Source organism: Halapricum desulfuricans (genome assembly GCF_017094525.1).
In the GTDB taxonomy this organism is placed as follows: domain Archaea; phylum Halobacteriota; class Halobacteria; order Halobacteriales; family Haloarculaceae; genus Halapricum; species Halapricum desulfuricans.
On record NZ_CP064788.1, the window covers coordinates 55850 to 170021 of the forward strand.

106 protein-coding genes, 2 tRNA genes, 3 rRNA genes, 1 other RNA gene and 2 pseudogenes (1 of these 114 only partly in view) are annotated in these 114172 nt (G+C 63.4%); 64 read left to right on the top strand and 50 right to left on the bottom strand.

Annotation, left to right across the window (positions count from 1 at the left end; all coding sequences use genetic code 11):
- Together HSR122_RS00275 and HSR122_RS00280 are read right to left on the bottom strand one after the other, a co-directional pair.
- Positions 1-490: the beginning of a heavy metal translocating P-type ATPase gene (locus tag HSR122_RS00275; RefSeq protein ID WP_229110666.1), read on the bottom strand. It extends 1883 nt beyond the left edge of the window; the window shows 490 of its 2373 coding nt (coding positions 1-490); the start codon lies at positions 488-490; its stop codon lies beyond the left edge, outside the window.
- Positions 491-523: 33 nt separating this feature from the next.
- The gene (locus tag HSR122_RS00280) at positions 524-1285 is read right to left on the bottom strand and encodes a helix-turn-helix domain-containing protein (RefSeq protein ID WP_229112228.1); all 762 of its coding nucleotides are present in this window, start codon (positions 1283-1285) and stop codon (positions 524-526) included.
- Positions 1286-1389: 104 nt separating this feature from the next.
- Between HSR122_RS00280 and HSR122_RS00285 the strand changes: the two genes are divergently transcribed.
- Positions 1390-2133, top strand: a complete 744-nt coding sequence (locus HSR122_RS00285; RefSeq protein WP_229112229.1) for a DNA polymerase sliding clamp — start codon at positions 1390-1392, stop codon at positions 2131-2133.
- Between the two features lie 655 nt (positions 2134-2788).
- Here the strand turns inward: HSR122_RS00285 and HSR122_RS00290 are convergent.
- Positions 2789-2986 (bottom strand): hypothetical protein, encoded by a 198-nt coding sequence (locus tag HSR122_RS00290; RefSeq protein WP_229110667.1) that lies wholly within the window; start codon positions 2984-2986, stop codon positions 2789-2791.
- Between the two features lie 82 nt (positions 2987-3068).
- Here HSR122_RS00290 and HSR122_RS00295 point away from each other — a divergent pair, with 82 nt between their 5' ends.
- Genes HSR122_RS00295 through HSR122_RS00310 form a run of 4 tightly spaced genes read left to right on the top strand, consistent with a single transcriptional unit; the run spans position 3069 to position 5502 of the window.
- Complete coding sequence (locus HSR122_RS00295) at positions 3069-3470, top strand: hypothetical protein (RefSeq protein WP_229110668.1); 402 nt, start codon at positions 3069-3071, stop codon at positions 3468-3470.
- Between the two features lie 10 nt (positions 3471-3480).
- A complete protein-coding gene (locus HSR122_RS00300) occupies positions 3481-3723 on the top strand; it encodes a sulfurtransferase TusA family protein (protein ID WP_229110669.1) in 243 nt (80 codons plus the stop codon).
- A 36-nt stretch (positions 3724-3759) separates the two neighbouring features.
- On the top strand, positions 3760-4902 hold the full coding sequence (locus HSR122_RS00305; RefSeq protein WP_229110670.1) for an NAD(P)/FAD-dependent oxidoreductase: 1143 nt from the start codon (positions 3760-3762) through the stop codon (positions 4900-4902).
- Complete coding sequence (locus HSR122_RS00310; protein ID WP_229110671.1) at positions 4903-5502, top strand: DUF1641 domain-containing protein; 600 nt, start codon at positions 4903-4905, stop codon at positions 5500-5502.
- A 142-nt stretch (positions 5503-5644) separates the two neighbouring features.
- Here the strand turns inward: HSR122_RS00310 and HSR122_RS00315 are convergent, their stop codons facing one another.
- The 3 genes from HSR122_RS00315 to HSR122_RS00325 all read right to left on the bottom strand — a co-directional run bounded on the left by HSR122_RS00315 (position 5645) and on the right by HSR122_RS00325 (position 8899).
- Positions 5645-6646 (bottom strand): cytochrome d ubiquinol oxidase subunit II, encoded by a 1002-nt coding sequence (locus HSR122_RS00315; protein WP_229110672.1) that lies wholly within the window; start codon positions 6644-6646, stop codon positions 5645-5647.
- Positions 6639-8117: a cytochrome ubiquinol oxidase subunit I gene (locus tag HSR122_RS00320; protein WP_229110673.1), complete on the bottom strand. Its 1479-nt coding sequence runs from the start codon at positions 8115-8117 to the stop codon at positions 6639-6641. Before HSR122_RS00320 ends, HSR122_RS00315 begins: the two co-directional genes overlap by 8 nt.
- A 287-nt stretch (positions 8118-8404) precedes the next feature.
- Positions 8405-8899: a DUF367 family protein gene (locus HSR122_RS00325; RefSeq protein ID WP_229110674.1), complete on the bottom strand. Its 495-nt coding sequence runs from the start codon at positions 8897-8899 to the stop codon at positions 8405-8407.
- Between the two features lie 125 nt (positions 8900-9024).
- Between HSR122_RS00325 and HSR122_RS00330 the strand changes: the two genes are divergently transcribed.
- Positions 9025-10050, top strand: coding sequence for an NAD(P)/FAD-dependent oxidoreductase (locus HSR122_RS00330; protein ID WP_229110675.1), 1026 nt, complete (start codon positions 9025-9027; stop codon positions 10048-10050).
- 134 nt (positions 10051-10184) lie between these two features.
- Here HSR122_RS00330 and HSR122_RS00335 read toward each other — a convergent pair whose 3' ends face one another.
- From HSR122_RS00335 to gap, 5 genes are all read right to left on the bottom strand, one after another.
- Entirely contained in the window at positions 10185-11114 is a 930-nt protein-coding gene (locus HSR122_RS00335) for an ABC transporter permease (protein WP_229110676.1), read from the bottom strand.
- The gene (locus HSR122_RS00340; RefSeq protein ID WP_229110677.1) at positions 11111-12022 is read right to left on the bottom strand and encodes an ABC transporter ATP-binding protein; all 912 of its coding nucleotides are present in this window, start codon (positions 12020-12022) and stop codon (positions 11111-11113) included. The genes HSR122_RS00335 and HSR122_RS00340 overlap by 4 nt, the downstream gene beginning before the upstream one ends.
- The gene (locus HSR122_RS00345; RefSeq protein ID WP_229110678.1) at positions 12019-15306 is read right to left on the bottom strand and encodes an outer membrane protein assembly factor BamB family protein; all 3288 of its coding nucleotides are present in this window, start codon (positions 15304-15306) and stop codon (positions 12019-12021) included. The genes HSR122_RS00340 and HSR122_RS00345 overlap by 4 nt, the downstream gene beginning before the upstream one ends.
- A gap of 151 nt (positions 15307-15457) precedes the next feature.
- The gene (locus tag HSR122_RS00350) at positions 15458-16672 is read right to left on the bottom strand and encodes a phosphoglycerate kinase (RefSeq protein ID WP_229110679.1); all 1215 of its coding nucleotides are present in this window, start codon (positions 16670-16672) and stop codon (positions 15458-15460) included.
- Between the two features lie 56 nt (positions 16673-16728).
- Positions 16729-17739 carry a type I glyceraldehyde-3-phosphate dehydrogenase gene (gap, locus tag HSR122_RS00355; protein WP_229110680.1) on the bottom strand — a complete coding sequence of 337 codons (1011 nt, stop codon included), beginning with the start codon at positions 17737-17739 and terminating at the stop codon, positions 16729-16731.
- Positions 17740-18005: 266 nt separating this feature from the next.
- Between gap and HSR122_RS00360 the strand changes: the two genes are divergently transcribed.
- From HSR122_RS00360 to ileS, 3 genes are all read left to right on the top strand, one after another.
- Complete coding sequence (locus HSR122_RS00360) at positions 18006-18404, top strand: Hsp20/alpha crystallin family protein (RefSeq protein ID WP_229110681.1); 399 nt, start codon at positions 18006-18008, stop codon at positions 18402-18404.
- Entirely contained in the window at positions 18404-18739 is a 336-nt protein-coding gene (locus HSR122_RS00365) for a cupin domain-containing protein (protein ID WP_229110682.1), read from the top strand. The genes HSR122_RS00360 and HSR122_RS00365 overlap by 1 nt, the downstream gene beginning before the upstream one ends.
- Before the next feature lie 75 nt (positions 18740-18814).
- Complete coding sequence (gene ileS / locus HSR122_RS00370; RefSeq protein ID WP_229110683.1) at positions 18815-22150, top strand: isoleucine--tRNA ligase; 3336 nt, start codon at positions 18815-18817, stop codon at positions 22148-22150.
- Between the two features lie 191 nt (positions 22151-22341).
- Here ileS and HSR122_RS00375 read toward each other — a convergent pair whose 3' ends face one another.
- Positions 22342-23064, bottom strand: a complete 723-nt coding sequence (locus HSR122_RS00375) for a queuosine precursor transporter (protein ID WP_229110684.1) — start codon at positions 23062-23064, stop codon at positions 22342-22344.
- A complete protein-coding gene (locus HSR122_RS00380) occupies positions 23027-23206 on the bottom strand; it encodes a ribbon-helix-helix domain-containing protein (protein ID WP_229110685.1) in 180 nt (59 codons plus the stop codon). The genes HSR122_RS00375 and HSR122_RS00380 overlap by 38 nt, the downstream gene beginning before the upstream one ends.
- Before the next feature lie 128 nt (positions 23207-23334).
- On the opposite strand from HSR122_RS00380, the gene HSR122_RS00385 reads away from it, so the two are divergent.
- Entirely contained in the window at positions 23335-23796 is a 462-nt protein-coding gene (locus tag HSR122_RS00385) for a disulfide bond formation protein B (RefSeq protein WP_229110686.1), read from the top strand.
- Between the two features lie 179 nt (positions 23797-23975).
- Here HSR122_RS00385 and HSR122_RS00390 read toward each other — a convergent pair whose 3' ends face one another.
- Positions 23976-26174: a twin-arginine translocase subunit TatC gene (locus HSR122_RS00390; RefSeq protein WP_229110687.1), complete on the bottom strand. Its 2199-nt coding sequence runs from the start codon at positions 26172-26174 to the stop codon at positions 23976-23978.
- A gap of 131 nt (positions 26175-26305) precedes the next feature.
- On the opposite strand from HSR122_RS00390, the gene tatC reads away from it, so the two are divergent.
- Positions 26306-27658 carry a twin-arginine translocase subunit TatC gene (gene tatC / locus HSR122_RS14945; protein ID WP_324254644.1) on the top strand — a complete coding sequence of 451 codons (1353 nt, stop codon included), beginning with the start codon at positions 26306-26308 and terminating at the stop codon, positions 27656-27658.
- Positions 27659-27680: 22 nt separating this feature from the next.
- Here tatC and HSR122_RS00400 read toward each other — a convergent pair whose 3' ends face one another.
- Positions 27681-27893 (bottom strand): hypothetical protein, encoded by a 213-nt coding sequence (locus tag HSR122_RS00400; protein WP_229110688.1) that lies wholly within the window; start codon positions 27891-27893, stop codon positions 27681-27683.
- Between the two features lie 93 nt (positions 27894-27986).
- Here HSR122_RS00400 and HSR122_RS00405 point away from each other — a divergent pair, with 93 nt between their 5' ends.
- The 14 genes from HSR122_RS00405 (at position 27987) to HSR122_RS00465 (ending at position 42288) form a co-directional block, all read left to right on the top strand.
- Positions 27987-28214, top strand: coding sequence for a DUF7860 family protein (locus HSR122_RS00405; protein WP_229110689.1), 228 nt, complete (start codon positions 27987-27989; stop codon positions 28212-28214).
- An 81-nt stretch (positions 28215-28295) separates the two neighbouring features.
- Positions 28296-28721, top strand: coding sequence for an HIT family protein (locus HSR122_RS00410; RefSeq protein WP_229110690.1), 426 nt, complete (start codon positions 28296-28298; stop codon positions 28719-28721).
- A gap of 152 nt (positions 28722-28873) precedes the next feature.
- The gene (locus HSR122_RS00415) at positions 28874-29728 is read left to right on the top strand and encodes a transcription initiation factor IIB (RefSeq protein ID WP_229110691.1); all 855 of its coding nucleotides are present in this window, start codon (positions 28874-28876) and stop codon (positions 29726-29728) included.
- 124 nt (positions 29729-29852) lie between these two features.
- Positions 29853-29945 (top strand): hypothetical protein, encoded by a 93-nt coding sequence (locus tag HSR122_RS15090; protein WP_449404330.1) that lies wholly within the window; start codon positions 29853-29855, stop codon positions 29943-29945.
- On the top strand, positions 29945-30721 hold the full coding sequence (locus HSR122_RS00420) for a DUF7089 family protein (RefSeq protein WP_229110692.1): 777 nt from the start codon (positions 29945-29947) through the stop codon (positions 30719-30721). The genes HSR122_RS15090 and HSR122_RS00420 overlap by 1 nt, the downstream gene beginning before the upstream one ends.
- Positions 30722-30764: 43 nt before the next feature.
- Positions 30765-31895 (top strand): HAD-IC family P-type ATPase, encoded by a 1131-nt coding sequence (locus HSR122_RS00425; protein WP_324254659.1) that lies wholly within the window; start codon positions 30765-30767, stop codon positions 31893-31895.
- Positions 31896-31964: 69 nt separating this feature from the next.
- Positions 31965-34337, top strand: coding sequence for a DEAD/DEAH box helicase (locus HSR122_RS00430; RefSeq protein WP_229110693.1), 2373 nt, complete (start codon positions 31965-31967; stop codon positions 34335-34337).
- A gap of 1248 nt (positions 34338-35585) precedes the next feature.
- On the top strand, positions 35586-37736 hold the full coding sequence (locus tag HSR122_RS00435; protein WP_229110694.1) for a vWA domain-containing protein: 2151 nt from the start codon (positions 35586-35588) through the stop codon (positions 37734-37736).
- Positions 37737-37978: 242 nt separating this feature from the next.
- Entirely contained in the window at positions 37979-38770 is a 792-nt protein-coding gene (locus HSR122_RS00440; protein WP_229110695.1) for a hypothetical protein, read from the top strand.
- 3 nt (positions 38771-38773) lie between these two features.
- Positions 38774-39256 (top strand): hypothetical protein, encoded by a 483-nt coding sequence (locus tag HSR122_RS00445; RefSeq protein ID WP_229110696.1) that lies wholly within the window; start codon positions 38774-38776, stop codon positions 39254-39256.
- 155 nt (positions 39257-39411) lie between these two features.
- Positions 39412-39921, top strand: coding sequence for a hypothetical protein (locus tag HSR122_RS00450; RefSeq protein ID WP_229110697.1), 510 nt, complete (start codon positions 39412-39414; stop codon positions 39919-39921).
- An 83-nt stretch (positions 39922-40004) separates the two neighbouring features.
- Positions 40005-40877 carry a hypothetical protein gene (locus HSR122_RS00455; RefSeq protein WP_229110698.1) on the top strand — a complete coding sequence of 291 codons (873 nt, stop codon included), beginning with the start codon at positions 40005-40007 and terminating at the stop codon, positions 40875-40877.
- 15 nt (positions 40878-40892) lie between these two features.
- A complete protein-coding gene (locus HSR122_RS00460) occupies positions 40893-41633 on the top strand; it encodes a hypothetical protein (protein ID WP_229110699.1) in 741 nt (246 codons plus the stop codon).
- A 415-nt stretch (positions 41634-42048) separates the two neighbouring features.
- Positions 42049-42288: a hypothetical protein gene (locus tag HSR122_RS00465; RefSeq protein WP_229110700.1), complete on the top strand. Its 240-nt coding sequence runs from the start codon at positions 42049-42051 to the stop codon at positions 42286-42288.
- Between the two features lie 31 nt (positions 42289-42319).
- Here the strand turns inward: HSR122_RS00465 and HSR122_RS00470 are convergent, their stop codons facing one another.
- The gene (locus HSR122_RS00470) at positions 42320-42964 is read right to left on the bottom strand and encodes an HAD family hydrolase (protein WP_229110701.1); all 645 of its coding nucleotides are present in this window, start codon (positions 42962-42964) and stop codon (positions 42320-42322) included.
- Between the two features lie 80 nt (positions 42965-43044).
- Here HSR122_RS00470 and HSR122_RS00475 point away from each other — a divergent pair, with 80 nt between their 5' ends.
- Entirely contained in the window at positions 43045-43791 is a 747-nt protein-coding gene (locus HSR122_RS00475; protein WP_229110702.1) for a topoisomerase DNA-binding C4 zinc finger domain-containing protein, read from the top strand.
- 72 nt (positions 43792-43863) lie between these two features.
- Positions 43864-44859: a tRNA-intron lyase gene (endA, locus tag HSR122_RS00480; protein ID WP_229110703.1), complete on the top strand. Its 996-nt coding sequence runs from the start codon at positions 43864-43866 to the stop codon at positions 44857-44859.
- Here the strand turns inward: endA and HSR122_RS00485 are convergent.
- From HSR122_RS00485 to HSR122_RS00495, 3 genes are all read right to left on the bottom strand, one after another.
- Positions 44778-45635, bottom strand: coding sequence for an alpha/beta fold hydrolase (locus HSR122_RS00485; RefSeq protein WP_229110704.1), 858 nt, complete (start codon positions 45633-45635; stop codon positions 44778-44780). The genes endA and HSR122_RS00485 overlap by 82 nt on opposite strands.
- Before the next feature lie 72 nt (positions 45636-45707).
- Positions 45708-46766, bottom strand: coding sequence for a quinone-dependent dihydroorotate dehydrogenase (locus tag HSR122_RS00490; protein WP_229110705.1), 1059 nt, complete (start codon positions 46764-46766; stop codon positions 45708-45710).
- 3 nt (positions 46767-46769) lie between these two features.
- The gene (locus HSR122_RS00495; RefSeq protein WP_229110706.1) at positions 46770-46967 is read right to left on the bottom strand and encodes a hypothetical protein; all 198 of its coding nucleotides are present in this window, start codon (positions 46965-46967) and stop codon (positions 46770-46772) included.
- Positions 46968-47223: 256 nt separating this feature from the next.
- On the opposite strand from HSR122_RS00495, the gene HSR122_RS00500 reads away from it, so the two are divergent.
- The 5 genes from HSR122_RS00500 (at position 47224) to rrf (ending at position 53391) form a co-directional block, all read left to right on the top strand.
- Positions 47224-47535 carry a non-histone chromosomal MC1 family protein gene (locus HSR122_RS00500; protein WP_229110707.1) on the top strand — a complete coding sequence of 104 codons (312 nt, stop codon included), beginning with the start codon at positions 47224-47226 and terminating at the stop codon, positions 47533-47535.
- A 702-nt stretch (positions 47536-48237) separates the two neighbouring features.
- Positions 48238-49709 (top strand): 16S ribosomal RNA (locus HSR122_RS00505).
- A gap of 94 nt (positions 49710-49803) precedes the next feature.
- Positions 49804-49875 (top strand) — tRNA-Ala (locus tag HSR122_RS00510).
- A 302-nt stretch (positions 49876-50177) separates the two neighbouring features.
- Positions 50178-53099 (top strand): 23S ribosomal RNA (locus HSR122_RS00515).
- 170 nt (positions 53100-53269) lie between these two features.
- Positions 53270-53391 (top strand): 5S ribosomal RNA (gene rrf, locus HSR122_RS00520).
- Together the 16S, 23S and 5S rRNA genes with 1 tRNA gene alongside form the textbook arrangement of a ribosomal RNA operon.
- A 149-nt stretch (positions 53392-53540) precedes the next feature.
- Here the strand turns inward: rrf and HSR122_RS00525 are convergent.
- Positions 53541-54536, bottom strand: a complete 996-nt coding sequence (locus HSR122_RS00525; RefSeq protein ID WP_229110708.1) for an AI-2E family transporter — start codon at positions 54534-54536, stop codon at positions 53541-53543.
- A gap of 154 nt (positions 54537-54690) precedes the next feature.
- Here HSR122_RS00525 and HSR122_RS00530 point away from each other — a divergent pair, with 154 nt between their 5' ends.
- A complete protein-coding gene (locus HSR122_RS00530; protein ID WP_229110709.1) occupies positions 54691-55323 on the top strand; it encodes a flavin reductase family protein in 633 nt (210 codons plus the stop codon).
- 134 nt (positions 55324-55457) lie between these two features.
- Here the strand turns inward: HSR122_RS00530 and HSR122_RS00535 are convergent, their stop codons facing one another.
- Positions 55458-57032 (bottom strand): uracil-xanthine permease family protein, encoded by a 1575-nt coding sequence (locus HSR122_RS00535; protein WP_229110710.1) that lies wholly within the window; start codon positions 57030-57032, stop codon positions 55458-55460.
- A gap of 277 nt (positions 57033-57309) precedes the next feature.
- Here HSR122_RS00535 and HSR122_RS00540 point away from each other — a divergent pair, with 277 nt between their 5' ends.
- The 9 genes from HSR122_RS00540 to HSR122_RS00580 all read left to right on the top strand — a co-directional run bounded on the left by HSR122_RS00540 (position 57310) and on the right by HSR122_RS00580 (position 65676).
- A complete protein-coding gene (locus HSR122_RS00540) occupies positions 57310-58011 on the top strand; it encodes an Sjogren's syndrome/scleroderma autoantigen 1 family protein (RefSeq protein WP_229110711.1) in 702 nt (233 codons plus the stop codon).
- Positions 58012-58254: 243 nt separating this feature from the next.
- Positions 58255-58887 (top strand): helix-turn-helix domain-containing protein, encoded by a 633-nt coding sequence (locus tag HSR122_RS00545; RefSeq protein WP_229110712.1) that lies wholly within the window; start codon positions 58255-58257, stop codon positions 58885-58887.
- A 323-nt stretch (positions 58888-59210) separates the two neighbouring features.
- On the top strand, positions 59211-59576 hold the full coding sequence (locus HSR122_RS00550) for a helix-turn-helix domain-containing protein (RefSeq protein WP_229110713.1): 366 nt from the start codon (positions 59211-59213) through the stop codon (positions 59574-59576).
- Between the two features lie 274 nt (positions 59577-59850).
- On the top strand, positions 59851-61284 hold the full coding sequence (locus HSR122_RS00555; protein ID WP_229110714.1) for a hypothetical protein: 1434 nt from the start codon (positions 59851-59853) through the stop codon (positions 61282-61284).
- A gap of 13 nt (positions 61285-61297) precedes the next feature.
- A complete protein-coding gene (locus HSR122_RS00560; RefSeq protein WP_229110715.1) occupies positions 61298-62074 on the top strand; it encodes an ABC transporter permease in 777 nt (258 codons plus the stop codon).
- 84 nt (positions 62075-62158) lie between these two features.
- Positions 62159-63355 (top strand): ABC transporter substrate-binding protein, encoded by a 1197-nt coding sequence (locus HSR122_RS00565; RefSeq protein ID WP_229110716.1) that lies wholly within the window; start codon positions 62159-62161, stop codon positions 63353-63355.
- A 53-nt stretch (positions 63356-63408) separates the two neighbouring features.
- Positions 63409-64257: an ABC transporter ATP-binding protein gene (locus HSR122_RS00570; protein ID WP_229110717.1), complete on the top strand. Its 849-nt coding sequence runs from the start codon at positions 63409-63411 to the stop codon at positions 64255-64257.
- The gene (locus tag HSR122_RS00575) at positions 64254-65033 is read left to right on the top strand and encodes an ABC transporter permease (RefSeq protein WP_229110718.1); all 780 of its coding nucleotides are present in this window, start codon (positions 64254-64256) and stop codon (positions 65031-65033) included. The genes HSR122_RS00570 and HSR122_RS00575 overlap by 4 nt, the downstream gene beginning before the upstream one ends.
- Before the next feature lie 31 nt (positions 65034-65064).
- Complete coding sequence (locus HSR122_RS00580; RefSeq protein ID WP_229110719.1) at positions 65065-65676, top strand: CoxG family protein; 612 nt, start codon at positions 65065-65067, stop codon at positions 65674-65676.
- A gap of 40 nt (positions 65677-65716) precedes the next feature.
- On the opposite strand, the gene HSR122_RS00585 is transcribed toward HSR122_RS00580, so the two are convergent.
- From HSR122_RS00585 to HSR122_RS00600, 4 genes are all read right to left on the bottom strand, one after another.
- A complete protein-coding gene (locus tag HSR122_RS00585; protein WP_229110720.1) occupies positions 65717-66763 on the bottom strand; it encodes a hypothetical protein in 1047 nt (348 codons plus the stop codon).
- 183 nt (positions 66764-66946) lie between these two features.
- The gene (locus HSR122_RS00590; RefSeq protein ID WP_229110721.1) at positions 66947-68176 is read right to left on the bottom strand and encodes a 4Fe-4S ferredoxin N-terminal domain-containing protein; all 1230 of its coding nucleotides are present in this window, start codon (positions 68174-68176) and stop codon (positions 66947-66949) included.
- Positions 68177-68181: 5 nt separating this feature from the next.
- Positions 68182-69204, bottom strand: a complete 1023-nt coding sequence (nrfD, locus tag HSR122_RS00595; RefSeq protein ID WP_229110722.1) for an NrfD/PsrC family molybdoenzyme membrane anchor subunit — start codon at positions 69202-69204, stop codon at positions 68182-68184.
- 182 nt (positions 69205-69386) lie between these two features.
- A complete protein-coding gene (locus HSR122_RS00600; RefSeq protein WP_229110723.1) occupies positions 69387-70325 on the bottom strand; it encodes a 2Fe-2S iron-sulfur cluster-binding protein in 939 nt (312 codons plus the stop codon).
- Positions 70326-70722: 397 nt separating this feature from the next.
- Here HSR122_RS00600 and HSR122_RS00605 point away from each other — a divergent pair.
- A tRNA-Leu gene (locus tag HSR122_RS00605) sits at positions 70723-70807 on the top strand.
- A 48-nt stretch (positions 70808-70855) separates the two neighbouring features.
- A complete protein-coding gene (locus tag HSR122_RS00610) occupies positions 70856-72007 on the top strand; it encodes a tyrosine-type recombinase/integrase (RefSeq protein ID WP_229110724.1) in 1152 nt (383 codons plus the stop codon).
- A gap of 43 nt (positions 72008-72050) precedes the next feature.
- Here the strand turns inward: HSR122_RS00610 and HSR122_RS00615 are convergent, their stop codons facing one another.
- From HSR122_RS00615 to HSR122_RS00630, 4 genes are all read right to left on the bottom strand, one after another.
- Positions 72051-72629 carry a hypothetical protein gene (locus HSR122_RS00615; protein WP_229110725.1) on the bottom strand — a complete coding sequence of 193 codons (579 nt, stop codon included), beginning with the start codon at positions 72627-72629 and terminating at the stop codon, positions 72051-72053.
- A complete protein-coding gene (locus HSR122_RS00620; protein WP_229110726.1) occupies positions 72626-73210 on the bottom strand; it encodes a hypothetical protein in 585 nt (194 codons plus the stop codon). Before HSR122_RS00620 ends, HSR122_RS00615 begins: the two co-directional genes overlap by 4 nt.
- Positions 73211-73548: 338 nt before the next feature.
- On the bottom strand, positions 73549-73992 hold the full coding sequence (locus tag HSR122_RS00625; protein WP_229110727.1) for a DUF6884 domain-containing protein: 444 nt from the start codon (positions 73990-73992) through the stop codon (positions 73549-73551).
- Positions 73993-74067: 75 nt separating this feature from the next.
- Positions 74068-74490, bottom strand: a complete 423-nt coding sequence (locus HSR122_RS00630; RefSeq protein ID WP_229110728.1) for a hypothetical protein — start codon at positions 74488-74490, stop codon at positions 74068-74070.
- 225 nt (positions 74491-74715) lie between these two features.
- On the opposite strand from HSR122_RS00630, the pseudogene HSR122_RS00635 reads away from it, so the two are divergent.
- Positions 74716-75255, top strand: a pseudogene (locus tag HSR122_RS00635) (transposase); the annotation flags it as partial.
- Positions 75256-75262: 7 nt separating this feature from the next.
- On the opposite strand, the gene HSR122_RS14840 reads toward HSR122_RS00635, so the two are convergent.
- A complete protein-coding gene (locus HSR122_RS14840) occupies positions 75263-75793 on the bottom strand; it encodes an IS630 family transposase (RefSeq protein WP_267491204.1) in 531 nt (176 codons plus the stop codon).
- Positions 75762-76286: an IS630 family transposase gene (locus tag HSR122_RS14845; protein ID WP_267491203.1), complete on the bottom strand. Its 525-nt coding sequence runs from the start codon at positions 76284-76286 to the stop codon at positions 75762-75764. Before HSR122_RS14845 ends, HSR122_RS14840 begins: the two co-directional genes overlap by 32 nt.
- A gap of 83 nt (positions 76287-76369) precedes the next feature.
- Between HSR122_RS14845 and HSR122_RS00645 the strand changes: the two are divergent.
- Together HSR122_RS00645 and HSR122_RS00650 are read left to right on the top strand one after the other, a co-directional pair.
- Positions 76370-77053: pseudogene (locus tag HSR122_RS00645) on the top strand (transposase); the annotation flags it as partial.
- A 399-nt stretch (positions 77054-77452) separates the two neighbouring features.
- Positions 77453-77695, top strand: coding sequence for a hypothetical protein (locus tag HSR122_RS00650; protein WP_229110729.1), 243 nt, complete (start codon positions 77453-77455; stop codon positions 77693-77695).
- Between the two features lie 209 nt (positions 77696-77904).
- On the opposite strand, the gene HSR122_RS00655 is transcribed toward HSR122_RS00650, so the two are convergent.
- Positions 77905-79356 carry an outer membrane protein assembly factor BamB family protein gene (locus HSR122_RS00655; protein WP_229110730.1) on the bottom strand — a complete coding sequence of 484 codons (1452 nt, stop codon included), beginning with the start codon at positions 79354-79356 and terminating at the stop codon, positions 77905-77907.
- 385 nt (positions 79357-79741) lie between these two features.
- Here HSR122_RS00655 and HSR122_RS00660 point away from each other — a divergent pair, with 385 nt between their 5' ends.
- Positions 79742-80086 carry a hypothetical protein gene (locus HSR122_RS00660; RefSeq protein WP_229110731.1) on the top strand — a complete coding sequence of 115 codons (345 nt, stop codon included), beginning with the start codon at positions 79742-79744 and terminating at the stop codon, positions 80084-80086.
- A 153-nt stretch (positions 80087-80239) separates the two neighbouring features.
- Here HSR122_RS00660 and HSR122_RS00665 read toward each other — a convergent pair whose 3' ends face one another.
- From HSR122_RS00665 to HSR122_RS00685, 5 genes are all read right to left on the bottom strand, one after another.
- Entirely contained in the window at positions 80240-81232 is a 993-nt protein-coding gene (locus tag HSR122_RS00665) for an HNH endonuclease (protein ID WP_229112163.1), read from the bottom strand.
- A 385-nt stretch (positions 81233-81617) separates the two neighbouring features.
- Entirely contained in the window at positions 81618-82508 is an 891-nt protein-coding gene (locus HSR122_RS00670; RefSeq protein WP_229110732.1) for a ribonuclease H-like domain-containing protein, read from the bottom strand.
- Positions 82505-83530, bottom strand: coding sequence for a hypothetical protein (locus HSR122_RS00675; protein WP_229112164.1), 1026 nt, complete (start codon positions 83528-83530; stop codon positions 82505-82507). Before HSR122_RS00675 ends, HSR122_RS00670 begins: the two co-directional genes overlap by 4 nt.
- Before the next feature lie 40 nt (positions 83531-83570).
- On the bottom strand, positions 83571-84605 hold the full coding sequence (locus HSR122_RS00680; protein ID WP_229110733.1) for a hypothetical protein: 1035 nt from the start codon (positions 84603-84605) through the stop codon (positions 83571-83573).
- A gap of 809 nt (positions 84606-85414) precedes the next feature.
- Positions 85415-86404 (bottom strand): hypothetical protein, encoded by a 990-nt coding sequence (locus tag HSR122_RS00685; RefSeq protein WP_229110734.1) that lies wholly within the window; start codon positions 86402-86404, stop codon positions 85415-85417.
- Positions 86405-86686: 282 nt separating this feature from the next.
- Here HSR122_RS00685 and HSR122_RS00690 point away from each other — a divergent pair, with 282 nt between their 5' ends.
- A complete protein-coding gene (locus HSR122_RS00690) occupies positions 86687-87910 on the top strand; it encodes an IS701 family transposase (protein WP_229110470.1) in 1224 nt (407 codons plus the stop codon).
- A gap of 32 nt (positions 87911-87942) precedes the next feature.
- Here HSR122_RS00690 and HSR122_RS00695 read toward each other — a convergent pair whose 3' ends face one another.
- From HSR122_RS00695 to HSR122_RS00705, 3 genes are all read right to left on the bottom strand, one after another.
- Positions 87943-89094, bottom strand: a complete 1152-nt coding sequence (locus HSR122_RS00695; RefSeq protein ID WP_394355534.1) for a radical SAM protein — start codon at positions 89092-89094, stop codon at positions 87943-87945.
- Between the two features lie 246 nt (positions 89095-89340).
- Entirely contained in the window at positions 89341-90309 is a 969-nt protein-coding gene (locus HSR122_RS00700) for an aldo/keto reductase (protein ID WP_229110735.1), read from the bottom strand.
- 66 nt (positions 90310-90375) lie between these two features.
- A complete protein-coding gene (locus tag HSR122_RS00705) occupies positions 90376-90696 on the bottom strand; it encodes a hypothetical protein (protein ID WP_229110736.1) in 321 nt (106 codons plus the stop codon).
- Positions 90697-90806: 110 nt separating this feature from the next.
- On the opposite strand from HSR122_RS00705, the gene HSR122_RS00710 reads away from it, so the two are divergent.
- The 8 genes from HSR122_RS00710 (at position 90807) to priL (ending at position 96809) form a co-directional block, all read left to right on the top strand.
- Complete coding sequence (locus tag HSR122_RS00710; protein ID WP_229110737.1) at positions 90807-91640, top strand: 2,3,4,5-tetrahydropyridine-2,6-dicarboxylate N-succinyltransferase; 834 nt, start codon at positions 90807-90809, stop codon at positions 91638-91640.
- 58 nt (positions 91641-91698) lie between these two features.
- Positions 91699-92541, top strand: coding sequence for a polyprenyl synthetase family protein (locus HSR122_RS00715; RefSeq protein WP_229110738.1), 843 nt, complete (start codon positions 91699-91701; stop codon positions 92539-92541).
- A 127-nt stretch (positions 92542-92668) separates the two neighbouring features.
- Positions 92669-93313 (top strand): hypothetical protein, encoded by a 645-nt coding sequence (locus tag HSR122_RS00720; protein ID WP_229110739.1) that lies wholly within the window; start codon positions 92669-92671, stop codon positions 93311-93313.
- Between the two features lie 78 nt (positions 93314-93391).
- A complete protein-coding gene (locus HSR122_RS00725; protein WP_229110740.1) occupies positions 93392-93961 on the top strand; it encodes an AAA family ATPase in 570 nt (189 codons plus the stop codon).
- Entirely contained in the window at positions 93958-94380 is a 423-nt protein-coding gene (locus tag HSR122_RS00730; RefSeq protein ID WP_229110741.1) for an RNA-binding domain-containing protein, read from the top strand. Before HSR122_RS00725 ends, HSR122_RS00730 begins: the two co-directional genes overlap by 4 nt.
- Positions 94377-94994, top strand: a complete 618-nt coding sequence (locus tag HSR122_RS00735) for an HAD family hydrolase (protein WP_229110742.1) — start codon at positions 94377-94379, stop codon at positions 94992-94994. Before HSR122_RS00730 ends, HSR122_RS00735 begins: the two co-directional genes overlap by 4 nt.
- Positions 94995-95070: 76 nt before the next feature.
- Positions 95071-95673 carry a DUF7139 domain-containing protein gene (locus tag HSR122_RS00740; protein WP_229110743.1) on the top strand — a complete coding sequence of 201 codons (603 nt, stop codon included), beginning with the start codon at positions 95071-95073 and terminating at the stop codon, positions 95671-95673.
- Positions 95674-95729: 56 nt separating this feature from the next.
- Positions 95730-96809, top strand: coding sequence for a DNA primase regulatory subunit PriL (priL, locus tag HSR122_RS00745; protein ID WP_229110744.1), 1080 nt, complete (start codon positions 95730-95732; stop codon positions 96807-96809).
- Here the strand turns inward: priL and HSR122_RS00750 are convergent.
- Positions 96797-97309 carry a DUF7472 family protein gene (locus HSR122_RS00750; RefSeq protein WP_229110745.1) on the bottom strand — a complete coding sequence of 171 codons (513 nt, stop codon included), beginning with the start codon at positions 97307-97309 and terminating at the stop codon, positions 96797-96799. The genes priL and HSR122_RS00750 overlap by 13 nt on opposite strands.
- A gap of 157 nt (positions 97310-97466) precedes the next feature.
- Here HSR122_RS00750 and HSR122_RS00755 point away from each other — a divergent pair, with 157 nt between their 5' ends.
- Complete coding sequence (locus HSR122_RS00755) at positions 97467-98102, top strand: SWIM zinc finger family protein (RefSeq protein WP_229110746.1); 636 nt, start codon at positions 97467-97469, stop codon at positions 98100-98102.
- A 23-nt stretch (positions 98103-98125) separates the two neighbouring features.
- On the opposite strand, the gene HSR122_RS00760 is transcribed toward HSR122_RS00755, so the two are convergent.
- Entirely contained in the window at positions 98126-98458 is a 333-nt protein-coding gene (locus HSR122_RS00760) for a DUF5798 family protein (RefSeq protein ID WP_229110747.1), read from the bottom strand.
- An 82-nt stretch (positions 98459-98540) separates the two neighbouring features.
- Between HSR122_RS00760 and HSR122_RS00765 the strand changes: the two genes are divergently transcribed.
- Together HSR122_RS00765 and ffs are read left to right on the top strand one after the other, a co-directional pair.
- Positions 98541-98963 (top strand): DUF7548 family protein, encoded by a 423-nt coding sequence (locus HSR122_RS00765; protein ID WP_229110748.1) that lies wholly within the window; start codon positions 98541-98543, stop codon positions 98961-98963.
- 19 nt (positions 98964-98982) lie between these two features.
- Positions 98983-99295: signal recognition particle sRNA (ffs, locus tag HSR122_RS00770), an RNA gene on the top strand.
- A 263-nt stretch (positions 99296-99558) separates the two neighbouring features.
- On the opposite strand, the gene HSR122_RS00775 is transcribed toward ffs, so the two are convergent.
- The 4 genes from HSR122_RS00775 to brz all read right to left on the bottom strand — a co-directional run bounded on the left by HSR122_RS00775 (position 99559) and on the right by brz (position 102719).
- Entirely contained in the window at positions 99559-101403 is a 1845-nt protein-coding gene (locus HSR122_RS00775) for a UvrD-helicase domain-containing protein (protein WP_229110749.1), read from the bottom strand.
- Positions 101404-101448: 45 nt separating this feature from the next.
- Entirely contained in the window at positions 101449-101607 is a 159-nt protein-coding gene (locus tag HSR122_RS15095) for a DUF7563 family protein (RefSeq protein ID WP_449404328.1), read from the bottom strand.
- Positions 101608-101905: 298 nt separating this feature from the next.
- Entirely contained in the window at positions 101906-102487 is a 582-nt protein-coding gene (locus tag HSR122_RS00780; RefSeq protein WP_229110750.1) for an LURP-one-related/scramblase family protein, read from the bottom strand.
- A gap of 49 nt (positions 102488-102536) precedes the next feature.
- Entirely contained in the window at positions 102537-102719 is a 183-nt protein-coding gene (gene brz / locus HSR122_RS00785; protein ID WP_229110751.1) for a transcriptional regulator Brz, read from the bottom strand.
- Positions 102720-102820: 101 nt separating this feature from the next.
- On the opposite strand from brz, the gene HSR122_RS00790 reads away from it, so the two are divergent.
- From HSR122_RS00790 to HSR122_RS00800, 3 genes are read left to right on the top strand one after another with little or no spacing between them, the layout of a single operon-like run.
- Positions 102821-103903, top strand: coding sequence for a Brp/Blh family beta-carotene 15,15'-dioxygenase (locus HSR122_RS00790; protein ID WP_229110752.1), 1083 nt, complete (start codon positions 102821-102823; stop codon positions 103901-103903).
- 2 nt (positions 103904-103905) lie between these two features.
- Complete coding sequence (locus HSR122_RS00795; protein WP_229110753.1) at positions 103906-105495, top strand: phytoene desaturase family protein; 1590 nt, start codon at positions 103906-103908, stop codon at positions 105493-105495.
- Between the two features lie 26 nt (positions 105496-105521).
- The gene (locus HSR122_RS00800) at positions 105522-107495 is read left to right on the top strand and encodes a bacterio-opsin activator domain-containing protein (protein ID WP_229110754.1); all 1974 of its coding nucleotides are present in this window, start codon (positions 105522-105524) and stop codon (positions 107493-107495) included.
- A gap of 22 nt (positions 107496-107517) precedes the next feature.
- Here the strand turns inward: HSR122_RS00800 and HSR122_RS00805 are convergent, their stop codons facing one another.
- Positions 107518-107955 (bottom strand): SRPBCC family protein, encoded by a 438-nt coding sequence (locus HSR122_RS00805; RefSeq protein WP_229110755.1) that lies wholly within the window; start codon positions 107953-107955, stop codon positions 107518-107520.
- A 112-nt stretch (positions 107956-108067) separates the two neighbouring features.
- Between HSR122_RS00805 and uvrA the strand changes: the two genes are divergently transcribed.
- Positions 108068-111088, top strand: a complete 3021-nt coding sequence (uvrA, locus tag HSR122_RS00810) for an excinuclease ABC subunit UvrA (protein ID WP_229110756.1) — start codon at positions 108068-108070, stop codon at positions 111086-111088.
- On the opposite strand, the gene HSR122_RS00815 is transcribed toward uvrA, so the two are convergent.
- From HSR122_RS00815 to HSR122_RS00825, 3 genes are all read right to left on the bottom strand, one after another.
- The gene (locus tag HSR122_RS00815) at positions 111085-111654 is read right to left on the bottom strand and encodes a hypothetical protein (RefSeq protein ID WP_229110757.1); all 570 of its coding nucleotides are present in this window, start codon (positions 111652-111654) and stop codon (positions 111085-111087) included. The genes uvrA and HSR122_RS00815 overlap by 4 nt on opposite strands.
- The gene (locus HSR122_RS00820) at positions 111651-112022 is read right to left on the bottom strand and encodes a hypothetical protein (RefSeq protein ID WP_229110758.1); all 372 of its coding nucleotides are present in this window, start codon (positions 112020-112022) and stop codon (positions 111651-111653) included. Before HSR122_RS00820 ends, HSR122_RS00815 begins: the two co-directional genes overlap by 4 nt.
- Positions 112023-112094: 72 nt before the next feature.
- On the bottom strand, positions 112095-114077 hold the full coding sequence (locus HSR122_RS00825) for a DUF460 domain-containing protein (protein ID WP_394355535.1): 1983 nt from the start codon (positions 114075-114077) through the stop codon (positions 112095-112097).
- Positions 114078-114172: the final 95 nt, after the last annotated feature.

Genomic DNA, 114172 nt, shown 5'->3' on the forward strand with positions numbered 1-114172 from the left:
CCGGCACGCCGGCGGCGACGATCGCTCCGAGAAAGAGCGTGTCGGCCAGCGTCAGCGGCTGTTCCAGGACGGTCGCCACGACGGGGTTCCAGGCGAAGACGAACTCGAAGGCGAGTCCGAGGGTGAGCAAGACCGCACCGATCCAGGTCTTGATCGCCCGCGAACTCGTCCAGACCTCCGAAGGGGGCGCGACGTCGACCCCGCCACTCGCTTCGCTGTCGTCAGCGTCACCGCCGTCGACGACCTCGTAGCCGGCGTTCTCGATCGCCGCGACCACGTCGGCCTCGCCGGTGCGTCCGGGGTCGTAGACGACCTCGACGCGGCCGGTCGTCGGCTGGAGCGTGGCGTCGACGACGCCGTCGACGCGTGTGAGGCTCTTGTCGACTTTCTTCGCACACGACGGACAGTCCATCTCGGGCACGGCGAGCTCGGCGGTCAGCTCTCGCCGCCCGTCCGAAGCGCGTTCCGGCGATCCCTCGTCGTCGGTCATCACTCCGGTCTAGGGGTCTCGGATCGATAAGGGTTAGTTGGAATATTCCAATCTCCCGTCGGGTCGTGAGCCGGGGAACTGCGATCCGCCCACGTACCGTTTCGCGAGGTACTGTTCGGCTCGCCGGAGACGATAGGTGAGCGTCGATCGGGGCACGTCGAGGTGGTCGGCGAGTTCACCGACGTCGACCGCCCGTGGGGACTCGTAGTACCCATGTTCGACGGCCGCCCGGAGTGCGGCTTCCTGTTCGGGTGCGAGCCCGCTCGTGCCGCTCGGCTCACCGGCCGCATCTGGAGCCTCCGCGGTCCGCAGCATCTCCAGCTGTGCACAGTCGCCGACAGCCGCGTCGAGGTCCTCGAAGAAGGCGGTCACGTCGCCCGATCCGGAGTGGATGATCCGCCACGTGTAGTGGCGGGCCTCGTGGCGGGTCTCGAACAGCAGCCCGTCGCCGAGGTGCGTGCGAGCGATGTGTGGGACGGAAATGCAGGTCGGGGACCGCTCCCACCGGGAGTAGAGCACGAGCGCGCTGTCGGTGTGTTCGAGCACTTCGGTCGTCTGGGTCGCTTCGCAGTCTTCGGTCGCCAGGCAGTCGGCGTAGTACTCAGTGTCGAGGAACGCCGCCGAGATCGCATCGAGCGCCTCGCTCGATCCCGTCGCGTGGTCGACTCGCCAGAGACGGTCGTCAGTGGCGTGTAGCGACAGCGACCGGATCCGGGCATCCGAGTGCTCGGCGAGGGCGTCGGCAACCCTGTTGCACCCCGGCTCGTACGCGAGGGCGAAGGCGAGTTCGCGCATGTGGCGTTTACGGCGTGACATCGGATAGGGGCCACGGCCGACGGGTCGCGGACGCGCGTACAATGAGGGACTTTTTAATGAATGGGGGCGTAGCGGAGGCCAAGATGTTCAACGCGATCGTCAGCGCCGACACGCTGCAGGATACGCTGGACTCCGTCAGCGTGCTGGTCGAGGAGTGCAAGATCCACCTCGAAGAGGGCGGGCTCGAGATCCGGGCGGTCGATCCCGCCAACGTCGGGATGGTCGATCTCTCACTGAGCGCCGCGGCGTTCGAATCCTACGAGACCGACGGCGGACTCATCGGCGTCAACCTCTCGCGGCTCGAGGACATCGCGGGGATGGCCGACTCCGACCAGTTGATTCACCTCGAACTCGACGAAGAGACTCGCAAGCTCCACATCGCCATCGACGGACTGGAATACACGCTCGCGCTGATCAACCCCGACTCGATCCGCCAGGAGCCCGACTTGCCGGATCTCGACCTTCCCGCTGAGATCGTGCTCGAAGGACGAGACATCGACCGCGCAGTCAAGGCCTCCGATATGGTCTCCGATCACATCGAACTCGGCGTCGACGACACTGACGAACTGTTCTACGTCGACGCGGAGGGCGACACCGACGACGTGCATCTCGAACTCACCGCCGAGGACCTGATCGATCTCACGGCCGGGCCGGCCAGTTCGCTGTTCTCGCTGGACTATCTCAAGGACATGAACAAGGCGATTCCCTCCGATGCCGAGGTCACGGTCGATCTGGGCGAGGAGTTCCCCGTGAAGCTGCACTTCGAGATCGCCGAAGGGCAGGGCCAGGTCACCTATATGCTCGCCCCGCGAGTCCAGAGCGACTAGGTCCGCACGAAACAGCCGTCAGTACTGTCGCGCCAAAGCTCCAGCGTCTACAAGACTCTCTCCCGACTTCACGAGAGAGGTCTCGTTCGGAAGGTCGATTCCTACTGGGCGGTCGCTGAAGATGTCGCGGCCTCGGAGATCGCGAACGTGGTGAGCCTCCAGCAGATCGAAGCTGAGTACGGCGAGGACGCCTACGGTACCGATGACGAGTGGGCTGACGACGCGCCGAATCTGGGAGCGAACGCGTAGGATGGCCTACGCACAGGGCAGTCTCATCCTCGCGCCAGCGACGTTCAAAAGCGGGGTACGGCCGTATCTCGTCGTTTCCAATCGGACTCGACCGTTTTTCTGAGACCGGTATACGGTTGCGGTCATCACGTCGACCGAACGGGAAGCGGCAGTCGAACTGACGGCGGATTCCCTCATCGAGGGAGAACTGATACTGCCGGCTGTAAGTTCGTAAAGATATTCGCCACCCCGGGGTGGCGAATTCCTTCAGTTTGTTACAGCCGGCAGTATTACAACCGACCGTATCAACCATGACTGCGGTCGCAGACAGGATTCACGAACTGACCCGGGTTGTGTGATAAAAGGCATTTATCTATTTAGTATAAAAATCTAATAATTATTTAGGGAGTTCAATAGAGAAGCAGTGTCATTCGTATGTCCCGCACGTGACGAGGTCAGTGTACTGCTTGGTGGTCGCGACCACGTCGCTCAGAGTCCCGTCCGTCAGGTCGACAGTCCGCCACTCGCCGTCACCGGCGTCGTTTTCGTCGATCCTGACGACCGGATAGTCCTGGACGGCCGCCGGCGAGTTCGCGAAATCGAGCAGAACCAGGACTAGAGACAATGATCGTTATGATTTCCACGTCGTTGGAAATACAGCGCAATACTATTATATCCAGACCACTACAGACAAGTGTGACCCAAGGATGACCGGATACGCGATCGTGCTCGCCTCGGCAGAGCTCGAGCGAGTGCAGGCGGTAAGTATGATCGGTTCGATCGCCGCGGCATCGGACACGCCGGTGCAGGTGTTCGCGACGATGAACGGCCTGACGGCCTTCGAGAAGGAGACCGTCGAGAGCGGCGACTTCGAGGTCGCCGGACCGGCGGGCTACGCGATGCTCGAATCGGACGGCGACGAGGTCCCGCTGTTCACCGAACAGCTCGAACGGGCGAAGAACCTCGGCCCGCTCGAAGTCTACGCCTGCGAGATGGTGATGGACCTGATGGACAACGACCTCGACGACTACGTCGACGTCTTCGACGACGTGCTCGGCGTCTCCGGCTTCCTGCGGGAGGCATCGGACAAACAGGTGCTGTTCGTATAAGGTGATTATCATGAGCGAATCCATTTCCCCCGACGAAACGGTCGACTCGCGCGGTGCAGCCTGTCCCGGCCCGCTGATGGACCTGATCGGCAAGATTCAGGACGCCGAGCCAGGGACGGTAATCGAACTCCAGACCAGCGACAGCGGTTCGAAGGGCGACGTGCCCGAGTGGGTCGACGAGGCTGGCCACGAACTGCTCGACACCGTCGAGCGCGACGACTACTGGAGCATCTACGTCGAGAAGACGGACTGATAGTGTAATGATTGGACAAGACAACGGTGATCGCCCGTGACAGAACGCATCGTCATCGTCGGTGGCGGAACCGGCGGAACGGTACTGGCGAACAGACTCTCCGAGCGACTCGAACCGGAACTGGACAGCGGCGAGGTCGAGGTCGTGCTCATCAACGACGGCGAGAAGCAGTATTACAAGCCGGCGTACCTGTACGTGCCCTTCGACAAGAAAGACGTCTCGGACGCGACGAAGCCGATTACGGACCTGCTACCCCGTGACGTGCAGTTCCGGGTCGACCGCGTCGAGAGCGTCGACACCGACCGCAAGCAGGTGACGCTCGCCTCCGGCGGCGGGCTCGCCTACGACCAGCTCGTGCTGGCGACCGGCGCGAACCTCGCGCCCGACAACGTCCCCGGCCTCGCCGAGGGCGGCCACCACTTCTACGGTCCGGACGGTGCCGAGGCCCTCAAAGAGGAACTCGCGGAGTTCCGCGAGGGGCATCTCGTGTTGAGCGTGATCGGCGTGCCGCACATGTGCCCGGCCGCGCCCGTCGAGTTCACGCTGATGGCCGACGACTGGCTGCGCAAGCGCGGCCTGCGCGAGGACGTCGAGATCACCTACACGTACCCGATCCAGCGCCCCCACGGCCTGCAGTCGATCGCCGACTGGGTGACGCCCATCTTCGAGGAACGGGACGTCAACGTGAAGACGTTCTTCAACGTCGAGTCGGTCGACCCCGACGCCCAGCGACTGGAGACGATGGAAGGCAAAGAACTCGACTACGACCTGCTGGTCGGCATCCCGCCACACGAGGGAAGCGACCTCATCAAGGAGGCCGGTCTCGGCGACAGCGGCTGGGTCGACGTCGACCAGCACACGATGGAGGCCGAACACGCCGAGGACGTCTACGCGATCGGCGACGCCGCGGACGTGCCGACCTCGAAAGCGGGCAGTGTCGCCCACTACGAGGCCGGGACGGTCGCTGACCGGATCGCAACCCGGATCCGTGGCGGCGTGCCGACCGCGACCTTCGACGGGAAGACGGTCTGCTTCATCGAGACCGGGATGGACGAGGCGACGTTCGTCTCCTTCGAGTACGGCTCCGAGCCGACCATGCGTGAGCCCTCGAAGCCGATCCACTGGGCGAAACTCGGCTACAACGAGTCCTACTGGCTGACCGCCAGGGGGTTGATCTAGATGAGCGAAAGCCAAGCCGCGGAGGCGGACGACTTCGAGACACTGGTCGAAGAGGACCCCGAGGCCGTCGCGAGCCTGCTCGAACGGCTCGACGCCGACGCGACGACGCCGGACATCGAATCGTTGCTCGAAGGTGACGACCTCTCGATTCGAGGGGACGAGTCGCTGGAGCCGTCCGCAGACGCCGCCGAACTCGGGTCGCTCGTCGAGGCCGCCGACGCCAACGCCGACGAACTGGCCGCAGGGCTGGAATCGCTCGCGCAGATCCAGCGGACCGGCACGCTTGATGACCTGCTAGAACTCGCCCAGATCGCCTCGCTGCTGATGGGGGCGATGGACGACGAGATGGTGATGAGCCTCTCGAATCTGGGGTCGGAACTCGGCGGCGTAGCCGATACCGCAAGCGAGGAGGACGTCGCTCGCGGGCTGGAGTCGGTGTTGCACGCCGTCGGCGACGCCACGAGCGAACAGCCCGAGCCGGTCGGCGCGATCGGCTTCGCGAAAGCGCTGCGTGACCCCGAAGTCAAGGCCGGTCTCGGCGTCGCACTGGCGCTGGTCAGAGGACTCGGCCGAAACGTCGATCCGCCCGCCGAAGACTGATCGGCGCACGCGAAGCGTTCATCCGGTCACACGAGCTGCCTTTTTCGAATTCTCCGGCGGAGTGTTCTCTCGTCCGTGAGCGGTGTTTCCGTCGCCCGCAAGCCGACGGATGACAGCGATCGTTTCCAGTCGCGTGTACGTATCAGGCTCCGTACCCCTCACCTTCGAGGGGGCCGCTAAACACGCCGTAGAGGAACTTGAAGTACCACAGGACCACGAACAGGACCGGGACGCCGAGGACAGTCGTGAGGTTCAGCGCGAGCGGCGAGACGACCGCTTCCTGGACAGTCAGGCCAGTCGGCGGGTAGATCGTCGGGTACAACAGCAGGGCAACGAGGAGGCTCAACAGGACCGGCAGCGCTAACGCGGTGGCCAGCCAGGCGCGATACTCGCCGCGGCCGGCCAGCACGATCCCGCCGAGCCCGGCCCCGGCCGAGAGGACGACGATCGCCGCGCCGGGGATCGAAAGGACCGTCCCGGCGTGGCCGCCTGCGTCAGTGACGACGACGACCGCCAGCAGGGCGACGACGCCTCCCAGATACGCCAGCGTCGCGATGATGCCGTAATCGCGCATCTCGCCGGCCAGTGAAGGTCCGGTCTTGGCCGCCAGAAACGCCGCGCCGGTGACGACCGAGACGGCGACCAGACCGATCCCGGTCAGAAGCGTCGGTAGCGACAGCGTCGCCGCGTCGAACACCCACCGACCGGCGATCATCCCGAACAACAGCGGCGCGAAGAGGCTGCCGCCGATGAACGAGTAGTCACAGTAGCGCTGCCAGCGCTCGTCGTCGCGTTGCTCGCGGAGTTCGGGTCCGAGACCCCGGAACAGCAGCGCCAGCACGAACCCGAGCGCGAGCAGGTAGTGCTCGGACAGCAGTCGGGAGTAGACGTCGGGAAACGCCGCGAGCGTCATCGTCCCGAAGGCGATCACCCACACCTCGTTGGCGTCCCAGACCGGACCGAACGCCGACAACAGCGTCTCCCGATCGTGGTCGTTGTCCTGAGTCGCGTACAGCATCCCGATCCCGAAGTCGAAGCCGTCGAGAACGATGTACATCGTCAGCGCGAACATGACCAGGCCGAACCAGATCTCCGGCAGCGGCTCGACGAGATACGAGTCGACGGGCAACAGCAGTTCAGTCATCGTCGCTCACTCCCGGGATCGGGCCGTACCAGCGATCCCCGGCGGATTCTTTCACGCCCAGTTCCCGGAGTTCGTCCTGGATGAGCCACCGCAGGATGTACAGAGCGACCAGAACCAGCGCCCCGTAGATGACGAGGAACCCGACCAGCGTGAGCGTCGCCTCCCCGCCCGACAGCGTCGAGGAGACGGCCTCGCTGGTCGTGAGTTCGTCCTGAATGACCCACGGCTGGCGGCCGATCTCGGTGACGTACCACCCGGTGAGCAGAGCGGCGTACCCGAGCGGTGACGCCACGATCATCGCCTTCAGGTAGCGGGTACTATCCGACAGCCGATCCCGGTACATCAGATAGCCGCCCCACAGCGCCAGCCCGATGAACAGGAAGCCGAGTCCGACCATGATCCGGAACGACCAGAACACGAGCGCGACCGGCGGGTTCTCCTCGTACTCGTTCAACCCGAGCACTTCGGCGTCGAAATCACCCCCGCTCGCGAGGAACGAGCCGACCCTCGGCAGGCTGATCGTGAAGAGGTTCTCCGCCCGCGGATCGGTCAGCGCGTCGGGACTTTTCGGGACTGCAAACAAATGGAGATCAGCTGTACCGGTCTCGTAGTGGGCCTCCATGGCCGCGAACTTCTGTGGCTGGGTGTCCTCGACGTGGCGGCCGTAGGCGTCACCGTGGATCGCCTGCAGCGGTGCCGAGACCAGCAGGATCAACACGGCGAACTTCAGCGCGGTGTTCCAGGCCTCGGAGTCGCGTTTCTTCCAGACGATGTACGCGGAGACGCCGGCGACCAGCAGCGCGACCGCGATCACCGATGCGTTGATCATGTGGACGTACATCCAGGTCATCCGCGGGTTGAAGAACGCCGCGATGGGATCGGTCAGTTTCGCGACCTCCATCTGTTGACCCATCACCATTTCCGGCACCATCTCGTAGCCCCGGGGCGTCTGCATCCAGGAGTTGACGACCAGAATCCAGAAGCCCGATAGCCAGGCCCCGAACCCGACCAGCACCGACGAGAGGACGTACGTCCGGTCGCTGACTCGCTCCCGGCCGAACAGCAACACTCCGAGGAAGACGGCCTCGAGGAAGAAGGCCATCTTCGCCTCGAAGGCCAGCGGGCCGCCGATCATCTCGCCGGCGACCGAGGAGAACTGCGGGAAGTTCGTCCCGAACTGGAAGCTCATCGGGATCCCGGTGACCGTCCCCATGACGAACCCGGCGGCGAACACCTTGATCCAGAACGACCGAAGCCGTTCGAACCGTTCGTCGTCGGTCCGGACGCTCTTCCAGGTGAAGTAGACAATAAACGGTGCGAGGCCGATCGACAGAGCCGCAAAGAGGATGTGGACGCTGATCGTCCACCCGAACTGCGCCCGGCTCGCGATCTCGGGCGACAGCTGTAACGGCCCGTCGAGAATCGGCAGGACGATCCCTCCGCCGGCGAGTGATTGGGCAAGTACAGACATCCGTTTTCCTGCGACTCAGACCCTCGAAAGGATAAACCGGCGTTCCTCTCCCAAATATTGAGAACCACCGAAGGAATTTTATGTGTCCGTTAAATTCTCTTTCAAGAATCGGTAATTCCTGCCGGATAAATTACGACGCCTCGAGTTCGCGGTCGAAGGAATCCGCTCCAAGCCGGTTCATGATCTCGGTGTAGTCTATGTGGTTGGTCCGGCTCTGGTACTCCTGAGCCAGTTCGAACAGTTTGTTGTCGTCGAACGCACGGCCCGTTTCGACTCGTTTTTTTCGGTCACTCCTCGACGAGGTAGTCGTCCTGCACGTCGAGTACGTCCGTTGAGTCTTCACACTCGCTGTATCGGCGAAGCGGTTCCTCGTTGAGTTCGAGGAAGGTATGGCCCCAGGAGAACTTCGAGAGGGTCCGTTCGGCGTGCTCGCGCTCGCCGAGGATGACGAGCGCGCCGGCGAAGGCCTCGACGGTGTTGAGCCGGAACGGCGTCCCGTAGTTGATGGGGTTGGCGGCGACGAGAAACGGGAGCGCCCGGTGAACGCCGTCGAGATCGAACGCCTCCCGCTGGGCGGTCTCCCAGGAGCAGTCGAGCGCGACCAGTCGGTCGTGGTCGGCGTCGGCGGGCGAGAGCGCCTGCTCGGCGAAGGGGTTGAGGACGATCCCCGGCGGCGTCGCCCGCGTCGAGCGGTGCAACTCCGCGAGGTCGAAGCGGGCGAGCTTGCGGGCGCTACACTTGTCGGGGTCGTCGTCGCCCTCGTAACGGACGTGTAATTCCACGCCCGAGCGTACGACGGGGGCGTTCATAGTGGTTCGGAGATCGTTCCGGCGGCCGCTCTGGTGAATCGGCGCTCTCGTATCCGTCCCTACGTGGGGTTTTTGTTCGTGCTGGCCAAAGTGAGAGCATGACAGACGAAGAGATCTGCATCGTCGGCGGGGGCATCGCCGGGGCTGGAGCGGCCTATGCACTGGACGACGCGGACGTGACTGTCTACGAGATGGATACTGTCGGCGGCCGGATGGCAAGCCGCCGTCGGGAGGGCTGTATCTTCGACTTCGGTGCGAACTACCTCGAGCTGGGCGACAGCGATCTGGAAGCCGTGATCGAGGACGCCGCCGGCGACGTAGCCGTCGAGATCGAGTCGCCGGTCGAGCAGTTCACCGCCGGCGGCGAGATCCGGTCGGGGGAAGTGCCACAGAACACGCGCTGGACGACCCCCGACGGGCTCGACGGCATCGTGCGGGCGCTGTTCGAGAACAGCGGGGCCGATCTGCAGGTCGGCGTCGGCGTGACCCGCCTCGAACGGCGCGCGGACGACTGGCTTGTCACCACAGACGAGGGCGAGCGCGCGTTCGACGCGGTCGTGCTGGCCGTTCCCGGCGCGTCGGCGTCGGTGCTGTTCGAGACTGCCGTGTGGGACAACCCGGTCAGGGACGACCTCGTCCGGGCCGTCGAGGACATCCCCTACCGGACGATGGACACCGTCGCGCTGGGCTATCCATTCGAGATCGAGACGGACTTCTTCGGCCTCGTCAGCGAGGAGGACGTCTACGATGTCGCCTGGGTGTCCAACGAGGGCCACAAGCCCGGCCACGTTCCCGAGGGACGGGGCGTCCTCATCGTTCAGTTCGGCCCCAGCTGGGCCGTCACACACCCCCAGACGTCGCCCGCGGCCGCCTCGGAGGCGGCGACCAACCGCGTCGTCGAACTGCTCGATGACGATCGCCTCGGGGAACCGGCCTGGTGGGAGTACCAGCGGTGGGGCGACGCCATCCCGACCCACGGCCCCGACGAGTCGCTTCGCGAGGCGACGCTGGAGGACGACCTGGCGCTCGCCGGCGACTGGGTTGAGGGCATCGGTCGGACGCGGGCCGCGCTCCGCAGCGGACTCCGCGCGGGCCGCACACTGCGCCAGTCCGAGGCCGACTAGCGAGTCGGATAAGCGACGACGAACGATACATCGCGGTCGCGATCGGCATCGCAGGCGGTCTGTTCGTCAAAGCCTACTACGAGCAACACCTGCGTGAGAACGTCACGGAGGAGTGAACGGACAGCCGGTCGTGCTCAGGGCACGTCCATCCGCTTGAAGCGATAGACGGCCCCAGCGAGCGCGGCGATGGCGACGAGTCCGACGACGATCACTGAGACGATTGGGGGCACATAGCCTGCAAGCGGTGTCGACCCGCCTATCCCGCCGAGAAGCGGATCAGTCCAGACGCCACCGACATCGTAAACACCCGAGACAGTCGAGATCGCCTCCCGTGTAGCGGGGGTAAACTCGACCCCCAGTGTACCGTGGACGGTAGCGTAGACGTTTCCGAGATGGTAGTTGACGTCCGGCACGTACAGGAACAGATCCGTATAGAGATCTCCGACCGGCAGAAAGCGGACGAACATAAACGCGAAGAACAACACCGGGATCAGCGCCGTCCCGAGAGCAGTCTGCAGGCGCGTCCCGGTGACGACCGCCAGCAGTGTCCCGACCGCCGCGGCCACTGTCGTAACGACCAGCGCATACACCAGCGTCCCCGGCAATAACGTGAGGACGCTCCCGCCAAGCGCCAGCGTACTCGTCCCCGTCGTCGAGTAGAGGGCGACCCCACCGACCAGCAGTCCCGACAGCGTCGCCAGTACGCCCACGATGACGATCCCGATGAACGCCCCGACAAGCGGCTCCCAGCGGCTCACAGGCTTGCTCAACAACACCCGGAAAGTCCCCGATTCGAGGTGACTTGCGACGTTCGTCGCCGCGAGTACCGCCACCAGCACCAGCGGGAAAGTGACCAGCCAGACGAACGACAGCTGTGCGTACAGCTCCAGCAGGACCTGCTCCTGGGTGAAAAGCGGCGCGCTCCCGAGATTCTCGTGGCCCGTGTTCCCCAGGGCTGTCGCGAGCAGGACCGTCACCCCGAAATACGGAAGTAGAAACGCCGCGAGGATCTTTGGCCGGGTGCTGTCTCTGACGGCCCCGGAGACGAACAGTCGGAGGCTCATTGTTCCCCCTCCTCTAAGATGTCCGCGAAGGCTTCTTGCAGGGTCCCGGCCTCGGACATCGACCGCAGCGAGATATCGTGTTCGACCAACAGCCCCTGCAACCGATTGCGGAGTTCGTCGGCGTCGTCGGTCATCACGAGCAGGCGACCGTCCTCAATCTCGACGTTGCGGGCCACCTCGACATCGGCCAGCAGTTCGGCGACGCGCTCGTCGTCGTCGGTTTCGACCGCCAGTGCCTGCCCGCCGTAGGCCTGCTGGACGGCGTCGATCGTATCGGTAATCACGATTTCGCCGTCCCGAAGGATCGTCACTTTCCCGACGTACTGTTCGAGTTCCGCGAGCACGTGGCTGCTGACGAACACCGTCATCCCCTGCTCTGGGAGTTCTCGCAGTGCGTCCATAATCTTCTGTCGGCCCGAGGGATCTAGTCCCGTCGTCGGCTCGTCCAGAATGAGCAACTCGGGTTCGTGGATCATCGCCTGGGCCAGGCTGAGTCGCCGTTGCATCCCGCCACTGTAGGAGCCGACCCGCCGGCCGGCCGCCTCCTCCAAATCGAGCCACGCCAGGAGTTCGTCGGCCCGTTCGCGTACGTCCGACTTACTCATCCCTGCGGCCCGCCCCATATACTCGAGATAGCCGCGGCCGGTCATCGACTCCCGCAGCGCCAGTTCCTGCGGGGAGTATCCCAGCAGTTCCTTGGCGGCCTTCGAGCCGGCGGGTTTCCCACCGATGGTCGCCGCACCCTCTGAGGGGCTCAACAGTCCCACGAGCAGTTGCATCGCGGTCGTCTTGCCGGCGCCGTTGGGTCCGACGAACCCGTGAACGCTTCCCTCTTCGACAGTCAGATCGATGCCGTCGACTGCGACCGTCTCGCCGAAGCGCTTTGTCAGATTTGTCGTTTCGATCATCGCTGCACCCTCCGTCGAACGGCGTTGACGATCGGCATGCCGAACAGCCCCAGCACCGAGGCGCCCGCCGCCGCGTACAGCAGGGTATCGGCCATGGAACTGCCCGTTACCGACGGTGTCGTGCTGTCGTAGACGGTGAACCCGTCCGGACTGGTCGCCGCCACGCTGACGGTGTGCTCGCCGGGCGGCAACCGTACTGTCGTCGACCGGTCGGTCGTGATCGCGACCGGTTGCTCCCCGACAGTGACCCGCGTGACTCGGTCGCTCCCGTCGTCGAACTCCCAGGACAGCGTCACGTCCGGGCCGCCGCTCGCGTCAAGCGTGACTCCCGCCGTCGCGTCGACCGTTCGGAGTCCGGCGTCACTGGCAAGTATCCCGACCTCCGAGTCCAATTCGACGAACGATCCGTCGGCGGCGTCCCCGCTGATCAGGACCTCGCCTTCGCGCGGATCGACGACGTACAGTCGAGCGTCTCCCTCACCAGTGGGGTCCGCGATCACACCGATATTCGGCTCCTCGCCGTCGGCTGCGGGCAGTCGCTGGACGCGAGTGGCCGGTGCGAGCGGCTCGTCGTCGGGATCGACCGTCTCAAACGGTTCGAGGACGATCCGCTTCAGACGATCACCGCCCGAAAGCCCGTACAGGTCAACTTTCGCCCCACCTTCGGGGGCCGTCGTCGCGAGTGCGACTGCCTCGGTCCCGTCGACTTCGCCGGCGAGGTCGGCCGGCCGGTACGCCTCGCCGAAGCCGCCGCGTCGTGACAGATCCTCCTGGTGACGCCACGTCTCTTCGACGCCGTCGGTGACAGAGACAGTGAAGCGATCGCCGTCGCTCGTGCACGTCACCAACCCGTTCCCTCCATCCGGTGACGGTATCTCTCTGACTGTCGGTGTCACTCTCCCTTCGCTTTCGAACCGTCCAATCACCGCTCCATCCCCCGGCGAGACGACGACCCACGTCTGCGTGTCTTCCTTCTGGACCAGACACAACACCTCTCTGTAGCCGTCCCCATCCAGGTCTGCTATCGTCCGGATCGATCCGGAAACGATTCGCTCCCCGTCGGACTCGAACATCGTCGTCTTCTCGAATGTGATGTACTTGTCGCCGTTTTCGGTCTCGCTTCCGGTTTCGATGACCGCAAACGACACCCGGTTGTCGGCCGAAATCGCGAGCATATCCTCGTACTCGCCGGACCCACCGACACTCACGTACCTGACTCGCTGGCTGTTCTCGATCGGTGGCCACAGGTCACTCTCGTCGGGACGATATCTCCAGAAGTCGGTCACTGCTTCGTCTCTGAGATTGACGAATGCAACGCCACTGTGCCCGCCGATGAAGACGACGTTGTCCTCTTCGTCCAGCGTATTGATCGAAACTGGCTCGATCAGGTCAGGTAGCGTCCTGCTACTTTCGACTTCGAGTGGGATCCGTGCTCGCTCGCTGCCGTCGGTTCCGGTGAGGGCGACGAGTTCAGCCGTCGGTCGACCGCCGAGTTCGTCTAGCTCCGCGAGTAAACTCTGGATCTCGCTTTGCTTGCTCTGAATCTTGTCGCTGTTGTCGACGTCGTTGTTTCGCTGCTCGCGTTCGAGGTTTCTGATGTCTCGTTCGAGATTTTCTATCTCGCGCTCGATCTGGGTGATCTGTTCGTCGTTGCCCTGGCCTGGCCGCTGTTCGATTCCCAGCAAGTCGACCCCGTCGTCGCCGTCGATCACCTGCAGGTTCTGTAGACCGCCCTCCCGATGGAACTGCTCGGCTCCGAGCGTTCGCGACCAGACGATCGAGCTGTTCGCCCCGGACCGGACGACGAGCGATCGCGACTCGACGCCGCGCTGCCGGTCGAGTTGATTTCGCGAGTAGATCAGATAGTCCTCGACCCCATCGCCGGTGAAGTCCGCCTCCAGCACTGTCCCGTCCTGTATCGCGGTGAAACTCCAGACGACTTCCGTCCCCTCCTCAATGACCTGTAGGTCCCCGGATTCCGAGGCGACCACGAGATTCCCGCCGTAATCGGCGAGATAGCCCTGCCCGTCCGCCGAAGCGCGAACCGATCCCGGCGGTGCGGCCGGGATCGTGAGTTCCGCCCCTACCTGTCCGTTCGCGAGACCGAGTTTTGTCACTGTTTGCGTGTCTCCGTCGGGTGCCGACGGCACGAGCAGACGCTCCGAATCGAATTCGCTCACGAACCAGACGTTACTCGCCCCGGCGAGGTTGATTGACTCGTTCGTCCATTCGGTCTCCCCTTCCGCGGTGACAAGCGCTACCTGTCCGGGGTTCTGGTCGGGGGCATACTGCCCTCGTTCGTGGATACTGATCGCGATCCTGTCGCCGTCGATCGGTGTCACTTCGAGATTGCAGAAGTTCCCGTCTGCCGCCCGATCCGAACCGCCGGCCATCGTCGGCCGATTGCCGATCCGCCGGTAATACGATTCTAACTCATCGCTGTCGGGCTCGTGAACCTGTGTGTCCCACTTGACTGATCCGTCGTCGGCACGCACGCCTTTCACGTACCCGTCCTCGGTCGTGACGACGAGGTCGGCGGGTCCGCCTTCGATGGGACGGAGGTCCCACGCCGACCGCGGGATCGATCGCCCGCCACTCTCGAAGGGTTCGGCGAGTCCCGTGACGTACTGCCTGTCGCCGCTCTCGCCGTCGATAGCCAGCAGCTTCCCGTCTTGGGTGGTCGCATAGACCGTTCCGTCCAGCGCTCGTACTCGCCAGGTGTAGTAATCCCGATCGACTGTCCAGACCTCTTCGCCGCTCTCGATGTCGAAGCCCACCACGCCGTATCCCGTCGCGACAGCGACGTTGCCGCCGGCTTCGACCGCGTCGAAAACGGGTACCTGCCGGTCGATCTCCCCGAACTCCTGGCTGAAGATTGTCCGGGTCCGAGCCGCTCGCCACTCGACCTCGCCGCTTGCGAGGTCGATCGCGAGCACGTTCGGGAAGAACTGATCCTCGACCAGCAGCACGGCCCGATCGTCTCCCAGGGGACTGATCCGTCGGACCGGACGAGTCGAAACGAACGCTGTCACCTCCTGGTTCTCGAAGACATAACAGCCGCGGTCCGTTCCGACCAGTAGTCGATCGCCCGCAGACACAGGGGCCGTCGTTACCGATCCTTCGAGTGTGGCCGGCGTCTCGCCCCCGTCGAGTTGGGACAGCGCGTCTACGGTGGCGTCCTTGCCAGCCCCTGGCGTCGACCCCAGCGCCGGGACTGTCCCAACTGACGCGGCGACGCCACCGCCGGCCAGCGCCGAGAGGACGGTCCGCCGGTCATACGGCACCGTCAACCAACCCCTTGCGTAGCCGTCCTGTCGTGCCCACCGGTGCTGTCGGCGTTAGGAATATCACATATAAAAATGAAGCAAAAGTTGATATATAACCGCGGGAGCGTTCTCAGGAGACAGGAACGATCGAGAAAGCCGGTGAGAGATCTTACGCGTACTTCTTCAGCACGTCGACGACGACCAGTTCCTGACCGGTCAGGGCGTTGAGGTAGGCGCCGCCGGCGATGGAGACGTGGTCGTAGTTCTCCTCGTCGAGGCCGTACAGCGACAGGGTCCGGGCGGTGTCACCGCCGCCGACGACAGAGAAGCAGTCGGTCTCGCCGATGGCCTCGATGAGCTCGACCGTGCCGTCGGCGAAGCGCTCGTCCTCGAAGACGCCGACCGCGCCCTTCACGAAGACGGCCTCGGACTCGCGGATGATCGGCTCGTAGGCCTCGATCGTCTCGTGGCCGATGTCGAGATAGCCGGTCTCCTTCTCGTCGATGTCCTCCAGCGCGATCTCGGCGCGCTCGCCCTCAGCGTCCTCGTAGGCGAAATCGACGGGCAGTTCGAAGTCGTCGCGGCGGTTCTCGACGAGGTCCTCGAGGGTATCTTTGGTTTCGTCCCACTGGTCGTCCAGCAGGTCCATGTCGCCGATGTCCATGCCGACGGGATAGCCTTCCGCACGGAGGAACAGTTCGCCCGGCAGGCCGCCGACGAGGAAGGTGTCGACCTTCTCTTCGAGGTTGTTGACGACACTGATGACGTCCTCGGACTTGTTGCCACCGCAGAGCATCGTTACCTGGCCGTCGAACTCCTTCTCGGCGACGCTCGTGTTGTACTGGTACTCCTTGTCCATCACGAGGCCGGCGTAGGTCGGCAACTCGACAGCGAACCCGACCGTCGAAGCGTGAGCGCGGTGGGCCGCCGAGTAGGCGTCGTTGACAAAGGCGTCGAAAAGCGGTGCGAGCGTCTGGACGAAGTCGCTCTCGGCGTGCTCTTCGGCGTCTTTCTCGGGCAGTTCGTCGTCGGCCATCCGGGTGTTCTCAAGCAGGAGAATCTCACCTGCTTCGAGGCCCTCGATGGCCTCGACTGCGTCGTCGCCGTAGATGTCGTCGACGAACTGGATGGGCTTGCCGACGTGCTCTTCGAGGATCTCGGCGTGCTGGTCAAGCGAGACGAAGTCGTCGCGACCGGGCCGGCCCTGATGGGCCATCAGCACGACTTTGTGGTCGTCGTCTGCGAGTGCAGCGACGGTCTCGGAGTAGCGATCGAATCGGTTGTTGTCCTGTACGACGCCGTCCTCGACGGGGGAGTTGAGGTCGACCCTGACGAGGACGCGCTGGCCGGGCTCGAGATCGTCGAGCGTGTTGTATTCGGGCATGGTGTTGTGGCTGGTTCGGTGGCGTGTGTCTGAAAAAACGGTGCAGTTGGGAGTGCTTACGCGATGTACTCGGCGAGACGCATCATCTGGGCCGTGTAGCCCATCTCGTTGTCGTACCAGGCGAAGACCTTCGCGAGGTCGCCGCCCTCGACCGTGCTGGTCTGCTCGAGGTCGACCGCGGAGCCGTACTCCCAGCCGAGGATGTCACGCGAGACGATCTCGTCGTCGATGGCGCCCATCGAGCCTTCGAGTTCGCCGTTGGCGTACTCCTCCATCGCGGCGTTGATCTCCTCGGCGCTGGGGTTGCCCTCCAGGTCGGCGACGATCTCGGTGATCGACCCGCTGGGGGTCGGGACGCGGATCGCCATGGCCTCGAACTTGCCTTTCAACTCGGGCAGGATGTCGGTCGTCGCCGTCGACGCGCCGGTCGTCGTCGGGACGATGTTCTCGGCGGCCGCGCGACCGCGGCGGGTCTTGCTCTTGGGGCCGTCCACGATGTTCTGCGAGCCCGTGTAGGCGTGGATGGTCGTCATCTCGGCGGCGTTGACGCCGAACTCCTCGACCAGGACGTACATCGGCGGCGAGACGCTGTTGGTCGTACAGGACGCGCCGGAGACGATGTCCTCGCCGTCGTACTCGTCGTGGTTGACGCCGTAGACGAACTGCGGGACCGGCTTGTCGCCTTTCGGCGGCGCGGAGATCAGCGCCTTGTCGGCACCGGCGTCGAGGTGCGCCGAGGCCTCGTCTTTCGTCCGGAAGATCCCCGTCGACTCGACGGCGACGTCGACGTCCAGGTCGTCCCACGGCAGTTCCTCGGGGCTCTGGATGTTATACAGCGAGATGTCTTCACCGTCGACGCTCATCGTGTCCCCGTCGCGCTCGAGGTCGTAGGGGAGGTTACCCAGCGTGGTGTCGTACTTCGCCAGGTATTCCATCTGCTCGAAGTCCATCACGTCGTTGATCCCGACGATCTCGACGTCGTCGTTGTTCAGCGCTGCACGGAACGTGCACCGTCCGATCCGGCCGAAGCCGTTGATCCCGATCCTGACTGTGTCGCTTGCACTCATGATTACTACTCCGTGTGAAATTGCTACGGTAGCGAGTAAATGTTTTTCGGTTGTTGCCACGAACGTGTAACCAAATTACATAAACAATAAGGTACAATTCGACACGCGTCGAACGAGTCGCCGAATTCGTTCCCGGACAATCACGGATCACTGTATCGATTCCGCCAGAGGTGACCCTCCGTCAATCGGTTCGGCCCAGTCGCGCTCACTCGGCATTTCGGGCCCCGAGGCGAAGGCTTTTGGGCCGGACGGCCCTACTGACGGGCATGCGACGAGACGACCGCGACGACCCCTTCGACGATTTCTTCCGAGAACTCGAACGGATGATGAACGAGATGACCGGCGGTGACTTCGACATGCACGTCGAACGCCACGGCGACGGCGGACAGAGTCACGGCCGCGACATCCATCTGGACATCTACGAGGCGGACGACGAGATCCGGGTCGTCGCCGACGTTCCCGGCGTCGAGAAGGACGCCATCGACCTGAAGTGCGACGGCGAGGAGCTGACGATCGACGCAGCCGGCCCCGAGCGCGAGTACTTCGAGCGCGTCCAGCTCCCGGTCAGCGTCGACGAGCATTCGGCCAGCGCGACCTACAACAACGGGATCCTGGAAGTGACCTTCGAGCGGCGAGACGACTCCGCCGACATCGACCTCTCCTGATGGCCGATCGCGAGAAGCTCCTCGATCTCGCCGGCTCGTCGTTCGAGATCGAGGACCTGCTCAACTATCAGTCCGGTGCCGTCGTGAGCCAGACGCTCGTCGACGAGGAGGCCGTCACGGTCACCGTCTTCGCCTTCGACGAGGGCGAGCGCCTCAGCGAGCACACGGCCCCGCACGACGCTCTCTTGCAGGTCGTCGACGGGACAGCTCTCGTCACCGTCTCCGGGACCGAACACGAGGTCGCGGCCGGCGAGTCGATCGTCCTCCCGGCGAACGAGCCCCACGCCGTCGAGGCCGCCTCGCAGTTCAAGATGTTTCTGACGATGCTCCGGTAGCGCTCGCCGACGGCGTTGTCGAAGCGTTGGCACACAACCGATTGTCCTTTAATCCCGGCGGCGATTCCTTCCAGTATGGACCGGTTCGCCGACGTCGACGACCAGTACGACCCACACGCCGTCGAGGAGCGTGTCTTCGAGTACTGGGAGGCAGTCGACGCCTACGAGAAGACCGTGGAGCATCGTGCCGACGGGGAGGACTTCTTCTTCGTCGATGGACCGCCGTACACGTCGGGGGCAGCCCACATGGGAACGACCTGGAACAAGACCCTGAAGGACATTTATATCCGCCACCTGCGAATGCAGGGCTACGACGTGACCGATCGTCCGGGCTACGATATGCACGGGCTGCCCATCGAGACGAAAGTCGAGGAGCAACTCGATTTCGAGAACAAGAAAGACATCGAGGCGTTCGGCGAGGACGCCTTCATCGAGGAGTGCAAGGCTTTCGCCGACGAGCAACTCGAGGGCCTGCAGGAAGACTTCCGGGACTTCGGCGTCTGGATGGACTGGGACGACCCCTACAAGACGGTCGACCCCGAGTACATGGAGGCGGCATGGTGGGGGTTCGAGCAGGCCCACCGGCGTGGCCTCGTCGAGCAGGGCAAACGCTCGATCAACCAGTGCCCGCGGTGTGAGACCGCCATCGCCAACAACGAGGTCGAGTACGATCAGGTCGAGAAGCCCTCGATCTACGTCAAGTTCCCCCTCACAGAGCGCGAGGGCGCCCCCTCGGAACGCGCGAGTAGCGCGGAACGGAGTTCCGCGGACCGTTCGAGCGGGCAAAGCCCGCGAGAAGACGGCGACGCCGCGAGCGACGAATACCTCGTCATCTGGACGACGACGCCCTGGACCATCGTCGCCAACACCTTCGTCGCCGTCGACGGCGATCTGGAATACGTCGGTGTCGACGCCACGAAAGACGGCGAGACCGAACGCCTGTACGTCGCCGAGGCGGTCGTCGAGGACGTGCTCAGAGAGGGCCGCTACGACGACTACGAGGTCGTCGAGCGCCTCGACGGCGAAGAACTGGTCGGCTGGGAGTACGACCACCCCCTCGCGAAAGAGGTCCCCGACCACGCCCAGGCCGATGGCTCCGGACAGGTCTACACCGCCGAGTACGTCGAGGCCGACCGCACCGGACTCGTCCACTCCGCACCCGGCCACGGTGAGGAGGACTTCGAGCGCGGACAGGAGCTCGATCTCGAGATCTTCTGTCCGGTCGACCCCGACGGAGAGTATACCGCCGAGGCCGGCACATACGCGGGCACGTTCGTCCGGGACGCAAACGACGAGATTATCGCGGATCTGGACGCGAAGGGTCTGCTGCTCGCTCACGATTCGACGTCTGTCCGCGAGGGCCACTGCTGGCGGTGTGACACCGACATCGTCCGGATCGTCACCGACCAGTGGTTCATCACGATCACCGACATCAAAGACGAACTGCTGGAGCTTATCGAGGACAGCGAGTGGCACCCCGAGTGGGCCCGTGACAACCGCTTTCGGGACTTCGTCGAGGAGGCCCCAGACTGGAACGTCTCCCGCCAGCGCTACTGGGGGATCCCGATCCCGATCTGGACTCATGAAGACTGGGACGGCTCGATGGACGACGCCATCGTCGTCGGCGACCGCGAGGAACTCGCCGAGCGGGTCGACCAGGACGTCGATCCCGAGGACGTCGACCTCCACAAGGACACCGTCGACGAGCTGACGATCACCGAGAACGGGACCACCTACACCCGCGTCGAGGACGTCTTCGACGTCTGGCTGGACTCCTCTGTTGCGACGTGGGGGACGCTGGACTACCCCGAGCAGACCGGGGACTTCGAACAGCTGTGGCCCGCCGACCTCATTATCGAAGCCCACGACCAGACCCGCGGGTGGTTCTGGTCGCAGCTCGGCATGGGCGGCGCGTCGATGGGTGAGATCCCCTACGAGGAGGTGCTGATGCACGGTTACGCCAACATGCCCGACGGCCGCGGCATGTCCAAATCGAAGGGGATCTTCGTCGATCCCCACGAGGTCATCGACGAGTACGGCCGGGATCCGATGCGGCTGTTCCTGCTGTCTGTCACCGCGCAGGGCGAGGACATGAACTTCTCCTGGGAGGAGACCCAGGAGATGCAGCGCCGGCTGAACATTCTCTGGAACGTCTTTCGGTTCCCGCTACCGTACATGCGCGCGGACGGATTCGATCCGGGCGTTGCGTCGGAGACGCAACGAGGCGAAGCCGCCGAAGCGACCACTGTCGAGTCCGTCGCGGACGATCTCGAGCTCATCGACGAGTGGCTCCTCTCCAAGCTCCAGACTGTGAAGGCCGAGATGGACGAGGCCTTCGAGGACTTCGAGCACGACAAGGGCCTGAACGCGCTGCTGGATTTCGTCGTCGAGGACGTCTCCCGGTTCTACATTCAGGAAGTCCGGGAGCGCATGTGGGAGGAGGAGAACAGCCCGAGCAAACTGGCCGCCTACGCGACGCTGTATCGCGTGCTGGAGGAGGTCGTCGCTCTGCTCGCGCCCTACGCGCCGTTCATCAGCGAGGAGATCTACCAGAATCTCACCGGCGACGCGGGCCATCCGACGGTCCACATGTGTGACTACCCCGAACCCGATCCCGACTGGCAGAACGTCGGCCTCGAAGACGACATCGCGGTCGTCCGCGCGGTCGAAGAGGCCGGCTCGAACGCTCGTCAGCAGGCGGAACGGAAACTGCGCTGGCCGATCAAGCGCGTCGTCGTCGACGTCGACGCGGACGATTCCGGCGAACTGGTCGAGACAGTCCGGCGCCGCGCTGCGCTGATCGCCGATCGACTCAACGCCCGGCGCGTCGAGGTCGTCGGCTCCGGATCGGACTGGGGGGAACTCTCATACAGCGCCGAGGCAGACATGAGCGAGCTCGGGCCCGCGTTCGGCGGCGACGCCCAGGAGGTCATGCAGGCCTGCAACGACGCCCGGATCGCCGAACCCACCATCGAGGCACTGGAGGCGGCAGTCGCCGACGAACTCGACCGGGAGATCGACCTCGAACCGGAGATGGTCGAGTTCGTCCGCCAGTTGCCCGACGGGGTCGCCGGCACCGCCTTCGAGGCCCTGTCCGGCGAGGGGGTCGTCTACGTCGACACGACGCTCACCGAGGACATCGAGAGCGAGGGCTACGCCCGCGAGGTCATCCGCCGCGTACAGGAGATGCGCAAGGACCTCGAACTCGACCTTGAGGAGCGCATCCGCGTCGACCTGGACGTGAGTGACGACCGTATCGCTGACCTCGTCGCCGAGCACGAGGACCTGATCAAAGAGGAGGTCCGTGCCGACGAACTCGGACGCGTCGAGGACGGCCACCGCAAGACCTGGGAGGTCGAAGGCATCGAGATGGAGATCGCGGTCGTGCCGGTCGCCGAGTCGGAAGCGTAAGTAGCGACCAGCATACGGCGTGAGCGAAGCGAGCGCCGTTTCACTCGACCGAGCGCAGTGAGGTCGAGGTCGTTTTTCTGACGAGCGGGTCGCGGGCACGCCCGCGACCGAATGACGTTGCGGCTTCGTCGCAACGCTGTTCCCGCAGGCTCGCTTCGCGAGCTGAGGAAACCCGAAGGAGGAAAAAGTGGTTAGAACGCCAGTGCCGTCGAGTTCTGCTCGCGCGAGCGGACGAGCCCGACGACGAGATAGACGAAGGGCGTGTCAAGCGCGGCGATGGCCAGTTTGAGGAGGTACTGCCCGACGATCAGCGAGAGGGCCGCTTCGAGCGGGACGCCCAGAAACAGGAAGAAGGCGATCCCGACGAAGAGCACCGTGTCGATGAGCTGGCTCGTCGCGGTCGAGCCGAGGTTGCGCAGCCAGAGGTGTTCGCCGTCGGTGGCGTCTCGAATCCGATGGAAGACGATCACGTCCCAGTTCTGACTGACAATGTAGGCGGCGAGGCTCCCGACGACGATGCCCGTCGAGGCCCCCAGGACATCCGCGAACTGGGCCTGCGAGACGCTCGACGCTTCAGTCGCGATCGGCGCGCCGATGGTGCTCCAGACCAGCGCCAGCAACACGAAGTTCATCGCGAACGCGACGTTGACCATCACCTGTGCTGCACGGCGGCCGTACAGCTCGGCGTAGCAGTCAGAGGCGAAGAAGGTCAGCGCGTAGGCCAGTGCCGCCCCCGGCAACAGTAGCGTCTCACCGGCGATCGGAATCGACACCGGCAACTCGAACGCCAGCACCTTCGCGGCGGTCACCTGCGCCGTCACGAGCGCCGTGACGAACAGCGCGAGCAGTGCGACCTGCGGAACTGCGAGCTGGGAACTATTCCTCAACATCGTCCAGACGGTCGTGGCGGGCATCTATTTCGTCGAGCAGGTCGAGCGTCTTCCGAACCGACGCGCGGATCGCCTCGCTCCGGTTGACGAACTTCCCGTCCTCGCCGACGTGTCTGTCCAGATCCTCCAGCAGCTCCTGTGGCACTTCGACGCTTATCTTTGGCATGCCCGAGTATTCTCCGAGGAATATTATATTCCTGTTGGATCGTCCGAACGGCGATGGATCGGAAGTAGCGTTTAAGAACGCCGGTATAGGAAATTTTATCCTGTTATCTCGGAGAGTGACACGTACGGATGGTCTGGCGAATCGACGCGCTCGATGCACCGCTCGAGGGAGTGCCCGTCGAGGACGGCCAGACGCTCATCGTCTGGTGCTGTGCGCTGATCGCCGCTGTCGCGACGGCGGGGAGTCTCTTCGTCAGCACGGTGCTGGCGATCGAACCGTGTCCGCTCTGCTGGTACCAGCGGATCGTGACGTTCCCGCTCGTCGCCGTCTTCGGCGTCGCCGCACTCGAACGCCGGGTGACGGTCTATCGGACGGCGCTCCCGCTCTCGATCGGTGGCGTCCTGATCGGGGCGTACCACTCGTGGCTTCAGTTCACCGCTTCTTCGACGGGGACGTGCGCCCTCGGCGGCGGGTGCTCGACGGTCCAGTACCGGCTCGAACCGATCGGGGCGACGTTGCCACAGCTCGGCCTGCTCTCGATGAGTCTGATCACCGCTCTTCTGGTGGTGCTCTGGGCTCGCTCCGAGTGATCGATCCCCGCGGCCACCTGTCGGGATGAGCGTAGCAATCCATAGCGGTCGCCCGGGAACGATGATCCGCTCTCCGATCGGCGACGCCAATCCCTCTCATAGTGACCGTTGTAAGTCTGTTCCGGATCGACCGCACGAAGCCGCGCGGTCGCACCGGTAAATCGTTACAACGGTCACTATCAGGCCGGCTCCTCGACGCTGGTGTTGCCACCGCCGCGACGGCCGCCCAGCGTGGTGAGCCACAGCACGGCCAGCCCGAAGTAGAACGCCAGCGCGATCGGAATCGCCACGAGCAACATCGTGAACATCCCGCTGGGGGTGACGAGCATGGCGAAGGTGAAGATTCCGATCGTCACCTCTCGCCAGCGACTCCACATCGCCTCGAAGGAGACGAGCCCGCCGAAGTGAAACAGGAACATCGACACCGGGACCTCCGCCAGCAGGCCGATCCCGATCGTCGTGTAGACGATCATCCAGGCGTAGTACTTGATCCGGTAGGCGATGATCATGTTCGCACCCAGCGCGTCCTGGGCCAGCCAGGAGATGATCGCCGGCGCGACCAGCGTATATCCGATGGCGCTGCCGATCCCGATCCCGACGAACAGCGACCCGCCCCAGACGAGCAACACGCGCTTGTCACCCGTGACCAGCCCCCGCTCCCGGAGTGCCGGCCAGGCGTAATACAGGATCAGCGGCAGCGTCACGAGCGCGGCGACTAGCGTACTGAACTTGATCTCGAAGATCAGGTGCTCGACGGGGTGTAACGCGACCGGCTGGACCTGTTCGGCGCTCATCCCGGCTGGCAGCCGCGCGAGGAAGTCGGCGTTGATGTCCTTGATCCCGCGCTGGTAGAGATAGAAGAACAGCCCGCCGAGCACGACCATGAACAGCCCGACGATCCGGAACGCCTTCGAGGTCAGCGAGTCCAGGATGAACGCGATGTCGTAGTAGTACCCACCGATGTCGTCTTCGGTCGTCTCCTCCTCGGTGAACGCGTCGACCATGCCCGCCGTCGTCTCGGTGACGACGTCCGAGTCCGCTTGCTCGTCGGGCGTCCCGCTTTCGCCGGCGTCGGCCGGCGCGTCTTCGCCGGCCGGTTCGGTCTCCGACTGGCCCGATCGCTCCTGAGCCTCGTCGAATTTCTCCAGCAGCGCCTCCGCACGTTCGGGCTCGTCGTCTTCCAGCGCCCCGGAGGCGATACCCATCAGTTCGTCCTCGCTCATCTCCTCGAACGGCTCCAGCGGGGCCGCCCGGACGCCTGCAGCGTCGAGTTCGCTGACGTCCAGTTCGGCGGGATCACCGACGCTCGCGGCCGTTGCCGGATCGAGCGTCGTCAGCTCGCGGGCGATCGTCCGATAGAAGACGACTAGTGCGACTACGGTCCCGATCGCCGTCCCCGCAAGAACCCCGACCGCCTGCCGGGAGAGGCCGGTCGATTCCGGCAGCGGCGTCAGCGTCGGCCACAGCGACGACGCACCGAACACGTCGTTCAGCGTCGCCAGTCCGCCGGTCGAGAAGAAGACGTACACCAGCAGAAACGCCAGCAGCGCCGTGCCCGCGATCCGGTTCCAGTTCCGTCTGGCTATCGCGGCGAACTCGAACTGTTCGCTGCTGCGCTTGACCGTCACGATGATCCGGGTGAACTTCAGACTGCCCGCATACAGCGCCACCAGCGGCGTCGCCCACATTAACTGGGTCAACGGGTCGGGCGGGGTGAACAGCGCCCCGCCGGCGTACAGCCCGACGATCGCGTGCTTCCAGTAATCACGGAACGTCTCGTAGGGGACGATCTCGGCGTACGCCAGCGTACTCATCACCAGCGGCAACTGGGCGGCGATCCCGAACGACAGCGACAACAGCACGATGAACTCCATCCACTTGGTGATCGAATAGGTCGGTTCGAACCCGGAGTTGGTCGCCGTGCTGATGAGGAAATCGAACATCAGCGGGAAGAAAAACAGGTAGGCGTACGCGATGCCGAGCGCGAACAGCGTCAGGACGCCCCCGACCAGCAGCGCGAACTTCCACCTGGCCAGCGGCACCTTCGGGAGCCAGCCGCGCCGCCGGAGTTCGTCCCGCGAGAGATACAGCAGCACGGGCACAGAGACGATCGCACCGACGATCAGTCCGATCTTGAACTGCAGGAGAATGACTTCGAACGGAGTGATCGTGACGACCTCGGCCTGTTCGGTGATCAGATCCCGCTTGAGCGCGTCCCAGATGTAGTTCTGCAACGCCAGAATCGTCCCGACGAGCGTGATGACGAAGACGACGAAGACGACCTGCAAGTGCCGCTGCACTGTCTTGAGTGCCGCTCCGAGCGCTTCCCGACCGCCAGCGATCGTCCGACGGGTGTCTTCGTCGATTGCGCCGGCCATAGCTCTTCGGGAACGTTTGCCGACTCGTTGTTATCAATTTATTCATCGACGACGAGTACCGCCGGACTCGTCCCCGGTTCGCTGTGCAGAAAAGAAGGCTTACAATAGCCGGGGACAAACCGCCGCCCACTATGGGCGAGGGCGAAACGAGCGGTGCGGACGTCCCCGGTGAGGAGCCGACGCCGCCGTCCGAGCCCTACGACTCCGACCCGCGAGCGTACGAGCCCGAACCCGATCAGCCGGGCAGTCTCGAGGGAGCACCCGACGACGAGGAACTCCCGCTGACCGCGCACATCGAGGAGATGTTCAGTCGGCTGCTTCGCGTGCTCGTCGTGATGGCCGTCGTCAGCGGTATCGTCTTTCCGTTCTCGGAGTGGCTCATCAACTTCCTGTGGTACTCGTATATCGGTCCGGCGTCGGCCGACGTGTGTACGCAGGCCGCCGACGTGGCCCAGAGCAGTGCCTGTCCCCGGGTGTACCACCCGCTCGGGCTCATCCTTGCGCGGCTGAAGGTCGCGACGCTCGCGGGCTTTGTCGCCGCACTGCCGGTGCTCGTCTACGAGAGCTACCTGTTCATGCGCCCGGGTCTGTACCCTCACGAGCGCCGGTACTACCTGGCTTCGGTGCCGACGAGCCTGCTTCTGGCGTTCGTCGGGCTCCTGTTCGCCCATATCATCGTCCTCCCGGCGATCTTCACGTACTTCCTGTTCTACTCGGAGGGGGCCGCCGAGATCGCGTTCAGCCTCGGTCAGACGTTCGAACTGATGGTGTTGATGCTCGGCTTTTTCGCCTTCGTCTTCCAGATCCCGCTTTTCATCATGCTCGCGATCATGATGGGCGTCACTTCCCGGCGCTGGCTGGCCGACAAGCGGCTGTACTTCTGGGCCGGCTTCGCGACGGTGGCGTTCATCTTCAACCCCGACCCGACCGGGATGGCACCGTTCATCGTCACGGCCACGATGATCGTGCTGTTCGAGGGCACGCTCGCACTGCTGTACTGGACCGGCGACGGCTCGCTCGCGCCGACGCTTGAGAATGCTACGGCCGCCCGGCCGTACGTCTGGGGGACGACCGCGCTCGTCGGCTACCTGCTCAGTTCGTTCCCGATGCCTGGCAGCTACTTCGGCGCGATCCCGGCTTCGGTTTTCGATGCGCTCGACAGCATCGGGGTACTCGGCTACCTCCCGGTGCTCGTCGCACTCGCGATCGTCGGCCTCTTCGAGGGGACGCTGTTCGCGCTCAAGCGGCGGGCGACTCGGCGCAGCTTCCGCGCGTACCTGCGACTCCGCAGCGTCCGGATTCCCGTCCTGCTCGGCGCGATCGCGCTCGGTTACTTCGCCAATCCCGACCCGCCGCTGGTCAGCGAGGCCGAATCGATCGCGCTTCCCACGGTCGAGGTCGCAGCGATCGTCGTCTCGGTGATCGGGCTGTACGAACTCGGACTGGCGATCTGGCGCTGGCGACGACCTGATCGCCGGTCGTGACAAAATAACTAGACTGGTCTCGTCAGACTGTCAGTACGCTCTTCTCTCGGGCCAGCTTGAATCCGGCGTACAGCGCCACGAGTCCGATCGCGGCCATCCACAGCCCGACCGCCGTCTCGCCGCCCGAGATCGTCTCCATGCTCGCCGTCTCGGCGAGGACGCCCACGACGGTCAGTCCGCCGGCGAGAACCGTGTACAACAGCTCCGGTACCGTCTCGGTGATACTTTCGATCATATTCAGTCCTCCCCCAGTGGTCATTATCACTCTTTCCATCTCGTCGCCCGCGGAGTAGAAACACTTTTGAGGGTTTCTCGTCGCCGAACGAGTATGGGACGATACGGAGACCTCGACTACTCGAAACTGACCCGGCGCGGATTCGCCCTCGGCGTCGGCCTGCTCGTCGTCGGCCTGCTCGGGGAAGCCCTCGGGCCCGCCGTCGTCGGATCGATGCCCGCATGGGGACACACGCTGTTTCTCGACCTCGAAATCCTGGGTATCGTTGTCGGACTGTTCGCGCCGCTGACGTTCGGTATTGCGCTGCCGCTGACCGAGTGACTGACGCTCGGCCGTTCGTCCGCTCGGGGCGGCAGTCACCCACGCCGAACCATTATTTTGCTCGCCCTCACAGACATGCACATGAGCGAGGACTGCATCTTCTGTGGTATCGTCGACGGCGAGATCCCCGGCCGAACCGTTTACGAGGACGACGCGGCGCTGGCGTTTCTCGACGCCAACCCCCTGACGATGGGACACACGCTGGTCGTCCCGAAAACTCACTACGAGCGCCTCGAGGACATCCCCGCCGGGGAGGCGACTGACTTCTACGCGGCGTTGCACGAGGTCGTCCCCGCGGTTGAGGACGCCGTGGACGCGCCTGCCGCCACCGTCGCGTTCAACAACGGCGAGGCCGCCGGCCAGGAGGTGCCGCACGTCCACGCCCACGTGATCCCGCGCTCGGAGGGCGACGGGGCCGGGCCGATCCACGTGCTCTTCGAGTCCCGACTCGACCCCACGGACCCGGAACTCGACGACGTCGCCGACGCGATCGCCGACCGGCTCTGACTGAGAGTGACCGTTGTACCGATTTGCCGGTACAGCCGCACGACGGCGTGCGTCCGATCCGGGACAGACGTATAGCGGTCACTTTGAGAGTGTGTCCCCTGTCGACACACCGCTACCGAGACTTAAGTAGATCCTTCGACCGAATCAGACTGATGCACGCGAGCGGTGAGCAGCTGTGCCCGGAGTGTCGGGGGACACTCCGGACGGGGGAACAGGAGACGGTCTGTACCGACTGCGGGCTCGTCGTCGAGACCGACCGGATCGACCGCGGGCCGGAGTGGCGGTCGTTCGACGAGGACGAGCGCGACCGCACGGGCGCGCCATTGACGCCCGCCCGTCACGACATGGGCCTCTCGACCGAGATCGGTCGCGACCGCAACGCACCGGCGAAAAAGCGACGCCGATTTGCGCGGCTTCGCACCCAGCACCACCGGGCGAACGCGCCCTCAAAAGTCGCGCGAAACCGCCGGGAGGCGTTCATCGAGATCCGGCGGATGGTCGGCCGGTTATCGCTGCCCGACCCGATCCGCGACCGGGCGTGTGTCCTCTTCGCCAGCGCCCAGGAGGACGATCTCCTCCGCGGGCGCTCGATCGAGGGGATCGCAACGGCGGCGCTGTACGCGATCTGTCGGATCGCGGGCGTCTCACGAACGCTCGCGGAGGTCGCGGCGGTCTCGCGGGTCGATCGCGGCCGGCTCAAGAACTGCTACGGCGTGCTCAACCGCGCGTTCGACCTCGAGACCGGGCCGATCGATCCCGCGGAGTACCTGCCGCGGTTCGCGAGCGAACTCGGTCTCGAAACCAATGTCGAACGGCGGGCGCGCGAACTGGCCGCCCGGGCCGCCGACGAGGGGATCACGAGCGGACGCAACCCGGCCGGGGTGGCCGCGGCTTGCCTGTACACGGCCGCCCGCGAGTCGGACGTCTCGCTCACTCAGCGCGAGGCCGCCGACGTGGCCGACGTCGCGGCGGCGACGCTCAGAGACACCTACCACCAGTTGCGGTGACGCGGCCCACGAGACACCCGCTCCTTCGGGGGCGTACTTTCGCGCCCGCCACCGCGGGGGTGTGTCACAGTGGACGCTCGGCGTCTGCGGTGCGTTTAACTCGCCTGCCCTAGAACGACGGGGCATGAGCACAGCGACGAAAATCGTTCTCGGAACCGTCGGGCTGTCGGCACTGCTGGCCGTCGCCCTGATCGTCAACACCGCCCTGGCAGCCTGATGTTCGCCGAACGATCGCTTCCCGACGCCGTCGATCGTATCCGCGCCACTCACGCACCCGACGCGCTCGTGCTGGACGTCGAGCGGGACTTCGAGACGCTCCCGCCGGCGAGCGCCGAACAGCTCGGGCTGTTCGTCGATTCGCTGGACCCGGTGAGCTATCCCCGCTCGTGGCTGCCGGCCGACGCTCCGGAACTGCTCGTCGAATACGCCAGCGACACGTTCACCGTCGGCGCACCGGGCGACGGCGGTGTCGCCTGGACGCGCCAGACCGACCCGCCCGTGGTGCTGGTCAAGCCGCGGCTGTCGGGCTCGCCGGAGGCGTTCGTTCAGTTCCTGCTCGCCGAAGCGCTGGTGCAGGTCGGACTCGACGTGCCCGAGCAGTTCCTCGGCTTCTTCGAGGACGGCTACCGCGAGTTCGCGTCGGCCGTCGCCGGACGGCTCGACCCCGCCGACACCTACCAGCTCGCGGCCGCGCTCTACGAGGGGTATCTCGGCTTGCACACCCGACCCGTCTTCGCCGACTGGGCCGACGGACACGCACGGCTCCACGACGCCTGGGTCGACGCCGGCGAGCGTCTCCAGCCGCGGCTGTCCTCGCTGACTTCGGATGTCGCAAGCGGCCGGACTAACTTCGGTGACGCCGCCGAACTGGCCTGCAGCGCGATCAAACACGACCTCGAGCTGCCGACGCCGTTCGGGGCGCTGAACACCAGTGCCTACCGCGAGCACGGGGCCGACTACGCGCTGAAGTGGGCCGAAAAGACGCTGGAGTGACGGGAACCTGACGGATACCGAGGAGCCGAGCGGACTGACGTTCCTGGGGTTCGCGGGCCTGATCGATCCGCCGCGAGCGGGCGTCTCGGAGGCGATCGAGGCGTGCTCTCGTGCCGGCATCGACGTCAAGATGGTCACCGGGGATCACGCCGCGACTGCGAGAGCCATCTCCGAACAGGTCGGGATCGACTCCGACCGCGTGCTCACGGGCGAGGTGGTGGCTTCGCTCTCCGACGACGAACTGACTGCACGCCTCCGGGAGACGGCCGTCTTCGCTCGCATCACCCCGGCGCAGAAACTCCGGATCGTCTCGTTACTCCAGGCCGACGGCGAGATCGTGGCCGTCACCGGAGACGGGGTGAACGACGCACCGGCGCTGAAGGCTGCTCACATCGGTGCTGCGATGGGGATATCCGGCACTGACGTCGCGAAGGAGGCCAGCGAGATGGTCCTCACGGACGATAATTTCGCCACGGTGTACGCCGCCGTCGAAGAGGGCCGGACCGTCTTCTCGAACATCCGCAAGGCGACGATGTTCCTCCTCGCGACCGGCGTCGCGCTCGTGCTGGCGATTCTCGCTGCATTCTCCCTCGCCGTCGCGGGCGTGCTTCCGCGCGGCGAGACCGGGCTCTTCCCGCTGCTGCTCTTGCCTGCACAGGCGCTGTGGCTGAACGTCGTCAACAACGGCATTCAGGACGTCGCGCTCGCGTTCGAGCCGGGCGAGCGCGAACAGTTCGAACGGCCACCCCATCGGCACGACGAGGGGTTGCTCTCGCAGCAGCTCCTCGAGCGAACCGTCATCGTCGGGGTCTGGCTCGCGGCCCTCGCACTCGCCGTCTTCTGGTACGAGTTCACGAACGGGGCGGCGCTCGGATACGCCCAGACGGCCGCCCTGTCGACGATGGTCGTGTCGATGGCGCTGTTTCTCGGGACGTGTCGCTCCGAGTCGCGCTCCGTGCTCGAGAAGAGCCCGGTCTCGAATCCGCTCCTCTTCGCCGGGACGCTCACGGCACTGGCCGTGCATCTGCTCGCGATCCACGCCGCCCCGACGCAACTACTGCTCGGTGTCGAGCCGATCGCGGTCGACACGTGGATCCGCATCCTCGTTCTGTCACCGACAGTGGTACTTGTCGCCGAAACGCACAAGCGCTGGCGCACGTCCTCCCGGCCGTGACAGCGACGGGTCACGTCCGGACCCGGAGTTCTCCGTAAGCACTATGCCCGCAGCCACCTCGGTTCCGGTGTGGCCTCTCACGCAGACAGCGAGACCGAACTCCCCGTCTCCGAGGTGCTCCCGGAGTTCGCCGACGCCTTTCCCTTCGAGCGGTTCAACCGGATGCAGACCGAGACGCTGCCGGCGCTGCTGGAGCGTTCGGACAACGTCGTCGTGAGCGCGCCGACCGCCAGCGGCAAGACCGCCATCGCCGAGGTCGCGATCAGCGAGACGATCCGGGCCGGCGGGACCGCGCTCTTTATCGCTCCGCTTCGCGCGCTCACCAACGAGAAAGAGCGCGAGTGGGAGCGCTTCGAGGAACTGGGCTATTCGGTGTACGTCGTCACCGGCGAGCGCGACCTCAATCCGCGCCGGGCCGAGCGCGCGGACGTGCTCGTGATGACTCCCGAGAAGGCCGACTCCGCCACGCGCAAGCACGACACGCCGCGGTACTCCTTTATTACCGACATCGATACTTGCGTCATCGACGAGGTACACCTGCTCGACTCCGAGCGCCGTGGGTCGGTGCTCGAGGTGACGATCTCGCGGTTCCGGCGGCTCTGTGACCCCCGGATCGTCGCGCTGTCGGCGACGATGCCCAACGTCGAGGACGTGGCCGACTGGCTCGACGCCCCGCCGGAGACGACCTTCGAGTTCGGTGAGTCCTACCGGCCGGTCCCGCTCAACGCCGACGTCAAGACCTACACGCACGGCGACAACGCCTTCGCCGACAAGTACCGCCGGCTCTATCGCGCGATGGACCTCGTCGAACCCCATCTCGAGGACGACGGGCAGGCGCTGGTCTTCGTCTCCTCGCGGCAGGACACCGTCCAGGCCGCCAAGAAGGCCCGCGACGAACTGGTCGAACGCGATGTCCCGATGGGCGCGCGCGGCGACTACGACTTCCACAACGACGCCGCCGAGCTGAGTAACGACACGCTCCGCCAGTCGGTGCTGGACGGCGTCGCCTTCCACCACGCCGGCCTCTCACGGGACGACAAGAACCGCGTCGAGCGGTGGTTCCGCGAGGGGAAGATCCAGTTGCTGTTCTCGACGTCGACGCTCGCCTGGGGCGTGAACCTGCCCGCCCGCTGTGTCGTGATCCGGGATACGAAGTACCACGATCCACTCGAAGGCGAGGTCGACATGAGTCCCCTCGACGTCCTCCAGATGCTCGGGCGAGCGGGCCGGCCCGGCTACGACGACACCGGCTACGCCTGGGTGATCGCCGACCGGGGCGAGGCCGACAAGTACCGGCGGCTGCTGCGGGACGGCAAGGACATCGAGTCTCGGCTGGCCGAGGACCTCGAGTCCCACCTCAACGCCGAGATCGCGATGGGGACGATCGACGACCTGGAGGACGTGCTCTCGTGGCTGGAGACGACCTTCTATCACGTCCGGGCCGGGAGCGCCCCCGAGCAGTACGCCAGCGCCGGGGACTTCCGCGAGCACGCCTCGCGGACGCTGCGCGGGCTGGTCGATCGCGGCTTCATCGAGATGGACGCGGACCTCTCTGTCGACGCGACGGCGCTGGGGCGGCTCGCCTCGAAGTTCTACCTGCGGCTCGACACCGCCCGGTCGTTCGCGGACCTGGCCGAAGCGGCCGACGAACTGACCGACGACGCCGTCCTCAGAGCCGTCGCCCAGGCCGGCGCCTTCGACAGCGTCTCGGCCCGACAGGACGAGGAAGACGCCGTCGAGGCGGTACTGGGCGGTCGCGGCGAGTCGCTCGATCCCGGCCCGCGAAAGGTGTATGCGATCCTTCGGTCGGGGATGAACGGCACCGTCCCCTCGGAGCTGAAAAGCGACGCCTGGGTGATCCGCCAGAACGCGCTTCGCCTGCTGGCCGCGCTGCGGGCGTTTCTCGATCGGTTCGCGGGCGCTCGCGAGGCGAACCTGGCCCGCCGGGTCGAGGCCCGCGTCGAGCACGGCCTCAGCGAAGGTGCGGTCGGGCTGACGGCGATCGACGGCGTCGGGTCCGGTCGGGCGAAAACGCTTGCGACCGCGGGCTTCGCGACGCCGACCGACGTGGTTGACGCCGACCGCGACGAACTGGTCGCCGCCGGCCTGAGCGACGGCGTCGCCGAACGGATCCAGGAACACGCCGGGGACCTCCCCCGGGTCGTCGTCGAGTGGGGATCGTTCCCCGAGACGATCGCCCGCGGCGACAACAGCATGCAGGAAGTCACCGTCCGCAACGTCGCCGGCGGTGCCCGCGCCGGCGTCCGGGTCACGGTCAACGGCGTCGAGATGACTGCCACCGACTGCTATCTCGGCGAGACGACGCTCCCCGTCGGTGTCTTCGGTGGCGACGCGGACGAACTCACGTTTCGGGTAGAGGTCGCTTATCCTGAACTCCCGCTGGAGCCGGTCGTCGAAACCCGGTCCGTCAGCGTTTCGTAGGCTGTTATTCCACTGATTTATGACCAGATTGGATAACAAGTATTAAATACTAGTCCTGAAAATCCGCGCATATGGGTGGGGATCGAAGCAATTCGATCGCTGTCGTACTGGCAGCGATACTTGTCGTCTCCGCGATAACGACGCCAGTTCTGGCAAGCGGTATTGGTAACAGCTCACGCGATCTCTCCAAACAGGATCCTGCTAGTGTCACTGTGCTGGATGACGTGTCGAGCAGCCAGTCGAACGCAGGCCACGGACCGCCCGGCCACAACCGGGCTCGAGACCCGTCGAACGTTTCCGTTCCAGATATCCCGACTAACAACTCGATTCAGTCGCTGATACTTGCTCGGGATCGTGCATTAGCGCTCGCAGACGAGCACGACAAGTCTGCATCCGAGTTCGAACGGGTCGCAGACCTGACAAACGAATCAATCGAGGAGTATCGACAGTTCGATCGAATCGATTCACGCGCCGCTTTCGTGACCGGGATTCGGGCTCAGCGTGCGCTATCGAAGCTAGCCAAGCACAGCGACGAGGACGCGATCGAGAACGTCAGCAAACCGCTTTTCGAAGCGTACAACCGGAGCAGTCGCATCGCCGTCCTCGACGCTTCCCATGCCGTTGCTGTCTACGAATCGGAGTTCCGAAATCCGGGTCAGCGTCAACGAGTCGAGAGACTCGATAAAACGGCGTGTACAGACACTCACGCAGCTGCGGAACGCCTGGAAACACGCCGATAGAACGCTCGATGCAATCGAAGCCAATACACAGCCGACGCTTACCCTTTCTCACAGGCGCGCTTTCGAGCACAACGGGACGGTCGTCGTTCCGCTCCGCGTGACCGTCCGTGACGTTCGGCCTTTCGAGTACGACAACGCGACTGTTAACGTGTCGCAGGAATCTGTCGATCCGGGGTCCGTGTCGCTTCGGTCACCCGAATCACCGGCAACTGCCGCAACCGGATCCACACTGTTGCGGTTCGAAAACCTGACACAGAATGCCACTGTCACCGCTTTGGCTCCTTCGGCACACGACGATGAACGTAGCGTCACTGTCACGCGAACGCTGAATCTCAGTAATATCGAGGTACTCCGGACATCGCCTGCGCCGGACGAGCACCGAAACGTCTCGATCACTGACGACAGTTCAGGCGTTACGGTCGAAGCCAGCGGAGAGGGGCTCAGCCGTGGATCGCTGCGGATCGAAGACGAGACACCGGCGTCGAACTCGTCGTATCGTGCAGGTCCGATGGTCCGTATCGAAAGCGAACGGCCAATCGAGAACGCAACTGTCCACGTCCCGATTACTGGCGACGTTTCCCCTGAAAGTAACCTCTCGGTATACACCTGGGACCCGACGAGTGTGGAGCCGTGGACCGCTGTCGAGACGGATATCGACCCTGATGCGGGCATTGCCACGGCCGAGGTCGATCACTTCTCGTACTTCTCGGTGTTCCGGGTCGAGGCATGGAACGACACCACAAGTGATACGATCTCGCTGGAAGACGAGCACGTTGAGGGGAACCTCACTGGAAACGTCAGCACTGGCGATCCGCTGAAGGCGGAGTTCGCGTTCGTCATCGATACCAGTGGGAGCATGGGCGGTGAGCGGATCCGGTACGCGAGAGACGCCGCCAGGCGTTTCGTCGGTGCACTCTTCGAGGACGAACGTGCTGGACTCGCGACCTTCGACGATCACGGTCGATTGGTCGCCGGTCTCACGACCGGTCACGCCGCGCTTAATCGCACTCTCTCCTCGCTCGGAACTGGCGGTTCGACGAACACCGGCGGCGGTTTGCAGGCTGGGATCGACGAGCTCACGACCAATGGATGGGACAACCGGTCGAAGGAGATGCTCCTCCTGGCTGACGGAGGAACGAACACCGGGCCGAACCCGGTGAGCGTCGCCGAAACTGCCGCTGAGCACAATATCACCGTCAACACTGTCGGCGTTGGCTCCGGCATCGACGAGAACGAGTTACGGTCGATCGCCGGCGCGACGGGCGGGGACTTTTATCACGTCCAGTCCGCTGAAGACCTCCCCGAAACGTTCGAACGAGTCGCGGAGAACCGCAGCATCTCTCTCAAGGACTCGGATGGAGACAGCATTCCCGACGCCGTCGAGCAGATGGATCTGCGGATGCCGACCGGTGGTCCAGGCGTCGTCGGCGAACCGTTACATCTCGATCCGTTCGCGAAGGATACGTCGGGTAACGGGATCTGGGACAACGACACCGTCGACGTGGAGTACCGGGTCGTCGGGGACGACAACGAGACGAAACTCCACGCACAGGTCACGGACGCGAAATCGCACCCGGCCCGACTCGACACGACCGGAAACGGCCTACCAGACCGCGAGCAGATCGAGGGGTGGGAGATCCAGTATACACCGGATCGCGAGCACACCCGGACGCTTATGGAAGATCTGGCGGACGCAGAGGACTTCTCCGAACTCGACGATCCGGAGGCGTACTTCGAGATCGAGACCGGCGCGGCGAATCCGCTGGTCGAAGATACCGATGGCGACGGCCTTACCGACCTCGAAGAGCGCCAACTCGGGACCAACCCGAGTGTGGGAGATACGACGGGTGACGGCATTTCTGACAGTCGCGCAGTCAGTGGTGACGCCGATCCGACGCTGTACGACATCACGCCGCCGGAACTCGACGTCTACTACGTGGCCTGGGAGAAGCAACCGTGGAGTTTCGACACTGACTACGAGGTCCAGTTCGCTGCTGAGGATCCGGCCGGACTCGGGAGCGCGACGGTGTTGCGTGGCGGCGACACGGAGACGAACCACCACCTGACGGGGCGGCACGATTCCGTCACGAGCGAGTTCACGACCGGGGCCTTCGATACGGTCACGGACTTCTACTCCGGGACCTCGATCACGGTCGAGGCGTCCGACCGGAACGACAATACGGCCAAAGCGCTCGCGATTCAGCGCCACGATGTCTTCGGTCAGGTCGCCACGAAACTCTCGGCAGAGGGAATCGTGGGTTACGAACAGACCAAATCGCTGGGGACGCTGTCGGGGCTCTCGACTGGTGGTGTCGAGACCGCTGAGATGTTGCAGGCGATGGTGACCGATCCGGTCGGCTATCTCAAGACGACCGCGCAGGTCGTCTCGCAGCTCGATGAGATGGACGAACTCATCCGGCAGTTGCCGGCCTCGGTCGAGACCCAACAGAAGCGTAACAACCCTCACGAGGAGGGGACGCAGGCCTATCGGGCCTACCGTCAGGGCTGGTACGAAGGCTATCTCGGATATCTGGTGCTAGAGACGGCCCTGCCCAGTGGCCAACTCGGGAAGGCCGCCAAGAGCTCGAGCAAATTCCAGCGTGCGGTCCAGACCCTGGACAAGGCCGGGCGACTCATACTGCCGGCTGTAAGTTCGTAAAGATATTCGCCACCCGGGGTGGCGAATTCCTTCAGTGTGTTACAGCCGGCAGTATCAGCAAGGCCGCCAAGTATGCGGCCAAGACTGCCGACACGGCGAAAGCGCCGGTCAGATACACGGGCTATCAACTCTCGCGGGGGTTAGCCGCGACGAAGACGATTGGCCAGCAGACGGGTCGGCACCTGCTCGAGGGTGCGAGGACGACCGCGAAGCAAGTTCGATGGGCACGCCACACCAGGCGGATGGACGCAGCGACGGCTCGACTGGCTGCTGACGGCGGGGCTGATTTCCGACGGGGCGTGTACCGGGCGGCCGACAGTGAGGCGATCGACTCCTTCGACCAGATCGACGACGCGGTTCGGAAGATCGACGAGTTGGACGGGCCTGCGAACCGCCGGGCGAAGTTGTTGGTTTACGAGACCGACGGGCCCGGTGTCAAGTTGGTCGACGACATGGACAGGGCCGACCTTCGAACGCTATTCCAGAGTGTCGAATCGCGAGACACGCTGGCGAGACTCTCTCGACAATTCGACGCCGGGACCGTCGAGAGTCGGCACCTCGATGAAATCACCGATCTGCTGGACAGTGGCGACATGGACGGAGCTGATCTGGGTCGGTTCTCCCAGATACTCGATCAGCGCGACAGCGATCCAATGATCGATTCAGAGGTTGGCGCCGATGATCTACTGACGGCCGTTCGAAAGAACTCAGATCTCAGTGATACCAGATTCACTCTAAAAGATCAAAAGAGTAGGGTCCGGTGGCTAGAAGACGGGAATTCTCAAGCTGGCTGGAAACATATCTTGCAACGTCACGAAAATCAGTTCTACGATCTGCCAGGGATTTCGACTCGAGACGACATACAACACTTGGTTTACCGAACTATAAAGGAGGGAAAAGCCTATCCTGACCCTGATGAGGGAACCGTCTACATCATGAATGTTGGTAGCGACTCGAAAGTGATGGTTTTAGTGGGTGGCAACGGATACGTTGTGACGGCTAGACCAGGAACGCCAAGTTGGTTCGAAAAATAGACCATGGGTCGAGAATGCACACTTGAGGTAGAGATCCTTGGAATCGACTCCGAGGCCGAATATCAGGGTCGAGTGTACGACCAGACCGTTAGTCTCCGTCCGACAACTGAGAACCTAAGCGTTGAATATATCAGAGTATTAGATTCGGGTTCACCACTGCAAGTGACCGAAGATATGATCGGACAAATTTGTAATGTCAAACTTTTGATCAACCCTGAAAGGGAGATCTCTATAGAGCAGATCTCCGATCCGGATATCATGGAACTTGCGGACCCACTATCAAAATGGAGTTACCGGTTTATGGGGACGGTCCCGGAATTCGACACAGATCGAGAGATTCTACAGTTGGACATCGGAGACGGATGTGTGATTATCGATCTAAACGATTCGATACGGGAATTGATCAAGGGGAGAAATGGTCTCCCGAATGGGAAGTTCGCGGTTTCGGCAGCTAGAACTGACTTAATTGATATCGAGATAGCGTAGTTCGATCCCGCGTAGCAAATTGTTGATTTTCTTCAGACGGGATATGATATCAAACGAGTGAAGGTAATTGTCCAGAAGGATGGGACAATCAAGACCGCGTTCCCGAAGTCTGGGGGTGCCGTGGAAAAATGGCTATTTGCAATTGGTGAATGGACATGACCGAAACGACAATTGAATTTAACTTCGATGAGGAGGCTCACGAGTCATTCGAAACGGGATCTAATGATCCTGCTGTCGGCGCCCGAGTTCAGATTGGGGATACGTACGTAGTTGGGGGTCCTGGCTCATATACGCGAGAGTTTATCGAGGCCTTTGTAATTGGACTTATAGAAGCTGGATTGGCTATCCTCAACGAGGAAGGGTATGTACTCGATTATTATATAGATGCGATGTATCTCGTCTTCGAGCCGATCGACGAGGAGCGGGTAAACCTTGCATTCTGCTACAGCGAGCGAGCAGTGGAAGATCCGGACTATCGAGGAAAACGATCCCCGAAACTCCACGAACCCGAAGCAGTTGCCCCCACGCGACAACTCGCTGAGGAGATCTCTTCAGCAGCCGAGACGTACCTGGATGTCGTCCAGCAGTACGACCCGGAGGCCGGTACGGACCACGTCGAACCGTTGTTGACAACATTGAAGGAGAAACTGAACGATCAGTTCTGAAAACCAATAAATGAGGATATTTCGGCGATAATTTTACGCTAGAAAAAGGTATTGCCAGCCGACGGCGTGCCTTCAGGGACCTCGTGCGGCAGACAGATACCGCCGCGGTGGAAGTCCTGGCGAAAAGCGACGGGCCAGCCCGCCGGGTAGCTGCCGACGGCGGGGTTGACAACGGCTTCCGGATCGGAATTGCCCGGGCGGCCGACAGTGAGGCGATCGACTCCTTCGACCAGATCGACGACGCGGTTCGGAAGATCGACGAGTTGGACGGGCCTGCGAACCGCCGGGCGAAGCTGTTGGTTTACGACACGGACGGTGCTGGGGTCAAACTGGTCGACGAACTGGACGATTCGACGCTACGAACAGTCCTCGATATGGATATCGACCGCGCCCGCGAACTGCGGAGCGCCTTCGCTCGACAATATGACCAAGGTAATGCTGACCTGACGCAGATCGAGAACTTCGCAAAGCATACCGACAATCTGGAGGGTATCGACGGGCTGAACAACGGCCCAGTCGATGACTTTATGCAAGCAGGTGGCTCCGGGAACGTTCGCGGTGCGCTTGACGAGGTACGACGGGCCGACGACATCGGTGCAGAAAATATCGAGCGGATGAGTCTCGAAGTCTATGATGGAAAAGAGAGAGTTGGGGAGTTAGACATTCAGGTTGAATCCGGGAAAATTGTCGAATCGAAAGGATCGTTCGGATATACGGAAGAAGGAATCAGTAATGAACTCCGGAAGAAACTCAGAACGATGAGGGTGCACGAGGACGTCCATATTGACGGAAATACGCTAGAAATCCGTGCCAATCAAGTCGGAGACAAGAACCTCATAAGAACACAAATCAACCAATGGGAAGAGACAGTAGCAACAAACGCAAAATGGAATCAAGCAAACGTCGATATCAGGATCGTTGTTGAAGATGGATCTAGAACAGTTATTGGCGGATGAATCTTGGGTGATACAATGGAAGACTACGATAGAATAGAAATCGTCTATATCTTCGATGAAGAGCCTTCCCTATCTTCATACGAATCTCTTTTCGAAGAGTTCCCGACATACCCTGGGCCAGAGTATAGTACAGACGAATTCAGCATGAGCTATCGGGATGAAAACCAGGGTGTTAACGAAGTATATGATTTCGGTAAATATGATGATGTAATCCAAGTCATCTCAACATATCCAAATTGGTCGATTAGTGTCCCATTGGCTCACGACGAGTTGACTGTAGTCTCTAATCAGGGAGGGGTTGGACTCCTCTCTGAATCTCCTCACTTCTTAGAATTCACAACATGGATTTATGGGTTAGAAGACACTGAAGACGAAGAACATCGTAATAGAGTCGAACAGCGTCGTCAAGAATTCGTCGAAGTACTTGCTCAAGCCGCAGACATTCTCGAACCGACGTGGGGCTTCGGCCGCCGCGGTGGCCTCGCTATCGGCGAGGATGAGACAATCGAAGACCTTGCGACGAGGACCAAGCCACCGCTGTACGAGTACAATGTCTTCCGAGAGGAGACAGTCGAAGCAATCGGCCGGGAGCGCGTTCTTTCAGCACCGGCATATTACGTCGAAGAACTGGATTGGGGTGGCGTTTTCATGGCCGTGACGGAACCACCGAGGCAGTGCGGCCACGAAGACCAGCCCTGCGATGAAGTCGCCGAACATTTGGGACTGCCACTGGCGAACACTGAGCGGTATCACTAACCGTTGTTGCTCTTTTAACGACGATCGGGACTGCTGACAACGTCGAAGACGATCGGCCAGCAGACGGGTCGGCACCTACTCGAGGGTGCGAGGACGACCGCGAAGCAAGTCCGATGGGCACGCCACACCAGGCGAATGGACGCAGCGACGGCTCGACTGGCTGCTGACGGCGGGGCTGATTTCCGACGGGGCGTGTACCGGGCGGCCGACAGGAACTATCGGCAGTCGCAACGATACGCCCTTAGATCAAAGTATAAAACGTCTAGGCTGGTCTCATCTCCTCTTCCGACAGTGTTAGACAGTTCCATACCACTGAGGCCGCCTGAAACGGCCGATTTTACTCGCGTAAAATGGCGCTAACGATCGGACCCCTATATGTGGGGATAGTGCGTATGCCAGGATGGGTGTCCCCGCGATGTCAAACGCATCGACTACCGAAAGTCGCCTCGAGTCGCCCGGATTCGGGCTGGCCGTCGTCCGAGCAACGATCGTCCCGACGGTCCGGTTCGTCGGCTTCTGGACAGCCGTCGTCCTGCCGTTCGTGTATCTGCCCCTCCTGTTCACCGGCCTCGACGGCGCGACGATGGACGCGTTCCTCGTTCTCCTCGTCGTGCACGTCCTCTCGCTGCTTCTCGGCCGCGAATACGGTCGGTGACACCGCGGACTCGGCCGATCGAAGCCACCCGCTACTCGAACTGCTCGAACAGCGCTGTGCGCAACCGTTCGGGACCGGACACGACGGCGTCGACGACCTCCGGGTCGATCCCGTCGTGGACACCGGCGTATCCGAGACACCGGATCCCGGCTGCGTTCGCCGCGTTCGCGCCCGTCGTCGAGTCCTCGACGGCGACGGCCACGTCGGGTTCCGCATCGAGCTCCTGTAGCGCTCGCCGGTAGACGTCCGGTTCGGGCTTGCCGCTTGGGACGTTCTCGGCGCTGACGACCGCGTCGAAGCGCCCGGTCAGGCCGAATCGCTCGAGCACGACATCGATCCACGCCGGCGGTGACGAGGTCACCAGACCGACGGCGATCCCGCGTGCCTGCAGATCAGACAGCAGATCGTCGAACCCGTCCATGAGACTCGCGCGCTCGCCGTAGATCTCTCTTGCGAGTTCGTCGAACAGCTCGACGTGTCGATCGCGGTCGACGGCGACCTCGTAGTTCTCCGCGAGGTAGTCGTAGATCTCCCGGTAGTTCATTCCCATGACTTCCTCGGGGTCGACGTCCTGTCCCGGCACAACCTCGGGGAAGAGTCGCTCGGACTCGAGTTCGGGCCAGTATCGCTCGGAGTCGATCACGACGCCGTCCATGTCGAACAGCACTGCGGGCATAGCCGTCCGTGGGTGACAGCCGGGGAAAGCGGTGGCGATTCCCCGAGCGTTTAAATCCGAAGTCGGCACCACTCGGCGGTATGCACGATTCGATCGCGGTCAGAGCCGGGGAGTGTACGAGTACGTTCGACGGCAACCGGGTTCGCGCCCACGAACAGCGCGGCCGGATGATCGTTCTGGTCAAGCCCGACAACACAGTACTGGTCCACGACGCCGACGGGTACCAGCCGGTCGCGTGGCTCACCCGCGCGGAATCCGTCGCCGTCGAGGGCGACCGGATCGAGGCTCGCGACGGCAACCAGCGCCTCCGGGTCGAGGTCCACGAGGAGTTCGCCCGCGGTCGCCATCCCACGAGCGCCGCCGGACGACCGGTCGGGGACTGTCCCGAGTGTTCTGGAACGCTCGTGCGGACGTCCGACGGCGTCTCCTGTACCGGCTGCTCGGTCCAGTTCGGACTGCCCGGGGACGCGACCGTCCTCGACGAGCGCTGTGAGTGTGGGCTCCCCCTGATGCGCGTCGAGCGCGGCCACGTCTTCGAGGTCTGTATCGACCGGGAGTGCGAGTCGCTGGACGCGACAGTCAAGCGCGCGTTCGACCGCGAGTGGACCTGCCCGAACTGCGGTGGCGACCTCCGCATCCTGCGGCGGGGCGGGCTGCTCGCCGGCTGTGAGAACTATCCCGACTGCGACACCGGCTTCGCGTTCCCGTCCGGAACGGTCGTCGGCGAGTGCGCCTGCGGGCTCCCGCTGTTCGAAACTGACGGCGGGCGGCGCTGTCTGGACGCGACCTGTTCGGCTGCCGAACTCGAACCGGCGGGCGGGTCGTAGATCACTTCGACCGACGCCTTTCGTCGGTCGATAGACCGTAGCCTCTTTGCGCGCGAGCGGGCAGGAGTACGTATGGAACTCACGCTCGACGGATCGACCGTTCGCGGCGGTCGGCAGGCACGCGAGCGGTTTCACGACGCTCGCGGGTACGGGCGCGTCGTCGACGGCGATCTGGAACTGGCTCCCGTCGAAGCCGCGCACCTCCTCTATCGCGGCGACGTCGAGACGGTCCGGGACGCCGGTTCGGGTGACCGGCTGGACTTCCGAGCGCTGCTATCCTCGGACGTCGTCTCGGAGATCGACGTGCTCGTCTACAAGGACCTGCGCGATCGCGGCTTCTACCTCTCACCGACCGACGAGCCGAACGCCGACTTCCTCGTCTATCCCCGGGGCAAGGGCCCGTGGGACGACGAGATCGCCCACCGTATTCGGGCGATTAGCGAGCGGACTGCGCTGTCGGCCCGCACGCTCGGGGAGACGGTCCTCGCCGTCGTCGACGAGGAGTCCTCGATCGCGTATCTCGAAACCGGCCGTCCCGACGTTCGAGGAACGACCGACGCTGACCTCCCGCGCGGGGTCCCGGCCGAACTGCTCGACGACCGCGTGTTCGTCTGGGAGCCGCCGGCGGTCCTGTACGAGCGCGGCTTCTACGGACAGCCGCTGGACGACGGCGGGCCACTGCAACTGTCGCTGCTCGAAGCCGCCGCGCTCGCTCGCCGTGGCGTGCTGGCGCTTCCGGCAGACGAGATCGTCGAGCGCGGCCGGACAGTCGAGGGAGAGCGCTTCGACCGACGGCTGGCGGTCTACCGTGCGCTTCGCGACCGGAACGTAGTGCCCAAGACCGGCTACAAGTTCGGTGCCGACTTCCGGACCTATGCCGACATCGAGCACGTCGAGGAACTCGGCCACTCCGAGCTGCTCGTTCGCGTCCTCCCGGCCGATCACGCCTTCGCTCCGCGGGACCTCGCGCTCGACGTCCGGCTGGCTCACGGCGTCCGCAAGCGAATGGTGTTCGCGCTCGCCGGCGAGACGATCGAGTGGCTGTCGGTCTCCCGGCTTACGCCGTGATCCGGACCCGGCGCCGATTCGCTCCCCTTCTCGAACCACGGCACCGTCACGTTCGCCAGTCGTCTGTGGGCGAGCTCGTAGGACGTCCCCGATGGCCGGTCGCCACGCTGGCCGGTGTAACTCCCGAACTGCGTGTGATTCACGCCCGACAGTTCGACGACCGTGGCGTCGGCCGGCAGATTCGCCCTGTTCCGTTCGTAGGCGCTTCGGTCGAGGACCGTATCCGCGTCGCCCGTGACGCTCAGCACCCGCAGGTCGGTTCCGGCGATCGATCGGTCACAGTAGGACCCCAGCAGGACGACGCCGGCGACGCGCTCGCGGTTCGCGCCCGCGTATCGGCAGGCCATCGCCCCGCCCAGCGAATGACCGCCGACGTACCACTGCTCGACGCCGTGTGACCCGATCACGTCCGAGGCGGCGTTCTGATCGACGACCGCGAGATTCAGCGGCACCTTTACGATGACGACCGTGACCTCGGCGTCCGTGACTAGCGGTGACAGCGAGGCCAGATACGCGTCCGGGTGGACGCGCGCGCCGGGATAGAACACGAGCCCTGTGGTCGATCCGCCGCCCGCGGGCTGCATGACGTAGCCGCCATCGACTCGCTGAAGATCGATCCGATCGTCGTTCTGGACGGACTGGACGCTCGCGTCACTGCCGTGAAACGGCGTCCCGAAATACAGCAGCAACCCCGCGACGACCAGCAGGGCGATCACGACCACCCAGACGGCCAGTCGCTCCCGATTGTGAACCAGCCACGTGCGAACCCGTCCCATCACTCGAGTGTGGGTTCGACAACGTCCTAACAGTACCGCTTCCGGAGTGTCACCGCGTGTTTCCCGTCGCCGTTACTCCTCCAGGTCGACGCCGACGGCGTCCTCGACGCTGTCGAAGCCGTCGCGCTCCAGCAGCGTCGCCAGCCCACGGTTGATATCCCGGGCGACGGTCGGCCCACGGAAAACAAAGGCCGTGTATAGCTGGACCATGCTCGCACCCGCGCGGATCTTCCGGTAGGCGTCCGCGGCGGTGAACACGCCGCCGACCCCGATCACCGGCACGTCCGTCCGCCGGGCGACGAATCGGACCGTCTCCGTCGCGGTCTCCTCAATCGGCTTGCCCGAGAGTCCTCCCTCTTCGGCGCGACTCGGGCCCTCGAGCGTCTCCGGTCGCTCCGTGGAAGTGTTCGTCGCAATTACGCCCTCCAGATCGTACGCCTCGACGAGTTCGATCGTCTCCTCCAGTGCGGGCTCGGGCAGGTCCGGCGAGAGCTTCACCAGCAGAGGGTTCGCTCCCGCGTCCCGGAGTTCACCCAGGATCCCTTCCAGGGTTTCCCGGTTCTGGAGGTCCCGGAACCCCTCCGAGTTGGGACAGGAGACGTTCACGACGAAGAAGTCCCCGCCTTCGGCGACCCGTTCGTAGGTGTCCCGGTAATCGGATGGCGCGTCTTCGGGGGGCGTCGTCTCGTTTTTCGCGAGGTTCACGCCGAGGGGGAACCCCGCGTCCGTCGATCGGAGCCGTCGGCCGACGACGTCGGCACCCTCGTTGTTCAGTCCCATCCGGTTGATCAACCCCTCGTCCTCGACCAGCCGGAACACCCGTGGACGGGAATTGCCCGACTGCGGCTCGGGGGTCACGCCGCCGACCTCGACGTGCCCGAACCCCAGGCCGTGCAACGTCTTCGGCACCTGTCCGTTTTTGTCGAAGCCGGCTGCCACACCGACCGGGTTCGGGAACTGCTGGCCGAACGCCTCGACCTGCAACCGTTCGTCCTCGACCGCGAACCCTCGCTGTAGCACTCCGGGCAGTGGCGTTCGCTCGGCCATCGCCATTCCCGTATGCGCAATCGAGTGGGCGGTTTCGGGCGGGAGCCGGAACAACAGCGGCCGGAGGCGCTCGTAGAGGCTCATCCGTCAGAACTCGTGCTCGACGTCGTCCTGATCGGCCTTCTGGATGATGATCTTGTTGTCCCGCACCCTGACGAACACCTCGTCGCCGATCTCCATGCCCGCGACGGCGAGCTCGTCCTCGTGGAGGTTGATGTGGACGTTGTGATACTCCCCGTCCTCGTCTTTGGCACCACTCGGGCTGAGCTTCTTCTTTCGCACCATCGCGCTATCTTGTCTGTTCCATCGCCACAGGACATACTTAAGTCTACCGTGCCCGACTTCGCACCGCTGGCTATCCCATTTCGGCCGTCGAACCCGGGCGCGCGTGAGACGTACACCGTCCCCCATTCGGACGGTTTCCCGGCAGTTTTCGCCACTGCACCATCCTCTCTTATAAATGAACTGGCCGACGGGACGCGATTTTGGGGGGTATATTTATAATGAATCATGTGCAGATACCACACGGAGTGGTCAAACCATGGCACCCGACCAAGACAAGCGAAACTTCGCACTCCGGGAATCGGACGGGACAGAATCCAGCGTCTTTTCAGGGAGCACCCCTCGCCAGGCCGCGCTGAAGGCCGCCCGGCGACTCGATCCCGCTCCCAGTGAAGATGCAGCCCAGCCCACGGAACTTCGACTCCGCGAGAAGGGCACGAAGAAAATCCACATCTATGACGGATGGGCCTGGCGAGAGGGGGCGCCCGATGACAAGCCCGACTGGATGCCCGACGAAATCACGAAGGGGAACGTCTCGAAGCAAGGCGTCGAACATCTCGACGAGATCTGATTCGACGTTTTCCTTTTCGTCCGTGCGCCTGTGCAGGCGCGATAACAGCACTCTCCTCAACGTGTTGCTCTCGCAGCTGGCGACGCTGCAGGTCACATCACTGTACGATTTATCGAGACGACTCCCAGCGTAGTCGGGCCGGAACGGATTTCCGACGGCCAGTTTCGTGCGGCCCGATAACAATGCGGTCTTTCATGCAGTTGGTCCCGTGTAATCGCATGACGTGGCGGCCCTGGTTCGACGCGTTTAAGTAAATCCCCCTCCTCGAACCGAGTGCACAGTGGCGCAGGGCGGACGGTTCCCGCCTGGTCACCGATCGTCCGAGCCCGGAACGCTCCGGGCGTTCGGACGGAGCATCTCCGGTCCGGCTTCCGCCGGGCCGGGACGATCCGACGCCCTTAAGTACAACAGGGCGTTCGGATGTGATGCGAACGTGGCCAGGTCGGAATCGCCGACGTCCGGCCACATCGGACCTCGAACACGCCCGGTTCGAAGGGCTTAAGACCCTTCCCAGGTAACATTCGGGTCCGGAGGAAATGAGGATTCCACCCCTGCGGTCCGCCGTACAGATGGGATCTGATGTTAGCCCTGGTAGTTCGGTGACACCCGATCGGGGTGTCGTCGAACGTGACTCAATGCGATAGCAACACACCCATCCGGGTGTGTTTCCCGCCTAACCCCCTGGCCCTTGTGGCCAGGAACATTCCGGTTGATCCTGCCGGAGGCCATTGCTATCGGAGTCCGATTTAGCCATGCTAGTCGCACGGGTTTAGACCCGTGGCGGAAAGCTCAGTAACACGTGGCCAAACTACCCTATGGACCGGAATAACCTCGGGAAACTGAGGCTAATTCCGGATACAGCTCTCGTGCTGGAGTGCAGAGAGCTGGAAACGCTCCGGCGCCATAGGATGTGGCTGCGGCCGATTAGGTAGACGGTGGGGTAACGGCCCACCGTGCCGATAATCGGTACGGGTTGTGAGAGCAAGAGCCCGGAGACGGTATCTGAGACAAGATACCGGGCCCTACGGGGCGCAGCAGGCGCGAAACCTTTACACTGCACGACAGTGCGATAAGGGGACTCCGAGTGCGAGGGCATATAGTCCTCGCTTTTCTGTACCGTAGGGAGGTACAGGAACAAGTGCTGGGCAAGACCGGTGCCAGCCGCCGCGGTAATACCGGCAGCACGAGTGATGGCCGATTTTATTGGGCCTAAAGCGTCCGTAGCTGGCCGGACAAGTCCGTTGGGAAATCGACGTGCCTAACGCGTCGGCGTCCAGCGGAAACTGTCCGGCTTGGGACCGGAAGACCCGAGGGGTACGTCCGGGGTAGGAGTGAAATCCCGTAATCCTGGACGGACCACCGGTGGCGAAAGCGCCTCGGGAAGACGGATCCGACAGTGAGGGACGAAAGCTGGGGTCTCGAACCGGATTAGATACCCGGGTAGTCCCAGCTGTAAACGATGTCCGCTAGGTGTGTCGCAGGCTACGAGCCTGCGCTGTGCCGTAGGGAAGCCGTGAAGCGGACCGCCTGGGAAGTACGTCTGCAAGGATGAAACTTAAAGGAATTGGCGGGGGAGCACTACAACCGGAGGAGCCTGCGGTTTAATTGGACTCAACGCCGGACATCTCACCGGCACCGACAGTGTGCAGTGAAGGTCAGTTTGATGCGCTTACTGGAGCCACTGAGAGGAGGTGCATGGCCGCCGTCAGCTCGTACCGTGAGGCGTCCTGTTAAGTCAGGCAACGAGCGAGACCCGCACCCTTAGTTGCCAGCAGCATCTCGCGATGGCTGGGTACACTAGGGGGACTGCCGCTGCCAAAGCGGAGGAAGGAACGGGCAACGGTAGGTCAGTATGCCCCGAATGTGCCGGGCGACACGCGGGCTACAATGGCCGGGACAGTGGGATGCCATTCCGAGAGGAAGCGCTAATCCCCTAAACCCGGTCGTAGTTCGGATTGAGGGCTGAAACTCGCCCTCATGAAGCTGGATTCGGTAGTAATCGCGTGTCAGAAGCGCGCGGTGAATACGTCCCTGCTCCTTGCACACACCGCCCGTCAAAGCACCCGAGTGGGGTCCGGATGAGGCCATCATGCGATGGTCAAATCTGGGCTCCGCAAGGGGGCTTAAGTCGTAACAAGGTAGCCGTAGGGGAATCTGCGGCTGGATCACCTCCTAACGATCGGGACTGGGACGACGTCCCAGCCCACCTCGAGTCCGTTCGCGACAGCCCGATCGGGCACCTACGAACTGCCAGGGCTAACATTCGCCGGGCCCATAGCTCAGCGGCAGAGCGCCGCCTTTGCAAGGCGGAGGCCCTGGGTTCAAATCCCAGTGGGTCCATCTCTCGTGCTCGATCCGAACCGCTCCCCTTAAGTGGGTGACGGCGCTCGAATCGGGTACGAACGACCGATGCACCACCCCGCGGCAAGCGCGGGTGGGAAGGGTTGATGCACGCACCGCTCACCCCGGGCGTGTAGATGACACCGCGTGTACGTGCGATCCAGGCGTCCACTGGACTCGTTTCATCGAGTTACAGTGACGTTGCAACTGTCCTGCAGTTGCAAACGTTGTAGTCGTTGATTCGACTACACACCGTCGCAACTGCTTTGCAGTTGCGCACATCGCAACTCATTCGAGTTGCACACACGTTGGCTACTATGCCAGCTGGTGGATAGCTCGGCTCGGAAGCCGATGAAGGACGTGCCAAGCTGCGATAAGCCCGAGGGAGCCGCACGGAGGCGAAGAACTCGGGATTTCCGAATGGGAACTCCTCACCGCAATTGCTTCGCGCAATGGGGAACGCCGGGAACTGAAACATCTCAGTACCGGCAGGAAGAGAAAGCGAACGCGATGTCGTCAGTAACCGCGAGTGAACGCGACACAGTCCAAACCGAATCCTTCGGGATATGTGGTGTTTTGGGCTGACATGCAGCGGCCGAACGTCTTCGAGAAGTCTCCTGGAACGGAGCGCGATACAGGGTGACAGCCCCGTATCGAAGTCAAGTACGCCGTGCGTCAGTTCCTGAGTAGCGGGGGTTGGAAATCCCTCGTGAATTTGGCAGGCATCGTCTGCCAAGACTAAATACTCTCCGAGACCGATAGCGAACAAGTAGCGTGAGCGAACGCTGAAAAGCACCCTCAGAAGGGAGGTGCAATAGGGCTTGAAATCAGTTGGCGATGGAGCGACGGGGCATACAAGGTCCCGCGAAGAATGACCCGGGTGCGAGCCCGCAGTAAGATTCGCGGGAAGCCGATGTTCCGTCGTACGTTTTGAAAAACGAGCCAGGGAGTGTGTCTGTTTGGCGAGTCTAACCCGAGTATCGGGGGAGGCACAGGGAAACCAACATGGCCGCAGCATTGCCAGGGCCGCCGTCTTCAAGGGCGGGGAGCCAGACGGACACGACCCGAATCCGGACGATCTACTCCTGGGCAAGGTGAAGCGTGCCGAAAGGTACGTGGAAGCCTGTTAGCGTTGGTGTCCTACAATACCCTCGCGTGACCTTGGAGTAGGGGTGAAAGGCCCATCGAGTCCGGCAACAGCTGGTTCCAACCGAAACATGTCGAAGCATGACCTCCGCTGAGGTAGTCCGTGGGGTAGAGCGACCGATTGCCGTGTCCGCCCTCGAGAGAGGTCGGCTCGGCTGTCAAACTCCGAACCTACGGACGCCGTCGACGCGGGGAGTCCGGTGCGCGGGGTAAGCCTGTGTACCATAAGGGGAACAACCCAGCGTTTGGTTAAGGTCCCCAAGTGTGGATTAAGTGTAATCCTCTGAAGGTGGTCTCAAGCCCTAGACAGCCGGGAGGTGAGCTTAGAAGCAGCTACCCTCTAAGAAAAGCGTAACAGCTTACCGGCCGAGGTTTGAGGCGCCCAAAATGATCGGGACTCAAATCCACCACCGAGACCAAACCACGTCCGTCACAGGGCGATTGCGTAGGTTGGCGCTCCGATTGGGTGGAAGCGCGGGCGAGAGCTCGTGTGGACCGATCGGTGACGAAAATCCTGGCCATAGTAGCAGCGAAAGTCGGGTGCGAATCCTGACGGCCGAAAGGGCAAGGGTTCCTCGGCACTGTTCGTCAGCCGAGGGTTAGCCGGTCCTAAGATCCGTCGTAATTCGAGCGGATCGAACGGGAAACTGGTTAATATTCCAGTGCCACCATACACTCAAAGCCGACGCCTCGGGGTAGACCGAGCCGGGCTTTCGCCCGGCCGAATCGTCCAAGCTCGTGGAAGCCGTAACGGCACGAAGCGGGCGAACGGCGAGATAGGGAAACTCGGTTCAACCTGGGGCCCGTGAAAAGGCGAGTATGGTGTCCGTACCCAGCACCGACACAGGTGCCCTGGCGGAGAAAGCCCAGGCCTGTCGGGAGCAACCGGCGTTAGGGAATTCGGCAATTTAGCCCCGTAAGTTCGCGATAAGGGGTGCCTGCCTCGGGAAGAGGCAGGTCGCAGTGACTTGGAGGCTCGGACTGTCTAGTAACAACATAGGTGACCGCAAATCCGAAAGGACTCGTACGGTCACTGAATCCTGCCCAGTGCGGGTATCTGAACACCTAGTACAATAGGACGAAGGACCCGTCAACGGCGGGGGTAACTATGACCCTCTTAAGGTAGCGTAGTACCTTGCCGCTTCAGTAGCGGCTTGCATGAATGGATTAACCAGAGCCTCACTGTCCCAACGCTGGGCCCGGTGAACTGTACATTCCAGTGCGGAGTCTGGAGACCCCCAAGGGGAAGCGAAGACCCTATAGAGCTTTACTGCAGGCTGTCGCTGGGACACGGTCGCTGATGTGCAGGGTAGGTAGGAGACGTTACACAGGTGCGTGCGCTAGCACGTCGCCGAGTCACCCATGAAACACTACCCGTCAGTGACTGTGACCCTCACTCCTGGCGGAGGACACCGGTAGCCGGGCAGTTTGACTGGGGCGGTACGCGCTCGAAAAGATATCGAGCGCGCCCGAAGACCATCTCATCCGGGTCGGAGACCCGGAGAAGAGCGCAAGAGCATAAGATGGTTTGACAGTGTTCTTCCCAACGAGGAACGCTGACGTGAAAGCGTGGTCTAGCGAACTCATTAGCCCGCTCGATGCGGGCAATGAATGACAGAAAAGCTACCTTAGGGATAACAGAGTCGTCACTCGCAAGAGCACATATCGACCGAGTGGCTTGCTACCTCGATGTCGGTTCCCTCCATCCTGCCCGTGCAGAAGCGGGCAAGGGTGAGGTTGTTCGCCTATTAAAGGAGGTCGTGAGCTGGGTTTAGACCGTCGTGAGACAGGTCGGCTGCTATCTATTGGGGGTGTCATGGTACCTGACGGGAACGCCCGTATAGTACGAGAGGAACTACGGGTGGTCGCCACTGGTGTACCGGTTGTCCGAGAGGGCAGTCGCCGGGCAGCCACGCGACACGGGGTAAGAGCTGAACGCATCTAAGCTCGAAACCCACCTGGAAAAGAGGTACCGCTGAGGTCACTCGTAGAAGACGAGATCGATAGACTCGGGGTGTGCGCGTCGAGGCAACGAGACGTTCAGCCCGCGAGCACTAATCGACCGAAGCCACCATTCATACGCACTGTGACTCGGAGTGGTTGATCGAAGCCATCGGAGCGCTTGTCGCTCCGTACTTTGATCGACCACGATCCTGAAACGAGTCCAGGCGCAATCTGGATCGCACGTACACGCGGTGTCCACCACCGACGATTGGCATGACGACGGTTCGATTCCGTCGGTCGGCGTTAAGGCGGCCACAGCGGCGGGGCGACTCCCGTACCCATCCCGAACACGGCAGATAAGCCCGCCTGCGTTCCGGCGAGTACTGGAGTGCGCGAGCCTCTGGGAAACCCGGTTCGCCGCCTCCCATTCATATCCAACCCTCACACAGCAACGGCTGTGTGGGGGGTTTTCGTCATTATACCGACACTCGCGACTGCAGGCCAGCCGCGGCAGCAGTTCGACCATGTCGTCTTCGGCGCTCGGTCGCACTGATGAACCGTTAGAGGAGTCACTATCAGTCGGTCGCCAGGTGCGGATAGCGTTCGTCGGCCAGCAGTATCCCGACTTCAGCGAGCAGTCCCACCACGACGGGCCCGGCGATGACGCCGACGACGCCGATCGAGAGGATGCCGCCGACGAAGCCGATGAAGTAGAGGCTGCCGGGCATCTTCGCCGTGAGCGAGGCCAGTTGCGGCCGGATGAGTGCGTCGGGGAGGAACCCAATCAACACGAGTCCGAGCACCGCGACCACGATCGCACCGGCCGTGTTCCCGATGGCGAGTTCAAACCCGGCGATCGCAAGTACGAGCACGCTGGGTCCGATGATCGGGATGAACTGGAGGATTCCGCTGACGACCGCGAGCGAGAACGCCGCCTCGTAGTCGAGCGCCCAGAACAGGACGAACGCGACGAGGAAGGTTCCGAACGCGGTCGCGGCCTGTAACACGTAGATCGCGTACAGCGTCGCACGGAGCCGCTCGTGCAGTGCGAACACGATGTCGTGATACTCCCTAGGTATCGGACGCAGTAGCGCCTGTGCGACGTCGTCGGGCCGGACCAGCAGCGCGTACACCAGCAACACGAACAGGAAGAACTTGAACCCCAGCGCCGGCGTCGAACTGGCGATCGACAGCGCCAGCGACTCACCGACCTCGGTCGCCTGGGTGCTGATCTCGCCGAGCGTGAGCGTGTAGGTCATCCCCAGTGCCTGAACCGTCACCTCTTCGGGGACCGTCTGCAGCAACGAGAACAGTTGATCTTGCCGCACGTACAGGACGATCCCGACCGGCAAAATGACCAGCGCGACCGCGACGAACGCCAGGCCGGTGCTCGCCGCGGCCGCCGTTCGCCGTCCCAGGCCTCGTTTCATGAGCCGCTTGCGCACCGGATAGAGCACGTACGCGACAGTGATCGCGAAGAAAATCGTCCCGAACACGGCCCCGAGGATGACCGTCGACAGCGCCCCTAACACGACCAGCAACCCTGCAAGCACCGTGACACGCCGAACCATGTCCGCCTGTTCGCCAGACGGGCCTAAACCGTTTTCTCCGAGCCACGCTCCCGCGCAAATGCAACGATCGACCGTGAAGATATCAGCAATCGGACAAAATATCCCCGGATATCGGGGCCAAACTCTTTCCAGTATTGGGATGTATACCGAAGATATGGACTCACAGCAGGGTCTCGGCAACGATCATCCCGTGGTCGAGCTCGAACCGGACGACTTCGGCGGCTACGAGCTGTTCGTGACGCTCGGACGGCTGGTCACGCCGCGTCCGGTCGGCTGGATTTCGACCGTGAGCGAGGACGGCCAGGACAACGTCGCGCCGTACAGTTTCGTCACGCCGGCCAGCGTCGACCCGCCGGTCCTCGTGTTCACCGCAGCAGACCACCAGAACGGGGAGATGAAAGATACCGCACGCAACGCCATCGACACCGGCGAGTTCGTCTACAACGTCTTCACGGCCGGGCTGCTCGACGAGATGAACGACAGCGCTGCTGACGTCGACGACTCGGAGTTCGAGACGGCCGACATCGACCACACCGACAGCGAGGTCGTCGAACCCAGGCGCGTCGTCGGCTGTCCGGCCTGGCTCGAGTGTTCGGTCCGCGAGACCATGGAGATCGAGGGTACGCAGGTCGTCTTCGGCGACGTCGAGCACGTGGGCATCCGGGAAGACTATCTCGACGACGCCGACCTCCCCGACGTCGAACACATCGAACAGCGCGTGCTCGGACATCTCATCGACGAGCATTACACGCGTCTGGAACTGCTCGAAAAACAGCAGCCGGAGTGATACTGGTGGCTATCCGTTCGTAACGATATCCGGTACGACGGCGTGCCAGATCAGTTCGAAACGGTATCGCCACCAGTATGGATTTCTTCCCGACCGCCCGACGAGGTGGTCGACGCGGAACACGACGGATACGATCAGTCGTCGCCGGACATCGGCGGCGAGTCGCTGGACCAGCGGTCCCGGGCGCGGTCGAGCGCCGAGTCGAAGGCGTCCTCGCCCTCGGAGAGGCGCTCCCAGTCAGTCAGTCCACGCTCATCGCGCGTGCCGGGGACCGTGTTGTCGAGCACGAACGCGATGATGCCGCCGACGGCCATCTCGACGCCGCCGACGATGTACACCGTCCGGGAGACGAGTTCGGTCTCGAGGATCCCGCCGAGCAGCGGCACGCCGCCGACTCCCTGTCGGAAGAGCTCGTATCCGCTGTCGACAGCGTCCATCGAGCCCGCGGCGGCGTCGAGGTTGCCGAAGTACGTCGGGACAGCCATCCCGGCAAACAGCGCGATCCCGATGATGAAGAGGTTCCGCGAGGAGTCCAGATCGACGTACTTCAGGTTCGAGAGCCCGACGGCGACGATCTGGCCGAACATGGCGATGTAGAGCCCGCCGACGATCGGGCCGGGGATCGTGGCGATGACCCGACCGAAAAACGGGATCACGCCGACGATCAACATGGCGACCGCGCCGATCTGGACGACGAACCGCGACGCGACGCCGGTGAGCCCGATCGCACCGATGTTTTCCGAGTACGACGTCGACCCGCCCGTGCCCATCAGCCCGGCGAAGACGTTGGCGATGCCCTCCATGCCGATGCCGTGGTTGATCCGGCGCTTCGAGGGCGCACCGACGCCGGAGATCCGAGAGACAGCGTGATAGTCGGCGAACGACTCGATGATCGAGGCGAGCACGCCCGCGAACATACCGATCGCGAAGGAGAGTTCGAACCGCGGCAGCCCCCACTGCAGCGGGTAAGGGACGTACACGAGCGTCTCGGTGCTCAGTTCGCCGAAGTCGATCGCGGCGGGGTCTCCTGCAGGGATAACGCCTGTCGCCGAGCCGACGGCCGCGACGAGCCACGCGCCCGCGATCCCGAGCAGGACAGGATAGAGGGAGAACACCCGCGAGACCCGATCGAGGTATTGCGAGAAGACGACGATGAAAAGCAGCGTCAGTCCGAGGAGATACCAGTTGTTCGTCGCGGCGGTGACGTCGCCCGTCGAGAACAGCGACAGGCCGATCAGCGCCACGACCGGCGCGACGACGACCGGCGAGAGGTACTCCCTGATCTTGCCGACGAGGCCGAAATAGCCGATGACGATTTCGGCCGCACCGGCCGTGATGATCGCCCCCTGCAGGAACAGAAGTCTGGATTCCCAGCCCACCATTCCCTCGAGCAACGGCGCGGCAGCGAGAATCGCCACCGCCGGAGCGAGCATCGAGAACGGCGCGCCCTGCACGATCGGATAGCGGTTGCCGAACGTGGTCTGGGCCAGCGTCGCCACCCCGCTGACGACGAAGAACGTGCCGATGAACTTCGCCTGCGCCGACGCGGGCATCCCTTCGCCCAAGAAGCTGATCAGGATGAGCGGAACGGCGATGTTCGCCCCGATCATCGTCAGGTAGTGCTGAACCCCGAGCAGGATCGACCGTCTCAGCGGGGGCCGATCCTCGATCCCGTATTTGACGAGTGCGTCTGACTCGCTGTCTCCCATCTCTGTCCACCGGGTGGACCCACCAGTAGGAAAAAGCGTCGAAGCACCGCCGCTGAGCGATATAAACGACTATTAGGAATGCGGTAGATGTCTGGGGTATGCGAACGCGACACTCACACGTCGAGGAGTGGGCGTCGCTGCTAGACGCAACTGTCCCGGACGAGACGCGCGACCGCTGTCCGGACGACCGGGCGTCGTGAGCGGCTCCGCCGACGGACCGTCCAGCCGGCGGCGCTCGCCCGCGTCTTTTTTCGGCATCGACGTCGAACGGTCACACATGAGCGACTTCGACGAGGAAGCCGAACGCGAACGGCTGCGCGAGCAGTACGAGCGCGAGGAGGAGCGACGCGAGGCGACCGAGCGCATGAGTGAACTCCTGTTGAAGGGCGCGACGATGACGAACGTCCACTGTGAGACGTGCGGCGACCCGATCTTCCGCTACGAGGGCCAGCTGTTCTGCCCGACCTGCGAGGAAGTCGTCGACGAGAACGGCACGAAAGTCGGCGACAGCGCCGACGCGGACGAGTCGGGGGCCGAATCGGAGTCGGAGTCCGAGGCGGAGCCGGCCGAGCCCGAACCCGAATCGACTGTCGAGTCCGGGTCGGAAGCCGAGTCTGAACCGGCGACTGCGTCGGGGGAGGATGTTCCGGACACCGACAGCGCGGAGGCCGCGGACGAGACTTCGCCCCGGGAGTCGGAGTTGCCCGAGCGCCGCGAACAGCCGGGCGTCCCCGACCGCGACCGGAGTCCCGGCGAGGAGCTGCGCCGTCCGGATCCGCCGGCTCGTCGCGAGGAGTTCGAACGCGAGGCGAGCGACGAGCGCGACGACCTCCAGCAGGCGAAAGCGTCGCTGCGCCGGAGCCTCCTTCGGTTTGCCCGCGAGGCCGAGCGCGCCGACGACCCGCGACGCGCCCGCGAGTCGCTGGAGGCCGCCGGCGAGGCCGCCGACGCGCTGGTCACTGTCTCCGAACTGCGGTGATACGCAACGGGCGACTGTCGCGGCCGCGCGTCCATCGCGTTGCCGGTTTCGGATATCCTAATTTTGAATAATTGGACAGCCGCTACGCGAATCAATGTGTGTGGCAAAAGTCAATCACGGCTGTCGTCACAGATACAAGCATCGAGGTCCGGCATAGAAGCACGTATATGTGAAGGCGACAAATTCTCCCACACTGAAACCATGGGCTCCGAGAGTATTTCGGATGAATCATATGGGACGACCATGGCGGACGGACCGCCGATCACCGCGACGCTGGCGGTCGAACCCCCGCCGGAGGCCGACTGCGTCGTTGTGAGCGCGACCGATGACGTCGACATTCAGGACCACAACCTCACGTTCTCGCGGTCCACTGGAAACGGCGACCTCGAGGACGGCACGTGCAATACCAAAGTCGTCGAGGAGGAGGAGGGGGTGTTCTCCGATCGGTACGTCCGCTCGGACGTGGCGAGTGGCTGTTTCTGTCTCGTCTTCCACGAGGTCGATTGCGTGCCCTCGATCGAGCGCGTCCAGGGCAACCGGATCGTCATCTCCGTGCTGTTGCCCGACCGCGAGACGCTTCGGGAACTCGTCAGTCGGCTCCGCGAGGGAGGTTCCAGCGTCGACGTCTACGGCATCACCCAGTCGAACGTCGAAGGCACCGAATCGATCGTCATGGACGTCACCGACATCACCGACAAACAACGAGAGGCGCTGATGGTCGCCGTCGAGGAGGGGTACTACGACACGCCCCGCAACGCGGATCTGGAGGTGCTGGCCGACCGACTCGACATCTCGAAGTCGGCCGTCTCCCAGCGACTCAAGTCGATCGAGTCGAAACTGATCCACAAGCTCGTCGACCACTGGTCGATCGACTGACACGGGTTATCGTAGCGGCTGATCGGTATACCTGTCATCTCTATGCTATTTTTGGCGGTGGGGGATTTGAAACAGTGTAAAATGAAGGTAAATCTTCTCGCTGACGGCACACGGACGTGTGTGTATGAGCACGTATACGACATCCGGCCAGCGCGGGGGATGGTCGGCACGCGCCGGCGGTCGGAAACGGGTCCGACGGACGACGACGCCCGGGCGAGCGACTGATACTGCCGGCTGTAACAAACTGAAGGAACTCGCCACCCCAGGGTGGCGAATATCTTTACGAACTTACAGCCGGCAGTATGAACTGACGGGTGAGTTCGATGGCTGACTCCGACCACCCGCTGTTCGTGACGCTGAAGGTCGAGGACCGGTCGGCCCTGCAGCACGTCGTCCGTCAGTACTCCCGGCTAGAGTCGGAGGTGAAGATGATCTCGATCGTCGATCCCTCCCGCGAGGACGTCAATTGCCTGTCGATCGACGTCAGTGACGTCACCGAAAAGCAGTGGGAAGCGCTGGAGGTCGCACACGAACTGGGCCACTACTCGACCCAGCGAGGCGGCAACCTCTCGGACATCGCCGACGCGCTCGGCATCTCGAAGTCAGCGGCGTCACAGCGGTTGCGGGCCGCCGAGAGCAAGATCGTCTCCGCGATTCTCGGCGCGACCCAGATCACGGAGACTGTCTAGTCGCGGATCCACCTCACCAGTCCCAGAGATCCCTCCCACGACGGCATACGATCACTGTTACAGGTGAGCGGCAAGTACCTTCCGCCGTTCGCGTTCCGCGGTCGGCCCTGATACTGGTGGCGATACCATTTCGAACTGATCTGGCACGCCGTCGTGCCAGCTATCGTTACGAACGGATAGCCACCAGTATGACTGTCGGCAGTTCCCGACCCAGTGTTAAACCGCTGTATATTACAGCCGAACCGTTTTGCCCGAGGTATCAATAGACCCTCGCATGGCAGACGATCGACTGTCTTCGGAAGTCAGAGACAGGCTACAGGAACGCCGGGACGAGCAGACGGCCTCGGGCACGCTGGTCGCCAGCGACGAAGAGGCGTACGTCGGTGACACGATCACGCTGCGCGGGCTCAATCTCCCCGCCGATACGGAGGTCGACGTGATCTGGAAGACCGTCGAGGGGCGGTGGGGCGTCCTGCAGGCGAACGAGGTCGTCGGCGCGCAGTACCGCCCGCGAACAGTCACAGCGTTCACTGCGAGGACCGACGCGGACGGTCGCTTCGAGCGCGACTGGGAGATCCCCGAGGACTACGGCGGCGAGCACACGATCGAACTCCGGACCGACGAGGACGGCCCGCCGCTGGCGAAGACAACTATCGCCATCACGCCGTGGTTCGAACTCGACCGCACGGAAGCGCCGCTCGGCGAGTTCTTCACGATCACCGGCTACGGCATCGGCCCGAACGTCCTCGAGAACAACTACCAGATCGCCTGGGACAACGGGACGATGGGCTTCATGACCGGCGTGATCAACCGCGGCACGGCGACCGCGCGGGTTCGGGCGGTCGGGCCGGTCGGCTCCCACGAACTGCAGGTCTGGCGCAACTACCGGGGCGTGCCCTTCCTCCAGAACAACACCCAGTCGCCGTTCGGCGAGGTCGCCGGCGGCCGCCAGTACGCTTGGTCGGTCGAGGTGACCGACCCCGAGAGCGAACCGGAGACGGCGTGGGTCGAATCGATGTTCGACGAGGCGCCGCTGCCGGCGCACATGCCCGACCCGGATCGCGAGACCGAGGCCGAACTGGAGATCTCGCCCCAGTGCGGCCAGCCCGGCACGGACACGGTCCTCACGGGCCGGGGGTTCCCGCCCGAACAGCGCGTCGATCTGGTCTGGCACACCCACGAGGGCCACCGTGTGAAGGACATCCCGATCACGCCCGAGCCGGTTCCGGGTGTGCTCCCCTCCGTCGAAACCGACGAGGAGGGGTCCTTCCAGCTCGAGTTCGAGGTGCCGAAAGACCGCGGCGCGACCCGACCGATCACCGCGATGATCGACGGCGAGTCGGTCGCCGTCACCGGGTTCATGCTCCAGCCCGAGATCACCAGCATCGCCCCGACCAGCGGTCCCTCGGGCACGGAGATCGAGATCGCGCTGTCGGGGATCGGCTGGCCCATCTACGAGAACGCCTACTACTTCCTGTACGACAACAAGCCGCTGGGCTACATCTGCGGGCTTGAGGCCAAGATCAACGAGACGGTGCTGCGGGCGGCCGGCGAGCCGGGCTGGCACTTCATCGACGTCTATCCCAGCCTCTTCGACGTGCAGGACGACGAGCCCAACTTCGAGCTGATCCCGCATCTCTCGTATCTCGACAACCACCCCGTCCGGCCCCTGCCGGGCCTGCACATGGCGTTCGAGATCACCGAATAGGGCCCACGCCAGCATGCGACGGGACCGACTCTATCAGGCGGGTTCGCTCGCCGTGCCGCTACTCACGTGGCAGCTAGCGGCGGGTGTGTTCGGGCTCGTCAGTCCCTCGCTGTTGCCGCCGCCGCTGACCATCGTCGAGACGACGGCGACGCTGCTGACACAGGAGGGGTTTCGTTCGGACGTGCTGGTAACCCTCCAGCGGACGCTCGTCGCCTCGCTGGTCGGGTCGACGCTCGGGACGGTCGTCGGCCTGGCGATGGGCTGGAACCCGCACATAAAGGCCGTTCTCTCGCCGCTGGCGGCGGCGATCTTCCCGCTGCCGATGATCGCACTGTTGCCGCTGGTGATCCTGCTGCTCGGGAGCACCGAGACCGCGCTGGTCGTCACTGCCGGCCTCGGGACCTTCTTCGTGGTGCTGTGGAACGCGATGGACGGGGCAAGCGGGATCGAGAGCGTCCACGTCGACGTCGCCAGGGACAACGGCGCGACCTCGACCTATCGACTCTTCCGGGAGGTGTTGCTCCCGGGCTCGCTCCCGCTGGTGCTGGTCGGACTGCGCCTCGGGTTGAGCACCTCGCTTCTGATCGTCGTCGCCGTCGAGCTGGTCGCCGGGGGCAGCGGTCTCGGCAACTTCCTGTGGATCGCCTGGATGTCCTACGACATCACCGCGCTGTACGCCGGGCTGGTCGTCAGTGCCGTCCTCGGGATCGCCTTCACTTACGGACTCGGCGCGATCGAACGGCGACTCGTCCCCTGGCACGCGGACAACCGACGGACTGTCGTCCTGTGAGGAATCGGCGCTCGGCGACGGGATATAAAACGCCCTGAAATATGAAGCACATGGGTTTCACCGATAGCAGGACAACGGACAGCTATGGCGGATGGTACGCGGCTAAGCAGATCGAACGGACGAGAACGGAGTACACGTCGCAGGTTTCTGGCGGGGACAAGCGTCGCGGCGGCGGCCGGCGTCGCCGGCTGTAACGGCCTGCTGGGCTCGAGTGACGAGTCGAACACCGGCCCGGAGACTGTGACGTTCGGGACGCTGACGATTCCGGCCGTGGCCGAGGTGCTGGTCGCCAAGGATCGGGGCTACTTCGAGGAGCGAGACATCGAACTCGAGGTCGAGCGCATCCAGAGCGCCCAGCGGGCGACGCCACAGCTGGCCAGCGGCGACCTCGACACGGCGACGGGATCGGTCGGGGCGGGCCTGTTCAACTCGATGGCGCAGGACGTCGAGATCAGCGTCGTCGCCGACCAGACCCAGTACTGGCGCGGGCAACCCTCCTCGAACAAGGTGTTGATCCGCCCGGAGAAGTACTCCGAGGGGATGACGCTCGCGGACGTCTCGGAGGACTTCACGATCGCGTTGCACGGCAAGGGGAACGTCGACGCCTACATCTGGGCGCGACTGCTCCAGCGCAATGACATGACCTGGGGCGACGTCCGGACCAGGGAGATCCTCTATACGAACATGACGGGCGCGATGTCGGCGGGCGAGATCGACGCCGCCGCCATCCCCGATCCGCTGGGACTGGGGATGGTCAACGAGACGGGCGCAAAGCGGTTGCTGTACGCTTCGGAGGTCGCCCCGCGGATGCAGATCGGCGTCTACCTGTTCGGCGAGCCGTTCATGCAGGACCGCCCGGAGATCGCGCGCCGGTGGCTGGAGGCGTACCTGCTCGGCGTCCGCGAATACTACGAACTGGGCGGGTTTCCCAGCGACGAGGTCGCGTCGATCGTCAGCGAGGAGTTCGACCTCCGGAAGAACCTGATCAAGATGTCGATCCCGTCGCTGCCCCACAAGAACGGACGCCTCAACAGGGAAAGCATCATGAGTCAGCAGGCCTACCATCACTGTCGAGGAGAGGTCGAAGAGCAGGCCGAGGAATCGGCGATTGTCGACGAATCGCTGCTAGAGGAGGCGCTTGACGACGTTGGCCGACTCGACGATCCCGAACCCGCCGTCGAGACGATAAACGAGTGGGGACAAACCTCCCCCAAGCCCTACTCGGAACTGGAGACGATCGACGAACCCGAGGGGTTCCCGGCTGACCCGCTGTGTGAATGAGCGACCGATCGATCCGCCCGAGCGCGGCGACAGCCCATCTGAGCGACCAATCCATGGAGCCACCACGAACGTCGACGGACGACGCGGTCGCCGGCACCGATACGGAACGTGCCGACAACGAGCGGCCAGTCCGCATCCGCGCGACGGGGATCGAGAAGACCTACACCGGCCGGGACGGCGACGTCCAGGCGCTGTCGGGGATGGAGCTGGACGTGTACGACAGCGAGTTCTTCTGTCTGCTCGGCCCCTCGGGCTGTGGCAAGTCGACGTTCCTGCGACTGGTCAGCGGCCTGCTCGAACCCGACGCCGGCGAGATCGAGATCCGGACCGAATCCAACGGCGATCGACCGTCCACCAGCATGGTCTTCCAGGAGAAAGGGATCTTCCCCTGGAAGTCGGTGCTGGACAACGTCGCGTTCGGCCTGAAGATGCGCGGCGTCGACAGGCAGAAACGCTACGAGATCGCTCGCGAGTATATCGAGAAGGTCAACCTCTCGGAGTTCGAGAACGCCTATCCCCACCAGCTCTCGGGCGGGATGGCCCAGCGAGTCGGCATCGCTCGCGCGTTCGCCAACGACCCGCAGGTGCTGTTGATGGACGAACCGTTCGGTGATCTGGACGCCCAGACGAAACGCTACCTCCAGGAGGAGTTGCTCTCGCTGTGGAGCGAGTCCAGAAAGACCGTCGTCTACGTCACCCACGACATCGAGGAGGCGATCCAGCTGGGCGATCGACTCGGCGTCATGGGCGCACGTCCCGGTCACGTCAAGGAAATCGTCGACGTCGACCTCGACCGACCGCGAACGCGCGGGAACCTCGACATCGCTCGCCTCGAAGAACTACAGACCCGCGTGTGGGACGTGCTGAGCGACGAGGTCCAGCGCACGGTCGAACGACGATGACTCGACTCACCGGCACCCGGATCGTCCGACGGCTCCCGGCGCTGATCGGCCCGTTCGTCGTGCTCGCGCTCGCGTGGGAACTCGCGGCGGGCGTCATCCTCGATCCTCGGTTTTTCCCGCCCCCCTCCGAGACCCTGCCGCTGGCGGTCGAGCTGTACCTCCACGGTGAGTTCGTCACGCACGCCGCCGCGAGCGTCCGGCGGATCGTGCTGGCGACGGCGATCGGCGCGAGTGCGGGCATCGCCGTCGGGATCGTCGCCGGCTGGTCCCACCGGGCGCGGCTGCTGGTGAACCCGCACCTGGCGGTGCTGTACCCGCTCCCGAAGATCGCGCTGTTGCCGGTGATGTTCGCGCTGTTCGGGCTGACCGAGACCGTCCGGATCCTGACGATGGCGCTGGCGGTGTTCCTGCTGGTCGCGATCAACACGATGGGCGGCGTCCGCTCGATCGAGGACGTCCACGTCGAGGCGGCGCTCGACAACGGCGCTGGCACGCTCGAGCTCTACCGGGAGGTCATCTTGCCGGGCGCGCGCCCGCAGATCTTCAGCTCGCTCAGCATGGGCTTCAGTGTCGGCTTCGCGCTGCTTGTCGTTATCGAGATGCTGGCTGCCGAGTCCGGGCTGGGCTACGTCATCTGGAGCTCCTGGGAGCTGTTCACGATCCCGCGGATGTACGTCGCCGTCTTCTCGATCAACGTCCTCGGCGTGCTCTTCGTCCACGGCACCGAGATCGTCGGCGACGTGCTCACGCCCTGGGAAGGAACCTACCAGCCATGACGGACGACACCGACGAACTGAAGACACAACCATGACAGACAACATCGACCAACCGGAGACCGAGGTATCGAGCGCACAGACAGGCGAAGTGAACGAACGGCCGGAGACGAGCGACACAGGCGACGAGTCGGCGACGGCAGAAACCAGCGCCTCGGAGGTGGCAAGCGAGTCGGACTTCGATGAGGAGGAGGCGCGCCTGGAGTTCTCCGACACCGTCACTATCGAGACGGGCAAGGACGATCTCTGGGCGTTTATCTCTCGGGCTGAGAACCTCGCGGAGTGTATCCCGGGCGCGGAATCCGTCGAACGGCTCAGCGAACGGCAGTACACCTGCGAGATCACGCGCGGGATCAGCCGCGTGCGAGTCTCGCTGGACGGCGAGTTCGAACTCGTCGAGATGAACGAGCCCGACTGGATCGTCATGGAGGGCAACGGCTTCGACTCGACGACCGGTAGCGACTTTGACGTCCTCGCCGCCATGGAGATGGACGAACACGACGAGGGCACTAACCTCTCCTATTCGGCGGAGCTGTACTACACGGGCGGGGTCGCCCGGCTCGGCGCGCGACTCTTGAGCCGGGTCATCGAAGGCGACATCGAGACGTACTTCCAGAACATCAAAGACGAAGTCGAAGCTCAGTAGCCGCGGCCGAACGCCGAAAAGCGTCAGAGAGGTCGCCGTCCTACGAGCTACCGTCGTCGGAACTCGCGTTCGGGTTGACGAAGTAGATCGAACCCAGGTAGACGCCGACGTCGTTGAATTCCTCGTCGCCGTTGGTCCCCGAGATCTGCACCTCGTAGGCGTATTCGCCGCTGAGGTCGTCCGGGATGCTGTCGGCTTTCCAGACGGCGTTCCAGGCGTGGCTTCCCTCCGACCACGAATCGTTGTTCTCGGCACCCCACGCGAGTTCGAGCGTCGTGTCGATCTCGTCGCTGGGGAAGGTGATCTGTGCGGAATCGACGACCTCGTCGCTCGGGGTCACCATCTCGCCGCTGCTGGCGTGCCAGATGCCGATGTCGAAGCCGACCGATCCGGTCGAATCGAAGGTGTAATTGGGGTTGCAACTGCTGATGAACTGGCTGTCGCTTCCCGCGTCGCCGAGCGTACTCGTGTGGTAGGTCTCGGCCGTGACGACGTAGCTGTTGCCCGGATCGTCGTACTCGACGACCTCGAACACGCCCGACGCGATGCCGACGCTGGTGAAGTTACCGTCGTTGTCAGTGACTTCGACGGTATAGGTCGTCTCGCCGGTCGGCCAGTCGTCGGGGATCTGCTCCCAGACGGGGCCGCTCCACTCTTCGACCGGGTCCTCCTCGGCGTCACCGCCCCAGGCGAGGTCTTCGGTCGGGCCGCCGTCGATGTTGATCGCGACCGAGATCTCGTCGCTGCCGAGTTGCTCGCCGCTGGGATCGTAGACGCCGACCTTGAACACCGGCTCCATCCCGTGGGTGAACGTCCGCGTCCACGAACAGGAGTCGGCGAACCCACCGGCACCGGCGGGATTGTTCCCGGCCGAACCGACGAGAATGTCGTCGGTCACGACGTAGTTCTCGGGTTGCGGCTCGGGTGTCTCCGTTTCCGTCGGTTCTTCGGTGTCGGTGTCGTCACCGGGACTCAACGCGTTACAGCCCGCCAGTGCGACGGACGCCCAGCCGGCCGCTCCGCCGGCGACGAACTTCCGTCGCGAAACGCCTGTGTCCGATTCAGAATCTGAACGCTCGGGTGTCATTACATCAGTTACGTACCTCTCGACTCTCATAAATACCCATCTGGAAACGTACAGGGTTATATAAGTGCCGGGCGTTCAGTCCGGGACACGCTGCGGCCGCGCTGGTCGTGCCACGATCGGAACAATCTTCGACACACCGTCGTTCTTCCTCGACCACGGAAAAAGCCGCTCGGGACAGCCCGATCAGTGCAGCGTTCGGTCGACCTCTTCGAGGCCGCGGTCGTCTTTGGTCGTCGGGCCCGGAACGGCCTCCACCTCGACGTCGGAGGGGTCTTCGCCGACGTAGATGACGTTCGGATCGGAAGCGTTCTCGCGAAGCACGAACGTCTCGTCAGGGTACTCATCGAGGTACTCCTTGGGGTCGCCCTCCCCGTCCTCGAGTTCGCCGACCTTCTGCTGGAGGTACTGTCGCGGCGCGCTCTCGGGGTCGTTCAGGTCGCCGAACTGGATCGCGTCGACCGGGCAGACATCCTCGCAGGCGGTCGTCGAGCCGTCCTGTTCGTCGTCGAACTCGCGGTGGGCACAGAACGTGCACTTGCTACAGGAGCCGTCCGGTGGCGTCCCGGAGACCCACCGGCCCTGATCGTCGTATTTCTCGTCCTCGAACTCGGCGGTGACGTCGTCGAGGATCGGCTCGTAGTCCTCGTTGCTCTCGGGGTCGCCGAGGTAATCGGGCGCGCCGTCGTGGACGAAGGCGTTGACGTGGTACGGGCAGGCGACCTCGCAGTAGGCACAGCCCAGACAGGTGTCGTAATCACAGAGGACGCGACCGTTCTCGGTCTTGAACCGGGAGTTGTTCGGACAGACCTCGATGCAGGGCGCGTCGTCACAGTGCATGCACGGGCGCTGGATCGGATCGCACCCGTCCTCCTCGTTGGGGGCCCCCTCGTATTCCTTGTCCTCGCGCTGGAACCGGAAGACTTCCTGCCAGAAGTGTCCGTCGGGCGTGTTGTTCTCCTCCTTGCAGCCCTGGACACACCGGAGACACTTGATGCAGGTCTCGGTGTCGACGACCATGCCCATCTGGACGTCACCGCCGCTCTGGGCGGCCGCAGTGCCGCTACCGGAGACGAGATCGCCGGCCACGCTGCTGCCCGCGCCGGCTGTCACCGCCCCCGCCGCGAGCGCGCCCGTCGCCTTGAGCATGTCCCGTCGGGAGGACTTGCTCTCGGTCGGCGGGACGCCCGGCGTGGGCTCGGTGTCCGCCTGTGCGTCGCCCTGCAGGTCGACGCCGAACTCCTCGCGGACGTCGTCGACGTACTTCTCCTCGAAGGCCGCCCGCGAGAGCTCGCCGTTCGAGACCCGCCGCGCGTCGCGTGCCATCTGCTTGCCGAGTTCGGTGTCGAACTCGACGTGTGCAAGTCGTTCCTCGGCCCGGTCCTCGATGTCGTCTAGATCGTAGTTGTCGTTCATGGGAATCACACTCCGAACAGCGGCATGTTCAGCGCCGCGTAGATGATCGTCAGCCGAAGCATCAGTCCGCCGAAGATGACGAAGCCGAACTTCGTCGCGTAGCCGGCGGTCGCCAGCCGCTCGAGCCGCGGGTTCTCGTGGAGGTCGTAGCGCCACTCTAAGGCGAGTAGCCCGCCGGAGATCGCAAGCGGCAACAGCAAGCCGGCAGCGACGACCCCGCCCCAGAAGATCAGGTTCCCCTCCGTCAGGAGGTAGGTCTGGGTCTCGACGGCGGTCGTGTTGCCGTTGACCAGCGTCGCCAACAGCAGGTAGATGACCACCATCTCGGCGACGATGATCACGTCGTCGGCGACGCTGAACATCGTGACGCCGGTGTCGGTGACGCCTTTGGTGAGCGTCGTCGCGCCCACCGCGGCGGCGATCCCCATCGAGAGCCCGCTGGCGAGGAACAGCGGCGGGAGCCACGTCGCGTCCCACATCGGGACGACCTGCGAGGAGGCGCTGAGCAGCAGCGCCGTGTAGACGATCAGCAGGACGCCCACGAGCGCTCCGAAGGCGTTGAGCCCGCGCCGGACGCTCTCGCTCGGCCGGGTCACGTCCGCGATCGTGTCGATCTGCTCGGTGACGCTGGACAGTACATCACCGGGAATCGAGAAGCCCCGGTCGGCCCCGAACCCGAGCCACAGCGCCTGCAGGATCGAAAGCATCATGAACAGGACGATCACCCAGATGCCGATGGTCATCCACGAGTCGAAGTTCGTGAACAGCCAGAACAGCAGGACGTGCTGGGGTTCGCCCAGGTGAAACAGCAGGATCGGGCCGCCGATCGCCAGCGCGACCACTCCCAGAACCATCCCCCAGCGAGCCGTCGCCAGGTACCCTTCCCGTCGGGACGGATCCCGGACGCTCAGGAAGTCCGCAACCGCGCCGGTGACGTATGCGCCGCCTGCGAGTCCACCCAGGAACAGGTAGACACCGATCGAGAGGCTCCAGAACTGGCTGGGCAACAGCGGGCTCACGGCCGTCATCGCGATCCCCCTCTTTCCGCTCGGGAATCAGACCACGATACGCCCGCGTGTGGAATCGCATTCGTCGATTGCGTGTGCCACTTCATACACGTATATCAGGCTCTCCAAGCGATACCAGTGTATATTCATTTTACAGACTTTTATATAGCCTTCTCCGCAGAAAGTCGGCGCGACGCTGGCTTTCAGATCTGGTCGGCTTCGTCTTTGACGCCCGTCGTCAGCTCGAAGTCGTCGCGCGGGTAGCCCACGCAGGTCAGGACGTAGCCCTCTTCGAGCTGTTCGTCGCTGAGGTACTGGTTGCCGTCGTGTTCGACCAGTTCCGACCCGTCGCCGTCGACCTTGGAGGTACACTGTCCGCAGACGCCGACCTCACACTGTTTGGGCAGCTCCCAGCCCTCGTCCTCGCCGGCCTTGAGGAGCGTCTCGTCGCTGGCGACGTCGATCGTGTCGCCCTGTTCGACGTAATTGATGGCGTAGCTTTCGACTCCACCGGGCGTGGATGTCTCTTCGGGTGTCGGGGTCGTTTCGCCGGCCATGAACGAATCGAGTTCGTCCTGCTTGCCGGTGGTGAGCGATAACTCGTCTCGGGGCTCGGCGACGCAGGGGAGTACGTATCCGGCCTGAAACTCCGCTTCGCCCATCTCTCCGTAGCCGACGTCGCCGTGTTCGACCAGCTCTGTCCCGTCCCCGTCGACTGTCGAGGCGCACTGCCCACAGACACCGACCTGACACTGGTAGGGCATATCGAGATCCGCGTCGAGGCCAGCGTCGAGCAACGTCTCATCGGTCGGCACGTCGAGCGTCGCTTCCTGAACGACGTACTCGATGCTGAAGCTGTCGGGGCCGCCAGGTGTCGCCGTTCCGTTCGGCGTCGTGTCGTCTGTCGTCTCTTCGACGGCTGTCGGCCCTCCGGGTCGTGGGCCCGTTTCGCTTCCGTCGCCGAGGATGCCCAGACACCCCGCAGTGGCGAGCGCGCCAACGCTGGCGGTGCTGGCGAGCAACTGTCGGCGGAGCGCGCTGTCGAGTCCCGATTCAGTGTCTGCAGGTGTTTCCGTGGTCTCCGACGACTCGGTCTCGTCCGCCTTTTCCGTTCCGTCGCCGCTCGCGTGACGTCCGTCCATACACGCCGGTACGGCTATCCTCCGGATGCTGATTGGGATTGAATATACAGATATTTAAATACTCTCGCGGAGCCCGCTCACAGTCGAACCGTCGTCACCCCGGGCGGGCGTCCGGTCGCAGGTGTGTCGACACGTCTCGGAACGGTTTTGAAAATTCGATTAGAAATCGTTTGATTAATAGAGAATCAGAACATATCGGGTAGTGATGTCCGGGAAAACTGCACACTGCCCCGAATGTGGTGGCACCGGCATGCGAGACAACGAGACCTGTGGCGCCTGCAACGGGACCGGGAACAAACCGCTTGCGGGCTCGAACAAGAAGCCGCTGGTCATTTCCTGATCGTCGGCGACGACGAAACGATAGGTTCTTGGGGGTTTCTGGAATAGCGACGGGTGCGCGCGGGTTGCCGAGCCAGGCCAAAGGCGCAGCGCTTAGGACGCTGTCCCGTAGGGGTCCGCCGGTTCGAATCCGGTCCCGCGCATCCAATAACCCGGCTACGTCTTGCGGTTTTCTGCCTGTCAAACCAACTATGTCAGGCAACCCAACGAAAGGCTGTGACAATATATTAGAGGCGAATTTGGACCCCGGACGCCACATCAAAATTGTCCCATCAGCCAACCGCGAGCAACTCAGCGAGAAACAGATTGTTGACTACCACAGTTACCGGGAGTCGTTCCTGAAATGGCTTCTCCATATGGGGAAGAATCCCAAGAAGGCCATCGGATACTCCCCATACACGGTCTACGAAAGCGGCTACCGCTCCGCCGCGTTCGACCGGTGGGTGTGGGAGCAAGAGGGGAATTACCGGCTTCCCCCGGATACCGATGATGCGGATGAGTATATGCAGGAAGTAGCCTACAGCGATAACGCTCAGTCAACCAAAGGGAAGATTGAGGAAATGCTGAAGCGCTATTTCCGGTGGCTCGCACAGAAGTACGGAAGTAGTGAGTGGGAACCCACGTTTTCGTTTGAGAGCGGGGGTACGTCTAAACCTCGGGATTTCCTCACTACCGAAGAACGCCGACAGATTCGGGAATCCGCACTCAATCACGGGAGTATCCCGTCGTACAACAACCTCTCCGCTGAAGAGAGAAATCAATGGAAAAGTTACGTGAGCAAGGTCTTGGACAAGCCAATTGATGACGTGACGCCGGATGATTGGGACAGCATCGATGGGTGGAAAATCACCTCAATCGTGTGGGCAAGTTTGGATGCAGGCCTACGACCCGTTGAGGTGGGCCGGGCGAAGACAACGTGGGTTGACACCACGAACGAAGTTCTTAGGATTCCCCACGAAGAGTCATCGAAGAATCGGGAGAATTGGATAGTGAGCATCACGGAGCGGACGGCGTCGGCACTTGAAAGGTGGCTACAAGAGCGTGAACAGTATGGTAGGTACGATGAGACGGATACCTTGTGGCTCACGACGCACGGAAACCCATACGGCTCACAGAGCCTTGGACGGCTACTCAAGCGCCTGTGTGAAGATTCGGGTATCCGAACGGAGAACCGACAACTGAGTTGGTACGCTATCAGACACTCGGTTGGAACGTATATGACTGCCGAGCGCGACTTGGCGGCGACTAAGGCCCAACTCCGTCACAAGAGCGTGAAGACAACGATGAAATACGACCAAGTCCCGGTCGAAGACCGACGTGACGCCTTGGATAAGATGGGCTGAATAACTACAGCGGTTTCTAAGACAAATCTATGGCCTGAGTTCCCTACCGGAGATGCTCAAGAATCTGTAGGATACGGAATCCGAGTTCCCCGTAGTCCTTCTCCGTCTCAGAAGCCCTCTCCCGAAGTTTTTCTATCTTTTCCGTATAGCGTTCGTTGATGACTAACTCCAATTCCATCCCCGTCTCTTCCTCAAAGTCGGTTTCTAAGGCGTTCAGCCCACCTAACAGATATTCTTCATCCGAATTTCCGGGGACAACCGGACTCCATAGTTGAAAAACATAGGACTCAGCGGAGTCGAAGAGTTCAGTCACGTAGTTCTTGTCTGAGTTGAACTTCTGCCATAGCCGCTCTAAGGAGTGTTGATAGTCTTTTGCCCCGTATTCGGCCCATCGGTCTGTGTTCGGAGTTCCTACGTAGTGAAGACCGTTGAGGTGCGTCACAACCTCACAGGTATAGATGACTTGTTCCCCATCTTCTGTGTTATCTACTCCTATTACGTCAATCTCGGATTGGTCGCCTTCCTTCCGCGGGCGCTGATTATACATCACCAACTCGCACTCTTGTATCAGTCTGAGATAGGCTCCGACAAGCAGTTCTCCGGATTCAGGTTGTGTAGTCATTGAAACACCTTAGGAGTGGGTCGGTAGATTTCGTGGCTCTCCTGATTCAATGGTGGGATTCCTGAAACAACATAGTGAGCGCCAATTAGTTCAACCTCTATCTCCCTGAGTTTTCGTTCCGAATCAACATCTTCCGGTGGTGGTGAGAATGAAAACATTGCGTGCGTTCCGTCTACATTTCTTCTTGTACTGAGGCGGCTCCGAAGATTTCCTTTTCCCACATAGAGTAGCGGTTGACGCTCTTCCGATGACTCCCTGTATGGATAATCCGCATACCAAGTTCTATAGACTCCCATTTCAGGGAGAGAGGTATCCCGTAATTCATCCAATGGGCGAGGCTTAGACCACTCTAAGTCCATCCAATCCGCTCCTGTAACGCTCTCCACTCTATCCCAATCAAGCGGCTTAGCGCCCTTGTGAACGTCTGTGACGTTCCCCTTCTTCCCCAATTTCTTATCCCAATCTTCGTAGCCGGGAATCATTCTTCCATCAAACGCTGTGTAACTGTGACCAACCTCACGCCGATGGAGCGCAATTAGAGCGTCTTCAAGCCCCTTTCTCATCCATCTGTCTTCAGCCAAGGAAGGAGTGGCATAGGACACTTCCAATGAAGGCCCGATAGACTTACAGATAGCATTGAGACAATCAGCCGCCGTATGAGGGGCACGACCGGGACGCCCTTCTGCACAGACTTGATTCACTTTGTCATCATAAACGTTGTTGGCAAGTTGTCCAATTCGACCACGTACACCCCGCTTCTGCCCTGTTTCACCTATGTATTCAAGCCAATTCCGCTCTTGGTCGGTATGACGTACTCGGTAAATTCCGCTCTTAGTCGGAGCGCCACCTTCTGAACCCAAGGGATACCATTCCGACCACGATAGGTCAAACCAATCAACGGAGTAGCAGTTCAAATTGCTCATATCCGGTCGTTGTACCACGCCATTTTCTCGCCAAGTCCAAGACCCTCTGTTGGGATTCTCACTTCAGCATCTGTCTGTTCAAGCAACGGTAGTAGTTCGCCGTAGTAGTCTTTCCCGGCGTGAATGAACAGAGTGGTATCCTTTTCAAGTGACTCCATCGCCTGAAGTTGTTCAAACACGGACTTGGCCCACTCCCTCTTCTCTTTCACGGTGGAATCCCGCAATGTTTCGTTGTATGCTTCAATCACTTCTCCATACGGTTCCAACACCCCGTATTTTGCAGAGAGTATGTACCATCGCCCGTGATTCTCTTCGCAAAATTTCCTCATTTTCCGGAAGTATAGAGATTCCATATAGAGTTCAGCCGGAATCGATGCTTGTTCTTGTTTCTTCTTGGTGCAGGAGACTAACCCAATATCCATCCTATTTCTCCCCTTCATACTCAAGCAATATCAGTATAACCTAAGGGCGGTACAAGAGTTAATCCACTATGCCGGAAACAGATTCACATCCATCTATCTCAACATCTTGAATATCGCTTGTAGGAGGGATACAGTCCCAAACACAAACCGTTTGAATACACTCAGGCACCAACTCAAGAACGCCCCAAGATAGTTGTAGCCACCTCTATTGTAATCTCTCCCAATTCCGAAGAAGGCTTTCACAAGGTGCGATAGCCGTCCCAATACCTCGCTGAAGATGAAGCTCCATCCACCTATTAGGAGATTGTAGAGTGGTATGAGAATGAGAGATTGGCGTCTTGAGGCGATGGATTGGGTATGACTCAGGCTGAAAATCGGGGGGAGCCGGATTTTTCCGTTAGTAAATGGGTCATCAATCCACTTCCTGATGCCACTCACACGCTTCCCGACCCATCTGAACGGAGCCAACAGGAAGGAGAGTATCTTCCCAAGCATACTACCACAGTTTGTGACCATTACCCAATAATTCAACGTAACCGGAATAGAAGTGAACTACATCGGATTTTTCGTTTGGTAAGACTCTTAGGTGACTACTGTCATCTACTGATTACGAACCTATGGCGCGTCCCTTCCGCCTTTTCAGTATCTACGATTTCTTTAGCGTATTTCTCCCGGGACTTGCTACGGTACTCGGCTCTGCACGTTTAAGTAAGGCCGCGATATAGATGGCGTTGACAGCTGATGCTGCCGATCACAGACTTCCTCTCGTGTACTGACCCGTTGGATGAGTTCGACTCGCTATCGTATCATCAGACTCAGCATGCCAAAACGTACGTGACAGGTCTTGCTGCGGCCAGCAGCAAGACCGTCACCGGGATTGCACGAGAAGTCCTTCCGGCCGGAAGCGACCGGGCACTCAACAAGTTCATCACCGAGTACAACTGGGACGAAGACAAACTTAATCACGAACGGTTAGAGGAACTGCAAAATCACGGTGAGACGCGGTGGTCGAAGGACGGCTACATTGTCATCGACGATTCAGTGCTCCAGCGAACCGGGAAGGAACTTCCCGGTGCTGGATCGTTCTATGATCACAGCGAAGGCAAGCCTGTCTGGGGACAAAATCTCGTCTATGCGTTCTATACTGACCACAAAACGTCCTATCCACTAGCATTTCGCCAGTACGAGAAAGCTGATGACGACGAGGAGGACGTAGAAGCGACAAAGTACGAGCTTGCACAGGAGATAATCACAGAACTCGAAGAAGAGATAGGTGTGCCTGGAGTGGTCAGCGTAACTTCTGGACATCTGGGAGGAACGTCTCGATCCAATCACTAGCGAAGCTGACCTGCTGACTCAACCGGTGGAATGTCTCGGTGAGGAACTCTCGAAAGTTGTCTTTGTCATCGAAGATTTCAGGAGAGATGTCTCGTTTGAGGTCTTTCCAGAGCGGTTCGATTGCGTTCAATGTCGGTGAATACGGCGGAATGAAGACGAACTCGATGCCGAGTTCGTCGGCCCGTTGCTGTGTGAGTTTCGCATGGTGAGAGCCGTAGTTATCGGCCACGAGCAGAATCCGGCCCCGCGGATTCTGCTCGCGGATCTCCTCTAACGCCTCAACGATCGTCTCTTTGACTAACCGCTTTTTGAACGTAATCACACTTTGACCAGTCAGCGCGTAGAAACCGATCGACCGCCATGGAAACGTCACTAGCGGTTTTGCGATCGTGACCGTCCGATCAAACGACCAGAGTCGCTGTGAATTCTCGAACGGTTGAGGCCACGCTTCATCGAAAAAACCCCAACACGACGGGATCATCCTCCTCGGTATCGTGGTCGTCCTCGCCGAGCGCCTCAGTCAGGCGCTCGGCGAGAATCTCATCTGCGTCAGCCGGACTACGCGGATCCATCGGCCGCGGCTTGGCGTAGTTCATGCCCGCGGCACGAAGTTTCCGGCTGAGATGCGCCGGGTGGTAGGTGACATCGTAGCGGTCTTCGATTAGGGCGTGAATGGCTTGCGGTGTCCAGGGTTGATCCTCTTCGAGGATACCACAGAGTTCATCGAACTGCGTGGGAGTGAGCTTCGGCGGCCGGCCGCCGCCGAAGCGCGGGCGGAGTCCCTCTACACCGTCATCATTCCACGCGCGAGCCCATCGACGCGTCGTAGATCGGGAGATTCCGACGCGTCGGCCCGCCTGCTTGCGGGTATCGCCCTGATAGAGATTCTTGATGAAACACAGCCGCCGGACGAGACGGGTCTCGTCCGCCGACTGTGCATCTTCGATAGCCTGCTCGAGCTCTTCTTCCGACAAATGCCGCACTAACTCTCCGCGTTGGCTTGTGTTCATCGAGAGCTATACGCTTCCAGAAGAGTCAACTCTTTCGCAGACCACTCGCGGCCACCTATCTCTTCGATTCGTGGTTCGCTCACGGTTCTGAGCTGATCAAGCATGTCGAGTCCCACCGAAAGGACTGGATTGGACCTCTCCGGAGCAATCGACAGGTCACATTTGATGGCGAAGAGAAGCGGGTCGATGCGCTCGCAGAGAGCATCGACACTGAAGAACGGGAGATTGACGATGAGGTCTACAACATCTGGACGAAAACGCTGCCTGTATCAAAATTGGGTGAGGTACGGCTAGTAATCACCGAGAAAGAAGTTGACGAGGACGAAGAGAATCCGGTCAAGTATCTTGCGACGAACAAGATTGACGCTCCATCAGCCCATATCATTCGAAGCTACTCCAAGCGGTGGCGAATTGAGACATTCTTCGAGGACTCGAAAGAGGATCTTGGCCTTGGAGGCTGCGAGGTGCGTGATTCTGATGGTGCCAGTCGTCACTGGCACCTTCAGATGCTCACCTACAGTCTGCTTCGGCTTGGTTCTCCGTCGAGCGTCTCGGAGCGACTCGTCTCGAAAGCCTCGTCGCTCCGAGCCCAGCTTGAACACGGTCTCAAAGAGGCAATCTACAACATGTTTTCGTGGGTGCGCGAGCAGCCAGAGCGGGATCTCGATGGGTTGATGGAAGAAATCGACCATCTCTTCCTCCATTCAGGGGGCTCTGAGGGTTGTATATAAACGTGCAGAGCCGAGTACTTATATCCTTGAGTATGAATAGTACCGGCATATGTCACCGATATTGCAGAGCATGACCTCGCAAACCACCGCTGGAGTGATTTCTGGAATCGATATTAGGTCCGGTGAGTCCATTACAGAAAAAATTCGAGCCTCTCTTTCGAAGGATTATCTTAGGCGAGCGAGATCCATCGTGAGGAGAGTGAAAAGACAACCTGTTCGCGTATCGGATGTCCCCGGCAGAAGTGTCTTCTATTCTGTCTCTCATCATTCCACTTTGTCCCCGGCAGAAGCAGCGTTCAGCTGTCGGTGCACCAAGCCGATCTCGTATCGATATCACCGGCACCGGCCGATTGGATAGATCTGCTAGCTTTTTTTCGTCCGGGGCATAGCCTCCGTGTGATGCGGGCGAGAGCCGCGACCGCCGTGGTAGGGATCGTCGGGAGTCTCGTGGTCAGTGCTGTCGTCTGGTGGCACTTCCAGACGGCTGTGTTCTTCTTGTTCGTCCCGTTCGTTCCGTTTCTCTTCCGGCGAACCAAGCAGCAGCGTCCCGAGGAGACGATCCGCGAATGTCCGGTCTGTGGTTTTCGGCCGACTGACGACTCGTACGCCTACTGCCCCAGAGACGGCACCCCGCTTGAGTAGGAGCACCAGACACGCACGAGCGACCTCCATATGCTGGGGGTCCGCGCTCAGGCGCGTCCGAACCCAGACAGGGACTCGTCTGCATCGAATGGCTTGCGGCCGCCCCCACCAGGGGATCGCGACCGGTAAAGTCCCGGATCGCCGATCAATCTATGCCCGTATTTGAGGATAACCCGACCGATCGCCGACGAGTCGTGGACAGTCGATCCTCAGTCGCCGTCATCCATTGGTTGGTCGGCATCGTCGCCACTGAGTTGCCGGTAGCCCGCGTAGCTGCTGGCCGTTCCGAGGGCCGCCAGCGCGCTCCCGACGCCGAATCCAGGCCCCGACCGGCCGTCTGTCAGTCCAGACTCCTCATTGTCATCGTTCTGTCCGTCGGAGCCGCCGGCCGTAGAGGGTCGTTCCGTCGAGGATGTCTCGTCAGAGGGTGAGGTGTCACCTTTCGGATCTGCCGTTCCCCCCATCGAAATAGACTGGTCAGCGTAAGACCAGCCACCGTGATGACCTAACGTGCCCAACATTACTCGTGAGTCCTCACTCGACCCCTCGACACCTGCATCCACCGCGTACAGTTCGCCATTGTTGTCCCCGACGTAGAAAGCGGACCCGACGTAGACGGTGCCATCGACCACCGTTGGCGAACTTGAGACTGAACCACTTGTCTTGAACGCCCACTGCTTTTCGCCCGTCGCCGCATCCACCGCATACAGGTTTCCACCATCACTGGACCCGGACCCGACGTAGACGGTGCCATCGACCACCGTCGGCGAACTGGTGCCTAAATCCCGCGTCTGGAAGGTCCACTGCTTTTCGCCCGTCGCCGCATCCACCGCGTACAGGTTATCATCGTAGGACCCGACGTAGACGGTGCCGTCTATCACTGTCGGCGAACTTTCGACGCTATCACCCGTCTGGAAGGCCCACTGCTTTTCGCCTGTCCCGGCATCCACCGCGTATAGATTGGTATCGTTGGACCCGACGTAGACGGTGCCGTCTATCACCGTCGGCGAACTCCTGACGCCATCACCCGTCTGGAAGGCCCACTGCTTTTCGCCTGTCCCGGCATCCACCGCGTATAGATTGGTATCGTTGGACCCGACGTAGACAGTCCCATCAACCACCGTCGGCGAACTCCTGACGCCATCACCCGTCTGGAAGGCCCACTGCTTTTCGCCTGTCCCGGCATCCACCGCGTACAGGTTACCATTATCATCTTTCTCCCCAGACCCGACGTAGACGGTGCCGTCGACCACCGTCGGTGAACTGTAGACATCATTATTCGTCTGGAAGGCCCACTGCTTTTCGCCTGTCTCCGCATCCACCGCGTACAGGTTATCATCTAGGGATCCGATGTAGACGGTGCCGTCGACCACCGTCGGTGAACTGTAGACCCTCCCGCCCATGTCGAGGGCCCATTGCTTTTCGCCGATCTCCGCATCCAACGCGTATAGGTTGGAATCGTAGGACCCGACGTAGACGGTGCCATCAACCACCGTCGGCGAACCGTAGATATAACCACTCGCCTCCAAGCTCCACAGGTACTCACCGGCAGTCGTCGTCTGCGCACTGGCTGGGGCCCCAACACCGGTGGTGGCGATAGCGCCAGCGCCGAGTCCCAACAGGTATCGCCGGCGAGTCACGGAGAGGCGATCGTCAGTCATCGCTATCCCTCCGCATTGCCTCCTCACCCAGCAGTACCTCGACATACCGCTGGTATTCGTTTACAGATTTCTTCGTCCTCTCGAACCGTGCTCGGGGACGGTTCAAGCGACACAGCCGGTTGGTGACATTCATACGTGCCGATGTGTCTGTCGAAATAATAACTTTTGCGGGTTCGACACGACTCGACAACGATTCCGTCACTGCCTCGCGACCAACCTCGACGATGCATCCCCTTCGCCACTCCCGAGAAACGGCGGTTCTGTCGAGATATCGGCAAGTTCGCTAGAGACAGGGACGGGGGGACACACGCGGGTATCCCGTGCGATCGGTCTATTCGTCGCGTTCGTGATGTGGGTGGCCCAGTGGTCGTCGCGACGGGTCGCCGTGTTCGTTGGCGAGGGGGTGGCCGTGGTGTTGGTGTGGGTGGTATCACTATCGTACAGTGGCCTCGATGTGTTTGTGCTCAGGATGGCTGGAGCGGGCGTCGGGCTGAGTGGGTGGGCTCTCTGGCAGACAGAGGCGGCGGTGGCCTGGAAGCGTAGTGACCTCGGTGTCGGAGTCGGGATTGTGGCAGTCCTTGTGAGCTTTATGTTGACGCTATTTCCGTCGGGGTTCGTCGAGCAGCAGGTGAATATCTTCGCTCACGGTGCCGGGCTGGTGTGGGGCGCGATCATCGCCACCGCGATGTGGATTGGATCCAGCTATTCCGCACAGAGTTTCAAGAGCTAACTGGTCAAATTCCGATCAGCAGCACTCGGATAAATAGCCCAGAAACCCGGACCGATATCCATGCGACATCGGCTCAAGATCCATCAGCACGAAAACTAGAAATCCGCGGGATAGGGTGTGATAATACGTCTGCACCACCGCCTAAGAATACCCTTACAGCCGATCGTGCACTGACTGGAGGGCTATGATCGCGTTCTGAAGCTCAGATTGGAGATGTTCTGTGGCTATCTCGCTATCCTGGGACAGCTGCTCTGGTTGATCGGTGTCGGCGTGGACTATCTGCGTTTCCGCCCCACTCCGGGATGCGATTTCCGTGGCTACGTCTTGGTCCGTCAGCGTGTCAAGTCGCTGTTGGTCCTCATCTTCCACAGTCGATTGGCTGCCGTCGTCTTTCTGTGACGGCGAGTCTGCACGTTGTTGAGTCGGTGAGGTCCGCCCTCCTCGACCATCAAAAGCCTCCAGTGGAAAGGCATACGCAGCAGCCCGTTTTTCCTTGTAAAACGTGGTGCGTTTCGAGATATCGAACACGTTAGCGACGACATCACGATCATACCCACGCTCAAGGGCTTGTCGAACACGCTCGTCAGCGGCCCGCTGGAGCAGGATTTGTGGATCGTCGGGGATGTGTCCCCGGGCTGACTTGGTGATCTGTCCGGTTAATCCCCACTCGCCGGTCGTGACATCCTGATCAACGATCTGCCGGTCTCGCTCATCCACAATGGTATCCAACCCCATCAGCACCCACAGTCGCTCGCGGACGGTCATCGCGGAGAACTCGCCTGTGAGTTCGGCCACAATATCACCCGTCGTCGCCGGCCCCTGCTCGGCCAGGATCCGGAGGATCTCGATATCCTGCCCGAGCAATTCCCGCTGGTCGGCGTCCGTGAGATCGACGGGGAGTTGCCTGTCGGTCGGTTGCTGGTGGTGCCAGTGGTGACACCGCCGACAGAGGACCGTCAGATTCGCCGGGTCGTGCACGTCCCCGTCGTCGGGATCGCGCGTCTGGTGATGGACGTGCAGCGTCGCGAGCCCGCCGGCGGCCCGACCCATCCGCCCACACACTTGACAGCGGTGGTCGTGGGCCTCAAGGACACGCCGGCGGGTAGCCTGATCGACCGTCTCGTGACACGTCCCGGCGTCGGGCATCGCTCCCGACTCGGGTGTGTCAGTTTCGGGCTCGGTTTCGGCCTTCGTCTCAGGCCCGGTTTCGGCTTTTGTCTCGGGCTCGGCCTCTGTCTGGTCGTTGACCGGCGCTTCGTTGGCTGGTTCTGTGGCCGTGTCTGTCCCTGTTTCTGTGGCAGTGCCTGTATCTGTGTCTGTGTCTGTGTCTGTGCTTGTCCCTGTGTCTGGGTTGTCTGTTGCAGTTGGATTCATGGTGTCTCGCGAGTCGTCGTGTGATTGGCGCGCGCTGCTGGTCGCCGGGTGGGTGTGGAACGTCTGGATGTGGTGTATCGCTTCAATCGGTCCACCATCGGGGGCAATGCCGGCCCGGTGCCAGCGGGTCCGACCGTCGGGTCGGGATGGGTCTGGATCAGTCTCCGGCATGGATCGTCGGCGTCAGTGACTTGAGCGAGAAATCCGATTTCGAACAGTAGCGTTCGGCCAGGCGGCCGAGGTGTCTGGTCCGGAGTACGTCCGCAACGTTGTGTACGACCAGGTCGGCAAATCGTCCCGCTTCGAAAGCGGTCACTGCCTCGCTGCTGTCCGTGAACGGATCCAGCTCATCGTAGGTGCCATCTCCGAGCGTCGCGTAGACGCCGGCGAGGTCCCGTCGCGTACCCACTCGCTCATCGGCATCACTCTCGGCAGCAGCCGTTTTGATATCCTCTTCATCATTTTCGATATCCTTTTCACCAATTTCATTATCTATTTCATTAATTTTGATATCGGCATCATTATTTTCGATATCACCAACCCGATCACCACCATCACCACCACCATCACAATCACCACCAGCAGCACGATCACTGGCAGCCCCATCATCACTACTCGCCGACCCATCGACAGTGGTGTTGAAGCGGTTGGTGATGATCGGCATGAGATCCGCATACGGCGAGTTCTGGAACGGCCAGGCCACGTCGGTCGTCGCCAGCCGCGTCCGCAGGAAGGGCAGGTCAAAGCCCGCTCGCCAGCGCTCGCCGTTGTACGCGACCAGTAACACATCATCATCAGCCAGGCGTGCAGCAGCAAACTCGCCGACGGCCGCCAGGAGCGCCCGCTCGGAGGGGTGTGTCGAGACCCGGACGGTGTCGGGCACCCGCTGTTGGACGGTCTGTTCCAGCTCGGGGGCCGGTCGGCGATCCGTGCGACAGAACACGCGGACGCCCATCGGCAGGGCAAACCCGATGACGGTCACCTCGTCGTCGACGGTGAAGCCCGTCGTCTCGATATCGAAGGCGACGAGATCCAGGCGGTCGCTCATCGTGGGCAGTCACCCCCGCTGTCAGCCGCGTGCTTGCTGTCCGGATCCTGGTGGCCTGCCTGTGCGCGTGACCACCGGGGACCTGCGCCATCGACGCCCACCCGCTCGGGCACACGATCAGCACTGGCCGGGCGCACCCGGAGTTCGCCGAAACCGTACTTGGCGTGGGTGCCGACGCGGCGGATGCCGTTCCGGGCGGTCGCGATGGGCTCGTCACCCCCGTAGCCGACGACCTGGCCGTGATCGACCGTCTCGACGTGGTGGAGCTCGTCGCCGGTCACCAGCCGCGTGACTCGCCGGCGGAGCCTGTCCGTCCCTGTCCACCACCACGGAATCGACTGGTTGTCGGCGCCGGGATACCCGCTCGCGAGGACGTATGGCGTGATGAGGTCCAGTGTGTAGGCATCGGCCTCGCGGAGGCGGCTATAGTCCAGGTCATCGAGATCGACTGTCTGGGTGTCCGCCAGCGCGAGTTCGCCAAAGCCGTAGTTGCGCGCAGCGCCGACACGCAGCCCATCGAGGGTATTGTCGGCCAGGGGCAGGCACGACGCGGGACTGTCACTGCCAGCCGCCCCGCTGTCGGCGTGCAGATACGCGTGGACGTACCACCGCATCGTCCGCCTGCTGGTCCGAGCATCGGCGGGACGACGCACTCGGACGGTCGGCGCGACGGCGTGGTGGCCGCTATACGAGCGCCAGTCCTGCGTGTTGTGGGCGTCGCGTGGCCGGCTGTCGAGCAGCCAGCGCTGGGCACCATCCCGGAACAGGAAGAGGTCGTCGTAGGCCTCGACCGGGCGCAGGCCCGTGCCCATGTAGGGGGCGGTGCCGGTCTGCGAGTGGGCCTCGGGATAGGAGCCGAACTCCCCAGGGACGAACACGCCGTGGCTGACCTGCAGCGCCCGTCGGGTCCGGGCGTCTACCCGGCGAGCGAGTGCGTTGAACAGGGCATGGCCCGTCACGTAGTAGGGGTGGCCCGCATAGGGCGCCGTCACCTCGAAGAGCACCTGCTGGATGGTCGTCATCTGTCGCCCCCTTCGTTTCCCCTCCAGATTCTGAGGGGCGTCACGCACGATCACCACCAGCTGGGTCGTTCGGTTCATCGCCAGCGCCATCGTTCCCCGCACCAGCACCACCAGCACCACTGCCAGTACCACCCCGCTCATCGGCGCCACGAGTCCCATCTCGACCAGCACTCTCACCACTCGTGACGCCAAGCCGGCCAGTGGCCACGTCCGCGATGGTCGCAAGCGCCGCCGACCACGACCGGATGCGTCGCAACTGGGCATCCAGCCGGCGCCACCGGCGGTCGCTGTCCACGTCGAACGGGAGTGCGGGCAGGCGCGCCCACACGTCCGCGAACGACCGGGCGGGGGCCGGGCCGAGGGGTGCTGCCGGGCGGCCGTCCGGGTCAGCCATGATGTGGAGTGTCACCGGCCCCGCGTGCAGGATCGTCCGGTGGGGGAGCACGTCTGCCGCCGAGGGCGTCTGTGTCGCGGCTCGTCCGGCCCTGGGTGCCGTCGCCGCTCCTGTTGCTGTCCTGGATTCTGTTGCTGTTGCTGTTTCGGGCCCGGTGGGTCGGTCTTCGGGGTGGGCGTTGGTCGGGGTCGGGGTCGGAGCCCGGATCGAATCCGAACCGGTGGTCGGCTGGTCGGCCGCCGTCTCGACGACCAGATGGAGGTCATCGAAGGTCGCGCCGGCGCGATAGTTCGACAGCAGGGCGGCCGTCAGCAGGACGTGATATTTGAGGGCCGTATAGGGATAGTGGATCGTCTCGTTGCGTGCCGCGGTGGTGTCCGACGCGAGCCAGGCGGCGTGGGCAGCTGCGGGGTCGTCGATCGTCGCCAGCTCGCGGGCGGCTGTCCGGAAGGGAGACAGGTCGCTGGTGGGTCGGACCGGCTGGCCAGTCAGCAGCGACAGGCGCACGGGTGAGGCGTGGGCGGGGACGGTCTCCTCGGGCTCGCCCGGCGGGCGGCTCAGCCGGGCCGCGTCGGCGTCGGCGCCCCCGGGGACTGGCTCGTTGACGCGTGCGCCGGCGTATGTCTCGGCCGCCGTCTCGTGTGCGCGCCCCCGGAGTTTGTGAATATCGTGGCGGTACACCGCGAGCAACGGCGGGACCTCTGTGGGCGTTGCTGGTGGCGCCGGGTCGGCCGAGTCGGAGTTGGGGTTGGGGGCAGGGTCTGTGGTGGACGGTGGGTCAGCGGTGGTGTCCGTCGTGGCGTCCCCTGGAGGCGTGTCCGATCGCGCATCCCCTGGGGTGCCGGCCGCGGCGGCTGGGTCGGCGTCGGCAGCAGGTGTTGCATCAGCGGTTGCATCAGGCGTTTCATCAGCGGTTACAACAGGTTGTGAATTGGTGTTTACCCCAGATTGTGAATTGGTGTTTATCCCAGATTGTGTATCCGGGCTTACCCCAGATGGTGAATCGGAGTCTCCAACAGGTGGTGTACTCGTGTCTGTGGGCCCAGTGGTGTCCGGCGTCGGGCTTGCGTCCACGTCCGTGTCCGGATCTGTGTTCGGGTTGGGGTTCGTGTCCGGCTCTGTGTCTGTGCCTGTCTCTGTGTCTGTGTCTGTGTCTGTCTCCGGGTCTGGGGTAGTGGTGGTGCTATTGGTGTTACTGGTGGTGCTATTGGTGTTCGTAGTGGTGTTGGTGATCTCGTCCGGATCGGTATCCTCCCGCGAATCCGCGTCGGTGTTCGCCCGCGAATCCGGCTCGCGTGCGCGTCCCGCGGGGCCGGTGGGGGTGTAGAAGTGGGTGTCGGTGTTATCAGGGTCGGCCTGTGCATCGGCGGCCGTGTCAGCATCACCATCGGTTCCATCCGCGGGTGCATCGGCGTCTGTGGCCGGTGGTGTTGCCGACGACGAAGACGACGAGGATGACGAGGACGAGGAAGGTGCCGACGGCTCGTCGCTCACGTCCCATCACCGTCCAGGCCGGGGTGTGGCAGGTCGCCGTCACGCATGGCGGTGCGTGCTTGTAATGCGCGCACGAATTCGTCGCGGTACTCCCTGCGCCACGTTTCGTCTTTGTCCTGCATCGCGGCGGTCGCGTCTTTCGAGCGATCGAACACGCGTTTGATTTCCTGATCGGTATACAGCGGGTTGATAACCTGGGCGTCGGCGATGCCCGCGCCGAAATTGCGGGCGCCGCCGATCTGGAACGCGAAGTCATCGCTGTGGGTATCGAGGAAGGCGACGGCTTCCAGCAGGAGGCCGACGAACTCCGGTTTCAGTTCACGCAGCGTGAGTTTCCACGTCCCTTCGAGGTTGCCGAGCACGTCCTGGTCGGTCTGGCGGAGGGGCTGGCCGCCGTCGGCGTCGTTCCGGGAGCGGACGTGGGTAGACACCTGGCGGTAGTGGGCCTCCGCCTCGCCGTCAAGGATATCGACGTGTCGGCGGATCGGCGAGAACGTGATCGGTCGGCGCAACAATTTGCCGGGGTCGGCGCCGAACCCGCCAAAGAGGTCGTAGATGACACAGCCGGTCAGGTTCTCATGGTCGTGGGCGTGGTCCGGGTCGTGGGCATCAATGCAGGTGCCTTTCTCGTGATAGCCGTTTTCGAGGTCGCGTTCGTATGTCTCCGCGCGCATGTAGTCCGCGTTTGGCTCTCCCGGATGGCACGCGCTCGCTCCGGCGAGTTTGACGACCTCCTCACAGCCGTGGCGCAGCCAGCCCGAGAGCGTGAACGGCGAGATCTGTCCCTCGATCTGGTTCATCGGATCGTCCGCCTCGTACCTCTCGGCCGAGGCGTGGTGGCGGTCCGTGACGATCCCGTCTCCCGGCGCGAGCAGGTCGATTTCCAGCGCGACGTAGATATTTGGAAGGTGTATATCTTCAATCGGTGGTAAGTCTAGTCCGAAATCGAGGTGTGAATCTATGTATGTCTGCTCGGTTTCCTTCATTTCTTCTCTTCACCCCCTTACACGCCGCGTCCCACATCGCCTTTCGAGCGATCTTCTTGGTTCTGAGACTGGTCTAAGGTTACCTTCGCTGGCCCTGCCACAGTCGACATTCTATCCGCAACAGTCATCGCCGCCGCACTGACGACATGGACTTCTGGCCCCAACAGCACCGGCCACGACGACTGCGTTGCCACATCCGAGCATCGACTGATCCGACCTTCAACTAATAGCTCGGCTCTGCACGTTTAAGTAAGGCCGCGATATAGATGGCGTTGACAGCTGATGCTGCCGATCACAGACTTCCTCTCGTGTACTGACCCGTTGGATGAGTTCGACTCGCTATCGTATCATCAGACTCAGCATGCCAAAACGTACGTGACAGGTCTTGCTGCGGCCAGCAGCAAGACCGTCACCGGGATTGCACGAGAAGTCCTTCCGGCCGGAAGCGACCGGGCACTCAACAAGTTCATCACCGAGTACAACTGGGACGAAGACAAACTTAATCACGAACGGTTAGAGGAACTGCAAAATCACGGTGAGACGCGGTGGTCGAAGGACGGCTACATTGTCATCGACGATTCAGTGCTCCAGCGAACCGGGAAGGAACTTCCCGGTGCTGGATCGTTCTATGATCACAGCGAAGGCAAGCCTGTCTGGGGACAAAATCTCGTCTATGCGTTCTATACTGACCACAAAACGTCCTATCCACTAGCATTTCGCCAGTACGAGAAAGCTGATGACGACGAGGAGGACGTAGAAGCGACAAAGTACGAGCTTGCACAGGAGATAATCACAGAACTCGAAGAAGAGATAGGTGTGCCTGCGGCCACCTATCTCTTCGATTCGTGGTTCGCTCACGGTTCTGAGCTGATCAAGCATGTCGAGTCCCACCGAAAGGACTGGATTGGACCTCTCCGGAGCAATCGACAGGTCACATTTGATGGCGAAGAGAAGCGGGTCGATGCGCTCGCAGAGAGCATCGACACTGAAGAACGGGAGATTGACGATGAGGTCTACAACATCTGGACGAAAACGCTGCCTGTATCAAAATTGGGTGAGGTACGGCTAGTAATCACCGAGAAAGAAGTTGACGAGGACGAAGAGAATCCGGTCAAGTATCTTGCGACGAACAAGATTGACGCTCCATCAGCCCATATCATTCGAAGCTACTCCAAGCGGTGGCGAATTGAGACATTCTTCGAGGACTCGAAAGAGGATCTTGGCCTTGGAGGCTGCGAGGTGCGTGATTCTGATGGTGCCAGTCGTCACTGGCACCTTCAGATGCTCACCTACAGTCTGCTTCGGCTTGGTTCTCCGTCGAGCGTCTCGGAGCGACTCGTCTCGAAAGCCTCGTCGCTCCGAGCCCAGCTTGAACACGGTCTCAAAGAGGCAATCTACAACATGTTTTCGTGGGTGCGCGAGCAGCCAGAGCGGGATCTCGATGGGTTGATGGAAGAAATCGACCATCTCTTCCTCCATTCAGGGGGCTCTGAGGGTTGTATATAAACGTGCAGAGCCGAGCTAGGTCGAAAAGGGACCTATCGACTCGCGAGCGGACAGAGCGGGTCGCTGGCGAAGGGGTCGCCCGTGACGGCGTAGGCACGCGAGCGCGAGCCGCCGCACAGCTCCCGGTAGGGACAGCGCCCGCACCGACCCGAGAACTCCCCGGTGTCGCGCAACCGGCGGAACAGGTCGGAATCACGGTACAGCGACACGAGGTCTGTGTCGCGGACGTTGCCGGCCGACTCGGGCAGAAAACCCGAGGGGTAGACCTCGCCGCGGTGGCTGACGAAGACGAACCCCGACCCGGCACGGGTCGAACCGACCGAGACAGGTTCACCTTCGACCTCGCGAGCGATTCGGCGGTACTGCGGCGCTTCGACGGTGATCAACCGGAAGGGAGCCTCGCGCTGGCGACGGTACAGCCAGGCCATCCACTCGTCGGCCTCGGCCGGCGCGAGCTGATCGAGTTCGGCTCCGCGACCGATCGGCACGAGGAAAAAGACCTCCCACATGGCCGCGCCCAGATCCTCGACCTGCTGGGCGATCTCCGGCAGCGATTCGGCCGTGTTCGCGGTAACGGTTGTGTTGATCTGGATGGAGAGGCCGGCGTCCGCCGCCCACTGTGCCGCCTGCTGGACGCGCTCGTAGCTCCCCTCCTCGCCGCGGAACTCGTCGTGGCTCTCGGCGTCCGGCCCGTCCAGCGACAGGGCCATCCGGTGGATGCCGGCGTCGGCGAACCGCTGGACGACCTCCCGGGTGAGGTTCTGCGTCGGCGCGGGCGTCACCGCCGTGGGCAGCCCCAGCTCGGAGGCGTAGTCGACCAGTTCGTCGAGATCCGGGCGTTCGAGCGGGTCCCCGCCGGAGAACACCAGAATCGGCGGAGGGTGGCCGAAGTCCGCGACGCTCTCGAGCAGTCGTTTGCCCTCCTCAGTCGTCAACTCCTCGGGGTCGCGGTCGGGTTGGGCCTCGGCCCGGCAGTGATCGCACTCGAGGCCGCAAGCCTGCGTGACCTCCCAGGTGACGATCAGCGGCGTCCGCGAGAAGTCCCGGTTCATCGGCGACCCGCCCGGGTGGTCTCCCGAGGGGTTCGATCCCGGATGGCCCGACTCCGATCCGGGGTGGCCGCTCGACCCGGACGGCGTCGGTCCCGGATGGCCCGACGACGAATCGCGTGGCGGATGGTCCATGGCAGTCCCTCGTGACTGCGTGCTTGTTACCGTTGCGCCGGTTCCCGACGGCTGCGAAGACGCACCGCGGCCACGCAGGGAACGTGATCGGCGGGCGTTCCATCGCGGACGCGCCACCTGCGGGCGTGCGCAGACGACTGCTCCATCCGATCGTCCTCGTGCTGGCCTGGCTGTGGGCTACCCGTTGCCCCGTCCTCTCGGTGCTTGCGCTGGCGCTGATCGGAACGGGGATCGGATTCGCGGCAGTCACTCGTGACCGGATATCGGAACCGGTTTGTAGGGTGCTTCGAGGTACTCTATTTCGCTGTCAGACAGGTCGATCTCCAGCGCCTCGACGGCGTCCTCGAGGTGTTCGATGCTGGAGGTGCCGACGATCGGCGCGGTCACCCAGTCCTTGTGGAACTGCCAGGCCATCGCGATCTGGGCCATCTTCACGCCCTTCTCGGCGGCGAGTTCCTGCACGCGCTCGTTGATCTCCCGACCGCCGCCCTCTGGATAGGGTCGACCGATCGAACTCTCGTGTTCGCCCCGGGTGGTCTCCTCGAACGCCTCGTGTGGCCGGGTGAGAAAGCCGGCTCCGAGCGGGCTCCAAGGCATGACGCCGATTCCCTCCCGGTCACAGAGCGGCAGCATCTCGCGTTCCTCCTCTCGATACACGAGGTTGTAGAGGTTCTGCATCGTGGCGAACCGCTCCAGTCCGAGCCGGTCGCTGGTGTGCAGCGCCTCGGCGAACTGGTAGGCCCACATTGACGAGGCCCCGATGTGTCGGACCTGCCCGCGGCGAACGGCGTCGTCGAGCGCCCGGAGCGTCTGCTCGACGGGCGTGTCGTCGTCCCAGCGGTGGATCTGATAGAGATCGACCGTCTCCATGCCGAGCCGATCCAGCGAGTTCGATAGTTCCTGTTCGATCGCCTTCCGGGAGAGGCCCTGCGAGTTGGGGTCGTCCTCGTCCATCTGGAAGTAGACCTTCGTGGCGACGACCTGCTCGTCGCGGTCGTACTCCGCGAGCACGTCCCCGAGGATCTCCTCGCTCTCACCGCCCGAGTAGACGTTGGCAGTGTCGAAGAAGTTGATCCCCAGATCGATCGCGCGCTCGATGAGTTCGCGGCTTTCGTCCTCGTCGAGCATCCACTCGTCGCTCGACCCGAAGCTCATGCAGCCGAGGGCGATCTGACTCACTGTCACTCCAGTCGATCCGAGCGTCGTATACTTCACAACTCGTCGCTGTTCTCGACGCGGCCACTAAGCGTTATTGGCGCCGACGACACGGGACCGACTGCGTTACTCCCGGCGCTGCCAGTCCTCGGCGGCCTCGAGGATCGGTTCGACCGCCTCGATGTCGGCCTGTATCGCGCCGTAGAACCGCCGGAACCCGACCGGCGTGCGGACGCACAGCACGACGGTGTAGTCAGTCACGTCGAAGACGGACAGCGACCAGGAGCCGTCGACGTACTCGAACTCGCCGCGACGCGTGGCTTCGTCGTCGGTGACGACCCGTTCGCCCAGTTGACAGCTCAGTCGGGTCAGCGGCGACAGATCGAACGGCACGACTGACGGCAGTTCCGGGGTCGACGCGCCGTCCGGTGTGCTGCGAGTGGCCATACACTGACTATCGGTAGTCGTTCGCAAAAAACTGTGCTGTTCGCCGGCCCGAGCGCACCTACCAGGGAGAGAGCCGGCAGTATAAAGGGCCGCCGACCGAACCCGTCAGCATGAGCCTACAGAGCGACGTCGAAGCCCTCTGGCAGCGATACGACGACGGCCTGACCGCCGCCGAGGCCGACAGCGACGACCGCGCGACCCTCGAACGGTTCCTGCATGCCCTGGAAGCCGGCGACGTCCGGGCGGCCGAACCCGCCGGGGACGACTGGACGGTCAACGAGTGGGTCAAGCGGGGGATCCTCCTCAATTTCGGTCTACGCGAAACCGAACCTCGTGAGTACGGCGACGTCACCTATCACGACGTCCTCCCGCTTCGCGAGACCGACGACCTGGGCGAGCGCGGCACGCGCAACACGCCCGACGGGACGGTGATCCGCCGCGGTGCCTACGTCGGCAGCGACGCGATCATGATGAGCCCCTCGTTCGTCAACGTCGGTGCGCACGTCGGCGACGGGACGCTGATCGACTCCAGCGATACCGTCGGCTCGTGTGCCCAGATCGGATCGAACGTCAAACTCGGCGCGAACACGCTGATCGGCGGCGTCCTCGAACCGGTCGAGGACAGCCCCGTCATCGTCGAAGACGGCGTCTCGCTGGGTGCCGGCTGTCGGGTCACCAGCGGCTTCCGGGTCGGCGAGAACTCGATCGTCGGCGAGAACACCCTGCTGACCCCGCGGATTCCGGTCTACGACCTCGTCGAAGAGGAAGTCGTCTACGGCGAACTGCCGGCGAACAGGCGGGCGTTCACCCGGTTCGTCGAGTCGTCGGTGAGCGAGCACGACCTCTTCGACGGCGGCGCGTACAAGCCGGCCGTCGTTGCGACTCACGTCGAGGAAGAGACCCTCGAGGCCGCCGAGAAAGAGGCTATTCTCCGGGACAACTGATCGCGACCGGCGGACCGACCGTCACGTACTTTACATCCCAGTCCGAAGGGCGGGTCCGATGGAGTATCTGGAGCGTCGCCGGTCGCTCGTCGCCGAGCAACTGGAGGCGGTCGTCGAGCGAGTCGAACCGGACGCGCTGGGAGCGCAACTCGAGCACGTCGTGCTCGCCGGCGGCAAGCGCGTGCGACCGATCGTGACGGTGCTGGTCTGTGAGGCGCTGGGCGGCGACACCGAGGACGCCCTGGAGTTTGCGGTCGGGATCGAACTCGTCCACAACGCCTCGCTGGTGATCGACGACATCATCGACGAGTCGGACCTGCGTCGCGGCTCGGAGAGCGCCTGGGCGGCGTTCGGCCACGGGTCGGCGATCATCGCCAGCGACGGGCTGCTCGGGGAGGCGTTCGATCTCTTCTCCAGCGACGAGCGAGCGATGCGGGTCGTCTCCGAGGCGATGGTCGAACTCGGCGAGGGTGAGGCCTCGGAGCTGGTCGCCCAGCCGACCTCCGAGGAGGAGTACATGCGACTGGCGCGTCGCAAGACCGGCGCGCTGTTCCGGGCGGCCGCCGAACTGGGTGCGATCGCGGCCGACGCCGATCCGTACGCCGTCGAGGCCGCCGGTGACTACGCCGAGCGCGTGGGTGTGGCTTTCCAGATGCGCGACGACGTGCTGGACGCGACCGCCGACGCCGAGAGGCTTGGCAAGCCCGCCGGGCAGGACGCCGCCATGGAGCGGCCGTCGCTGGTCGAGGTGACCCAGCTCACTCCCGAGGAGGCAAACGAGCGCGCCCGCGCCCAGTCCGACGCCGCGCTGGAGGCCCTCTCGTCGATCGAGGTCGAAGACGAGCAGGCGCTGGCGTATCTGGAGGATCTGGCGAAGTTCGTCGTCGTCCGTGAACGGTAGCGAGACGCGACTGTAAGGAGCGTCTCGAAACAGCGAACGGCGAAGCCGTGAGCAGCGAGGACGAGCGTAGCGAGTCCTCGAACGGAGCGAGCGGTGACGAAGGAACCGCGAGTAGCGAGTCCCCGAAATGGCGAGGATGAACGGGAAAAAATTTTACAAAAATTTAAAGTATATACATGTCGTTGCTTTTACAGGGACAAAAATGGAGCAATCCAGACGAGCAGTTATAGCAATGGGGGTGACAACCGCTGCTGGGCTTGCAGGCTGTGCTACAATCAGCAGTATGCTGGAAAGACGGAAGGCACGGGTACAAACGAGCAATGGAGGAGGATCTCAGTCGCGGTATATCAAGGGACAGCCCACGTTCGAAGCCACCCCTGCTGCTGAGGGTTGGCTCGTGACGGATCCGGAGTGGATGGAGGACAATATCCGATGGGATCACTTAGAGGGTGAAGAGCTGAGCTTACGACGGATCCAGGGCAATCTGAACGCTGAAACGTTCCTGACTGTATTTGTCGGTGCGCTCCCGTTCGGCTACGGGCTGGGCGACTACCGCGATGCACATCTCGAGAACCGGACGATACACGTCTACGCAGAAGCGACAGAAACGTCAGTCGGTGGGGTCGATGACCCCAACGACCCCGAATATACCTACGATTACTCCTTCATCCTCTGGCGGCTCCTTGACGATGCCAAGCCGCCGACTGAGATGGATTTCAACTTCAGATTGGGGGCGTTGAGTGCAGACACCGCGACAGAGACGGCCGAGTGAACTCGCCCGCCCGACAGGTGATCACGCCATCTCGTCGAGACGCAATCCTTACCACCCGCTGTAGCCAAATCTGGCCCAATGAGAGTCATCGGAACTGTCGGACTGCCGGGCAGCGGCAAGAGCGAGGCCGCCGAGGTCGCCCGGGGTCTCGACATCCCAGTGGTCACGATGGGGGACGTCATCCGGGCGGCGTGTCGCGATCGGGGGCTGGACCCCGCGACACAGCACGGCGAGGTCGCCACGGCCCTGCGCGAGGAGAACGGTCCCGCTGCGATCGCCGAACGGTCGCTGCCGCTCGTCCGCGAGGCACTCGAAGACAGCGACACCGTCCTCATCGACGGCATCCGGTCGGACGTCGAGGTCGAAACCTTCTGCGAGGCCTTCGGGGAGGACTTCGAGTTGCTCAGCATCGAGGCGCCCAGAGAGTTGCGGGCCGACCGCCTCGACCTGCGCGGCAGGGACGCCGGCGTCGAGGAGGGCGGCGAGAGCCTCGAGGCGCGCGACGAGCGCGAGCTCGGGTTCGGCATGGGCGAGGCGATGGAGATGGCCGACGCAACCGTCGAGAACGCCGACTCGCTGGCGGCGTTTCACGACCGGATCGAGACGCTGCTGACCGACGGACTCGAAGCCACGGAGGGCGAGCGATGAGCGACGTCTACAGCGTGGACGTCCAGATCACCGCGCCGGTCTACGAGACGGAAGTCCCGGATCGGGTGGCCGACGCGATCACGAACCTCTTCCCGGGGGCGGACCTCGATCACCGGCACGGCGAGATCGTCGCCGAGACCCACGACATGAGCCACTTCTCGGAACTGCTGCACCGCCGGGAGATCCTCGACACCGCACGGGGTGCGTTCTTCGAGAACCGCCGGGGAGACGCGTTCAGTTTCGACCTGAAGAAGCAGGCGGCCTTCCAGGGCGTGGTCAACTTCGCCGTCGGTGACCCCGACGAACTCGGTGAGATCCACGTCCGGGTGCGCGTGACCGAACCGGACGTCGAGACGTTTATCGACCACATCGCGCCGCCGACCGAGGAGGGGCGACCGGTCGAGACCGACGACCGATGACGACCGCGATTTTCTTCGACTGTGACGGCACGCTCGTGCGCTTCGAGCGCTCGTACGCCGACCTGCTGCGTGACGTCTTCGAGGCCGAACTCGGCAACGCGCCCGACCGGTATCTCGGCGCCTACGACGAGGGATTTTCGGCGGCGTTCGAGTCGCTGGCGCCCGATCCCGTCCGCCGCGGAATGGAAGCCGTCCTCGAGGAAGCGGCTCGGGACGGCGATCCGGACGCGATGGTCGCGTCGCTGCAGGCGGCCGAACACGAGCACACGACGGTCCCGGAGGGGACCCGCGAGAGTCTCGACGCCCTGCGCGAGTCGAACCGACTGGGCGTGCTCACCAACGGCGTCGGCGACTGGCAGCGCGAGAAACTCGCGGCCCACGACCTGCTCCCGTATTTCGAGACTGTCGTCTCCTCGTACGACGTCGGGGCGCACAAGCCCGCCCCCGAACCGTTCGAGGAGGCCCGACGGCGGATCGACGCCGAGCAGTACGTGATGGTCGGCGACAGCGATTCGGACATCGAGGGCGCGCGCAACGCCGGGTTCGTGCCCGTCCGCGTCGAAGAGCAAGCGGATGCACCCGAGTTCTGGACGACGTTGCGGGCGCTGGTCTAGGCGAGGTCGCGGCCGGGGATGGTGTCTTACCTCTGTCTGACGGGAGATTTTGTATTTCGCGGACGTGGCCACGCGTATGACCAGTCTCGGGGAGGCCTACGAACGGCGCGAGTGGGGCGACCGGGACCGCCAGCGGGTCGTCGCCGGCGTCGGTACGTTCCTGGCAGGCGTGGCGGCGATCGCCGCTGCGATCGCGCTGGTCGCGACCCCGCTGGGTGAGGCGCTCGGCCTGACGGGGCAGTACGAGGCCCGGGAGGCCGCCGGCGTGCTGGCTGGGCTGGGCGTGCCGGCCATATTGCTCAGCGTGGTCGCTGTCCTCCCTTCGAGTCGCCGGCAGGGGATCGGCGTCGTCGCCGGAGCGGCGGTCTCGCTCGTCGGGGTCGGGCTGTTCGTCTACGCCTATCCCTGGATGTGGCCGCCGGCCGAGCCGTCGTATGCCTTCGAGACGACGATGGTCTACTTCTTCGGGTCGCTACTGGCGCTGTGGTCGGTGTTCTCGACGGTCGCCAGCTATCGCGTCCGCAACGATCCCCAGGGGACGGTCCGGATGGAGGTAACCCGCGAGGGCGAGACCAGGACCGTCCGCGTCTCGCGCGAGCAGTACCAGCAGTATCGGCAGGCGATCCGCGGGGACGGCGGCGAGCAGTCGGACGTGATTCGGGAGCTCGAATCCGAGTAGCGAGCGGTCGCCGGGACCGTCGAGTTTATTCGCGCGGGCACGCAACCCGGAGTCGAATGAAGCCGCTGCACGCGCGGTATCCGTTCATGCGGGCGGCCAGGGAGGCGGTCGAGGCCGCCGAGATCGACCTGGCGACGGTGGTCCAGCGGGGCGGTCCGGCCGTCGAGCGCGGCCTCGACCGCGTCGAGTCGGCCCTCGAGGACGGTACCGTCGGCGAGCCTCACCGGGAGTCGCGCGTGGAGTTGCTGTCGTACCCGATCGCTCGGGTACTGGTCTCGATCGTCGACGAGGCGGTGCTGACCCGGTCGTACGCTCGCGCGGAGGCCTCGAGCGCCCACGATCGGTTCACCGCGGAGCTGGCCTCGACGACGCAACTGCGAAGCACCAGCGCCGATTCGCTGACGCTGCGCGAGTTGCTCGCGGAGTTCGAACTGCTCGAACACGTCCGGCCCGAGAGCGGCCAGCTTTCGGAGGCCGACCGCTACCGGATCGACGTCGGGCCGTATCTGGATCTCGCGGCCGGACAGTGGGGCGAGGAGTGGCGGCTGGTCAACCGGCCGCTGGCCGACGGCGAGGTCCCGCTGGAGGAGTCGGAACTGCTGGTTCTCTGTCGGCGGGCCGTCGAGCAGCGCGTCGAGTCGGGCCTGCCGCTGTCAGTCCCCGACGTCATCGCCGAACCGCTCGAGGAGGCGGTCGCCCGGATCCGGGAGACGCTGGCCGAGATGGATCTGACCCGCGACATCGATACGGTCGTCCCCGACCTGTTCCCGCCGTGCATGCGCGCGCTGCTGGATCAGATCCAGCAGGGCGAACACCTCGAACATCACTCGCGGTTCGCGATCACCTCGTTTCTGACCTCGATCGGGATGAGCACCGACGAGATCGTCGAACTCTATCAGGTCAATCCCGGGTTCGGCGAGGAGATGACGCGCTACCAGACCGAGCACATCCGGGGCGAGACTAGCCCGACGGAGTACTCGACGCCGTCGTGTGCGACGATGCAGTCCTACGGCGACTGTGTCAACATGGACGACCGGTGTGAGCGGATCTCACACCCGATGGCCTACTACGAGGACGCGCTGGAGGACGCCGACGAGGACGAAGTGACCGACTGGCGCGAGCGTCAGGAGTCCTGACGCGCGAGGAAGAGGCCGACGGCCGTCATCACGAGGATGAACAGCGCGAGCGCCCCGACGAGCGGCATCGCACCGTCCGCGGAGATGTGGTCCGTCGCCCGGATCGATCCGTCGGCCGTCCCGTCGACCGTCCCGGTGACGGTCGTCCCGTTGAGCATGCCGGTGATCGTCCCCTCGAAGGTGGCGTTGTCCGATCCGTCGAGCGTCCCGTTGATCGATCCGTCGAGCGTCCCGTTGATCGGTTCGTCGCCGTCAGTACCGTCGAACGATCCCTCGAACGTGCCGTTGAACTGACCGCCCGACTGATCGGCGACGGTGCCCTGTAGATCGCCCTCAACAGTGCCCTGCAGACCGTCGTCGAGGGTCGCGTCGCCGGCGAGCGTCCCGTCGAACGTGCCCTGGCTGGTTCCGTAGAGCGTTCCCACGGCAGCGAGCGCGACGACGAATATCGCGACGGATCCGATAGCAACACCGATCTCGACAGCGTCTGAACGCTCCATTACCGGAAAAATCCGATTCCGGCCCGGAAAAGCGTGTCGAAGCACGCGGTCGCGGCGCTTTCTCCCGGTTTGAGTCGTTCTACCGGGTGATTTAGGCTACTGGAGCCCTTACAGTTCTAGTGGACGCAGACGCGAACCCGGCCGCGTCCGATCGACGATGACCGAACACCTCCCGGATCGTTCCACCCGAAAGACCGCGCTCGCACCCGACACCCGGACGATGGACGACCGGGCGGCCCGCGCCTGGACCGAGCGCATGGCCGTCCGGCCGCTCGGCGGGGGTCGCTACGCCGTCGACAGCCACAGCGGCGCGACCTACGTCGTCGACCTTCCTGCAGGCCGGTGTAGCTGTCCCGACCACCTGATCCGCGGCGAGCGCTGCAAGCACATCCGCCGGGTCGCCATCGAAGTGACCAGCCACCGCGTCCCGCCGCCCGGCAAGCGACGCGCCCGCTGTGCCCAGTGTGGCGTCGAGACGTTCGTCGAGGAAGGCGCCGCGGAGCCGTGGCTCTGTTCGAACTGCCACTTCGAGCCCGGCGACGTGGTCCTCGACCGCGAGATGGGCGACCGACTGGTCGTCGCCGGCGTCACGACGCGGCGAACCGACGAGTACGTGATCGACGCCGTCGACAGCACCGTCGCCGACTACGAGACGAACGCCGGCTATCCCGAGGACGATCTGGTGGTCGAGGTGCGGTATCTCGCTGACGTGGTGCGCCGCGAGCGGCCCCGGACCTACGCGTTCCCCCACTCCCGGCTGGCGGCGACCGACAACCAACTGCTAGACGCGTGACACCGATCGCTCATCTTGCATGGTCACGCGCGTGCGTCGCCGTCCGACGGCTCCTCCGTCGACTGCTCGTCCTCGACTTCAGCGGTGTTCTCGCCACCGTCTCCGGCATCGAGGTCCTCGATGTTGGCCTCGGCGACGATCGTCTCGACGTCGAGACCCTGCTGTTCGACCAGCGCCTCGAGGAGCGCGCGCTGTTCGGCCAGGTCGTACTCCATCTGATCGACCTGCTCGCTGGTCGATTCGACCTCCTTTCGCAGCTGTGCGAGTTGCTCGCGGAGTTCGTTCATCCGCTTGTAGCTGTCCTCGGCGATCGAGGAGACCTTCTGCAGTTTCTTGGCGGTGTCGCCGAATCCCATGTTCGGGCTTATGCGTGGGGCCGTTGTGGGCGTTGTGGTGTCGATCCGTACGGTTAAGGTCGCCGGCCACGCACGGCCAGCCATGGCTGACTCGCGCCGGACGCCCGCGACCGCCGGTATCCTGGCCTGTCTGCTGGTGATCGCGGCGCTCGCGGTACCGTACGCGATAACCGACGCGCGAACGGTCGGGCTGTACTACGAGTCGGGGGCGGTCAATCCGCTGATCGCTGGCCTGCTGGCCGTCGTCTCGCTGATCGTCTTCGCTGCCGGCTCCCGGAACCGGACCGACCCCGCGCTGGCGGCGGGCGTGACCCTGACCTTCGGCGTCTTCATCACCCTCGTGACCGCCGCGTGGGCGCTCACCTACGGGTACGGGATCGTCGGATCGTCGCTCGCCCAGCATCGCTGGGGTCTGCTCGCTGCGGCGACGACCGTCCCGCTGGCGGGAGGCTGGTACGCGTACGTGCTGGGGCTTTTCGGGGGCGAGGATGCGAAAGGCCCTTAAGTCACAGCGGGGTAGATTCAGACGGACTAGGCCGGGCGGTTAGGCCCCGCCCCTATACCCGCGCTATGGTCTTCAGCGGGGGCCGAACACCGGATGCGTCCGGTCGACGGGCGCGGACCTCGCAAGCCAACGTCGAAGCCTCGTCCGACGGGGGTAGCGGTCCACGGGAACTCGCCTGCAGGGGCGGGTCGCCGTGGTTGACCGCGGGCACCCCGTCAGGCGCGGAAGCGAGCAGCGGACCCGCGGACACCTGCCGCTCGTCGGGTCGCGGGGTGGAGGAGGCGCGCGAGACTATCCGCGTCCGAACGCCGGGCAACTCCGGCCGTCCGCCATTCATACTGGTGGTCATACGTTCGTAACGATATCTGGCACGACGGCGTGCCAGATCAGTTCGAAATGGTACAGCCACCAGTATCATCCCTCATCTCGATCCCGGAGCCACCGCCACGCGCCGGCTGCCAGTGCTCCGAGTCCGTGCAACCCGATCTAGAGGCCGAACAGCCACGGCAGCGAGTCTCCCGGCATCGAGAGGACGACGCCGGAAAAAAGCCACAGCGTTGTTCGATACGTCGACTGCGTCGGACGGCCCCTTCGGTCACTGCGCCGGGGCGATTTCCTGTGCCTCGGCGAGCAGTGCTTCGAGATCGGCGTCGGTCGGCTCGTTGTTGAGCAGCACGTCGACCGGCAGCGTCGGCGCGCCGTCGACGAGGTTCTCGAGGATGACCAGCCGCTCGCGGGCCCGTGACATCCCGACGTAGAAGACGCGCCGCTCGTTGTCCGTCAGCGTCGGGACGGGCGAGGTGTGCTTGGTGAACTCCTCGACGCCCGGGACGTCGATGTCTTCCTGTTCGACGGTCGCGGCCATCTGCTCGACGACCTTCTCGGTGAGGTCGGTCGCGACGAAGACGTGATCGGCCTCCCGGCCCTTCGCGGAGTGGATCGTGCCGAGTCGCAACCGGTCGGGGTCCATCCCCTCGTAGTCGCCGCCGAAGTACGCGTCGACGCTGCGCTCCTGGAAACTCGTCACTTTCCGAAGCATGTCGGCCGCTGCGACCGGATCGGGCGCGAACGGGACGTACTCGTTGATCAGGTCCGGCTCGACGTAGATCTCCTGCAGGTCGTCGGTCTCCTTGTCGTCGGTGATCTCGTCGATCGCGTCGAACAGGTCGTCGCGCTCGCCGGTCCCGAACGCCGAGTCGGCCAGCATGTCCGCCAGCCGCCGGGCCTGCAACGCCGTCAACTGCTCGTCGGCCGACAGCGCTTCGATTCCCCGGACGTACTGTGTGAGCCGATCGGTCCACATCCGCTGGTCGGTCAGGCACTTGAAGGGGATCCCCTCGTCGATGAACTCGTCGATGAACTGGAACATCTGGTAGCGCGCCCGGAACAGTACCATCGCCGTCCCGTCTTCGTCCTCCTCGATCGTCGCCTTGACGTTGCGCGCCAGATCGAGCATCGAGGGCCCGGAGACGGCCTCGACGGTCCCGCCTTCCTTGCGCGGGTTGAGGTCTTTCTCCTGGCGCTTGTCGATGTGGCTGACCTCGCGGTCGACGACGTTGAGGATCCGCGACGGCAGTCGATAGGAATTGGGCAGGATCTCGTCGTCGGTGACGTCCTCGTCGAGCAGCAGGTCCGGATCGGCCCCCTGCCAGGCGTAGACGACCTGGTCGTCGTCGCCAGCGATCAGGATCTTCTGCATGTGCGGTTTCCACTCCTCGTAGACGTCGTACTGCAGGGTCGTGATGTCTTGGAACTCGTCGATGATCAGATAGTCGACGTTCGGCAACAGCGACCGCTGTTTGACCCGCTCGAGCATGTCCGCGAACCCGACGAGTCCCTGTTCGCCCTTGTAGGACCGCCAGGCGCGGATCGCCTCGGGCACGTCGATCCGGTCGTCGTCGCTGGGCCAGGTCGGCGTGTACTTGTTACCCGTCTGGGCGTTGTCGTCGATCTCCGGCGGGAGACGGACGGTCTCCTCGTCCCACTTGAAGGGGACGTCGTACCAGTCGGCGACCTCCCGGCGGGTCCGCTGGAGCCACTGGCTGGTCGCGATGATCTTGTTGCCGATCGTCGTCGACCGGGCCGACCGGCGGCGCGACCCCTCGTACTCGTCTTCGAACTCCAGCCCGTAGCTCTCACAGAACTCCTGTTTGTCGTCTTCGCCGACGACGTCCCCTCGCGAGAGGTTGAGCAACTCGTAGGCTTTCGCGTGCATCGTGCTCACGTTGCCCTTCAGGGCGCGCGGCGAGACGTCGAGGCGTTCCGCGAGTCGGTCCCGGATCTCCGCTGCGGCCGCACGGGTATAGGAGACCACCAGCACGTCTCGAACGTCCACGTCGCCGTCCTCAAGCAACTCCTCGACGCGGTCGAGCAGTGCCGTGGTCTTCCCGCTCCCCGGTCCGCCGAACAGGCGAACGACCTGGGGATTCACGTCAGTCATCGGCACCACAAACGGGCTTGTCCCTCATAAACAACGTGACTTCGATCAGGAGTGGCGTGGCGATCGCGCCTCCCGTATCTCGGCCCCGTCGCGCAACTTGTCCTCACACTGCGGACAGACGCGCGGATTGTCCACTCCGCGCGGCGTGAACACTCGAGCGTACGCTTCGGTCACGAACGCACCACAGTTCTGGCATTCCGGCATTCTCCCTCACCCCGTTACCTGCACAGCTGCCAGGGGATAATATATTAGTTTCGATGTCTTCGAGCCATCTACCAACGGTGATAGTCGCTGGTTTCCGCGCGACTGCTGTGAGTAGCGTACGCTCGATGGACAGACAGGCGGACAGTGGCCAGCTGGACTCCCAGCGGTGATACTGCTGGCTGTACGAAACGACACTCGGCACTGATACTGCCGGCTGTAACAAACTGAAGGAATTCGCCACCCCGGGGTGGCGAATATCTTTACGAACTTACAGCCGGCAGTATGACGATAGTCCCGATCAGTTGCCCTGGATCGCGTCGATGACCATCGCGGCGGCGACGATCGGCTCTTTGGGCACGTCGCTGGCGTCGTCGATCGTGATGTCGTAGGTGTCTTTCAGCGAGAACTGTCCGGAGATGTTTCCGACGTGGTCGCCGTCGACGTCCGTGATCTCGTATTTGTGTGGGATCCAGCCGCCGAACGGGACCACGTTCCGCGCGAGCGTTACCGCTGCGCCCCTGGAGTTGATCTCGGCGAGCTTTCGCTCGTCGCGGGCGTCGCGGATCTTCCAGGTGTCCTGAAAGATCGAGTAGTCGTTGTCGAGGATCACGATGTCCTCGCCGGTCCGGGCGTCCGTCAGAATATAGTCGCCCGCGACATCGATGATACCGCCCGCCTTGACGGTGAAGACCTCGTTGCCGTCGCTGTCGACAAAGGGGAACTCCTCTTTCATCTTGAACATCTTCTGTTTGCCCCGCAACACGACGTCCCCGTCGGCGTCCTCGGCGCGGTACTTGTTGCGCACCAGCGACTGCACGACGGTGTAGCGGTCGTCCGTCAGGTCGATCCCCTCGATCGTGTACGCCCCACGCTGACTCATGATCGTACTCTCACAGAAACCCGACTTAAATCCGGCGGTTCGATCCCGATCAAAACGTGAATGTGACGTAGAACTCGTGATCGTTGGGGCAGGCGACGGTCCGGACCTTGCGGTTGTCGGTTTCGGGCTCCGACGGCTCGGTCGTCGAGATCCCGTTGACGGTCGAGTCTCGGGGCAGGCCCATGCTCGCGTCGGCACCGCATTCGGGACAGCGCAGTTGCCGGATCCCCATACCTCGTTTCGTTCGAGACCACGAGCCAAAACAGCTACGGGACCGCCTTGCCCAACGTGTTTGGTCCGGCTTTGATAGCGAAACCGGAACTAATCGCTGGTATGTCCGAACACGCCCACAGACTGACGGTTCCGAAACTCGTCCCCGAGGTGCCGGGCGGGACGACGCTGGCGGTCGCACGCGTGGCACTGCTCGCACTGACGGTCGCGTTCGCCGTGGCGACGGTCGCCGGCTTCGAGCCGTCGTTTCGAACGCAGGCGATCGTCTATCTCTTCGGGATGGTCGCGCTGAACCTCCCTCACGGCGGGTTCGAGCACTTCAACAACCTCCGTCGGCGGACCGTCACCTTTCAGGTGCGGTATCTGGGGCTGTACCTGACGGCCATCGCCGGCTTCATCGCGCTGTTGTTCGTGGCTCCGATCGCCGGACTGACGCTCGCGATTGGCGTCGCGGTCGCCAAGGGCGGCTACGGCGACCTGCACGTGATGGAGGTCACCTTCGGAGCCGACCACCTGCAGAGCGAGTTCCAGCGTACGCTGGCGGCACTGGTCCGGGGCGGAGCAGTCATGGCCGTCCCGATATTCTTCTTCCCGGAGACGTTTCACACGTTCAGCGCCATGATGGTCGACATGTTCGAACCCGGCGGGCTCGCGCCCGTGAGCCAGTACTTCGATCTGACGCGGTGGCTCGTCGGCGGCGGGTTTGGCGCGCTGGTCGTCGCTCACCTCGCGCTGGGATACGTCCGGGCCTCAGGCACCGGGTCGTACGTCGCCGACGCCGCTGAGACGCTGCTTCTGGTCGGCTACTTCGCGGTGGTGCCGGTCGTCATCGCTGTCGGGCTGTACTTCCCGCTGTGGTACTCCACCCGCCAGGTCGCGCGGACGACGGCCATCGACGCCGAACCGACGGGATCGACGACCGGCGAGGGAGTGCTCGCGATCCTCGACAGCGACGACACCCGGCTGGTCGCGCTCGGGGCCTGGGGTGTGTTGATCGCCGGCAGCGTCGCCACGTTCGGGCTTGCGGCGCTGCTGTGGACGCTCGCGCCCCAGCCGCTGGGCGGTGCGGGAATCCCCGTTGGGCTGGTCGCGTTCTGGAGCATTTTCATTAGTATTATCGCGCTGCCACACGTCGTCGTCGGTTCGTGGTACGATCGCGATCGCGGGATCTGGTACGTACCCTGACTATGTTCGAGAATACTCCACTCAGCGGGACGGACGTGACGGTACTGGGCGGTGGCTTCGGCGGGCTCTCGGCGGCCGCGTACCTCGCGGATGCGGGGGCGGACGTGACCGTCCTCGAGCAGAACGAGCGCCTCGGCGGTGCCGCGAACCTCATCGAAAGCGAGGGGTTCCGGTTCGATACCGGCCCCTCCTGGTATCTGATGCCCGATGTCTTCGAGCGGTTCTTCGATCACTTCGATCGCGACCCCGAGGACTACTACACGATCGAGCCGCTCGATCCGCACTACCGGGTGTTCTACACCGAGGCCGACCCACAGCCCGAGAAGGGATCGCCGTACGCCGACGACCTCGAGACGCAGCCCGGCTGCGACTGGGTGACGACGACGCCGGACGTCTCTCAGTCACGGGAGATCTTCGCGGCCTACGAAGCGGGCGGTGGCGAGACCTTCGACGAGTATCTCGCGGAGGCCGAGTACTCCTACGAGGTCGGGATGGAGAACTTCGTCTACAAGGACCGCTCGCGGCTGCGCGATATGATCGACCTCGACGTCGCAAAGTCCGGTCGCGGGCTGTCGCTTCTGGGGTCGATGCAGGACCACGTCGAGAGCTACTTCGACGAGCCGAAACTCCAGCAGCTGCTGCAGTACACGCTCGTGTTCCTCGGCGGGTCGCCCCACAACACGCCGGCGCTGTACAACCTGATGGCCCACGTCGACTACAACCTCGGCGTCTACTACCCGGAGGGCGGGATATACAGCGTCGTCGAGGGGCTTGCGGACCTCGGCGCGGAACTGGGCGTCGACTACGAGACCGGCGTCGAAGTCACCGATATCCAGAACACGACGACCGGGCTGGCGCTACAGACTTCCGGGGGGCGTCGCCGGACGGACACGCTGGTCTCGAACGCCAACCCGGCCCACGTCGAACGCGAGTTGCTCTCGCCGGGGAGCCGCGACCACGGTCCCGAACACTGGGAGGGCAAGACCTACGCGCCCTCCGCGATCATGTTCTACCTCGGCGTCGAGGGCGACGTGGGGCCGCTGGCCCATCACTCGCTGGTGTTCCCGCCGGACTGGGATCCACATTTCGAGCGGATCTTCGACGACCCGGCCTGGCCCGAGGATCCCGCCTACTACCTGTCGGTCCCCTCCAAGACCGACGACACCGTCGCGCCCGACGGCCATCACGCGGTCGTGATCCTCGTCCCGATCGCGCCCGGGCTGGACGACGACGCCGAGACCCGCGAGCGCTACCGCGAGAAGGTCCTCACCCACCTCGCCGAGGAAGTGGGCGTGGACCTGCGCGACCGGATCGTCTTCGATCGATCGGTCTGCGTTTCTGACTACCGCCAGCAGTACAACTACCCGAAGGGGACGGCGCTCGGGCTCGCGCACACGCTGCGACAGACCGGGCCGCTGCGACCCTCCCACCGGGCGTCGAACGTCGACGGCCTCTACTACGTCGGCAGCTACACCAACCCCGGGATCGGCGTCCCGATGACGCTGATTAGCGGCCAGCACGTCGCCGAGGCGGTCGTCGAGGACCGCACCGGATCCGGGTCGTCGCTGGATCAGCTGAAAGCCCGGTTTTAAATCGCCGCCGGCCGTAGCAGGGCGGTATGACTGCGGCGTCGGAGACGCGGCGGCTCTTGCGCGTGGGCGAGACTCCTCGATCGGGGCCGGTCGACGCGGACTCGCTTGAACGCGCCATCGAGGGTGCCGTCGTCGTCGAGACCGACTTCCCGGCGGCACTGGATCGCGTGACGAACGGAGACGTCGACGGAGCCGTCGTCGATCACCGCGAGAGCGGGTTCGACGGGATCGCCTTCCTGCGGGCGGTTCGGCAGGATCGCCCGTCTTTTCCGGTCGTGCTCGTCCCGGCGACAGACGACGGGAACGTGGCCCGCCGCGCCGTCGAGGAGAACGTGACCGCCTACGTGCCCGCGAGCGGGGACGACACGCTCGAGCTCGTCGCACAAAAGGTCAAACAGCACGTCGGGGCGCGTTCGAGCGAGCGCGGTCGCGTGCGGATGCCGATCAGCGACCGGACCACCGAGGAGGAACAGCGGCTCAAGGAGCGGGCGATGGACGAGGCGCCGGTCGGGATGACGATCGCCGACGCGACGCTGCCGGACGAACCGCTGATCTATGTCAACGACGCTTTCGAGCGGATCACGGGGTATAGCAAACAGGAGACGGTCGGCGTCAACTGTCGGTTTCTTCAGGGCCCGGACACCGAGATCGAGAAGACACACGAGATCAGAGACGCGCTCGACGCGGGCGAATCGGTCTCCGTCGAGATGCGCAACTATCACAAAGACGGATCGGAGTTCTGGAACGAACTGAAGATCACGCCGATCCGCGACGACGAGGGGGAGATAACGAACTTCGTCGCCTTCCAGCAGGACGTCACCGAGCGCAAGGAGGCCGAACTCCAGCTCGAGCGCGAGCGCGAGCGCCTCCAGCGATTGCTCGACCGGATCAACGGGCTGATCGGGGACGTCACCGAGATCGTCGTCACGGCCGACTCGACCGACGAGGTCTACGCGCGTTCGGCCGAGCGCATCGAGGCCGACGAGGCGATCTCCCGTGCCTGGATCGGCGAGTACGATCCCGGGGCGCGCGTCGTTCGGACGCGGGCCGGCGGCGACGGCGAGATCGATCTGACGGCCGACGACGCCGGGCCGCTGGCGGCCGCGATCGACGAGCAGTCGCTCGTGCGCCTCGACGACGCGCCTGCCGACCCAGTCGGCTGTCGGGACGAGGAGACAGGCGTCGTGATCCCGCTGACCTACCGGCGGACGACCTACGGGGTGCTGGCGGTCTACAGCCGCGCACAGCCCTTCGACGAGGAGGAAACGACCGTCCTGCAGGCGCTGGGTCGCTCGATCGGCGCGGCGGTCAACGACCTGCTGAGCAAGCAGACCGTGACGACCGACACGGTGATCGAGATCGGCGTCGAGTTACACGACGAGACGCCGCTGACCCGCCTCGCGAGAGCACTCGGCGAGCGGGCCGTCCACGAGAACACGCTGATCCGCCACGACGGCGACCTGCTGTTGCTGTTCGAGGTCGACGGGGAGACGGACGCGGTCGTCGACGCGGCCGAGTCGATCCCCGAAGTGATCGGCGTGACCGTCCTCGCCGACGAGGACGACCCGATGGTCGAGGTAGCCGTCGAACAGCCGTCGTTCGTCGGCACGCTCTCGGAGTTCGGCGCGCAGATCACGACCGTCGAGTTCGATGCCAACGCCGTCGAGTTGCGGTTCGGGGTCGCCACGGAACAGAACGGGCGAGCGATCGTCGACGAACTTGAGGACAGCTACGAGACTGTCGAGCTGGTCGCCTATCACGAGTCCGACCAGCCCGCACAGACCAGGCAGGGGTTCCGCGCCGCCGTCGAGGACGAACTGACCGCCAGACAGCTGACAGCGCTTCAGAAGGCCTACGTCAGCGGGTTCTTCGAGTGGCCGCGCCGCAGCGACGGCGACCAGCTCGCGGCCTCGATGGACGTCGTCCCCTCGACGTTCTACCAGCACCTTCGGGCCGCCGAGAAGAAGCTACTGACGGCCTTCTTCGAGGGTGACGCGTAGCCGTCTGCCGCGTCCGCACTGGCTACTGTTCGACGTTCAGGAACGCCCGCAGCGTCGCGATCGCGGTCTGGATCTCCCCGTCGACGTACGCCTGAACGGCGAGTTCGGGCAGCCGATCGAGCACCGTCTCGGGAAACTCCAGTTCCGCGACGTGGGTGATCGTCGTCCCGCCGGGAGCGTCCTCGAACCGGTACCGCCAGGTGCCCTCGACCGCGCCGGTGAGCGACCGGACCAGCAGCGCCGGCTCCTCGTGGTGGGTGTCCTCGAACGCGCCCGTCAGCGAGATCCCGGCGAGTTCGTACTCGTAGCGACCGCGTCTGGTTCCGTCCGAACGCTCGGTGACCTCCGTCACCCTGAGTAGCCCCGGGATCAACTTGACGAGGTTGTACGGGTCGGCGACAAACGAGAACGCGGTCCGGGGTGGCACGGAGACGGTGAGCTCTGCTTCTGAGTGGAACATGCGGACGGCTCTGTCCGTTGTCTTGGCCGGAGACTGGTTGAAAATAGTACCAAATCACTTTGGCTCGACGAACCGACAGCGTTTCAGTGATCGATCCCGTGAGACGTGACGAATGAGCAAGGACGTCATCGAGGTCCGCGGCGCCGAAGAACACAACCTCAAGGACGTCGACGTCGAGATCCCCCGCGAGGAGCTGACCGTCGTCACCGGTCTCTCAGGGTCGGGGAAATCGTCGCTGGCCTTCGAAACCGTCTACGCGGAGGGCCAGCGCCGCTACATCGAGTCGCTGTCCGCCTACGCCCGGAACTTCCTGGGACAGATGGACAAACCGCAGGTCGAGAACGTCGAAGGGCTCTCCCCCGCGATCTCGATCGATCAGAAGAACGCTGCCAACAACCCGCGTTCGACCGTGGGGACTGTCACCGAGTTGCACGACTATCTGCGATTGCTCTATGCCCGGATCGGCGTGCCCCACTGTCCCGAATGCGGCCGGGAAGTCGGCGAGCAGTCGGCCCAGAACATGGTTTCACGGATCCTCGAGCTGCCCGAGGGGACGAAAGCGAAACTGGCCGCGCCGATCGTCCGCGACCAGAAGGGGGCCTTCGAGGACCGCTTTGATGACCTCGTGGGCGAGGGCTACGCACGCGTCGAGGTCGACGGCGAGGAGTACGACCTCACGCTGGATCGGCCCGACCTCGACGAGAACTACGACCACACGATCGACGTGATCGTCGATCGCGTGACAGTCTCGACGGCGGCCCGATCGCGGATCGCCGACTCCGTTGAGACCGCCCTCGAGGAGAGCGGCGGGATCCTCAAGGTGATCCTGCCCGACCCACCCGAGGACGCCGAACTCGGTGGTGCGACCGCTCGCTCGACCGGTGATTTGGCGCGCGAGTCGCCACGCGCCTCGAGTGGAGCGAGCGGGCGAGGCCCGCGAGCAGGCACCGGCGACAGCGCCGACCGTAGCGACCGAGACCGGCTCGAAGTCGAATTTTCGGAGGATCTCGCGTGCACCCACTGCGGGATCGACATCTCCGAGATCGAGACCCGCTCGTTCTCGTTCAACTCCCCGCACGGCGCCTGCCCCGAGTGTGAGGGGATCGGCGAAACCAAGGAGGTCGATCCCGATCTGGTTGTGACGGACCCCGAAAAGCCACTCAAAGACGTCTTCGAGCCCTGGAGTTACAACCGGACCTACTACTCGCGGCAGATCGACAACGTCGCCGAGCACTTCGGCGTCTCCGTCGAGACCCCCTTCGAGGAACTCGACGAGGCGGTCCGGCGACAGTTCCTCTGGGGGACCGACGAGCGGGTCCACTTCGAGTGGACGACCAAGAACGGCACCCGCGAGAAGACCGAGCGTTTCGAGGGCGTCATCCCCAATCTGGAGCGGCGCCACGTCGAGACCGACTCCGATCGGGCCCGCGAGCACATCGAGGAGTACATGGCCACGACGACCTGCCCGGCCTGTGAGGGGACGCGCCTGAAAGCCGAATCGCGGGCGGTACTCGTTGACGGAACCTCCATCACGGAGGTCAACCGGATGTCGATCGGTGACGCCCTCGAACACTTCGAGGGCATGGAGGCGAACCTCGACGAGCGCGACACCAAGATCGCCGAGGAGATCCTCAAGGAGATCCGCGCCCGGCTGGGGTTCATGGAGGAGGTCGGACTGGAGTATCTCACGCTCGATCGCGAGGCAGCGACGCTCTCCGGTGGTGAGAGCCAGCGCATCCGGCTGGCCACCCAGATCGGGAGCGGACTGGTCGGCGTGCTGTACGTGCTCGACGAGCCCTCGATCGGCCTGCACCAGCGCGACAATGACCGCCTGCTGGACACGCTCGAGGAACTGCGCGATCTGGGCAACACGCTGCTCGTCGTCGAGCACGACGAGGAGACCTGGCACCGGGCGGACAACGTCATCGACATGGGGCCCGGCCCGGGCAAGCGCGGCGGCGAGGTCGTCGTCAACGGCTCGCTCGATGAGGTCGTCGACGCCGAGGAGAGTGTCACCGGCGAGTACATCGCCGGCGAGCGGTCGATCCCGGTGCCGGAGACGCGCCGCGAGAGCGAGGGCAGCGTCACGATCCGCGGGGCCCGCCAGCACAATCTGCAGGACCTGGACGTCGAGATCCCGCTCGGGACCTTCACCGCCATCACGGGCGTCTCCGGGTCGGGCAAGTCCACGCTGATGCACGAGGTGCTCTACAAGGGGCTGGTCCGGCGGATGAACGACACGGACGTCAACCCCGGCGAGCACGACGACATCGAAGGGATCGACCGGATCGAGACCGTTCGCCTGATCGACCAGTCGCCCATCGGGCGCACGCCCCGCTCGAACCCCGCGACTTACACGAACGTCTTCGATCACATCCGCGAGCTGTTCGCCGAGACGAAGCTCGCGAAACAGCGCGGTTACGAGAAGGGCCGCTTTTCGTTCAACGTCAAGGGCGGTCGGTGCGAGGCCTGCGGCGGGCAGGGCCGGGTCAAGATCGACATGAACTTCCTCAGCGACGTCTACGTCCCCTGCGAGGAGTGCGGCGGCGACCGCTACAACGACGCGACCCTGGAAGTCACGTACCGGGGCAAGACTATCGCGGACGTCCTGGAGATGAGCGTCGACGAGGCCCACGAGTTCTTCGAGAGCCACTCGGGCATCCGCCGGCGGCTGCAACTGCTGAAAGACGTCGGGCTGGGCTACATGCGACTGGGTCAGCCATCGACCACGCTGTCGGGCGGCGAGGCCCAGCGGATCAAACTCGCCGAGGAACTCGGCAAGAAAGACTCCGGCGAGACGCTGTATCTCCTAGACGAGCCGACGACCGGCCTGCATCCGGAAGACGAGCGCAAGCTCATCGACGTGCTCCACCGGCTGGCCGAGGACGGCAACACGGTCGTCGTCATCGAGCACGAACTCGATCTGGTGAAAAACGCCGACCACATCATCGATCTCGGCCCCGAGGGCGGCGAGAACGGCGGCGAGGTCGTCACGACGGGCACGCCCGAGGAAGTGGCCCGCGACGAGGAGTCCTACACCGGCGAGTACCTGCGTGATCTGTTGCCGGACATCGAGTTGCAGGGACCGCGGGCGGATCGGGAGATCGCACGGCCAGTCGCGGACGACGACTAGGACAGCGAGTCCAGCAACCGCGTGACGTAGGGGCTACGATCCCAGCTTCGGTGGTCACCGATCGTCGTGATGAGCGTTCGCGCCTCTTCGGTGGTCAGGTGCCCGTTCAGCGCGTAGTCACGGACGAGCCGCGGCGTCGGAACGATCCGCGGCCCCCGGAGCGTCGCGTGCACGAGCGGGAAGTTCGTCCCGCCGAACTCGTCGGTCACGAAGGCGTCGACATCGAGCGCGTTCGCGAGCACGATCCCGTCGGTTTCCCCCTCATCGAGTCCGAACGTCGGGCGAGCGTTGGGTGCCGTCTGCCGCTTGTAGGGGTCCTTGATCGCGTAGTGGTCACGGGCCGCCAGCACGTTGGTCGCTGCGGCGCTATGGATGTCCTGATACCGTGTGAGATCGCGGAGTTCGGCGACGACTTCCGGCGGCAGAAACAGCTCACAGCCAGTAAGCAGATACTGCAACGGGTCCGGCGACGAGTCGGTGTCGTACTCGGGATCGGCACGCGGCACGGCGAGGCTAACGAGCGCACTCGTGTCTGCGACAACCGTCCGCAGTTCCGTGCCGCTCATCTCTGATCGGTCGTCGTCTCGTCGGCTTCGACTGCGTCACCGCTGTAGATGTCGCGCTCCTCGTCGGGTGCGGCCAGTTCAAACGGATCGGATTCGAGATCGGCCTTGAGCAGCCGGAGTCGCTGTGCCTGCTCGGGACCCACGAGCTGTTTGACCGTCTCGACGTCCAGTCTGTCCTCGTAGTAGCGTGCCGCCACGCGCTCCCGAAAGGCCTCGCTGTCGGCGGTCGACTCGACGTACTCCCGGATCGCCTCGACGAGAAGGTCGGTCCGATCCGTCCCGAGCAGATCGGCCATCGCGTCAAGCCGATCGACCAGATACGCCGGCGACTGGAAGTGCACTCGCTGTCGGTCGTCGCTCGCGCCCATTGTATGTGCAATTTATGCACACGATACTATAATCGTTGTGCCGGCGGCGAGGCCATGTCTCTGAGCCAACGGTTAACTCTCGCCGCGGTCGGACGCCCGGTGTTCGCTGATGAGTCGGTCGACCATCTGCTGGTTGCGCTCGCGCTTGCGTTCGGCCACCCAGTCGTTCCACTCCTCGATCGCGGCGTCGACCTCGCGCTCGCGGGCGACGGCGAGTTCGTCGACCTCCTGGACGGTCACTTCCTCCGCGTCGGCGACGGGCACGCGCTGCTCGAACAGCACCTCGTCGGAGGCGTCCGAAAGCCCGCCCTGACGCAACACCAGCCGGGGATCGATATCGGCGAGGCGCTCGGCCGTCGAGCGGCCCGCGCCGGTGGCGTCCCGGAACATGATCACGTCGCCGCTCGCGAGGCCGAACCGCTCGTCGGCGTCCCGGATGGCCTCGGTCGTGAACTTCTCGACGATCTTGACCGGGACCAGCCCCTCTCGCTTCTCGGAGACGTCCGCGAAGTTCGAGTGGTCGAGCTTCCAGAGGGCCTTCAGGCGTTCGAGCTTCCCCTCCAGGTCCTCGACGCGCTCGCGCTCGTCTTCGAGTTCGCGCTGTAGCCGGTCGTTCTCCCGTTCGAGACGCGTGACCTCCCGGCGCTTGCGCGCCTCGGTCCGCTGCTCGCTGCGGGCTCGCTCGAGCTTTCGCTCGTACTCGTCGATCCGGTCGTTCTTGCTGGCGATAGTATCCTTGAGGTCCTCGGTGTGCGACTCCAGCCGCTCGACCCGCGCCTCAAGTCGCCTGATCTTCTTCTCTTCGGGGGTCAGCTCCCGCGGCTCGTGGCTCGTCTCGCCGGCTTCGTCGTCGCTCTCGTCGTCTTCGCGGGCGGCCAGCGCGCTCTCGACGGAGTGTTCGCCGGCGACGACGTCGGCGACGATCGGGCCGACCTCTGCTTTCGGTGGGACCTTCGCCGCGATCCGATCGATCTGGTCCTCGTGGTCGTCGTAGGCCGACAGCGCCGCGGCCAGCGCGTCGCGCTCGTGATCGTTGTCGTATGGCACCTCGCGGGTGCGGTGCTGTTTCTCGTCGACCGGCAGGTCCGAGTCGGGAACCCATCCCGCGGCGTCGAAACTCCGCCGGAGTTTCTCGACGGTGTTGGGCATCGGCGTCACGTCGGCGGCGACGACGACTGGCCGACCGCGTTCGACGATCCACTCGGTGACGGCGGCTGTGTCGTCGGTCCGCGTCGAGTAGACGTCTAGCACTGACCCCTCGAGGCCGACGATCGCGACGGCGGTGGTCGTCCCGGGATCGACGCCGACCAGCACGTGATCGCGGCGCTTGGCGAGCGGGCGGAACTCGATGCCGTCCCGTTGCAATCGCTCGATCTCGATGCGGGTGTCGCCGTTGCGGTGCTCGGAGACGGGGATGTCGGCGGGCCGCCCCTCGACCTCGAACACGGCGTTGGCGTAGCCGCCGTATTTCTCGGTGACCGCCTTCTCGTAGTCCAGCCCGGCCGCGTCGAGGTCGGACTCGACCTCGCGGGCGGTGGTCTTGACCGCGCCGTGGATCCGGCGCGTGTAGCGGTCCTCCGAGAAGCCGCCACCGCCGCCGGTCGAGCGCCCGCGTGCGACCTTGACCTCCGTCGTGTCGGTGAACGCCGACACCTCGTAGCCGACGTTCCCGGCCGCAAGCCGGGCGGCGGCCTCGGCCTCGGCCATCGGCTGCTTGTCGTAGGGGACGCCGTGGCGCTTGGCGACCCGCGAGAGGGGTTCGGGTCGCTCGTCGCCCGTGACCTGTACGAGTTTCGTCCCGGCGGGCAGTTCCCGGAGCACGTTGACCAGTTCGTCCTTGTCGCTGGCCAGTTCGTACATGTTGTCGGTGGCGACGATCGCGGGCTCTCTGCTGTCGATCAGCCGCCGCAACTTCCGTCGGGAGACGACGTCGCGCTCGAGCGTCTCCCCGTCGAAGATCACGAGCGCGTAGGAGGGCGCGTCACCGCGAACGTCCCCGCTCTGGACGTCCACGCCGAACACGAGGGCGTCGAGGGCTCCTGTTCGCGTGCTCACGGATCCACGTAGGGGCCTGAATCGATAAACCCCTTGCGGCGAGAGCATCGAGAAGCCAGCCGATCGGCAATCCCTCCGGACTCGCCGAGGCTCTT

Coding starts and splice junctions, on each gene's coding strand:
- HSR122_RS00280 (WP_229112228.1), bottom strand. CDS start 1,285: ATGCGCGAACTCGCCTTCGCCCTCGCGTACGAGCCGGGGTGCAACAGG.
- HSR122_RS00285 (WP_229112229.1), top strand. CDS start 1,390: ATGTTCAACGCGATCGTCAGCGCCGACACGCTGCAGGATACGCTGGAC.
- HSR122_RS00295 (WP_229110668.1), top strand. CDS start 3,069: ATGACCGGATACGCGATCGTGCTCGCCTCGGCAGAGCTCGAGCGAGTG.
- HSR122_RS00300 (WP_229110669.1), top strand. CDS start 3,481: ATGAGCGAATCCATTTCCCCCGACGAAACGGTCGACTCGCGCGGTGCA.
- HSR122_RS00310 (WP_229110671.1), top strand. CDS start 4,903: ATGAGCGAAAGCCAAGCCGCGGAGGCGGACGACTTCGAGACACTGGTC.
- HSR122_RS00315 (WP_229110672.1), bottom strand. CDS start 6,646: ATGACTGAACTGCTGTTGCCCGTCGACTCGTATCTCGTCGAGCCGCTG.
- HSR122_RS00320 (WP_229110673.1), bottom strand. CDS start 8,117: ATGTCTGTACTTGCCCAATCACTCGCCGGCGGAGGGATCGTCCTGCCG.
- HSR122_RS00330 (WP_229110675.1), top strand. CDS start 9,025: ATGACAGACGAAGAGATCTGCATCGTCGGCGGGGGCATCGCCGGGGCT.
- HSR122_RS00335 (WP_229110676.1), bottom strand. CDS start 11,114: ATGAGCCTCCGACTGTTCGTCTCCGGGGCCGTCAGAGACAGCACCCGG.
- HSR122_RS00340 (WP_229110677.1), bottom strand. CDS start 12,022: ATGATCGAAACGACAAATCTGACAAAGCGCTTCGGCGAGACGGTCGCA.
- HSR122_RS00350 (WP_229110679.1), bottom strand. CDS start 16,672: ATGCCCGAATACAACACGCTCGACGATCTCGAGCCCGGCCAGCGCGTC.
- gap (WP_229110680.1), bottom strand. CDS start 17,739: ATGAGTGCAAGCGACACAGTCAGGATCGGGATCAACGGCTTCGGCCGG.
- HSR122_RS00360 (WP_229110681.1), top strand. CDS start 18,006: ATGCGACGAGACGACCGCGACGACCCCTTCGACGATTTCTTCCGAGAA.
- HSR122_RS00365 (WP_229110682.1), top strand. CDS start 18,404: ATGGCCGATCGCGAGAAGCTCCTCGATCTCGCCGGCTCGTCGTTCGAG.
- ileS (WP_229110683.1), top strand. CDS start 18,815: ATGGACCGGTTCGCCGACGTCGACGACCAGTACGACCCACACGCCGTC.
- HSR122_RS00375 (WP_229110684.1), bottom strand. CDS start 23,064: ATGCCCGCCACGACCGTCTGGACGATGTTGAGGAATAGTTCCCAGCTC.
- HSR122_RS00380 (WP_229110685.1), bottom strand. CDS start 23,206: ATGCCAAAGATAAGCGTCGAAGTGCCACAGGAGCTGCTGGAGGATCTG.
- HSR122_RS00385 (WP_229110686.1), top strand. CDS start 23,335: ATGGTCTGGCGAATCGACGCGCTCGATGCACCGCTCGAGGGAGTGCCC.
- HSR122_RS00390 (WP_229110687.1), bottom strand. CDS start 26,174: ATGGCCGGCGCAATCGACGAAGACACCCGTCGGACGATCGCTGGCGGT.
- tatC (WP_324254644.1), top strand. CDS start 26,306: ATGGGCGAGGGCGAAACGAGCGGTGCGGACGTCCCCGGTGAGGAGCCG.
- HSR122_RS00400 (WP_229110688.1), bottom strand. CDS start 27,893: ATGATCGAAAGTATCACCGAGACGGTACCGGAGCTGTTGTACACGGTT.
- HSR122_RS00405 (WP_229110689.1), top strand. CDS start 27,987: ATGGGACGATACGGAGACCTCGACTACTCGAAACTGACCCGGCGCGGA.
- HSR122_RS00410 (WP_229110690.1), top strand. CDS start 28,296: ATGAGCGAGGACTGCATCTTCTGTGGTATCGTCGACGGCGAGATCCCC.
- HSR122_RS00415 (WP_229110691.1), top strand. CDS start 28,874: ATGCACGCGAGCGGTGAGCAGCTGTGCCCGGAGTGTCGGGGGACACTC.
- HSR122_RS15090 (WP_449404330.1), top strand. CDS start 29,853: ATGAGCACAGCGACGAAAATCGTTCTCGGAACCGTCGGGCTGTCGGCA.
- HSR122_RS00420 (WP_229110692.1), top strand. CDS start 29,945: ATGTTCGCCGAACGATCGCTTCCCGACGCCGTCGATCGTATCCGCGCC.
- HSR122_RS00435 (WP_229110694.1), top strand. CDS start 35,586: ATGGTCCGTATCGAAAGCGAACGGCCAATCGAGAACGCAACTGTCCAC.
- HSR122_RS00440 (WP_229110695.1), top strand. CDS start 37,979: ATGGACGCAGCGACGGCTCGACTGGCTGCTGACGGCGGGGCTGATTTC.
- HSR122_RS00445 (WP_229110696.1), top strand. CDS start 38,774: ATGGGTCGAGAATGCACACTTGAGGTAGAGATCCTTGGAATCGACTCC.
- HSR122_RS00450 (WP_229110697.1), top strand. CDS start 39,412: ATGACCGAAACGACAATTGAATTTAACTTCGATGAGGAGGCTCACGAG.
- HSR122_RS00460 (WP_229110699.1), top strand. CDS start 40,893: ATGGAAGACTACGATAGAATAGAAATCGTCTATATCTTCGATGAAGAG.
- HSR122_RS00465 (WP_229110700.1), top strand. CDS start 42,049: ATGTCAAACGCATCGACTACCGAAAGTCGCCTCGAGTCGCCCGGATTC.
- HSR122_RS00470 (WP_229110701.1), bottom strand. CDS start 42,964: ATGCCCGCAGTGCTGTTCGACATGGACGGCGTCGTGATCGACTCCGAG.
- HSR122_RS00475 (WP_229110702.1), top strand. CDS start 43,045: ATGCACGATTCGATCGCGGTCAGAGCCGGGGAGTGTACGAGTACGTTC.
- endA (WP_229110703.1), top strand. CDS start 43,864: ATGGAACTCACGCTCGACGGATCGACCGTTCGCGGCGGTCGGCAGGCA.
- HSR122_RS00485 (WP_229110704.1), bottom strand. CDS start 45,635: ATGGGACGGGTTCGCACGTGGCTGGTTCACAATCGGGAGCGACTGGCC.
- HSR122_RS00490 (WP_229110705.1), bottom strand. CDS start 46,766: ATGAGCCTCTACGAGCGCCTCCGGCCGCTGTTGTTCCGGCTCCCGCCC.
- HSR122_RS00495 (WP_229110706.1), bottom strand. CDS start 46,967: ATGGTGCGAAAGAAGAAGCTCAGCCCGAGTGGTGCCAAAGACGAGGAC.
- HSR122_RS00500 (WP_229110707.1), top strand. CDS start 47,224: ATGGCACCCGACCAAGACAAGCGAAACTTCGCACTCCGGGAATCGGAC.
- HSR122_RS00525 (WP_229110708.1), bottom strand. CDS start 54,536: ATGGTTCGGCGTGTCACGGTGCTTGCAGGGTTGCTGGTCGTGTTAGGG.
- HSR122_RS00530 (WP_229110709.1), top strand. CDS start 54,691: ATGGACTCACAGCAGGGTCTCGGCAACGATCATCCCGTGGTCGAGCTC.
- HSR122_RS00535 (WP_229110710.1), bottom strand. CDS start 57,032: ATGGGAGACAGCGAGTCAGACGCACTCGTCAAATACGGGATCGAGGAT.
- HSR122_RS00540 (WP_229110711.1), top strand. CDS start 57,310: ATGAGCGACTTCGACGAGGAAGCCGAACGCGAACGGCTGCGCGAGCAG.
- HSR122_RS00545 (WP_229110712.1), top strand. CDS start 58,255: ATGGCGGACGGACCGCCGATCACCGCGACGCTGGCGGTCGAACCCCCG.
- HSR122_RS00550 (WP_229110713.1), top strand. CDS start 59,211: ATGGCTGACTCCGACCACCCGCTGTTCGTGACGCTGAAGGTCGAGGAC.
- HSR122_RS00555 (WP_229110714.1), top strand. CDS start 59,851: ATGGCAGACGATCGACTGTCTTCGGAAGTCAGAGACAGGCTACAGGAA.
- HSR122_RS00560 (WP_229110715.1), top strand. CDS start 61,298: ATGCGACGGGACCGACTCTATCAGGCGGGTTCGCTCGCCGTGCCGCTA.
- HSR122_RS00565 (WP_229110716.1), top strand. CDS start 62,159: ATGGCGGATGGTACGCGGCTAAGCAGATCGAACGGACGAGAACGGAGT.
- HSR122_RS00570 (WP_229110717.1), top strand. CDS start 63,409: ATGGAGCCACCACGAACGTCGACGGACGACGCGGTCGCCGGCACCGAT.
- HSR122_RS00575 (WP_229110718.1), top strand. CDS start 64,254: ATGACTCGACTCACCGGCACCCGGATCGTCCGACGGCTCCCGGCGCTG.
- HSR122_RS00580 (WP_229110719.1), top strand. CDS start 65,065: ATGACAGACAACATCGACCAACCGGAGACCGAGGTATCGAGCGCACAG.
- HSR122_RS00585 (WP_229110720.1), bottom strand. CDS start 66,763: ATGACACCCGAGCGTTCAGATTCTGAATCGGACACAGGCGTTTCGCGA.
- HSR122_RS00590 (WP_229110721.1), bottom strand. CDS start 68,176: ATGAACGACAACTACGATCTAGACGACATCGAGGACCGGGCCGAGGAA.
- nrfD (WP_229110722.1), bottom strand. CDS start 69,204: ATGACGGCCGTGAGCCCGCTGTTGCCCAGCCAGTTCTGGAGCCTCTCG.
- HSR122_RS00600 (WP_229110723.1), bottom strand. CDS start 70,325: ATGGACGGACGTCACGCGAGCGGCGACGGAACGGAAAAGGCGGACGAG.
- HSR122_RS00610 (WP_229110724.1), top strand. CDS start 70,856: ATGTCAGGCAACCCAACGAAAGGCTGTGACAATATATTAGAGGCGAAT.
- HSR122_RS00615 (WP_229110725.1), bottom strand. CDS start 72,629: ATGACTACACAACCTGAATCCGGAGAACTGCTTGTCGGAGCCTATCTC.
- HSR122_RS00625 (WP_229110727.1), bottom strand. CDS start 73,992: ATGAAGGGGAGAAATAGGATGGATATTGGGTTAGTCTCCTGCACCAAG.
- HSR122_RS00630 (WP_229110728.1), bottom strand. CDS start 74,490: ATGGTCACAAACTGTGGTAGTATGCTTGGGAAGATACTCTCCTTCCTG.
- HSR122_RS14840 (WP_267491204.1), bottom strand. CDS start 75,793: ATGATCCCGTCGTGTTGGGGTTTTTTCGATGAAGCGTGGCCTCAACCG.
- HSR122_RS00650 (WP_229110729.1), top strand. CDS start 77,453: ATGCGGGCGAGAGCCGCGACCGCCGTGGTAGGGATCGTCGGGAGTCTC.
- HSR122_RS00655 (WP_229110730.1), bottom strand. CDS start 79,356: ATGACTGACGATCGCCTCTCCGTGACTCGCCGGCGATACCTGTTGGGA.
- HSR122_RS00665 (WP_229112163.1), bottom strand. CDS start 81,232: ATGCCCGACGCCGGGACGTGTCACGAGACGGTCGATCAGGCTACCCGC.
- HSR122_RS00670 (WP_229110732.1), bottom strand. CDS start 82,508: ATGAGCGACCGCCTGGATCTCGTCGCCTTCGATATCGAGACGACGGGC.
- HSR122_RS00675 (WP_229112164.1), bottom strand. CDS start 83,530: ATGACGACCATCCAGCAGGTGCTCTTCGAGGTGACGGCGCCCTATGCG.
- HSR122_RS00685 (WP_229110734.1), bottom strand. CDS start 86,404: ATGAAGGAAACCGAGCAGACATACATAGATTCACACCTCGATTTCGGA.
- HSR122_RS00690 (WP_229110470.1), top strand. CDS start 86,687: ATGCTGCCGATCACAGACTTCCTCTCGTGTACTGACCCGTTGGATGAG.
- HSR122_RS00695 (WP_394355534.1), bottom strand. CDS start 89,094: ATGGACCATCCGCCACGCGATTCGTCGTCGGGCCATCCGGGACCGACG.
- HSR122_RS00705 (WP_229110736.1), bottom strand. CDS start 90,696: ATGGCCACTCGCAGCACACCGGACGGCGCGTCGACCCCGGAACTGCCG.
- HSR122_RS00710 (WP_229110737.1), top strand. CDS start 90,807: ATGAGCCTACAGAGCGACGTCGAAGCCCTCTGGCAGCGATACGACGAC.
- HSR122_RS00715 (WP_229110738.1), top strand. CDS start 91,699: ATGGAGTATCTGGAGCGTCGCCGGTCGCTCGTCGCCGAGCAACTGGAG.
- HSR122_RS00720 (WP_229110739.1), top strand. CDS start 92,669: ATGGCGAGGATGAACGGGAAAAAATTTTACAAAAATTTAAAGTATATA.
- HSR122_RS00725 (WP_229110740.1), top strand. CDS start 93,392: ATGAGAGTCATCGGAACTGTCGGACTGCCGGGCAGCGGCAAGAGCGAG.
- HSR122_RS00730 (WP_229110741.1), top strand. CDS start 93,958: ATGAGCGACGTCTACAGCGTGGACGTCCAGATCACCGCGCCGGTCTAC.
- HSR122_RS00735 (WP_229110742.1), top strand. CDS start 94,377: ATGACGACCGCGATTTTCTTCGACTGTGACGGCACGCTCGTGCGCTTC.
- HSR122_RS00740 (WP_229110743.1), top strand. CDS start 95,071: ATGACCAGTCTCGGGGAGGCCTACGAACGGCGCGAGTGGGGCGACCGG.
- priL (WP_229110744.1), top strand. CDS start 95,730: ATGAAGCCGCTGCACGCGCGGTATCCGTTCATGCGGGCGGCCAGGGAG.
- HSR122_RS00750 (WP_229110745.1), bottom strand. CDS start 97,309: ATGGAGCGTTCAGACGCTGTCGAGATCGGTGTTGCTATCGGATCCGTC.
- HSR122_RS00755 (WP_229110746.1), top strand. CDS start 97,467: ATGACCGAACACCTCCCGGATCGTTCCACCCGAAAGACCGCGCTCGCA.
- HSR122_RS00760 (WP_229110747.1), bottom strand. CDS start 98,458: ATGGGATTCGGCGACACCGCCAAGAAACTGCAGAAGGTCTCCTCGATC.
- HSR122_RS00765 (WP_229110748.1), top strand. CDS start 98,541: ATGGCTGACTCGCGCCGGACGCCCGCGACCGCCGGTATCCTGGCCTGT.
- HSR122_RS00775 (WP_229110749.1), bottom strand. CDS start 101,403: ATGACTGACGTGAATCCCCAGGTCGTTCGCCTGTTCGGCGGACCGGGG.
- HSR122_RS15095 (WP_449404328.1), bottom strand. CDS start 101,607: ATGCCGGAATGCCAGAACTGTGGTGCGTTCGTGACCGAAGCGTACGCT.
- HSR122_RS00780 (WP_229110750.1), bottom strand. CDS start 102,487: ATGAGTCAGCGTGGGGCGTACACGATCGAGGGGATCGACCTGACGGAC.
- brz (WP_229110751.1), bottom strand. CDS start 102,719: ATGGGGATCCGGCAACTGCGCTGTCCCGAATGCGGTGCCGACGCGAGC.
- HSR122_RS00790 (WP_229110752.1), top strand. CDS start 102,821: ATGTCCGAACACGCCCACAGACTGACGGTTCCGAAACTCGTCCCCGAG.
- HSR122_RS00795 (WP_229110753.1), top strand. CDS start 103,906: ATGTTCGAGAATACTCCACTCAGCGGGACGGACGTGACGGTACTGGGC.
- HSR122_RS00800 (WP_229110754.1), top strand. CDS start 105,522: ATGACTGCGGCGTCGGAGACGCGGCGGCTCTTGCGCGTGGGCGAGACT.
- HSR122_RS00805 (WP_229110755.1), bottom strand. CDS start 107,955: ATGTTCCACTCAGAAGCAGAGCTCACCGTCTCCGTGCCACCCCGGACC.
- uvrA (WP_229110756.1), top strand. CDS start 108,068: ATGAGCAAGGACGTCATCGAGGTCCGCGGCGCCGAAGAACACAACCTC.
- HSR122_RS00815 (WP_229110757.1), bottom strand. CDS start 111,654: ATGAGCGGCACGGAACTGCGGACGGTTGTCGCAGACACGAGTGCGCTC.
- HSR122_RS00820 (WP_229110758.1), bottom strand. CDS start 112,022: ATGGGCGCGAGCGACGACCGACAGCGAGTGCACTTCCAGTCGCCGGCG.